Here is a 113,893-nt window from a genome sequence, read left to right as displayed (position 1 = left end):
GGAGCGACGCGCGAGAGGAACGGGCGGCGCCTGCGTTCGCCGCCCCGCGACTACCCACCACCCGCCGAGGCGACCGCGCCCACGCTACCGGCGCATGCAGCCGGCGCCGGCGGCCGGGCGGCGCTGCGATCGTTCACGGGAGCTTGCCCACGCCGATCAACCGGCTGACGAGAATGGCGCGCGGAACCCAGCTGACCTCGTCGTCGAAACCGCTGCCGGGGTTCCGCGCCCGGCTGACGAAGACGGTATTCGCCATCGCCGTGCCGGCATTCGTCAACTGGTTGTCGATTTCGTCGACCACCTCGCCGCTCGGCAGTTGCACGCCCGCGCGGTTGTAGCCGCCGCGGCCATTGGCACCGTGCGAAATGACCACCACCGGCAGCCCGCCGGCCACCATCGTTCCGCCCACCGCTGCCGAGCGAACGTCGAGGGTACCGGGAGTGGCCAGGTCGAAGGCCGCACTGCGCGGCGCCGTCACGCGCTGGGCAAAGGCCGGCGTCACGCGATACGAGTAGCGCTGCCCCCACGCGTCGGTCTCGGGGACGCCAAGCGTCACCCACGGCACGACGCCGGAGGCGTTCGGACAGTTATCGCCAACAAGCGCCGCTTCCAGCCCGGCGCCGGCAACTCCGCTGGCGATCGTGGCAGCAGCCGGACAGGGCAAGCGGCCGTTGATGACGGCGAAGCCAAGCAGCGCCTCCCTGATGTCCGCGAGATCCTTGCGCGTTTCAGCGGTCATGCGGACGTCCATCTGTGTCGCCAGCGGCGACAGCAGACCACCGAGGACGAGCGCAACGACAACGAGGACAACCGCCAGCTCGGTCAACGTAAAGCCCGGACTCGGCCTGGCGCGCGATGGCAATCTGTTCATGCGGGCACCTCACTGGATCTGAAGGCATTCCGGCAACCGGGTAGCCCCCGCTGCCGCCGAAGCAGGAAGATCGGCAACGAACTGCGTCCTGACGACGCTGCATGCGAGGCTACCATTCTAGTGTGTGCCTTGCGCAAATACAAAGGCTCCGTCGGCTCGAGTCGCTGCCAGGTCCGGCCGCCAGAGCTGCCGGCAGGCGTTCGCCGGCGGCTCAGGGACAGGGGGGGCTGGCTCCAGCGACATCCATCGTCGCCGTGCTGCCGGTGATGCCGATCCGCGCCAGGCAGGCAGCGAGCTGCGTGTAGCCGAGCAGCCGCCACCAGTCGTTGGCGGTCAGCCAGGCGGAAGCCGCCGCGCTGAACGAGAGATCGCGGTGCGGCAGCCGGCCCGTCGTCACACCCGCATCCGCCCAGCCGTCGCTGTCGCCGTCGGCGGCCGGGAAGCTGCCGTTGAGCGCCTGGTAGCCGCGCAGGCCATGGTCGGGAAGGCTCGCGTTCTGGGCACGCGCACGGACCTCGCCGAGAACACGCTGATTGACGACGCGAAAGAGCTCGTCACGCGTGACGGCCAGGACGTTGTCGTTGAAGACCGCCGTCTGCGGCCCGGAGACGAAGTCCTGATCGCCGTCGCTGTTGCTGCCGTCGAGATAGCCGGCGACCGCGTTGCCCGGTCGGCCGTTCTGACCGGCCAGCGGCGAGCCGGGAGCGAAGATGATCGCCGCGACATTCGGTGCTCCGTCGAGACGCAGTTGGGGAACGGTTTCGAAGTTGATCGGCTGCGCCGAGTCGTCGTCGCGCAATGCGGGCGCCAGCGCGTACCACAGCAACTGGCCGGCGTCGTCGCGGAGCTCGCCGACATCGAGCGTCTGCCAGGGCAGACGCCCGATGTAGGTCGGACAGTGGTTGCCGACGAGCAGTGGCGCGATGCCGCTCTCGTCGATCGCCGGACACGGCAGGCTGCCAGGACGGTTGTCGTCGCCGGCCGCCCGAGCGACCAGCGCCTGCCTGGCCTGGAAGAGCGCCGCTCCGGCAGCCTCCTTGCGCGCCACCTGGAACTGTGTCGTGTTGAGTTCGCCGAGCAGGAGATACAGTCCCCAGAGTGTCAGCAGGGTGAGCAGGGCCAGCAGCGCAACGCCGGCCTGGCGCCGCGGCGAGCCGTTCGGCGACTTCCTGCTGTTGACGCCGGTTCGCCGCCGCATCGGCTATCTCTTCGGCAGCGGGCGACGATGAACGATGATCGTGCCGCCATTGAGGAGATCCTGCGTCTCGCCGGTGCTGCTGTTCACCGTCTCCCCGACGCGCGCCCGGACGGCCGGCAAGGCGTCGGTACGGACGACCACCCGGCCGGGATCGTCGCGCTGCGCGCCGACGCTGACGCCGCTGCCGACGTCGCCCTCGCTCTGCGGGTTGCCATTGATCCAGGCCGTTCGCCGGCCGCTGCTGCGGGTGACGATGCCGTCGATGGTCAGCGTCGGCTCGCTCTGTACCGCCTGCTGGTCGAGGACGTTGGTCTGCCGCTGGCGATCCAGCTGCTGCCGTCGCTCTGGGGTGAAGAAGAGGCGATCGAGCGCCTCCTCGGCGAAGGCCGAACACGGCATCGCCAGCCACAGGCCGACAGCCGCCAGGCTGCCAGCCATCAGTCGCATCATCGCACGCCACCGCTCATCTTCTGCCTGCACTTGGTTCCCCCGCCGCTGCGCGCCAGCCCCGGCGCCCTACCGCCCGGCAGACCTGTTGTCGTCCGGCGGATGCTTCCTGCCCGTCTCACGCGCCGTCAGCCAGTCCACATCGCATTCGGCAAGCAGGTTCGCCCGGCCGCCGGCACGCTCCTCCGCCCCTGCCGGCAGCCGTTCGACATGGCAGCGATTGATGCGGATCAGAGCCTTCGCCTGCTGCCGCAGATCGGCGAGAAAACGGCTGAGGTCCTCCTCGTGCAGCAACTTCAGCTCGAGCTTCATCGAACTGAGGTAGAAGGCGAAATCACCGACCTCGCCGCTGTCCAGCGGTCTTTGCGGCGACAGCTCGTAGCGCAGGTCGAGCAGGCGGTGCCGGTCGCGAATGTCCTTGAGCAGCTCGATCCATTCCAGCCGCGGCTCTTCGCCAATCATGCCACGCTCCTGCAGGCTGTTGAAGAGGAGCGACTTGTTCTTGATCTCGCTTTCTTCCTCGCGCACCCGCCTGAGCTTGCCGTCAGCCTCGCTGCGCTGTGCGAGTGCAACCGTGCGTGCCTGCTCGGCAGCGTCGCGGAAGCGGTTCGCGGCGTACAGGGTCGCGGCGCCGACCACGACCATCAGCAGTGCCGCCAGCGCACTGACCTGGACCTTCGGCCAGTCCTCGGCAGTGAACTTCATGCCGCGAGCAGCCGCCGCAACTGCAGCCGGAAGGCGCGCGGCTGCCGGTCCTCGGCGGCTGCATCGCCACCCTTCAGCGCCTTGCCGGACTCGACATCGAAGGGCTGTTGCAGCACCTCGACGTCGAGCTGCGGATTGCGCCTGAGCGCCTCGAGCAAGCGATTGAAGACGGCCAGCACCTGCCGCGGGTTGCTCTCCTCACCGAGACGGATGCTGCCGCGAACGATGATCGTCTCGCCGTCGGGCGCCGGCTGCACCCTGCCCTTGCCGTCGCCACCGCCGACCGACCGCGGCGTCGGCGCCGCCGGCGTCAGCTTCCAGTCGAGGCCATCGAGCTCGACCGCCGGCACTCCGTGCAGCGCGCGACCCAGCTCTCGCCACAGGTAATCCGGCGACCCCGTGGTTCTTTGCAGCTCGAGGTAGCGATCGACCACCCGCCGCAGGTTGTCGTTGCTGGTCGGAATCGGCGGGAAGGTCCTGACGATCTCGTCGTAGCGCCGGCGTGCCAGAGCCGTCTCGCTGGCGACGAGATCCACCTCCTGATTCACCTGGTAGCCATCGTAGAACTGTTTGCCCGCCCACAGCAGGCAGGCCGCCAGAACCACCGCGCCAGCGCCCTGCAGCGCCGAGCGGACGAGCCAGAGGTGATAGCCATGGCGTTGTTGATCGTTGGCGAACTGGCTGCGCGGCGGCTCGCTGGCCAGCAGGTGCAACAGCAGTCGTTCGCAGCGACTGTCGGTCGGCAGCGTCGCCAGGCCGCTGCGCTGCGCGCAGTCGACGAGGTCAAAGATGGCGAAGGTCAGCGTTTCGCTGTCCACACAACTGCTCTCGATCGCACCGATGGCCTGCGGATGCGCGACGACGCAGGCGCGGATCGCCTGCTGCCGACCGAGCAGGCGCTGACTGACGAGATACTGCTGCAGCTTGCGTGCCTCGGCAGCGAAGGTCTGCGCGATGCCGCCGATGCTGCTGTTCTGGAGCGGGCTGAGTCGGCTGAACTGGAGCTGTCCCTTCTCCAGGTAGCTCTGGCGGATCGACTGGTCCTGGATCGTCAGCAACAGGCAGCGCTCGTCGGCGACGCCAAGCTTCCTGAGCAGCGCGGGCCCGAGCATCGACAGCGAATGCACGCCGGCGAGCGCCACCCCGGAACTGGCGAGCGCCGCCAGCCAGGGAGCGAAGAACTCGTTGTTGGTCAGCGCCGCCAGCAGCACGCGCTCATCCTTGCGCCGCGACTTCTCGTAACCGAGCGACTGCGAGGTGGTCAGCGTCGCGCTGAAGAAATGCTGCCCGATCTTGCGCGCGATCACCGTTTCGCGGTCGTCGCCGCGCAGGAACGGGATCTTCTCGATGTGGAAGCCTTCGTCGGCGACGTTGACGAGGAGCCAGAAGAGGCTCTTGCGCTGGCCGGCGAGGTAACGCAGAAAGCGCAGCCGCCCGCCCTCGGAGACCTCGAAGGTTCCCTCTTCGGTCAGCGTGCCGGCATGCCAGAGGCAGGCGGTCAACTGGTGCGCGCTGAGATAGAGCAGGCGGCGATCATACATGGCTTCAGGTCTTGATCTTGCTGATCACGTCGTAGACCGGCCCGAGGACCGAGAGCATGATCCAGCCGAGCATGCCACCCATGACCAGGGTGAGCAGCGGCTCGATCAACTGCTGCATCTTCTGCACCGATTCGCGCACGTCGCGGTTGTAGAAGTAGCTGACGTTGAGCAGCGCCTCGTCGAGCGCGCCGGTGTTCTCGCCGACGCGCAGCATGCGGATCACCAGCGGCGGGAAGAAGCCGGTGCCGTGGAAGGCGGCGGTGACGTTCTGCCCCTCGATGATCAGTTGCTCGACCCGTTCCAGGCCCTGGCGAATCACCAGATTGCCGACGACCCCCTGCGTCGTCCTGATCGACTCGAGGATCGGGATTCCCGAAGCGTAGAGCAGCGCGAAGGTGTTGGCGAAGCGTGCCAGGATGATCTTGCGCAGGATGTTGCCGAGCACCGGCACGCGCAGCTTGATGCCGTCAAAGCGCAGCCGCGCCAGCGGGTTGTGGTTCAGCAGCAGCCGCACGCCGAAGAACGCGAGCAGCGGCAGCGTCGGCAGCAGATACCAGTAGGCCACCAGGAGGTCCGACACCAGGAAGAGGATCTGCGTCTGCAACGGCAGCACCTGCCCCATGCTCTTCACGAAGATGCGCAGCTGCGGCACCATGTAGATCATCAGGAAGAGGGTGGCGGCGATGACGATCGTGCCGACGAAGGCCGGGTAGGCGGCCATCTTCCGCGTCTGCGACACCAGCTCATCCTCCCACTTCAGCGACTCGTTCAGGCTCTGCAGCACGTCCGGCAGGCGGCCGGTCGCCTCGCCGGCGCGGACGAGGCTGACGAAGACCTGGTCGAAGACGCGACGATGGCTCTCCATCGCCTGCGACAGGGTCTGGCCACCCTCGATCGACTCGATCAGGCTGGCGACCACCTCGCGAAAGCGCGGATGCTCGAGACTGTCGCGCAGATCGGTCAACCCTTCCAGGATCGGAACGCCGGCACGGACGAGTTGCTGCAGGTGGAAACAGAAGTGGATCAGTTCGCGCCGCGGGACGCCACCACTGCGCAGCAGGCTGCGATTGCTGAGTGGCTCGCCGCTGACCAGGTCGAGTTCCATGCGCCGCAGTCGCAGATCGAGATCGACAAGGTTGATCGCGTCGATACGGCCGAAGACCATCCGCCCCTCGGGACTCACCGCCTTGTAGGTGTACAGCGGCACGGCCCTACATCCGGTCGGTGAGATCGACGACGCGCCCGATTTCCTCGAGCGACGTCGACCCGTCGAGAACGCGTCGCAGGCCGTCATCGGCCAGCGTGACGACACCCTGGCGCCTGGCCAGTTGCTGCATCTCACGCAGCGTGCTGCGGCGGGCGATCAGTTCGTCCATGTCGGCATTGATGCGCATCAGTTCCATGATCGCCAGCCGACCGCGATAGCCCTGGAACTCGCAGCGCTCGCAGCCGCTGGGGCGGTAGATGACCGGTCGCGGTCCGTCGGCCAGCCTGCCGAGCAGGTGCGCCTCGTGTGCCTCGGCCTGGTAGGGAACCTTGCAATGCACGCAGAGGCGACGCACCAGCCGCTGCGCAATGATGCCGATGATGTTGCCGGCCATGATGTCGGGCAGGATGCCGATGTCGAGCAGACGGGGAATGGCGCCGATCGCCGAGTTGGTGTGCAGTGTCGAATAGACCTGGTGGCCGGTCATTGCCGCCCGCAACGCCATTTCGGCCGTCTCGGCGTCGCGGATTTCGCCGACGAGGATGACGTCCGGATCCTGGCGCATCATCGAGCGGATACCGTTGGCGAAATCGAGCTTGACCGATTCGGCGGCCGATGTCTGCCGCACCAGAGTCATCGGATACTCGACCGGATCCTCGAGGGTCATGATGTTGACCCCCTCGGAGTTGATGTGGTTGAGCACCGAGTACAGCGTCGTCGTCTTGCCGCTGCCGGTCGGACCGGTGACGAGGATGATCCCCTCCGGCCGCGCGATCATCAGCTTGAGCAGGTCGAGCTGCTGCTCGGCAAGGCCGAGCCCCTCGAGCGGCACGATCCCCTTCTGCCGGTCGAGGATGCGCAGGACGATGTTCTCGCCATGGATCGTCGGTTGCGCGGAAACCCGGAAATCGACCTGCCGGCCGCGCATGTTGAGCGAGATCCGTCCGTCCTGCGGCGCGCGGGTTTCGGCGATGTTCATCCCGGACATCACCTTGATGCGCACCGCCATCGCCGGCCAGTAGGTCTTGTGCAGCGAACGGATCTGCCGCAGCATGCCGTCGATGCGGTAGCGGATGCGCAGGAAGCTCGCCTCCGGCTCGAAATGGATGTCCGAGGAGTCGCGCTTGACGGCGTCGGTCATGATCGAATCGATCAACCGCACGACCGGCTGGCTGTACTCGTCGGACGACGACTGCAGGCCGCGAAAGTCGATCTCGCCGGTCTCGATCTCGTGCAGGATGCCGTCGATCGACAGTTCGTAGCCGTAGCACAGGTCGATGGCGCGGTCGATCTCGGTCTCGCCGGCGAGCAGCGTGCTGATCTCGAGGTCGTCGCCGGCAAGCCCGCGAATCCGGTCGAGGGCGACGATGTCGTTGATGTCGGCGATCGCCACCGTGAGGCACTGATTGGCTGCGTCGTAGTCGAGCGGCAGGACGTGGTGGCGCTTGGCGAGTTCGCGCGGCACCAGCCGGAGCGCCGAGGGATCGATGATCGCCTTCGACAGATCGACGCTCTGCTTGCCCAGGCTTTCCGACAGCGCGTCGCGCAGCGTCGCCTCGGAGACGAAACCGAGCGCGACCAGCAGCTTGCCGATCGGCCGGTTGGACTTCATCTGCTCGAGCAGCGCGATGCGCAGCTGGTCTTCGCTGAGGATGCCCCTGGTGATCAGGATCTGGCCCAGCGGCCGCGCGTGCGGGTGTCCGGCGGGCGCGTTCATGACGGTGGCGGCCGACAGCCCCGCAGCGGCGAGCGCGGCATGCGCGACGCCTCAGGGCTGCAGTTCAAGGATTCGTTGCCTGACTGCATTGCGGTCGAAGGCGGCGCGGCTCGAGTCGGCGGCGCTCAGCGCCATGCGATAGTACTGCAGCGCCAGCTTGCCCTGGCGCAGGTGGTCGAGGCTGACGGCGACGTTGAAGATATGGTCGGCATTGTCCGGTTCGAGGGCATAGGCCTGGAAGTACTCCTGCTGCGCCTCGCTCCAGCGCCGCTGCCGGGCGTAGAGATTGCCCAGCGCGAAATGCACGGCCGGCGCATCGGGCTGGGCCGCCAGCAGCGTCTTCAGGCGGCTCTCGGACTGCCCCCCGTCACCGCCGCCCTGGAGGTTGATCAGCGCCGCCTGCGCCGTCGCGTCGGCGGGATCCGACTCGAGCACCCGCAGATAGAGGCTCTGCGCTCGCTCGTGGCGACCCTGGCGAACGGCGATCGCCGCCAGTCCGAGCAGTGCGTCGGCATTGCGCGGATCCCTGTGCAGGACCTGGTCGTAGGCGCGCTGCGCCTCGTCGACGCGGCCGGCCTGCCAGTCGTCGTAGGCGCGGTCGAGGGTCTGGTCGGGCGGCGGACGGCGGCTGCCGGAGCGGAAGACACCCGCCTCCTGGGCCGGCTGGCTGGCGGCCGGATCCTGCCGGCGGCGGCGCTCGGCCGGCGCTGCGAGCGGCGGCGCAGCCGGATCCGGGGCGACCTGCGGCGACGCGGGCGGACCGCCGGCGGTTGCCGATGGAGGCGTCACGCCCGGCGGCATGGTTGCTGTCGACGCCGGCGGCAGTGGCACCGAGGCGCCGGCAACGGCCGGCAGGACCGGCTGCCTGGCCGCTGGCAGCGGCGGCGGCGGCGGCGGCGGCGCGACCCGTGAACCGCCGGCGAGCCCCTGCAGCTGCCACCAGAAGTAGCCGGCAATCGCCAGCGCGACGGCGCCGCCGATGCCGATGAAGAGCCACAGCGAGGTACGCGGCCGCGCCTCCTGCTTGACGGCGAAGGCGTTCTTCACTGCCATCCGGGCGACATCGTCGGCGCTGCCGCGGTCGGCCACCGCCGCCATCGATCCCGCCCCGGACCGCCGCGGCGGCGCGGCGGCGCTGGCGGCGAGATCCGCGTCCAGCGAATCGCGGTGCTGCGACAACGGTGGCAGCGAGCGGCCGGCTGTCGTTGCCGGCGCGTCCAGCGGATCGAGGCTCAGCTCGGGCGCTGCGGCAGGCGCCGCCGGGGCTGCCGGCTGCGCGCCGGCGCCGGCCAGCCGCTTGGCTTCCTCGGCGCGCTTCAGCGCATCCATCAACAGGCTCACTGCAGCGGCTCCGGAGGTTGCTCGGGCAGCGAGAACGGCCGGTAGACCTGATCGGTGCGGAAGAACTCCCTGTCCGGCAGCAAGGTCCTGAAACTGCTGAAGTCGCCCTCGAGCGAAGCATCCTTGATCACGGTCGGGCGCAGCAGTACGACGAGTTCGGATTTTCCGGACGAGTTGTTGCGGTTGTTGAACACCTCGCCCAGGAAGGGGATGTCGCCCAGCAACGGCAGCCGCCCGAGGCGGTTGTCCAGGCGGTCCTCCATCAGGCCTCCGAGAACAGCGATGTCGCCGCTCTCGACGCGCATCATCGACTCGATCTCGCGCATCCGGATCTGCGGCACGAGATTCTTGATGTTGGCCGCCGCCAATGCCGGGTTCGGATCCTGCTTCAGTTCGGCGATGCTCGAGATCGACGGCCGTACGTTCAGCGTCACCGTGCCGCTGTCGCTGATCTGCGCCGTCAGGCTCATGAAGAAGCCGATCGACACCGATTGCGGCGTCGTCGTCGTGGTGACGGTGGCGTTGGTGTTCGGGCCACCCGGTACCGTATCCTGCTTGACGCTGAAATAGACGAAGTCCTCCGACACCTTGAGGGTCGCCGTCTGATTGTTGAGCACCGCCAGCTTCGGACTCGACAGCACCTTGACGGTGCCGAAGGCGCGCAGCAGCTCGACCGTGGCCACGAGGTTCAGCGGGTTGATGTCACGGAACTTGATGACGTAGGGGCTCACTGCGCTGGGCACGTTGGTCGTCAGTTGCGGCTTGGTGACGCTGTATTCGGAGCCGCTGGTCAGCCGGCTCCACTCGATTCCCTGCTGGTAGCCATCGGACAGCGTCACCTCGACGATCGTCGCCTCGATCAGCACCTGCCGCCGCGCACCGAGCATCACCCGATCGAGAAACTCCTGCACCTTCTCGTGCTGACGGGCGGTAGCCCGGACGGTGATCACGCCGGCTTCTGGATTGGCGATCACCGATGCCGCCTCACGGAAGGTCATGCGCTTGACGACGGTGGCGCCGGTGTTCTGCAAGACGGCCGGGTTCGGGCTGCCGGCCAGCGACTGTACCGCCTGGCCGAGCCGCGTCGCGGCGCTCACCGCCGGCGGCGCTGCGCCGGTACCGGTGGTGCTCTGCGACGCGCTCTGCTCGGTGACGGTCTCGGCCGATCCTTCGGGAAAGACCTTGTCGGTTTCGTGCAGCAGGTCCTTGAGGTTCTTTTCCAGCGACTGCCAGAAGCTGTTCTTCGACTTGTTGTCGATCTGGATGCGCGAGGTGTTGCCGGTACCGGCGACGCCGCCGCTGCCGGTCGCCAGCGCGCTGGTCGAGATCTGCGTGTTGGTCGACACGACACCGGTCACTTCGCGCGAGATGTTGACGTAATCGACCTTGTAGTGCTTCAGGTAGGGCGAATCGGGCATGACGACGAGGTTCGGGCCGTCGATCTCGAAACGCATGTCGACCTGCTTGGCGATCCGCGTCAGCAGTTGCGGCAGCGTCTGGTCGATGGCGTTGAGGGTGACGGTGCCGTTGATCCCGGGATGGATATCGACGTTGATCTTGGCGTCGCGCGCGAGCGCGAACAGCAGGTCGTGCACCCGGACATTATTGACGACGACGCTGTAGGTCTCGGTGCGGGCGGTCGCCCGCGGCCGCGGCAGCGAGACGCTCTGCTGCACCGGTTGCGGAATCGCGCCTGGCGGCCGCGCCACGCTGTCGGCCTGCAGATGCCCCGGCGACGGCCCGGTACTCAGGGTGGTCGGCGTGCAGGCGGCAAGCACCAGCACCAGGAGGACGGCGTCAAGGCTTCTCAAGGACACGCTCAAGCTCGCTCCGGTTACAGGGGAAGCTCATCATACCACGTCAGGACTTTGGTACAAGTGCATGATTTTTATTACCTTCCGTAGCCGGCGCCGGAACGGCGGCAGGGCCGCCGACGCGCAACCGGGAAACCTGGCGCACGTAGGGCCTGCTCGCCGGCGAGATCTCGCCGAGCGTCGCCAGGGCTGCGTTCGCCTCCTCGCGTGACGAATAGTCGCCGTAGATCACCCCCAGCCGCTCCCTGCCGGCGAGCCTGGAACGATAGACCCGTACCAGGCGCGGATCGAGGAGCGTCGAGTTTCTTGCAATGAAATCATCGACTTCACGCTGGCTGCCGGCGTCGGTCATGAGCAACTGGATGAAATAGTGACTGTCCGGCGTCCTGCGCAGCCACTCCTCGCTCGCCGCCAGCCGCTGCGCGAGGCTCGGCGTCCTGGCCACCACCGCGGTCGCAGCCGGCGACTGCGGGGCGACTGCCGCAGCCGCCGGGGCCGCCGGGGCCGCCGGGGCCGCCGGGGCCGCCGGGGTTGCCGGGGTTGCCGGGGTTGCCGGGGTTGGCGGGGTTGGCGGGGTTGGCGGGGTTGGCGGGGTTGGCGGGGTTGGCGGGGTTGCCGGTGCCACTGGGGCTGCCGGTGTCGTCGCCGTCGTCTCGACAGGCGGAGCAGCCGGGGCCGCCGTCACGGTCCCCAGGGCAGCCGGGGGCTGCGGCGCCAGCTGCGGCTGGGCCCCGCTGCCGGCGCTGTGGCTGCCGGCAAGGTAGGCGATGGTGGCGACTCCGAGGATCGCCACGGCAGCGGCGGCCGGCCACACCCAGGGGCCGAACCCCCGGCCGGCGATCGGCTGGAACTGCGCATCGCGGATCGCCGCCCGTACCTGTCTGGCATCGACCTCGTGCCGACCGGCGGCGAAGGCGGCCAGCAGCGCCTTGTCGGCGAGGATGTTGATGCGCCGCGTCAACCCCTCGGAACTGCGGCTGATGAGCTTGACGGCCCTGCGGCTGAAGAGATCGGGGCCGCGATAGCCGGCGGCACGCAGCCGGAACATCAGGTAGGCGGCGACATCGCGGCGATGCAGCGGCTCGAGGCTGAAGCTGTGCGTGATGCGGTCGTTGAGTTGCCGCATGGCGCTCTCGTGCAGCCGCTGATCGAGCTCCGGCTGGCCGAAGAGGACGATCTGCAGCAGCTTGTGGCGGCTGGATTCGAGGTTGGAGAGCAGGCGGATCTCTTCGAGGGCGTCGGGCGGCATCGCGTGCGCCTCGTCGATGAGGACGACGATCTGCCGGCCGGCGGCGTAGACCTCGAGCAGACGATCCTGCAGCGCCCGCAGCAGCAACTGCCCCTGCCCTGCCGGCAGGTCGAGGCGCAGTTCGGCGGCGATGGCGTACAGGATCTCGTCGCGCGACAGCATCGGATTGGCGAGATAGACGGTCTCGACGTTCTCCGGCAGCTTCTCCAGCAGCATGCGGCAGAGCATCGTCTTGCCGCTGCCGACCTCGCCGCTGACCTTGACGATGCCTTCGTCGTTGGTGATCGCGTAGATCAGCGCTTCGAGTGTCGCCCCCCGGTTGGCACCGGCAAAGAAGAACTCGGTGTGCGGCGTGATGCGGAAGGGCGCCTGCTGCAACCCGAAATGCTCCAGGTACATCATGTCTCGCGCGCCGTCGCTGCCATGCGGTTGTAGAGCGTCGTCCGGTGCACTCCGAGCAGACGTGCCGCCTGGCTGACGTTGCCGTGCGCCAGCTTCAGCGCCGCTTCGATGTAGCCGCGCTCGGTGGCGTCGAGCAGGCGATCGAGACAGAAGGGTTCGCGCTGCCGCAGACGCTGCGTCGCAGCGGCGACGATGGCGTCGCTGGTACCCGAGTCGAGGGGTGCCGGCAGGACATCGCCACCGGCCGGCGAGTCGTCCGGCAGATCGAGTTCCGCCTCGAGCGCCGCCGCATCGACGATCTGTCCGGGATACCGGGTGGCCAGGCGGATGACGACATTGCGCAACTCGCGCACGTTGCCCGGAAAGGGGTAGTCGCCCCACAGGCTTGCCGCCTCCGGCGCCAGGGCAAAGGGGAGCTGCTGCGTCTGCGCGGCGTAGTGCTGGCGGAAGTGCTCGAGCAGGAGCAGCTTGTCGTCACCCATCTCGCGCAACGGCGGGGCGAAGATCGAGCAGACCGACAGGCGATGGTAGAGGTCGGCGCGGAAGCGGCCGGCCTTGACCTCCTTGCGCAGGTCGCGGTTGGTGGCGGCGACGATGCGCGCCCGGCTGACGCGCCGCTGCGTCTCGCCGATCCGCTGGTACTCGCCGTTCTCGAGGACGCGCAACAGCTTCGCCTGCAGGTCGAGCGCCAATTCGCCGATCTCGTCGAGAAACAGCGTGCCATCGGCGGCATCGTCGAAGTAACCGGCGCGGCTCGACGACGCGCCGGTGAAGGCGCCACGGGCATAGCCGAAGAGCGTCGCCTCGACCAGGCTGGGCGAGATCGCGGCACAATTGAGCGCGAGGAAGGGGCGGTAACGCCGCTGGGTATCGAGGTGCAGGCAGCGCGAGGCGATGATTTCCTTGCCGCTGCCCGATTCGCCCTCGATCAGCACCGGAAACGGCAGGTCGGCGTACTGCCGGAGTTGCAGCCGCAGCTTCTGCATCGCCGGGCTGCTGCCGATCAGCGGCGAAACCGCCTCCCGCTGCCGTTCGTCGAGGGCGCGCAAGGCCAGCGCGCCCTCGAGCACCTGCTGCAGGTCGCCGGGATTGCACGGCTTGGCGACGAAGTCGGCGGCTCCGAGCGTGCGCGCGTGGCGAGCGTTGCCGTCGTCGCTCTGTCCCGAAAGGACGACGATGCGGATGGCCGGTGCCAGCTTGAGGAGATCGCCAATCAGCGCAAATCCCTCATCCGGGCGATGCGGCACCGGCGGCAGGCCGAGGTCGACCAGCGCCAGTTCCGGCGACCGCCGCAACTGCCGCAGAAGCTGCAGTGCATGCGGGCGCGAGTGGCTGGTGACGACCTCGAACGCCTTGCTCAGCGAGAAGCTCAGGGTGTCGCAGATCAGCGGGTCGTCATCGACGATGAGCAGCAGCGGCTTCTCGGGCGATGCGGTTGCGGGGTGGCTGAGCATGGAAGGCGTGTCGTCGCGGGGACTGATGGCGGTCGCGTCATTATTCCACAATTATATTAACGTCAAGTAATTCACGGTAAGGCGATGAAGCGTCAGGTATAATTCGCGCTCGTTTTTTCTCCTGGATGGTCGCGTGTCTGCCGAGAATCTCGTCGAAATCAGCAGTCTTGATTTTGCCTACGAGGATCGCCCGATCCTCGACGGCATCAGCCTGCAGATCCCGCGCGGCAAGGTCGTCGCCATCATGGGCGGCTCCGGTTGCGGCAAGACGACGCTGCTGCGGCTGATCGGCGGCCAGCTCCGGCCGAGCCGCGGCGAGGTGCTGGTCGACGGACAATCGGTGCCGCATCTCGACGACGAGGAACTGTACGCACTGCGGCGGCGGATGGGCATGCTCTTCCAGTTCGGCGCGCTGTTCACCGACATCTCGGTCTTTGACAATGTCGCGTACCAGATGCGCGAGCACACCGACCTGCCGGAAGAACTGATCCGCGACATGGTGCTGATGAAGCTCAACGCCGTCGGCCTGCGCGGCGCGCACGGGCTGATGCCTGCCGAGCTTTCCGGCGGCATGGCGCGACGGGTTGCCCTGGCACGGGCGATTGCCCTCGATCCGATGCTGATCATGTACGACGAGCCTTTTGCCGGTCTCGACCCGATTTCGCTCGGCATCATCGGCCAGTTGATCCGCCGGCTCAACGACGCACTGGGTGCGACGACGATCATGGTCACGCACGATATCCAGGAATCGCTGCTGATCGTCGATTACATCTACTTCATGTCCGACGGCAAGGTGGTCGCCCTCGGCACGCCGGACGAGATCCGTGCCTCGCAGCATCCCTTCGTCCATCAGTTCGTCTTCGCCGAGGCCGACGGACCGGTGCCCTTCCATTATCCGGCGCCGCCGCTGGCGCAGGAACTGCTGGGGAGGCAGGCGCATGGCGGACGGTAGTCGGGCGACGGACAGGATCGCCACCATGTTCGGCAGCATCGGCCATCGCGTGACCGACGGGCTGCTGCGGCTGGGCTTCGCGACCCGCTTCTTCCTGATGATCCTGCTCGGCTCGGGACAGTCGTTCAGGCGCCTGCACCTGACGATTCGCGAGATCTATTTCGCCGGTTTCCAGTCGCTGCTGATCATCCTAGTCTCCGGGCTGTTCATCGGCATGGTGCTGGGAATGCAGGGTTACGAGACGTTGCAGCGCTACGGGTCGGCCGAGGCGCTGGGCGTTCTCGTTGCCCTGTCGCTGGTGCGCGAACTCGGGCCGGTGGTGGCGGCGCTGCTCTTCGCTTCGCGCGCCGGTTCGTCGATCACCGCCGAGATCGGCCTGATGAAGGCGACCGAGCAGCTCACCGCAATGGACATGATGGCGGTCGATCCGATCGCCCGCGTCGTCGCGCCCCGCTTCTGGGGCGGCGTCATCTCGATGCCGCTGCTGGCGGCGCTCTTCTCGGCCACCGGCATCCTCGGCGGCTACCTGATCGGCGTCGTCTTCATCGGTGTCGACGAAGGAGCCTTCTGGTCGCAGATGCAGGCGTCGGTCGACTTCCGCTACGACGTCTGGAGCGGCATCGTCAAGAGTTTCGTCTTCGGCATCGCGGTGTCGTTGATCGCCGTCTTCGAGGGCTACGACGCACTGCCCACCGCCGAAGGCGTCTCGAGTTCGATCAAGGGCACCGTCGTCAAGTCGGCGCTGGCGATCCTGGCGCTCGACTTCGTATTGACCTCGTTCATGTTCCGGGAGGCTTGATGAGTCGCAAGTTGCTCGACCTCTGGGTCGGTGTTTTCGTTGTCCTGGGGATGGCTGCGGTGCTGTTCCTCGCCCTCAAGGTCGGCAACCTGTCGGCGGCAAACTTTGCCGAGACGTACCCGCTGCGCGCCAATTTTGTTAACATCGGGGGGCTGAAGGTGCGTGCGCCCGTGAAGAGCGCCGGCGTCGTCGTAGGGCGGGTGGCCGAGATTCGTTTCGACCCCGAGTCCTACGAAGCCGTCGTGACCATCAACGTTGACGGGCGCTACCGCTTTCCGAAGGACACCTTTGCGCTGATCCTGACCGCCGGACTGCTCGGCGAGCAGTACATCGGCCTCGACCCGGGGGGTGACGAGGTGATGCTGAAGGCGGGTGAGGCGATCGCCAAGACGCAGTCGGCCGTGGTGCTGGAGAAGCTGATCAGTCAGTTCATGTTCAACAAGGCGTCCGAAGGACAAAGCGAAAAATAGAAGGGAAGCAAGGCAATGAAAACGCAGCGTTCGACCCGCATCTGGTGCCTGACTTGCGCCGCGCTGTTCGCACTCGGCGGCTGTGCGACGACGGCCAACAATCCGAAGGATCCCTTCGAGGGCTTCAACCGCGCGATGTTTGCCGTCAACGAGGGGCTCGACGTCGTCATCAAGCCGGTCGCCCAGGGCTACGACGCGGCGGCGCCACTGCCCCTGAAAGTCGTCATCGGCAACTTCTTCGGCAACATCTGGGATGCCTGGACGGCCGTCAACAATCTGCTGCAGGGCAAGGGTCAGGACGCCGCTTCCGATGTCGGTCGCGTGCTGATCAACAGCACGCTGGGGATCGGCGGCGCTTTCGACATCGCCGGCGAGATGGGCCTCACCAAGCACTCGGAGGATTTCGGCCAGACTCTCGGCAAGTGGGGTGTCGCCGACGGCCCGTTCTTCTACTGGCCGATCATCGGACCGCGCACGACTCGCGACACCTTCGGCTGGATGGTGGACGTCTACGTCGATCCCGTCTGGCGGATAGACGACATGGCGCTGCGCAACAGCCTGGTGGCAACCCGCTACATCAACCTGCGCGCCAGCCTGCTGCCGTCGGACAAGGTGGTCGAGGAAGCCGCCTTCGACAGGTATGAGTACATCCGGAACGCCTACCTGCAGCACCGCCGCAGCGAGATTTTCGATGGCGCGCAGCCACACGAGGTGATCGTCGACGAACCGGCGCGCTAGGCGCTGACCCGAACTGCTGCAGCCCAGCCCGCGGCGGCAGCCTGTACCTGCCTGGAAGATGATGATGAAGTTTGCCTGTTCACTGCTGTTCGCCCTGTTCTGCAGCCTGACGCCCGCGCTGGCGCAGGAAAGCGCCCCCGATGCCCTCGTGCGCAAGGTCACCGACGACGTCCTGACCGTCGTCCGCCAGGACAAGGAGATTCGCAGCGGCAACACCCGCAAGGCGATCGACCTGGTCGAGACGAAGGTCCTGCCGTACTTCAACTTCCAGCGCATGACGGCACTGGCTGTCGGACGCGACTGGAACAAGGCGACCGCGGAACAGAAGACGCGCCTCGCCGAGGAGTTCAAGACGCTGCTCGTGCGCACCTACGCCAACGCGCTGACCTCGTACAAGGACCAGAAGATCGTCTACAAGCCGACCAAGCTGCAACCCGACGACAGCAGCGTCGTCGTCCGCACCGAGGTCGTGCAGCCCGGCAGTCAGCCCGTCCAGCTCGACTACGAACTGGCGAAGCAGGGCGACTCCTGGCAGGTGTACGACGTGCGGGTGGCTGGTGTCAGCCTGGTGACCAACTACCGCGACACCTTCAGCCAGGAGGTCCGCAGCAACGGCATCGATGGCCTAATCGCGATGCTCGCCAAGCGCAACCGGGAACTCCAGGCCGGCAAGTCATGATTGCCGGTACGGACGGCGGGCTGCGTGTCAGCGCGCCGATGGTGATCGCCAACGCGCGCACGCTGCTGGATGCCGGGCGGAGCTGCCTGCGCGCCCGGGAGGCGGCATCGCTCACCGTGCTCGATCTCTCCGAGGTCAGCGAGGTCGACTCGTCGGCGGTCAGCCTGATCCTCGCCTGGCTGCGCACTGCCGGCGAACGGAATCTCAAGCTGCGCATCAGCAACCCGCCGGCAAGCTTGATCAGCCTGGCATCGCTCTACGGAGTCGCCGAACTCCTGCCGCTGGCCTGACCGGGCCCGCTGCTTCGCACAGCCATGGGCGTTGCGGTTGCCATTGATCGTGTCGAAAAGCGCTTCGCCTCGCTGCAGGCACTCGCCGGCGTTTCGCTGCAGATCGACGAGGGCGAGTTCTTCGGCCTGCTGGGACCGAACGGTGCCGGCAAGACGACACTGATTTCCTGCCTGGCCGGTCTCAGCCGGGCGGATGCCGGCAGCCTGACGGTGCTCGGACACGACGTCGTCCGGGACTATCGGGCCGCCCGCCGGCTGCTCGGTGTGGTGCCGCAGGAACTGGTCTTCGACCCCTTCTTTTCGGTGCGCGAGACGCTGCGCATCCAGTCGGGCTACTTCGGCATCCGCAACAACGACGACTGGATCGACGAGGTCCTCGCCAACCTCGATCTCGGTGCCAAGGCCGATACCAACATGCGGCGGCTTTCCGGCGGCATGAAGCGGCGCGTGCTGGTCGCCCAGGCGCTGGTGCACAAGCCGCCGGTGATCGTTCTCGACGAGCCGACTGCCGGCGTGGACGTCGCGCTGCGGCAGGGTCTCTGGCAATTCGTCCGCCGCCTCAATCGCGACGGCCACACGGTCATCCTGACGACGCACTATCTGGAAGAGGCCGAGTCGCTCTGCGGCCGCATCGCGATGCTCAAGCAGGGTCGCGTGGTGGCGCTCGATTCGACGTCCAACCTGCTGGCACGCTTTGCCGGCCAAACGGTACATCTGCGCCTGGCGCCGCCGGCCGTGCTGCCACGACACCTGGCAACCAGGGCAACGATCGCCGACGACGGCTGCACCTTCCATCTCGCCGGTGCGCGCGAGATCGAGCCGCTGCTGGCGGAGCTGCGGCAGGCGGGTTGCGTCATCGAGGACCTGCGTCTGACGCAGACCGATCTCGAGGATGTCTTCCTCGGCGTCATGCACGATGCCGCCGGCGGCCGGAGCGTCGACCGATGACCGGCTTTCGCACCCTGCTCTACAAGGAAGTGCTGCGTTTCTGGAAGGTCAGCTTCCAGACCATCGCCGCACCGGTGTTGACGGCGCTGCTCTACCTGCTGATCTTCGCGCACGTGCTGGAAGCGCACGTGCAGGTGCATGGCGTTCCCTATACCGCCTTCCTGATCCCCGGCCTGGTGATGATGTCCGCTCTGCAGAATGCCTTTGCCAACAGTTCGTCGAGCCTGATCCAGTCGAAGGTGACCGGCAGCGTCGTCTTCGTCCTGCTGCCACCGATCTCCTACGGCGAGTTCTTTCTCGCCTATGTCGTCGCCGCCATGCTGCGCGGCCTGATGGTCGGCTGCGGCGTCCTGCTGGTGACGATCTGGTTTGCCATGCCGGCGGTCGAGGCACCGCTCTGGATTCTCGCCTTCGTTCTCCTGGGCGGCGCGATCATGGGCGCGCTCGGGATGATCGCCGGCATCTGGGCCGACAAGTTCGACCAGCTCGCCGGCTTCCAGAACTTCCTCATCATGCCGCTGACGATGCTCTCCGGCGTCTTCTACTCGATCCATTCACTCCCCGACTTCTGGCAACAGGTATCGCATTTCAATCCGGTCTTCTATATGATCGACGGTTTTCGTTACGGCTTCTTCGGCGTGTCGGACGTGGCGCCGGAAATCAGCCTGGCGGTCGTCGGCACGAGTTTCGCACTGGTATCGGCGGCAACGCTGCTGCTGCTCCGAAGCGGCTACAAACTGAGATCCTGAGTCATGATGCACCCTGAACGAGTCCACCAGCTGATCGCCGGCGGCTTGCCCTGCGAACACCTGCAGGTCAGCGGCGATGGCCACCACTTCGAGGCACTGATCGTCAGCGAGCGCTTTGTCGGCAGGAACCGGGTACAGCGCCAGCAACTCGTCAATCAGCTCCTGCAGCAGCATTTCGACAGCGGCGAGCTGCACGCGCTGTCGATGAAGACGCAAACGCCGGAGGAGTGGAGGAAGCTCGCCCGTGGATAAGCTGCTGATCGAAGGGGGCAGGCGGCTGTCCGGCGAGATCGCCATTTCCGGCGCCAAGAACGCGGCCCTGCCGATCCTCTGCGCCAGCCTGCTCAGCGCCGACCCGCTGCACCTCGGCAACGTGCCGCAACTGCGGGACGTGGCGACGATGCTGCGGCTGATCGAGCAGATGGGCGTGACGGTCACGCGCGCGGGTGCCGGTGAAGTCGTTCTCGACAGTCGCAACCTAGACAATCCGCTCGCGCCCTACGACATGGTCAAGACCATGCGGGCGTCGATCCTCGTCCTCGGTCCACTGCTGGCGCGCCACGGCGAGGCGCGGGTGTCGCTGCCGGGCGGCTGTGCGATCGGCGCGCGACCGGTCGAGCAGCACATCCGCGGCCTGCAGGCGATGGGCGCCGAGATCCAGGTCGAGCACGGCTACATCCATGCCCGCATCGCCGGCGGTGGGCGGCGGCTGCAGGGAACCCGCGTCGTCACCGACATGGTCACCGTCACCGGCACCGAGAACCTGATGATGGCGGCAGTCCTCGCCGACGGCGAGACGACGATCGAGAATGCCGCCCGCGAACCGGAGGTGATCGATCTCGCCGACTGCCTCGTGTCGATGGGCGCGCGCATCTCCGGCGCCGGCAGCGACCGTATCCGCGTCTACGGCGTCGAGCGCCTGCATGGCGCATCGCACACGGTGATGGCCGACCGCATCGAAACCGGCACCTACCTCTGTGCGGCAGCGGCGACCGGCGGCAGCGTCCGGCTGACCCACACTTCGGCCGCCTACCTCGACGTCGTCGTCGACAAGCTCCTCGACGCCGGCTGCGAGATCGTCGCCGAGCGCGAGGCGATCCGCCTCGTGGCGCCGCGGCGGCTGAAGGCGGTCAGCGTCCGCACCTCGCCCTACCCGGCATTCCCGACCGACATGCAGGCACAGTTCATGGCCGTCAACTGCATCGCCGAGGGTACCGCGGTGATCCGCGAGACGATCTTCGAGAATCGCTTCATGCACGCCGTCGAACTGATCCGGCTGGGTGCCGACATCAGGATCGACGCCAGCAACGCGATGGTCACCGGCGTCGCGAAGTTGCAGGGAGCGACGGTCATGGCGACCGACCTGCGCGCGTCGGCCAGCCTGGTCATTGCCGGGCTGGTGGCGGATGGAGAGACGCTGATCGACCGCATCTACCACCTCGACCGCGGCTATGAACGGATCGAGGAGAAGCTCGGGCAGCTCGGCGCCGTCGTCCGGCGCGTCCGCTGAGCGCCCCGTGAACCCGTTCTTGCCGGCAGCGGCGGGCAGCAGATGAACGGTGCAGCACGCCAGCCCGGCGACTGAAACCCGCATGCGCTTCATCCACTGCGCCGACATCCATCTCGACAGCCCGCTGCGCGGCCTCGAACTCTACGACGGGGCGCCGGCCGCAGAGATGCGCGACGCCACCCGCCGCGCCTTCGCCAACGTCGTCGACCTCGCCATCGAGCGCACCGCCCACTGCGTGCTGATCGCCGGCGACATCTTCGACGGCGACTGGCCCGATTTCAACACCGGCCTGCACTTCGCCGCGCAGTTGCGTCGCCTGGCAACGGCCGACATCCGCGTCTTCCTCTGTTACGGCAACCACGATGCGCTCAGCAAGCTGACGCGGTCGGTACCGCTGCCGCAGAACGTCTGCAGTTTTCCCGCCAGCAACCCGGCGACGCAGGTGCTCGAGGACCTCGGCGTGGCAATCCACGGCCAGAGCTTTGCCAGCGAGGCGGTGAGCAGCGACCTTGCCAGCGGCTACCCCGCACCGCGCAACGGGCTGCTCAACATCGGCCTGCTGCACACCGCGCTGTCGGGCCGTGAGGGACACCAGCCGTACGCGCCAACGACGGCCCAGCGCCTGGCCGACAAGGGCTACGATTACTGGGCCCTCGGCCACGTCCACCAGCGCGAGATCGTCCGCGAAGCGCCGTGGATCGTCTTTCCCGGCAACACGCAGGGACGGCACGCGCGCGAGACCGGCGCCAAGGGCTGCATGGTCGTCGAGGGCGAGCCGGCTCTCGGCATCCGTTCGGTCGAGTTCGTCGCCACCGACGTCGCGCGCTGGCATCAACTCGCCATCGACATCGCCGGACTCGGCTGTGCGGACGACCTGCACGCCGCCGTGCAGGCCACCGTGCGCCAGCTGCAGGCAGCGTCGGAGGGGCGGCTGCTGGCGATTCGCCTGACGCTGGTCGGGCGCGGGCCGCTGCATCGGCAACTCGTCACCGACGGCGAAGCGCTGCGGGCGCAGCTCGCCGCCTCGGTTGGCGAGGCCTCCGCCGGCCAGGCCTGGCTCGAGAAGGTCCGCGTCCGGGTGACGGCACCGCTCGACCTCGAGCGGCTGGCCCGGCGCGACGATCCGATCGGCATGCTGATCCGCTCGCTCGACTCGCTGGCCGGCGATCCGGCGGCCCTGCAGTCGCTCGCCGCAGGCGTGCTCGCCGATCTCGCCCAGAAGATCCCGCCCGATCTGCGCGGCGGCGACGGCGGCTGGGCTCTGGATTCCCCCGCAGCGCTGGCCGACGCGCTGGCGGCTGCGCGCGAGCGCCTGCTGGCGGTGATCGCCGCCGAGGACACCCGATGAGGATCGAGCAGATCGACCTCAAGGCCTACGGACACTTCAGCAACCAGCGCCTGAGCTTCGCCGGCGGCGCCGACCTGCAGCTCATCTGCGGCCCGAACGAAGCCGGCAAGACCACCCTCTGGCGAGCGATCAACGGCGCCCTCTTCGGCATCCCCGAAACCTCCCGCGACGGCTACCGGCACGGCAACCCGAAACTGCGCGTCGGTCTCGTCCTTTCGTCGCGAACGGGCGAGCGACTGGCGGTGATGCGACGCAAGGGCCGCGTCAACACCCTGCTCGCCTACGACCCCGATACAGCCGCCGAACTGGCGGCAGCCGTGCCCGAGGAGCGGCTGCACGACTGGCTCGGCGGCCTCGGTCAGGGACTCTTCATGGCCATGTTCAGCCTCGACCACGAAGCCCTCGTGCGCGGCGGCGAGGCACTGGCGCAGGGCCGTGGCGACGCCGGCGAAAGCCTCTTCGAGGCCGGCGCGGGTCTCGGCTCGATCCGCGCCCTGCGGACCCGGCTCGAGAGCGAGGCGGAGAGCCTGTTCAAGCCGCGGGCATCGAAGTCGGCCATCTACCGCGCACTGGCCGACCACGAGGACAGCCGGCGGCAGGCGCGCGAAGCCGCCGTGCGGCCGCTCGACTGGAGCGCGGCACGGTCGGCGATGGCAGCCGCAGCCGCCGACTACGAAGCCGCCCGCGCCGAGCAGCTGCGGCTGCACACGGAAGCACGCCGGCTGGAGCGGCTGGCAGCGATCCTCCCGGATGTCGCCGCGCTCGGGCTGGCGCGGCAGCAGCTCGCCGCCCTCGCCGACGTGCCGCTGCTGCCACCGTCGGCGGCGAGCGAGCGGGTGGCGGCCGTGACGCAGAAGGCGGAAGCGCTCGCCGCCGAACGCGCGGCGGCGTCGCGCCTGCAGCAGCATCAGGACGGGCTGGCGGCGATCCGCGTCAACGACGCCGTCCTCGCCAATGGCGAAGCGATCGAGGCGATTCACCACGCCACGGCAGCCTACCGCGAGGCCGGCCTGCAAGCGGCCCGGGCCGAAGCGGCCAGCGCCGCCGCCCGCCACCACCGCGATCGCCTCAGCCGCCAGATCGCCGGCGACGCAGAGCCTGCCGAGGCGCAGCAATGGATCCCCGATCCGACGCGAACGGCCAGGATCCGCGCCCTGATCACCAGCGGCGCGACGCTCAATGCGAGGCAGCAGGCCGATCTTGAAAGCCTGCACGCGAGGAGGCTCGAAGTCGCCCAGCTCGAGGCGGCAATCGACGACCTGCAGCAGACGCCGGCGAGCGACGACCTCGGCAACTACCTCGATTCGATTGCCGATCACGGCGATCCCGAAGCACGGGCGCAGCAGCTCGACGGCGAGGCGGCGGCAGCGGCGGCCCGGCTCGAAAGCGAAGCGCGCGGCCTGCGGCTGCCGACGGCGGCAGCCGTGGCGCAGACGACGCTGCCGCTCGTCGCCGAGTTGCAGGCCTTCCGGCAGGAGGATGAGGAACTGCGCCGCCGGGCGCGCTCGCTCCGTGAGGCGATCGAGAAGCTCGAGGACGACCTCGCCGCGCTGCGTGGCGACATCAAGGGTCTCGAGGTGCGTGGCAGCGTGCCGACGCGGGAGGCCATCGACGCCCTGCGGGCGACGCGCGACGCCCTGTGGCTGGAACTGCGCCGCCGTTTCCTGCCGGCCAGCGACGAAACCGTCGCCGCCGAACCACCGCCGACGGCCGCGGCCTACGAGTTGGCCGTCAACCTTGCCGACGAGGCTGCCGACGACCTCTTCGCCGACGCCGAACGTGCCACCCGTTACGCCGGCTTCCGCGTCCGCGAGTCACAGATGGCGAGCGCCCTCGTTCTGGACCGCCAGCGCGCCGCCGCGCTCGCCAGCGACGCACACGAGCTCGAGCGCCGCTGGGCGGCGCTGCTCGTGGCGAACGGCCTGCCGGCGCTGACGATCGGCGAAGCGGCCGCCTGGATGGCGAAGCGCGAAGCCTGGCAGGAGAAGTTCGACGCCTGCCAGTCGCAGCGGCAGGAGGCAGAGCGGCTGCGCCGGCTGGCGCAGGACGTCCGCAACCGGCTCGGCGAACTCGCTGGCCGAAGTGAAGCGGCCGCCCAGGCAACGGGCGAACGCCTGTCGGAAACCCTGGCGCGGGCGCGGGCGATCGCCCGCCAGCACGCCGAGCGACGGACGCAACGCGAACTGAAGAGCAGCAGCCTGGCGAACGCCAGCGCGCTGCTGTTGCATGCCGAGGCCGCCGCCACCGCCAGTGGTCGCGAAGTCGCCGCATGGACGGCCCGCTGGGCGGCGGCAATGGCGTCGATCCGGCTCGCCAGCGACGCCAGCGAAGCAGAGGCGACCGCGCGCCTGCAGCAGCTGGCTGATCTCGCGCAGGCGCACGACGCCCTGCAACGATCGCGCAAGGAGCAGGAAGACGCGCGCATCCAGATCGACGACTTCCAGAGCCGTCTCGCGACCACCTGGCAGCGGGTCCGCGGCGAGCCGCTGCCGGCCGACGGCCGCAGTGCCGACTTTCTCGCCGCCGAGCTGTATCGCGAACTGAGCCAGACGCGTTCGCTGCAGGAGAAGCGGAACACCCTGAAGCAGCAGGTCGCCGACGAACGGCGTGCCATCGACGCAGCCCGCCTGACGGCCGGCGAAGCGGCGAGGGTCATTGATCGGCTGCTGCTGCAGGCCGCTTGTGACACGCTGGAGAGCCTTGAACTGGTCGAGGGACGCAGCGCGCAACGCGCCGCGCTGACCGCCGCCGTTCTCGACATCGAAGGGCGACTCGTCCGCGCGGCCGGCGTGCCTCTGCCGGAAGTGCTCAGGCAGGCGGCCGGCCAGGAGCCCGACGCCGTCGCCGCAGCGCTGGCCGGCAATGCGCAGGCGAACGAACGCAATGCGGCCGACGTGCAGCGGTGCCACGAGAGCTACCTCGCTGCCCGGCAGCGTTTCGCGACCATGGATGGATCGGCCACCGCTGCCGACGCGCAGCAGCGGATGGTGCAGCACGCCGCGCGCATCAGCGGGCTCGCTGCCGACTACGCGGCGACGCGCATCGCCGCGGCGGTCCTGGCACAGGTCATCGAGTCCTACCAGAAGCGCAACCAGGCACCGCTGATCGACAGGGCGTCACGCCACTTCGCGACCATCAGCGGCGGCCGCTACCGCGGCGTCGTCGTCGACTACGACGACGAACGGCAGATCCTCAAGGCAACGCGCGCCGACGGCGAGCGCCTGCAGATGGAACAGTTGAGCACCGGTCGCCGCGACCAGCTCTTCCTCGCGCTGCGGCTGGCAGCGATCGAAGGCCATCTCGACAACGGTGAACCCTTGCCGGTCATCGTCGATGACATCACGATCCAGTTCGACGATGCGGCGGCTGCCGCCACCTTCCGGGTCCTGGCGGAGCTGTCCGGGCGAACGCAGGTGCTCTTCCTGACGCATCACGAGCACCTGCTCGACGTCGCCGCCGCGGCGATCGGCGGCGATGCCTACCGCTCGCACCGCCTGTCGGCGTGAGCCGGGCAACGGCCACGGTCCGACGGGCACGGTCGCCGGCAGCTTGGGCGGTGACGTTCCGGATGGCCTCGCGCCACGGCCCCGCGCACGCGGCCGCAGGATGCCGCCGCGCCGGCGGCGGGCAGAACGCGCGGACAGCAGGTGCAGGCTCGCCGCCGGCTGCGCCGCCCGGCGCGCACTTTCACCTCACTGATCTGGCCGAACAACGGACGACTGGAGGCGCGCCATGGAAATGATCATCGACATCATCCTCAAGGCTGGCCGAGCGGCCGTCGAGCTGTCCCTCTTCGTCCTCCTGCCGGTCATGGTCGTCATGCTCTGCCTGATGCGCCTGCTCGAAGCCCGCGGCATCCTCGACACGCTGGTCGGCAGGCTGACGCCGGCGTTGAAGCCCTTCGGTCTCAACGGCATGGGCGTCTTCGCCGCCCTGCAGATCAACTTCGTCAGCTTCGCTGCCCCCATCGCCACCCTGAGCATGATGGAGCAGCGCGGTACCTCCGACCGCCACCTCGCCGCCACGCTGGCGATGATCTTCGCCATGGCGCAGGCCAATGCCGCGTTCCCGATGATGACCATGGGCCTGCAGCTGGGAACCACGCTGGCCTTTTCGCTGCTTGGCGGGCTGGCCGCCGCCGCGGCCACCTATCACATCTTCGGCCGCCACCTCTCCGCTGCCGAGGAGAATGTCGACGAAAGCCTGCAACATCCCTCGGCTGCCGGCGCCAAGGGTGTGCTCGACACGATCAACCTCGCCGGCGCCGAGGCGTTCAGGATCGCGATCGGCGCCATTCCGATGCTGGTGTTGTCACTGGTGGTGGTCGGCGCGCTCAAACGGCTGGGCGTCATCGACCTGCTGACGCAGTGGCTGACGCCGCTGCTTGCCCTGGCCGCGATAGAGCCGGCCCTCATCCTGCCCTCGCTCACCAAGTACCTGGCTGGCGGCACGGCCATGATGGGGGTGATGGACGAGATGCGCCGTGGCGACCAGATCAGCGTCGAACTGCTCAATGCGAGTGCCGGCTTCCTGATCAACCCCTTCGACCTGCCCGGCGTCGCTTTCCTCATCTCCGCCGGCCGACGCGTGGGCGCCGTCTGGAAGCCGGCCGCGCTCGGCGGTTGCGTCGGCATCGTCCTGCGCACTGCTGGGCATGCCTTCTGCGGCTGAGGGGCGGTCGGATCGGCAACCGGAAAAGCCTTGGCCGCCAGCCGGCCGATCACGGCCTCGCACACCGCATCAAGACCCGAGAGATCAGCCACCTCGACTCGCTCACGATTCCGATTCTGCGGGGCAGAGGCCCTGCCCAATCCGCCGCAGCGCTTGGTGACTGGATCCCCAGAACCCCGCGCAAGCGGCGGGTCGGCGATGGCTGCTTGCCCGCCATCGCCATACCATGCCATGCCATGTCATGCGTGCTCTGGGTTGATTCAAACATGACATGCATCAATGACCGACTGTTTTACTCGGTGTTTCAATCGGATCCCTGTCGTCGGCAATCGCATGACAACAAGGGCTCCCCGCCACCAACAGGCACTGCTCAGGCCTGAAGATCGTTGCGTGACCAGGGAGAAAAATCGCGACACCATTCGGGAGGGAGAATCATGAAAAAGACACAAACAAGAACGTGGACTGCGGCCCTGGCTGCTTTCGCTGTCGCGATCGGCAACGTCGGCGCCCAGGAGGGCAAACCCGAAAAGTCGAAGGCACTTGAGGAAGGACCGATGCAGATCGGCGGTTCCTCACCGGTTGGCGGCGCGGACATGGTCCAGACCTTGAATCCGAAGTCCCCACCCATGACGAAAGCCGATTTCGAGGTAGGGAAGAAGATCTACTTCGAGCGCTGCGCCGGCTGCCACGGGGTACTGCGCAAGGGTGCGACCGGCAAACCGCTCACCACCGACATCACCCTTGAACGAGGCTCCGAATACCTGAAGACCTTCATCTTCTACGGCTCGCCGCAAGGGATGCCGAACTGGGGAAGTTCCGGCACGCTCAGCGACCACGAAGTCGACGTCATGACGCGCTGCATCCAGCATGAGCCGCCAACCCCGCCGGAGTTCGGCCTGAAGGAAATGAACGCCACCTGGAAGCTGATCGTCCCGCCATCACAGCGCCCAAAGAGCAAGATGAACAGCCTGGATCTGGCCAACCTGTTCTCGGTGACGCTACGTGATGCCGGCAAGATCGCCCTCATCGACGGCGCCAGCAAGAAGATTGTCGACGTGATCGACACCGGCTACGCGGTCCACATCTCGCGCATATCAAAGTCGGGCCGCTACCTCTACGTCATCGGACGCGACGCCAAGATCGTGCTGATTGACCTCTGGATGGAGAAACCCGGGCCTGTCGTCGAGATCCGGGTAGGCCTAGAAGCGCGATCGGTCGAAACCTCCAAGTTCAAGGGCTACGAGGACCGCTACGCGATCGCCGGCACCTATTGGCCGCCACAATATACGCTGATGGACGGCGATACGCTCAAGCCGCTCAAGGTCATCGGCACCCGCGGCATGACTTCGGATACCAACGAGTACCACCCCGAACCGCGCGTCGCAGCAATTGTCGCCTCGCATCACCACCCCGAATTCCTCGTCAACGCAAAGGAGACCGGCATGGTACATCTGGTCGACTACAGCGATCTCGATAATCTCAAGGTCAAGATGATCAAGACGCCGCGTTTCCTGCACGATGGTGGATTCGAGTCGACGGGCCGCTACTTCATGGATGCGGCGAACGCGTCGGACAAGATCGCCGTCATCGATACCAAGGACGGCAAGCTGGCGGCAGTCGTGGCGGTTGGCAAGACACCCCACCCAGGCCGTGGCGCGAACTTCGTTCATCCGAAGTTCGGTCCGGTGTGGGCCACCAGCCATCTGGGGGACGAAACCGTTTCACTGATCGGAACCGACCCGAAGAAGAATGCCAACAACGCTTGGAAAGTCGTGCAGACGCTCAAGGGCGCAGGCGGCGGTTCGCTGTTCCTGAAGACCCATCCGAAGTCAAGAAACCTCTGGGTCGACGCCCCCCTCAATCCGGACCCGGCAATTTCCCAGGCCGTTGCGGTCTTCGACATCAACCAGCTCGACAAGGGATTCGACTTGCTGCCAATTGGCGAGTGGGCGGGTGTCAAGCCCGGCGCCAAGCGCATCGTCCAACCCGAATACAACCGTGCCGGCGACGAGGTGTGGTTCTCGGTGTGGAGCACCGGCAGCGAAGAATCGGCCATCGTTGTCGTCGACGACAAGACGCGCAAGCTCAAGGCGGTCATCAAAGACCCGCGCCTGATCACCCCGACCGGCAAGTTCAACGTGTACAACACTCAGAACGACGTCTATTGAGACGGGACCGAGGCCGGGCAGGCACGATCGCCAGCCCGGCGAACGCAGCAGTGAAGCTCGCGCCCGCACTACGCGATGCCGACCATTGATTGACCCAAACCCTCTACGTGGAGCAAAAAGCATGAAAGCGTCCCCCGTGTTGCTGCTGATCGGCGCTGGCCTGATGTCTGCTGGCGCAGCCCAGGCCGATGAAGCCCTCGCGAAAGCGAAGAATTGCCTCTCGTGTCACGCGGTCGACAAGAAAGTCGTCGGTCCCTCCTACAAGGACGTGGCGAAGAAATACTCGGCGAAGGATGAGGCGATGCTGGCGGAGAAGGTCATGAAGGGAGGAAAGGGCGTCTGGGGCCCGGTACCGATGCCGCCCAATCCGTCTGTGAAGCCGGATGAGGCCGACAAGCTGGTCAAGTGGATCCTCAGCCTGAAGTGATTTCGCAGCGCGCAGGCAGCCGTGAATTGGCCCGATGGCAGGGGCGACGGCAGATCTGGCGAACACGTCCGGCAATCCCGACGCATCTCCGGTGCCGTTGGAGCACAGTCCGTCACGCCGTGCTGGCCCGCTCATCGATCCACCAGCGACCTGACTCCTGGTGATGAGCGATGAATCTTGAAGGGCTACTGGCACATACGCCCCTGTTCCAAGGGCTCGACAGTGACGAGATCGCGCGTCTCGCGCATGGATCACGCGCGCTCACCGCAGCGCGTGGCGATACTCTCTTCCACAGAGGGGACACGCCGACCGGCTTCTTCCTGATCATCTTTGGTCTGGTCAAGCTGGCGCTGAATTCCCCTCAGGGCGACGAAAAGGTCGTCGCAATCCTCGGCCCAGGGGACACATTCGGCGAGGCGGTGATGTTCATTGACCAGCCTTTTCTGGTCGACGCCCAGGCGCTGGTTCAGTCCCGTCTGGTGCATGTATCGAAGGGCGCAATCCTGCAGGAACTGGACAGGGACCCGCGGCTGGTCCGCAAGATGATCGCCGCTCTGTCGATGCGCCTGCATCACCTCATCGACGATGTCGAGGGATACTCGCTGCGCAGCGGCTGCCAGCGCATTGTGGACTATCTCTTGCGCAATGCCGTCGAAGAAGACGGCAGGGCAGTCACCGTAACCCTCCCGACCAACAAACGAGTCATTGCCTCGCGCCTCAACCTGACGCAGGAGACCTTCTCCCGCATCCTACAGACACTTGGCAAACAGGGCCTGCTCTCGGTTGAACGGCGAAGAATCCACATCCCGGATATCGAGAGGCTGCAAGCGGTGGCGGGCATCGACTGATTGCACCCGGCGGGTGCAGCGCTCGCGGCGACCCGCATTCCGCGAGTCAACGCCGCTCGCGCACCACGAAGGGCTCGATCAGCGCGTCCTGTACCGACGGCGGCAGGTTGCGAGCGCCGCTGAAGTTGGCATTCCAGACATCGGCATTGGCGAGGTCGGCCTGGGCCATGTCGGCATCCGTGAAAACTGCATGGCGCAGAGTTGCTCCAAGAAGTTTCGTGCCCAACAGGCGCGCCTTGGAGAAGTCGGCGCTTTCGGCCGCGGCGCCAGTCAGATCGGCGCCGGAAAGATCGGTACCGACCAACCTGGCGCCCAGAAGGACGCCGCGAAAGGTATAGCACCCCTTGATCGAACCGCCCGACAGATCGATACCTTCCATGAGGATGTCCTTGAGATAGGCACCGCCGAAATCTGCCCGCGGCGCGCGGGTGTTGATCAGATTGGCGCCGAAGAGATTGGCGCCACCCAGGCGCGCGTCGGACAGATCGGCATCGTCGAAGGATGCATGGAAGAGATCGGCGTCGCGGAAATCCGTCTTGGCAAGATTCGCCCCGGCGAAGTTGGCCCATTTGGCATTGCTGCGCCTGAAGTCCGCACCCTCCAGAAGAGCCTTGCGCAGATCCGCATTCTCCAGCTTCGCGCCGGCGAAACGAGCACCACGCAGGTCGCGACCCGCCAGCTTGCCCCGGCTCAAGTCGCAGCCCGAGAGGTCGGTGGCTGCCGCGGGGCGGGCGCAATCGCCTTTCGGCAGGTCGGCTGCCAGCGCTTGCATGACAGCGGCAGCGGCGAGCACAACCAGCGCGCACAAGCTCTTCATCGTCGTCCTCCCGTGTTCTCAGGTCAAGGCGGCAGGCGCATCATCGCCGCTGATTGACTTTCCCAGGGACAATAGCTTGCACCAGTTTGCCCGACTTCGGTAGCCCATGCATGCACGTCATCGGCAAGAGCTGGGGCTCGCGTGCACGGGTCGAGCGGCCGTGACGACATCGGTCCTGCCTTGGCTACGTCGGCTGCGACATTTCCGCAAGCACATTCCGTTTGAGAAAACTTCCAGCATGATGAAGAATGGCGGTACCTCATCACCGTTCGGCGGCCATCATGGAAGCAGGTTGCGGGCGGCTGAGCAGCAGCGTCTGCCCAACATCGAGGCGACCCGCGAACTGTCGCAGACTGCCGCGAAAACGTCCGTCTGGTCACTGGAGATGGATTTCGTCAGCAGCCAGCGTCGATAGTGAGATCAGAGAAGGAATGACCCTGCACGCCGCCACCGAGAATGGCCTGCTGGCCATGCTGTCGCGCCTCAGCGAACTGCTGCCACCGGCGTACGCGCGCTTTCGTCCACTGCTGGCGGAAGCGCTGCTGTTCTTCCTCGACCACCTCTCGCCACGCCGCCAGCAGGCGATCTTCGCCGCCCAGCTGGCGCTGCCCGGCAATGCCAGCCGATCGCGGCGGCTGCTCGCTCTGTTCCGCCTCTGCCCCACCCTGCACAAGCTGGGACAGGTCGTCGCACACGATCGGCGCCTGTCGGGCGACCTGCGCCGGCGTCTGCAGGAACTCGAGACGCTCGAGCCGGCGGATTCGTTGCTGGCCGTCCGCCCGCAGCTCGAACGCGAGCTGGGCGAGGTCGCGGGCCTGCGCATCGCGCGCAAGGCCCTTGCCGAGGCCAGCGTCGCGGTCGTCGTTCCCTTCGTCTGGCAGCCGGCGGCGAACGAGCCGCAGCAGAACGGCGTCTGCAAGGTGCTGCGGCCGGGCGTCGAGGAGCGGCTGCAAGAGGAACTCGCCATCTGGCCGGCGCTCGGCAGCCACCTGGAGGAACGCTGCGTCGCGCATGGGTTGCCGGTATTCGACTACGCCAACACCCTCGAGAGCGTTGCCCGCCTGCTCGCCAATGAGGTCCGCCTGGACCGCGAGCAGGCCCATCTGCGCCAGGCCGCCGAGTTCCATGCCGGCGCACCGGACATCGTCATCCCGCACGTCTTCCCTTTTTCGACACCGACCGTCACGGCCATGCAGAGAGTCGATGGCTGCAAGGTGACGGTGCAGGATCTGCCGCCGAGGGAGATGCGACGGCGCGCCGAGCGAGTGGTCCGCGCCCTGCTCGCGCAGCCTTTCTGGCGCAGTGGCGAGGCCGGGGCGACTTTCCATGCCGACCCGCATGCGGGCAACCTGCTGGCGACGCCGAACGGGCGACTGGCCATTCTCGACTGGGCGCTGACGACGACACTTTCGAAGCGGCAATGCGAAGCGGTCGTGCAGCTCGCTCTCGGCGCCCTGACGCTGAACGACCGGCGTGTCCGCACGGCGATCGCCGGGCTCGGCGACGTGCGCGACGACGAGCAGCTCGAGGCCGCCGTCAGACAGGCGGTCGGCCAGGTGCGCAGCGGCCGTTTTCCCGGGTTCGAGTGGATGACGTCCCTGCTGGACGCACTGGCTGCGACTTCGGCAGTCCGCTTCCCCGAGGAAGTCAGCCTGTTTCGCAAGGCGCTGCTGACCCTGTGCGGTGTCGCCGCCGACGTGTCGCCGGACATGGCGCTGGACGGCGTTCTCGTCCGCGAAGGGGCGAGTCAGTTCATCGCCAGCCTCTGGTGGCGTCCCTGGATCTGGGCGGACCAGCGCCCGCGCGGCGGCGCCCACGTCTCGAATGCCGACCTCTTCGGTCTCGGCGCCGAGGTGCCGGCAAGCACACTGCGTTTCTGGATCGGCGGCCGCGGCTGATCGCAGCCGGTGCCGGCCAACGCGAGCGCCTGCCGGGCCGCGCGTGGTCGGCATGGCTGCGGGGTGGCGGATCAGGCTCCGCGGCAGCGGCCGATGAAGCCCGCCAGGCCGAGACCCGCGAACAGCAGGGTGGCCGGCGCCGGCTCGGGGATCATGGCGGCCCGCACATCAGGCCGAGCGCCGGGTTGTCGACCATCTCCTTGCTGATCTGCGGATGAGTGGTCGTGCCCGGCTTCACGGCAAAAGTGTTCTTGGTGCCCAGGAAGGGAATCGAACCCCCACACCTTGCGGCGGCAGGACCTAAACCTGCTGCGTCTACCAATTTCGCCACCTGGGCACTGCGGCACAGAGCTCTGCCGACCCCCGCTTCCGTGGCCGCCTGCTGCGCGACCGGCGGCTCCGGGGCCGGAGCGCGCATCATTCTAACCGTGTCGCCTCTATACTGTCAGCTACCGTCTGCCCTCACGCCTGGAGCGTGCCACCAGCACGCCCGGCTCCTCTCCCGGATGCCTGTCGACCACTACGAGAATTTTCCCGTCGCCTCGCTGCTGCTGCCGCGGCGACTGCGAAAACCGATCGAGGCGATCTATCGCTTTGCCCGCGCCGCCGACGACATCGCCGATGAAGGCGACGCGTCGGCTCCCCAACGCCTGCAGGCGCTGGCGGCCTACCGCGACGAACTGGACCGGATCGAGCGCGGCGTGCCGCCGGCGACGCCGGAGTTTGCCGCCTTGGCGGCGGTGATCGGTGAATGGCGGCTGCCGCTGCAATTGCTGCGCGACCTGCTCGACGCCTTTGCCCAGGATGTGGTCAAGAAGCGCTATGCGGACTACCCGGAGTTGCTCGACTACTGCCGGCGTTCGGCCAACCCGGTCGGGCGCCTGCTGCTTCACCTCGTCGACCGTACCAGCGACGAGAATCTGCGGCGCTCGGACTGCATCTGCAGCGCGCTGCAACTGCTCAACTTCTGGCAGGACATTGCGCTCGACTGGCAGAAGCAGCGTATCTACCTGCCGCAATGCGATCTCGCCCGCTTCGCGATCGCCGAAGAGCAGATCGCCGCGGCTCGCTGGAGCGAGCATTGGGCGGCGCTGCTCGAATTCCAGATCGACCGCACGCGGCAGCTGCTGCTGGCCGGCGCACCACTCGTGCACGAACTGCCCGGGCGGATGGCGTGGGAAATCCGGTTGACCGTCCAGGGCGGGCTGCGCATCCTCGAACGGATCGGCAGCGTGCGCGGCGACGTCTTCGCGCAGCGGCCGGTGCTGACGGCCGGCGACTGGCTGCGGATCGGCAGCCGGGCACTGCGGATGTAGTGCGCCGGTTGTCGATCACGCCATGGCCGCCATTTTGGGCAGCGTCGGCGATGGCCGCGATCTGCCATCTCGCCTCCGTGCGCGCCTGCCGCCGGGTGGCACGCAGCCGTGGCGAACCGATTCCTCCAGTGGTGCATCATTTCCCACAATTCATGTACCGTCACCGTGATTGTCGGCCAGAACCTCGGACGTACGACGATTCCGGCCCGTTTCCGTATCCCTTACCAACAGCCTTCGATTGCGGCAATATGGCGGGCTTCATCCATCCGCCCGCACCGGAGGTCGCGATGCCCGCCGTTTGTCTTCCCTCGCCGGCAGCCGCCGGCCGCGTCGGCTGAGCCAGGGTCCACATGGCTGATCGTCTCGCCGTCAAGGCAGTCGCCAGGCTGCCGGTCCTTGACTACCCGCAGGTGCGCGAGCAGTTGCGCACCGGTGACCTGATCTTCTGCTCGGGCACGTACCTCTTCTCGCGGATGATCCAGTGGTTCACGCGCTCGGTGTGGAGTCACGTCGGCATCGTCTATCGTGACGACAGCCTGCAGCGGATCTTCGTCCTCGAGAGTGAGACGGCGATCGGCGTGCGCCTGGTGCCGCTGTCGAAGTATCTGCGCGATTACCACGGCCGGAACAAGCCCTATCGCGGGCGCATCGTCATCGGCCGCATCAGGCCGCAGCCGGAACCGGAGCCGCTGAAGCAGGCCATCAGCTTCGGCATGGACGAACTCACGCGGCCGTACGACAACTGGGAGATCTGCCGCATCGCCATCCGCATCCTGTTCCGACGCGGGCGCAAGGTGCGCGACCGCAAGTACATCTGCTCCGAGCTGGTCTACGAGGCTTTCCGCAAGGCCGGAATCGACTTCAGGTTCCACCGCCGCTCGATCAGCCCGGACGACATCTGGAGCGATGAGCAACTGGAGATGCAGTTCCGCATCCTCTGATGGCGGCATCCGCTGGCGTCAGCCCGGTGCGGGTCGGCAGCTCAGCCGGACGCCCCGCCGTTCCCGGCCACCGCCTGCAGAACGCGCAGCGGGCCGGCGGTGCGAATCCGTTCGAGCTGCTGGCGATCCCGGACGAACAGCGATCCGGCGAAGGCCAGCGCGTTGATTGAAATCGCTTGCCAGCATTCGGCGACGCGCGGCACGACGAGCATCCAGTCGGCCGCGACGAGCAGGTTGTAGGGGGCCGACTGCCGCTCGCCTTCAGCCGACGGCTCGCCAGTGATGCCGAGGTCGGCGAGCAATGCCCGGTACAGCGCATGCGCCGCCTGCACCGGCTGCCCGGCGACCACCGGCGGCAGCCGCCCGAAGGCATGCGCGAAGGGCAGGCGCGAGCAGCGCGGCCCTTCGCCGCCGAGCAGCGGCGCCATCGGCAGTCCGGTCGCGGCGCCGTCGAAGGGCAGCGGTACGAGCTGCAAGTGCTTGTGGTTCTGGCTCGCGCCGGCGATGCGGCCACCGTTGTAGAAGCCAAGCGCCGGGTACTCGGCCAGGCAGGCGTAGAGCGCCTGGAAGTCCGCCACGCCGAGCAGGCTTTGCTGATCCTCGAAGTGGCGGGTGACGATCAGCAGGTGGCGTTCGAGGACGTTGAACTTGTTGAGCACCGCCAGGTGGCTGCGCGAGATGGCGCCAACGGTCAGCTCCGGTTCGGGCGGCAGGAAGGGGTTCACCGCCGGCCGCGCAGCGTCGCCGCGCGCGCTGCCGGCGGTCGCCTTGCGCCGCAGGCTGGAAACGACGCGGACCAGGAAGCGCACGCCGCCATCGTCGACGAAGCACTGCTCGGTATCGATGCGGTGCAGCGCGCCGCAGGCGATGGCGGCGCGCGTGCGCTCGTCGACCAGGGCCGCCAGGCTGCCCGGCGACAGCAGGAGGTCGGCATCGCTGGGGTCGTTGCCGGGCACGGCTGCGGGCAGCGGAGTCGGGAAGGGAAAGCCGGTCATCTCGGGTCCAGTTGTCGATACGCCCGGCAGCGGTCTCGGCGACCGTCTGCCGCAGTGGAAGAAACAGCACCAGCATAGCCGTTCCCAACCATCCGCGCTGCGCTCACAGCATTGGCGCTGCGGCGAAGCCGGCGACGCGGACAGCGGGGCACCGCTCGCCATCCCGCCCACGGCGTCGGCTCGCGACCGCAGACTCCCGCATGCACGGCCGGGTTCGCCGGGCTGCGGCGCCCCCGCGACGCGACCCGCCTGCGCAGGGCTGCCTGCGCGGGCATAGAATGACGGGGTGACTTCTCCGCACCGCACACTGACCCTCCTCGCCACTGCACAGGCCCTGCTGCTCACCAACGGCGTGACTCTGGTTGCCATCAACGCACTCGCCGGCTACGCGCTGGCGCCGGACAAGCGGCTGGCGACGCTGCCCGTCGTCGGCTACGTGCTGGGATCGGCAGCGAGCACGCTGCCGGCTTCGCTCTTCATGCGGCGGAACGGCCGCCGTGCCGGCTTCATGCTCGGCGCCTGCTGCGGCATGCTCGGTGGCGCCGTCGGTGCGCTGGCGGTCTTCCTGCAGAACTTCTGGCTGCTTTGCGGCGCCACTTTCTGCTCCGGCATCTACCATGCCTTCGGCCAGTATTTCCGCTTTGCCGCGGCGGAAGTGGTGCCGGCCGAGTGGAAGAGCCGGGCGATTTCGCTGACCCTGGCCGGCGGCATCGTCGGCGGCTTCATCGGGCCGGCCGTCGGCAAAATGACGCGCGACCTGCTGGCGCCGCAGTATCTCGCCTCCTACGCCTCGCTGATCGGCTTTGCCCTCGCCTCGCTGGCGATTGCCGCCAGCCTGCGCTTTCCGCCGGCGGCCGCCGAGGAGCAGCACGGCGTCGGCCGCCCGCTCGCCGAAATCGCCCGCCAGCCGGTCTTCATCGTCGCCGTGCTGGCCGCCGCCATCGGCTATGGCGTGATGAACCTGCTGATGAACGCGACGCCGCTGGCGATGGATTTCTGTGGTCTGGGCTTCGGCGATACCGCCCTGGTCCTGCAGTGGCACGTCATCGGCATGTTCGCCCCCAGCTTCCTGACCGGCCACCTGATTGCCCGTTTCGGCGTCGCCGGCGTCCTCCTCGCCGGCGCCGCACTGATGGCCGGCTGCATCGCCATCGCCCTCGCCGGCATCACGCTGCTGCACTTCTGGTGGGCACTCCTGCTCCTCGGCGTCGGCTGGAACTTCCTCTTCGTCGGCGGCACGACGCTGCTCACCGAGGCCTACACGCCAGCGGAGAAGGCGCGGACGCAAGGCCTCAACGACTTCCTGATGTTCTTCGTCATGGGCGCCTCGTCCTTCGGCTCCGGCCTGCTGGTGACCAGCGCCGGCTGGAGCGTGCTCAACCAGGTTGCCCTGCCCTTCGTTGCCGTCACCGCGCTGGCCAGCGCAACGCTGTGGCTGCGACGGCGGGGCCGCCGAGGCGAAACGCAGGACCAGTGATCCGTTCCGCCTGCAGGATGGGAGGTGACTGGTTTCCCGGAACGACCGGCCGTTACGACCGCATGGGGGGTCAGTACGCTGCGCTCCGGCGCTGCTTGTTGGATCTGCCGGGCTGACGATGCACACAGGCAACCGGCTCGCCCCTGTCGCCGCTGCCCGGGGCCGAGCCGCGCGCGAAGGAGACATGGAGTCCTCTCGCCGCTGGCGCACGGGTCGGGTGCGCCGCCCGCCAGGCAACCGCTCTCGCCCGTCAGGCCCGCGGTGGCACTCCGGCCGACAGGAGGCGGCGAAACAGCGCCGTATAAGGCTCCTTGCGATGCTCGGTAACGCTGCCGAGCGCCCAGACACCAAGCATGATGAGGACGAGCAGGACCAGAGCCGGCGACTCGTCCGGCAAGGCCACCATCAGCAAAGAGTGGAAGAACACCATCAGCGGCGCGTGATACAGGTAAAGGGAGAACGTATACGACGAGCACCAGCGGATCACCCGGCCATGCAGCCGCTCGACCGCTTTGTGGTCGAAGACGCCGCCTGAAAACCAGACCGTCACCGCGAAGAGCAGACCGAGCAGATAATCGGCTGCAAAATGCGCGTCCCCACCGATGAATACGCGCCAAGAGCCGACATGCCAGTACCCATTGTGCAGCGACTGCTCCACGTGGTTGGTCACGATGCTTGCTGGGTTGTAGACCAGCAGGACGAACACAAAAAGTGAGACGACGACAAAGAACACCTCGCGGTCGCGCGGTGCTGCCTCGGCGCCGCGTCGGCGCAGTGCAAGATAGAGCCCCGCACCCAAGAGCCAGATCGGCATCAGGAGCAGGATGCGGGGGCCGACCAGCAGGACGACCATGGCGGCAGCAATGAGACGTCGCCAGCCACTACAGAACCAGACGATGCCGAACAGCACGTAGTACCAGACCTCATAGCACAGCGACCAATACGGCCCATTGGAAAGGACGCCGATCGTCAGGTTCCAGAACTGGTTGACGAAGAAGACCGAGAGCAGGAGCCGAAGCCCCGGCCAGTCCTGGCGTTCGGCTACCAGGTTGGGCCAGAGGAGCGCCTCAGCCAGGGCCACCATGCCGGTGAGCAACAGGGCGGGAATTGCGACCGAGTAAACGCGCCCCAGACGAGAAACGGCATAGGCTCGCCAGTCACGCTCTCCGACCGACGAGTAGGCGATCACGAATCCAGAAATGACGAAGAACACGATTACCGCCGATCGTCCCGGGATCGCGATTGTCCGATCGAAGAACGGCGGTTGCAGGAGGTGATGCAGGCAGACCATCAGGGCGGCGCAGATGCGCGTCAGGTCGAGGTAGAGTGAAACACCCGGATTGAGAGGAGGACGCGGCATGGCGAACAAACGGTGCGAGCACTCGGTCGAGCGACGGCAAGTCGGCTGTCGGTGACCACCAGTATCACCGGTCGCGCCCTCTCCCGTCAATCAACATGCCCGACGGCAACTGCGCGCGGGCCGATCCTGCCGTTTGCCACGCAAGCCGACCGGTATCCGGGGTGGTCGAGCACGCCGCTCACGCGCTGCTGGTCCAGGCAACGGGCGATGACACCCGACCATCGGCGGAGTCCACCTGCCGGGCTCAGCGCCGGCCAGGCAGGGGCAAGAGGGCGACCAATTTCGGCCGCGGTGGAACGTGGCTGGCTTTGCGATGGTGATGGTTGCCCGAATCGTGGCCGGCTGCCCGCAGCCGCTGCGACGACCTGCGACGCGGGCGGCACACGCTCCTCAAGTTCCCGCGCCGGCAGTCGTTACCAGCGTAGAGTGTGGCGATCTGACTTGGAGGCCGTGGTGAAGATTCTTGGGAGCGAAGTGTACATGGCCGCATCGCACCGGTTGCTGCAGCACGAGGAAGTGCGCCAGTCGGTGCGTCTGTGGACGGGCGCGCAGAGTCCGGCCTTCGGGCCTGACGCCGCCCGCCTGCCCGTGATCGATCGCGTCACCATCTCCGACGCCGCGCGTGCCGCGCAGGCGGCTGATCCCAGCGCCGCAGTGGCCGATGGCGATCCGGCTGAGAACGATCCGCGGTTCGTCTTGCTGCGTGCCATCATCCGGCTGCTCACCGGCGAGGAGGCGCGTGTCTTTGACGCCAGCGAACTCCGTGCTCCGGCCACTGCTGCGCCACCAGTGGCCGCGCGCCCTGCCGCCAACGGCTCCGCGGCGGACTCACCCGGCCGTGGCGTCGAGTACGACTTGCAGTCCGCACACGCTGAAGTCGAGCAACTCGAACTTGCCGCCCGTGGTGTCGTGCGTACGGCTGACGGACGGGAGATCAGTTTCGCGCTGGACATCTCGCTCTCGCGCACCTACTACGAGGAGAGCAATCTCAGTCTGCGCCTTGGCGATGGAGCCCGGCCGCGCAAGGACCCGTTGCTGGTGAACTTCGCCGGCACCTCGGCGCAACTCGTCGGACAACGCTTCCGCTTCGATCTCGACGTCGATGGCAAGGCGGAGAACATCAATCTGCCCGCCGCCGGCACTGGCTTCCTGGTGCTCGACAGCAACGGCGACCAGCGCATCAACGACGGCAGCGAACTGTTCGGCGCGCTCAGCGGCGACGGTTTCGCCGATCTCGAGCCGCTCGACGACGATGGCAACGGCTGGATTGACGAGAACGACGCCGCCTACTCGCAGTTGCGGCTGTGGATGCCGGACGCCGACGGCGGCGGACCACTGTTGACGCTGCAGCAAGCCGACGTCGGCGCACTGGGCCTCGCCCGTGTGGCGACGCCGTTCGACCTGCGTGACGGCGCCAACGAAACGCTCGCCCAGCTTCGCAGCAGCGGCATCTACCTGCGCGACAGCGGCGGTGCCGGCTCGCTGCAGCAGGTCGACCTGAGCGTCTGAGGCTGCGCGGAGCCGTCGACGCAGTGGACCAGCGTGTCGACGGGCACGGACCAAGGGCGGTCGCGTGCCCCCGCGGGAGGGTTGCCCGCGATCAGTCTCGGGACGCCTTGCGGAGGAGCGTCCGCTAGCGGCCACCGCGGCTGCCGCCCTTGTCCCAGACGTAGCGGGCAGTGCGCTGCCAGCGCGTCTCGGCCTGGCGCAGCGGATTGCCCGCAGGCGCGGCGCGTGGCGGCAGCGGGTTACGCTGCTGGCTCGTCGATTTGCTTGCGGGGGGCGTCTTCCTGGCAGTCATCAGGGTATCCTCGGCGAGGCAGCGGGGCGCTGTGGTAGACTCTGCCGCCAATTCTAACGCTCGAGCCAACGCGCAAGGGGCAACGCATGTCCGGCAACACCTTCGGCACCCTGTTCGCCGTCACCTCGTTCGGCGAATCGCACGGACCGGCGATCGGCTGCGTCGTCGATGGCTGCCCACCGGGACTGGCGATCTGCACCGCCGACATCCAGGCCGAACTCGATCGCCGCAAGCCCGGCACCTCGCGGCACGTGACGCAACGGCGCGAGCCGGATGAGGTCGAAATTCTCTCCGGCGTCTTTGCCGGGCGAACGACCGGCACGCCGATCGCCCTGCTGATCCGCAACCAGGACCAGCGGAGCAAGGATTACGGCAACATCGCCGAGACTTTCCGCCCCGGTCATGCCGACTACGTGTACACACAGAAATACGGCTTTCGCGACCACCGCGGCGGTGGCCGCTCGTCGGCGCGCGAGACGGCCGTCCGTGTCGCGGCTGGCGCGATCGCCCGCAAGTGGCTGGCCGAGCGCTACGGCGTCCGCATCATGGGCTGGATGAGCCAGCTCGGCCCGATCCCGATCCCCTTCGTCAGCGCCGACGAGATCGGCAACAATCCGTTCTTTGCGCCGAATGCGGCGATCGTCGCCGAACTCGAGGACTACATGGATCAGCTGCGCAAGGCGGGCGATTCGGTCGGCGCGAAGATCTCGGTCACTGCCAGCGGACTGCCACCCGGCTGGGGGGAACCGGTCTATGGCCGCCTCGACGCCGAGATCGCCTACGCCATGATGGGCATCAATGCGGTCAAGGGGGTCGAGATCGGCGCCGGCTTCGCCAGCATCAGCCAGAGGGGCAGCGAACATGGCGACGAGATGACAGCCCAGGGCTTCCTCAGCAACCACGCCGGGGGTGTCCTCGGCGGCATTTCAACCGGGCAGGATCTGCTCGTCAACCTGGCGATCAAGCCGACATCGAGCATTCGCCTGCCGCGCCGCTCGCTGACCCTCGGCGGACAACCTGCCGAGGTCGTCACGCACGGCCGCCACGACCCCTGTGTCGGCATCCGCGCGACGCCGATTGCCGAGGCGATGCTGGCGCTGGTGCTGATCGACCAGGCCTTGCGTCACCGCGCCCAGTGCGCCGACGTGCTGTGCTCGACACCGCGTGTGCCCGGCCGCCTGGCAGGGTGACGGGCAGCCGTGGCAGTGGTTATAATCGCGGCGTCTGGACGCGCAAAGGGCGCGGCCGGGATCAGCCAGAGGTTAGAACGATGCAAGTTGAGCACCACGACCTTCACCTGGAGTTCCCCGAATATCTCCATTCGATTCAGGCGCTGAAAGAAGGAAACGAGCAGTTCGGGAAGCTCTACGACGAGTACCACGAACTCACGCGTGAGGTCGAGCGCCTCGAAGAAGAAGACCTGCCGGTCGACGACTTCACGATCGAGACCATGAAGAAGCAGCGCGTCTGGCTGAAGGACCAGATGTACCGCATGCTGCGCACTTTCAGCCCGCCTGGCTAACCGCCACCCGCCAGCCCCGCAGCAGGTGCATCCGGTAGAATCGCCGGATGCACGCGCTTCCCTATTGGCGCCTTTCCGGGTACTACTTCTTCTACTTCGCCTTCATTGGCGCGTTCTCGCCCTATTTCGGGCTCTACCTGCAAGCACTCGGCTTTTCCGCCTGGGACATCGGTCTGCTGATGTCGCAGATGCAGTTGATGCGTCTGTTCGCGCCCTACCTCTGGGGTGCCCTCGCCGAGCGCCTCGACCGCCGCCTTGCCGTCGTCCGCTTGGCGGGCGTCCTCAGCCTGCTCGGCTGCACGCCATTCTTCGTGGTCCGCAGCTTCGAAGCCATGCTCGTGACGATGGCGCTGCTCGCATTCTTCTGGAGTGCCGCGCTGCCGCTCGTCGAAGCCGTGACCTTCGACCATCTGCACGAAGACCCGGCACGTTACAGCCGTATCCGGCTCTGGGGTTCGGTCGGCTTCATCATCGCCGTCATGGGCACCGGTGCACTGCTCGACCACGTGCCGCTGCCGAAGCTGTTGTGGGTGATCGTCGGCACGCTCGCCGGCATCGTGGCCTGCGCCATGACCGTTCCCGATGCTCCGACGCATCGGCCGGCAGGCGAGCAGCCGCTGCTGCGCCAAATCCTGCAGCAGACGCGTGTGCGCGCGCTGTTTGCCGCCTGCTTCGCGATGTCGGCAGCGCATGGCGCGCTCTACGTCTTCTACTCGATCCACCTCTCCGACCACCACTACAGCAAAATCCTGGTCGGCAGCCTGTGGTCGCTTGGCGTCCTGGCGGAGATCGTGGTCTTCTTCTTCATGGTCACCCTGCTGCGGCGATGCGGCCTGCGCCGCGTCCTGCTGCTCAGTTTCGCCGCCGCCGTGCTGCGCTTCCTGATGATCGCCCAGCTGGTTGACTGGCTGTGGCTGATGGTCATGGCGCAACTCCTGCACGGTCTGACCTTCGGCGCCTACCACGCGGCGGCAATCGCGGCCGTCAATCGCTGGTTTCCCGGTCATTGCCAGACGCGCGGCCAGGCGCTCTACTCGACCGTTTCCTTTGGTGCCGGCGGCCTGCTCGGCAGTCTGCTCAGTGGCTGGACCTGGGACGCCTGGGGCGCCACAGCCACCTTCGCCCTGAGTTCGCTGCTGGCACTGATCGGCCTGCTGATCGTCGCCGTCTGGGTGCGCCCGGCTGACGACGAGGTCAGCGAACCGACGCGCGTGCGCGTTGCTCAAGACACCGATCGCTGAGGAGGAAGTCGTGCTGCAACGCCACCTTGCCCCGCCACGCGGGTGCTGCCTGCTGCTGTTGGCAAGCCTGTCGCCGGCTGTGCCACGACCCATCCCGCGAACGCAACCCGCAATGCCGACCTGCGCCTCTACGCCGGGCGCGTGCAGCCGCTTTGCGAGACCGCCGACAAGACGCCCTGAGCGCGGCCCAGCCGGGTCGCGACCGCCGGGGCGGGCGCTGACAGGAGCCCCGGCGCTGTGACATAATCCCGCCCTCCGCATCGCCCAGCGGATGGAGAATTCGGGATGGAGAACACGATGCCGCAAACCCTGTACGACAAACTATGGCAAGAGCACGTCGTCCACCAGGAAGCCGATGGCACGGCGCTGGTATACATCGACCGCCACCTGGTCCACGAAGTCACCAGCCCACAGGCCTTCGAGGGGCTCAAGCTCGCGGGACGCAAGCCCTGGCGCGCGTCGTCGATCGTCGCCACCGCCGACCACAACACGCCGACCGATCACTGGGACCGCGGCATCGAGGATCCGGTGTCCCGGCTGCAGATCGAGACTCTCGACGCGAACATCCGCGAGATCGGGGCGCTGGCCTACTTTCCGTTCAAGGATCCGCGGCAGGGGATCGTCCATGTCGTCAGTCCGGAAAGCGGCGCGACACTGCCCGGCATGTCGGTCGTCTGCGGCGACTCGCACACCAGCACGCATGGCGCCTTTGCCTGCATGGCACACGGCATCGGTACTTCCGAGGTCGAGCATGTGCTGGCGACGCAATGCCTGCTGCAGAAGAAATCGAGGACGATGCTCGTGCGGGTCGAGGGCGTTCTCGGTCGGGGGGTCACCGCCAAGGACGTGGCACTGGCGATCATCGGCCGCATCGGCACCGCCGGCGGCAGCGGTTTTGCGATCGAGTTCGCCGGCAGCGCGATTCGCGGCCTGTCGATGGAGGGCCGGATGACGCTCTGCAACATGGCGATCGAAGCGGGCGCCCGCCTCGGCCTGATCGCCGTCGACGAGGTGACGATCGACTACCTGCGCGGCCGCCCCTTCGCTCCGACCGGCGACATGTGGGAGCGGGCCGTCGCCTGCTGGCGCCGGCTGCACAGCGATGCCGACGCCGAGTTCGACTGCGTGCTCGAGATGCAGGCGGCAGACATCCGGCCGCAGGTCACCTGGGGAACGTCACCGGAGATGGTCGTGGCGGTCGATTCGCGGGTTCCCGACCCGGCCGACGAAAGCGATCCGCTGCGCCGGCAGGGAATCGAACGTGCGCTCCACTACATGGGGCTGCAGCCGAACCTGCCGATCCGCGAAATCCGGCTGGACAAGATCTTCATCGGTTCGTGCACCAACTCGCGCATCGAAGACCTGCGGGCGGCGGCAGCGATCGTCCGCGGCCGCAAGCTGGCGAGCAACATCCGGCTGGCGCTGGTCGTTCCCGGGTCGGGTCTGGTCAAGCGGCAGGCGGAAAGCGAAGGGCTGCACGAAATCTTTCGTGCAGCCGGTTTCGAGTGGCGGGAGCCGGGTTGCTCGATGTGCCTGGCGATGAACGCCGACCGTCTCGAGCCGGGCGAGCGTTGCGCCTCGACTTCGAACCGCAACTTCGAGGGACGCCAGGGCGCCGGCGGCCGGACGCACCTCGTCAGCCCGGAGATGGCCGCGGCGGCAGCAATTGCCGGCCATTTCTGCGACGTCAGCGAATGGACCTAGGCGACAGGGAGCAGAAATGAAGCGACTGAACCGGTTTCTGGTCGTTGTGCTGGCGGCGATTGCCGTCGCTGGCTGCAATACGGTACAGGGGATCGGCAAGGATATCGAGAAGGGCGGCCAGGCGATTGGCCGGGCTGCCCGGTAGATTGCCTGCAGCAGAGGATTGTCATGGAAAAATTCACCCGCCTCGACGGACTCGTGGTGCCTCTCGACCGCGCCAACGTCGACACCGACGCGATCATACCGAAGCAGTTCCTGAAGTCGATCAGGCGTTCGGGTTTCGGTCCCAACCTGTTCGACGAGTGGCGCTATCTGGATGTCGGCGAACCGGGCAAGGACTGCTTGCAGCGGCCACGCAACCCCGACTTCGTGCTCAATCAACCGCGTTATCAGGGGGCACAGATCCTGTTGACGCGACAGAACTTCGGTTGCGGCAGCTCGCGCGAGCACGCGCCCTGGGCACTCCTCGACTACGGCCTGCGGGCAGTGATTGCCGAGAGTTTTGCCGACATCTTCTACAACAACTGCTTCAAGAACGGCATCCTGCCGGTCGTTCTGCCAGCCGACGCGATCGACTCGCTGTTCGCGCTCGTCGAGGCGACGGTCGGCTGCCGGCTGGTCGTCGACCTGGAAAGACAGTGCGTCTGCCGCCCCGATGGCCAGACGCTGACTTTCGAGGTCGATCCGTTCCGGCGCGACTGCCTGCTCAACGGCTACGATGACATCGGCCTGAGCCTGCGCCATGCCGAGCTGATCAGGGCCTTTGAAGGACGGCGGCGTCGCGAGCAGCCGTGGCTGTTTGTCGAAGCATCTCCCGCGAAAGGTACATAGATGAGAACGCTTGGTCTGGTTGGCTGGCGCGGCATGGTGGGCTCGGTCCTCCTGCAGCGAATGCTGGAGGAGGGGGATTTCGAGCACGTCGCCCCGCACTTCTTCTCGACCTCGGCGGCCGGTGGCCGGGCGCCGACAGTCGCCGGCAAGGAGGCCGGCACGCTGCACGACGCGATGTCGATCGAGACCCTCAGCGGCATGGACATCATCATCACCTGCCAGGGTGGTGACTATACGAGGGAGATCTTTCCCCGGCTGCGGAGTGCCGGCTGGCAGGGCCACTGGATCGATGCCGCGTCGACGCTGCGCATGCATGACGAAGCGGTGATCATTCTCGATCCGGTCAACCTCGATGTGATCCGCAGCGCCCTCGGCAAGGGGGGGCGCAACTGGATCGGTGGCAACTGTACCGTATCCCTGATGCTGATGGCCCTCGGCGGCCTCTTCCGCCACGACCTCGTGGACTGGATCAGCGCCATGACCTACCAGGCAGCGTCCGGCGCCGGCGCGCAGAACATGCGCGAACTACTGCTGCAGATGGGCGCACTGCACGATGCCGTCAGGGCGCAGCTTGCCGATCCGGCGGCGGCGATCCTCGACATTGACCGCCGCGTCGCCGAGACGATGCGTTCGCCGGGCTTTCCGACCGAAAGCTTCCGCCAGACCGCGCTTGCCGGCAGCCTGATCCCGTGGATCGACGTGCCGGTCGAGGGCGGGCAATCGAAGGAGGAGTGGAAGGGCGGCGCGGAATGCAACAAGATCCTCGGCCGTCCTGCCTTTCGCGCGCCGGGAAGCATCCCGGTCGACGGCCTCTGCGTGCGCATCGGCGCCATGCGCTGCCACGCCCAGGGCCTGACGGTCAAGCTCAGGCGCGACGTGCCGCTGGACGAGATTGCCGACATCATCGCGCAGGGCAACTCATGGGTGGAAGTGGTGGCCAATGAGCGTGAGGCGACCGAACGCCAGCTGACGCCGGCGGCTGTCAGCGGCACCCTGGCCATACCCGTCGGTCGCCTGCACAAGCTGGCCATGGGTCCCGAGTACCTCGCCGCCTTCACCGTCGGCGACCAACTGCTGTGGGGTGCTGCCGAGCCGCTGCGGCGGATGCTGCGCATCCTGCTCGAGGATTGAGGCGAGCGATGCGGCCCATTCGCGAAGCGAAGCGCGGGTCGCTGACGCCAGCCAACCGCGGGATACCGGCACAGGCTCAGAAACACGTTTGGCTTGCATGGCTAACTTCATGATGTTATTTTAATAATTCCGATCTGGAAGCTCAGGGTGGCGCCGTGGCCAAAAAACTGAATCACACAGCACCAAAGCTCAGACTGCGGACTTCCGTCTGCGCCGTCGCTTCTTCGCTGGCGCTCGCCGCTTTCCCGCTGCCCGGCCATGCCGCCGGGCTCGGCAAGCTGACGGTCTTCTCGGGACTCGGGCAGCCACTGCGCGCCGAGTTGGAAGTCTTTGCCAGCCGCGAGGAACTGGCCGGGCTGAAGGCGCAGGTCGCGTCACCGGAAGCGTTCAAGCAGGCTGGGGTGGAGTACACGGCGATCCTCTCGGGTCTCGCCCTGAGCGTCGACAAGCGCCCGAACGGCCAGGCCGTGATCCGGCTGACGTCGGCGCGACCGATCAACGAGCCCTTCGTCGACGTGCTCGTCGAACTCAACTGGCCGACTGGCCGCCTCCTCCGCGAGTACACGTTCCTGCTCGATCCGCCGGAATTCGCCGCGCGCTCGGCGCCGGCGCCGAGCGTTGCGCGACCGATCGTCGCGGCGACGCCGCCAGCCGAAAGCCGGCCAGCCGAAGAACGGGCGCCGCGACCACCACGGCAACGTGCCAGCGAACAGCGACCCCCGGCCGGCGACGGCGGGGCAACCTACGAGGTCAAGCGCGGCGAGACGCTGAGTCAGATCGCGCGCGAACTCAAGCCGGAGGGGGTGTCGCTCGACCAGATGCTGCTGGGGCTTTTCCGGGCCAATCCGGATGCCTTCGACCAAGGCAACATCAACCGCCTGCGAGCGGGCAAGGTTCTTTCGGTGCCGGATCGGGCGGCGCTCGAGACGATCCCGAACGCTGAGGCGAAGACCGTCATCGTTGCCCAGTCGGCCGACTGGGGAGCTTACCGCAAGAAGCTCGGCGCCGCCGCGGCAGACGCGCCGGCGCGCGAGGAAGGTCCACGGCAGCAGGCGGCCGGCCGAGTCAGCACGCGGGTCGAGGACAAGGCGGCGGGACCGGTCGAGCCACGGGATCAACTCAAGGTTTCGAGGACCGAACCCGCGGATGCCAAACTGCAGCCGGCGCCGAAGCGTGGCGATGAAGATCTGATCGCCAAGGAAAAGGCCCTCCGGGATGCCAACGAACGGCTGGCGAGCCTCGAACGGAACGTTGCCGAACTGCAGCGCCTGCTCGAAATGAAGAGCCAGACACTGGCGGATCTCGAGCGTCAGTCTGCCGGCAAAGCGGCAGCGACGCCGCCGACCACACAGCCGCCAGCGGCCACGGTGGGCGGCGCCGCGGCGCCATCGCCAGCAGCCCCGGTGGTCGCTGCGGCCCCCGCAGCAGCGCCGACGCCCACCCCCGTTGCGGCAGCGCCCGCAGCGGCGCCCGCGAGCCAGCCAGCCGAGTCTGGGGTCCCGGCGCCGCCACCGCGGGCCGAAGCCCCGCCACCGGCGCCGGTTGCGGAAGCAGCCAAGCCGGCCGAGCCACCGCCGGTCAAGCCGGCCCCGCCGCCGCCACCACCAGTCGTGGAGGAACCGGGCTTCTTCGCCGATCTCCTGGGCAGCCCGGCGACGCTCGCCGGCGGTGGCGGCATCGTGGCGCTGCTGGCCGCCTACTGGTTCTTCAAGCGCCGTCGCGAAGGCTCGGGAGAAACGACGCTGGCGACACCCAGCACATTGACACCGTTCAGCGAGAGCGTGGCCGACAAATCGATCTTCCGCAACACCGGCGGACAGAATGTCGACACTTCGCACTCGATCGGACAGACTGATTTCAGCCAGGCTGGTCCGGGCAGCATCGACACCGACGAAGTCGACCCCGTTGCCGAGGCCGATGTCTATATGGCTTACGGGCGCGATGCCCAAGCCGAGGAGATCCTGCTCGAAGCAAAGCAGAAGGACCCCGGGCGCCACGCCATCCATCTCAAGCTGCTGGAGATCTACCTGACCCGGGCGGATGCAAAGCCCTTTCTGACGCAGGCACAGGAGTTCTTCGCGGCGACTGGCGGCGCCGGTCCGGAGTGGGAGAAGGCTGCCGGCATGGGACGGCAGCTGATGCCGGACAACCCGCTGTTCGGTCAGCCGGGAACGGGAGAGGAAACGGCAAGCATGCCGCCCCAACCGGCACCGGCCACCGCTGGCGGCGCAGGAGCCGCGGCGGCACCCGAATCCCTCGAGGATACGCTCACCAGACCAGGCCAGCTGGCAGGGATGGTGGCTGCCGTTGGCGCTGCAGCAACGACAACCGCTGCTGCGACAGCCAGCCGCGAGGAACAGCCCGCAACGCAGGCAATGGGCGCCGGCCTCGAGGAACTCGACTTCGACCTCGGCGCGAGCGGTACCGCTTTGGCCGGACAGCGCGATGTCGGCGAAGCGGCCCTCGAGACGACGCTGGCTTTCGCCAACCCACAGCACGAACAAACGCTCGATTTCGACCTCGAAACGTCGCTGCCAAAGGACGCGTTCCCGGCCGACGAGGAGCACCAGACTGCCCGCCTGATTGACGACGCGAGTTCGCTCGAGGTCACCATGCTGGTCGCGCCGGAGGCCCGGGCAGGCGACCGGACGGACGACAACCGCCCCGAGTTCGAGTTTGATCTCAGCGAACCGGCGGCGGACGAAACCGCTTGGAACGTGGCGACCGAGCCGCAGGCTGGGTTGGGCGAAGGGCTCGCAGACGCTGCCGACAGTGCCGAAGCGCTGGAATTCGATGTCCGCCTCACCGAGTCGACCGTGCTCGGCGAGGCGATGCAGGCCCAGGCCTTCGACATGTCCTCGATCTCCCTCGATCTCGGACAGCCGGAGACCCTTACCGCCGGAGCGACGCCGTCCATGATCGGCGCGCTCGACTTCTCGTTCGAAGCGGACCAGGCCGATACGGTGGTCAATCCCGACTTTGCCTCAGACCAGACCGATACCGAGGTCAACCCGGCCTTTGGCGAGGCGACGGCGTTGGCCGACCAGATCGAGATCAGCTCCAGTGAGGAAGTGGCAACGAAACTCGACCTCGCCAGGGCCTATCAGGACATGGGCGATGCCGAAGGAGCGCGCGAGTTGCTGCAGGAGGTCGTCAACGAAGGTGATGCGACGCAGCGGCAGGCTGCCCTGGCCCTCCTCTCGGCACTGCGCGAATAACAGAAGAGCAACCGGAGCCCCGTCGACCGCGCCGCTGCAGTCCCCGCGCCGAGGCCGGTGCAGCAGCGGCCGAGCAGCCACATGCATCCCAGTACACTCATTGCCGCCTGGCTCTTCGTGGTGGTCGCCGTCCAGCTTCTGGCGGCGGAAATGCTGCTTGCCGCGCTGCTCCTGCTGCCGTTGTGCGGCACAGTGGCGTTGCGCCGCTGGCTGCAACTCGTCTGGCGTGCCCGCTGGCTGCTTGGTTCGTTGCTGCTCATCCTGGCCTGGGGCACCGCTGGCGATGCCGTCTGGGACTTCCCCCTCGCGCCCAGCACGCAGGGCCTGCGCGACGCCGGCACCCATGCCGGGCGACTGGTGCTGCTGCTGATGGCGGTCGTCGTCCTGCGCCAACACCTGCCGCTTCCCGAGCTGCTGAGCGGATTCTACCGGCTGCTCGCGCCATTGCGCCGCTGCAGGGTCGATGTCGACCGGGCGCTCGTCCGTTTGCTGCTGGTGCTCGACATGCTCGACCGCCTGCCGCGGCCGGCCGACTGGCGCGCCCTGCTCGCCGCGCCTGCGAGCGGCCAAACGCAGGTTCTGGAACTCAGCGATCGCAGCCTGTCCCGCCGCGACCACCTGCTCATGGCGCTGCTGCTGATCAGCCTGCCGGCGCTGGTTGCGCTCGCGGCGGCCTGAGGAATGCGGATCGCGCTGGCGGTCGAATATGAGGGCAGCGGATTCCGCGGCTGGCAGCAGCAACCGGGCGGAGGAACGGTGCAGGATGCGCTGCAGGAGGCACTGCAACGGTTCGCCCAGGTTCCGCTGCACGTCGTCTGCGCCGGGCGTACCGATGCTGGCGTCCATGCGCTGGGACAGGTGGTCCATTTCGACACCGGCCTCGAACGGTCGATGCATTCCTGGGTGCGCGGCGCCAACAGCTTCCTGCCGGCGGCAGTTGCCGTTCGCTGGGCGCAGCGGGTTGGCGGCGACTTTCACGCCCGTTCGTCAGCCTCTTCCCGGCATTATCGCTACCTCCTGCTCAACCGGATGCACCGCTCCGGAACGTGGCACGGGCGGGTGGGTTGGTACCATCACCCGCTCGACCTCCAACGAATGCAGGAGGCCGCCATGCTGCTGCTCGGCGAACAGGACTTTTCCGCCTTTCGCGCAGCCGAGTGCCAGGCGATCTCGCCGGTGAAGACCATGCAGCGTGCGGACATCCGCCGCCACGGCGACCTCGTCGTCCTCGATTTCGTCGCCACTGCCTTCCTGCACCACATGGTGCGCAACCTGGTCGGCAGTCTGGTGGTCATTGGCCAGGGCAGACGCCGCCCGCAGTGGATCGGCGAACTGCTCGCAAGTCGCGACCGGCGCCTTGCGGCGCCAACCTTTCCCGCCGCCGGCCTCTACCTGGTCGCCGTAAACTATCCGGCGCGCTGGGGTCTGCCCGCTGCCGAGGCCAGCGACTTCCTCTCGCTGCTGCCGGCTGCCGGCCCAACTGCAACTGCGACGCCATGAACCCGCGCATCAAGATCTGCGGCCTCACCCGTGCGCACGACCTGCAGCAGGCGGTGCAAGCGGGCGCGGATGCGCTTGGACTGGTCTTCTACCCGCCGAGTCCTCGCTACGTCGACCCGTCGACGGCCGCTCGCCTGGCCAGCGAGGTGCCGCCCTTCGTCTGTGTCGTCGGGCTGTTCGTCAATGCCGAGCCGCAGACGGTACGCGCAACGCTGGCGACGGTCCCGCTGCACCTGCTGCAGTTTCATGGTGACGAGGACGAGGCCTACTGCCGCCAGTTCGACCGTCCGTATGTCAAGGCGGCGCGCGTCCGACCGGGGCTCGATTTGCTACAATACGCGTCGTCTTTCCCGTCGGCACAGGCCATCCTGCTCGACGCCTTCGTCGACGGCTACGGCGGCGGCGGCAGGGTCTTCGACTGGTCACTGGTGCCGGCAGCCCTTGGCAAGCCTCTGATTCTCTCCGGTGGCCTGGATGTGGACAATGTCGGCGAAGCGGTCCGCCGCCTGCGGCCTGCCGCGGTCGACGTGTCGTCGGGGGTCGAGGCGAGCAAGGGAATCAAGGATGCCGACAAGATGCGCGCCTTCGTCGCGGCGGTGCGCGCGGCAGGATCATCCGCCGGTACCGGCAGCAGGACATCGTAAGGGGGTTGTGCATGCGCAGGAACACTGGTGGCAGGACGCGGACACGCTGGCGTTACCACCTGGCCAAACATACCTGAGGCGACATACGCCTGCCGTTTCTCGACTGATGCCGTCCCGGCATCCCGCTGCAACACGTCGCGAGGAGTATGTTGATGGCTGTGCATGACCCTGATTTGCCCGACGCCGCAGGCCACTTCGGCCCTTACGGCGGCGTCTTCGTCGCCGAGACGCTGATCGCGGCGCTCGACGAGCTGCGCGAGGCGTACGCTGCCGCGCAGCGCGACCCGCAGTTTCTTGCCGAGTTCGAGCACGACCTGCAGCACTACGTCGGCCGGCCGAGCCCGCTCTACCACGCCAGACGCTGGTCGGAGCGTATTGGTGGGGCGCAGATCTACCTCAAGCGCGAGGACCTCAACCACACCGGCGCGCACAAGATCAACAACTGCATCGGCCAGGCGCTGCTCGCCCGGCGCATGCACAAGCCACGCGTCATTGCCGAAACGGGGGCCGGTCAGCACGGCGTGGCGACGGCCACCGTTGCCGCACGCTTCGGCCTGGAGTGCGTCGTCTACATGGGTGCCGAGGACATCCGGCGGCAGGCGGCGAACGTCTATCGCATGAAGCTCCTCGGAGCGACGGTGGTGCCGGTCGACAGCGGCTCGCGAACGCTCAAGGATGCCCTGAACGAAGCGATGCGCGACTGGGTCACTCGCGTCGCGGACACTTTCTACATCATTGGCACGGTCGCGGGTCCGCACCCGTACCCGATGATGGTGCGTGACTTCCAGTCGGTGATCGGCCGTGAATGCATCCGGCAGATGCAGGAGCAATGCGGACGTCAGCCCGACGCGGTGATCGCCTGCGTCGGCGGCGGCTCGAATGCGATGGGGATCTTCCACCCCTACCTGCCGGTTGCCGGCGTGCGTCTGATCGGCGTCGAAGCGGCGGGCGAGGGGATCACCAGCGGACGCCATGCCGCTTCACTCACCGCCGGGCGGCCCGGCGTGCTGCACGGCAACCGCACCTATCTGCTGCAGGACGAGAACGGCCAGATCATGGAGACGCACTCGGTGTCTGCCGGTCTCGACTACCCCGGTGTCGGGCCCGAACACGCCTGGCTGAAGGACAGCGGCCGCGCGGACTATGTTGGCGTCACCGACGCCGAAGCGCTGCAGGCTTTTCACGATCTCTGCCGCATCGAAGGCATCATGCCGGCGCTCGAGTCGAGCCATGCGCTCGCCTACGCCAGCAGACTGGCGCCGTCGCTGGCGCGGGATGCCATCCTGCTGGTGAATCTTTCTGGTCGTGGGGACAAGGACATGCACACCGTTGCCGACAAGTCGGGAATCAGGTTCTGACCATGGGCAGGATCTCGCAAGCTTTCGCGCGTCTGCAAGGTGAAGGCCGCAAGGCGCTGATCCCGTTCATCACCGCCGGCGACCCCGACCCTGCGTTGACCGTCCCCTTGCTGCGCACGCTGGTGCGCGCTGGCGCCGACGTCATCGAGCTTGGTGTTCCCTTCTCGGATCCGATGGCCGACGGCCCGACGATCCAGCGTGCATCCGAACGCGCGCTGGCGAAGGGCGTCAGCCTGCGCCAGGTTCTGTCACTGGTCGCCACCTTCCGCGCCGAGGACCCGAAGACGCCGCTCGTTCTCATGGGCTATGCCAACCCGATCGAGGCCATGGGCGTCGAGGCCTTTGCCGCCACCGCCGCGGCTGCCGGGGTCGATGGCGTGCTGGTGGTCGATTACCCGCCGGAGGAGAGCGCCGCCTTCGCCGACGCCCTGCAGCGGCACGCGATGGACCCGATCTTCCTGCTGGCGCCGACTTCGAGCGATGCGCGCATCGCGCAGGTGGGCGCCCTCGCCAGTGGCTACATCTACTACGTCTCGTTGAAGGGCGTCACCGGATCGGCGACGCTCGACGTCGCTGCGGTTGCCGAGCGCATTCCCGAAATCCGGGCACGCACCGGCGTACCGGTCGGCGTCGGCTTCGGCATTCGCGATGCAGCGACCGCGGCTGCCGTCGCCCTGATCGCCGATGCGGTCGTCGTCGGCAGCCGCCTGATCGAGGAGATCGAGCAATCGGCAGCGACAGCCGCCTGCGACAAGGTCTTCAACCTGCTGCATGGCATTCGTCAAGCGATCGATGCCGCAGCACCTGCCGCCGGAGAAGGATGATGGGCTGGCTGAACAAACTGCTGCCACCGAAGATCAAGCGCAACGACAGCGGCGTTGCCCGCAGATCCTCGCTGCCCGAGGGTCTGTGGAGCAAGTGTCCGGGCTGCGAGGCCGTCCTCTACGCCAGTGACCTGGCGAAGAACCGCAACGTCTGCCCGAAATGCGGTCACCACAAGCGGCTCGAGGCACGCGCGCGGATCGACCTGCTGCTGGACACCGAGGGGCGCTCGGAGATCGCCGCCGAAGTGCTGCCGGTCGATTCACTCGGATTCAAGGACAGCCGCGCCTACCCCGACCGTCTGCAGGATGCGACGGCGGCGACCGGCGAGACCGACGCACTGGTGGTCATGCGCGGCACGATCCGGAAGCTGCCGGCGGTCGTTGCCGCTTTCGAGTTCGATTTCATGGGCGGCTCGATGGGCTCGGTGCTCGGTGAACGCTTCGTGCGCGGCGTCCAGGCGGCCGTCGACAACAACGAGGCCTTCATCTGCGTCACCGCATCGGGCGGCGCGCGCATGCAGGAGGGACTGTTCTCGCTGCTGCAGATGGCCAAGACGACGGCGATCCTGACGCGTCTTGCGCAGGCGAAGCTGCCTTTCATCTCGATTCTCGCCGACCCGACAATGGGCGGAGTCTCGGCCTCCTTCGCCTTCATCGGCGATATCGTCATTGCCGAACCAGGCGCGCTGGTCGGCTTTGCCGGACCGCGGGTGATCGAACAGACGGTGCGGGAGACCCTGCCGGACGGTTTTCAGCGTTCGGAGTTCCTCCTCGACAAGGGCGCCATCGACATGATCGTCGATCGCCGGGAAATGAAGGACCGCGTTGCGAGCCTGCTGGCGCTGCTGCAGAAGCAGCCGGCAGCAGACGCGCCGGGATGACGTGAGCGGCGGCGGCTACCGCCCGGCGAGGGCCGACCAGGGGCTGCTCGCCTGTCGCGTGCTGGAACCCTGGCTGGCACACCTCGAGCGACTCCACCCGCGCGGCCAAGCGGGGATCGAACTGGGCCTCGAGCGGGTCCAGCGCGTCGGCCAGGAGCTGTCGCAGGACCGGCAGTGCCCGCTGATCATCGTCGGCGGAACCAACGGCAAGGGGTCGACCTGCGCCTATCTTGAAGCGATCTACAGTCTCGCCGGCTACCGCGTCGGCTGTTACACCTCGCCACACCTGCTGTGCTACAACGAACGCATCCGCGTCGACCGGCGGCCGGCGGGCGATGCCCTGATCTGTGCCGCCTTCGCCCGGATCGAGGCGGCGCGCCAGGCTGCCGGCGACGTGCCGCTGACCTACTTCGAATTCGGCACGCTGGCGGCGATGGAAGTCTTCATCGCGCAACAGGTCGAGGTGTTGATCCTCGAAGTGGGATTGGGTGGCCGGCTGGATGCGGTCAATGCCTACATGCCCGATTGTGCCGTCGTCTGCAGCATCGCGCTCGACCATACCGACTGGCTGGGCAGCGACCGCGAGGCGATCGGCTTCGAGAAGGCCGGCATCTTTCGCCCCGGCAGACCGGCTTTCTGTGCCGATCCCGAGCCGCCGCAGTCGCTGCTGGCACACGCCGAGGCGATCGCTGCGGACCTGCAGGTGCTCGGCCGCGATTTCGGCTACTTCGGGGATTCGTTGCAGTGGACCTTCTGGGGCCGCGACGGGCTGCGCCGCGCCGGCCTCGCACCACCGGCCCTGCGGGGCGCTGGCCAGTTGCGGAACGCGGCGGTCGCGCTGGCAGTCGTCGAGTCGCTGCGACCGCGACTGCCGGTCGGCATGCAGGCGGTGCGGCGCGGCCTCGTCGAAACCGAACTGCCGGGACGCTTCCAGGTCCTCCCCGGACGGCCGACAGTCGTTCTCGACGTGGCACACAATCCGCAGGCGGTCAGCGGCTTGGCAGAAAGACTCGCCGAGCTGCCGTTCGCCGCGCAGACGATCGCCGTCGTCGGCATGCTTGCCGACAAGGACATCGCCGGCTCGCTGGCTCCGCTCGCCGGTCGTGTCGATCACTGGCTGCTGGCCGACCTCGATGGCGCGCGCGGCGCCTCGGCAAAGACGCTGGCAGCCGCCGTGCGGCAGCGCGCGCTCGGCGGCGAGGTCGAATGCCTGGCTTCAGTGGCCAGCGCCTTCCAGCGTTCTGCCGAGCTGGCTGGCGAAAATGATAGAATCCTAGTCTTTGGATCGTTCTACACGGTCGCGGCCGTCATGCGGAACAGGCGTGACGGTCGTTGATCGACGCCAGTGGACTCCCGGATAGCGATGACTGAAACACCTGACCCGCAACTGCAACTGAAGAAACGGGCTCGTCGCCGCCTCGTCGGAGCCATCGCCTTCGCCGGCTTGGCTGCGGTCGTCCTGCCGGTCGTCATGGACCAGGAACCAAGGCAGCAGCCGCAGGAAGTGCCGATTCGCATCCCCGGCCAGGACCAGCCACCCTTCCAGCCCAAGCTGGCGGCACGCGAGGAAGCGGCGACGGTCGCCGCCGAGAAGGCGGCCACGGTCGTCGAGAAGACGCCAGCGGCTGCCGCTGACCCGGCGCACAAGGAAGCCGTGCCGCCGCCAGCCCGCGCCGCCGGCACGGCAGCGCCGGCTGGCACCGCTGAAGCGAAGGCCGCCAAACCGGCCGAAAGGACGCCGGAAAAGGTCGAGGAAAGGAAGACGGCCAAAGCGGTTGAGAAGCCACCGGAAAAGAGCGCAGAAAAGAAGGTGCCCAAGCCGGCCGACAAGACACCGGAGAAGCCACCCGCCAAGGCCGCAGACAGGCCCGTCGAAAAAGCGCCCGAGAAGCCAGCCGCCAAGGCGGCCGAGAAGAGCGGCGAGAAGAAGGCTGACAAGCCGGTCGCGGACAGGAGCACTGACAAGGCACCGCCGAAGAAGGTGGACAAACCCCTCGAAACGGCGGCCGACGACGGCGGCGGCAAGCCGACAGGCGACGAATCCGCAACCGCCGGCAGCCACACGGGCAAGCCGCCAGCCACGCCACCGGCCAAGTCGAGCGGCCAGCAGGTGATCGTCATCGGTGCCTTTGCCAACCCCGACAACGCCAGGCAACTGCAGAGCAAGATCAGCGCCGCCGGCGTCAGCACCTACACCGAGGTTCTGGAGACACCCGACGGCAAGAAGACGCGCGTCAGGGCAGGCCCCTTTCCGAACCGTGAGGCTGCCGAAAAGGCGCTCGACAAGCTGAAGGCGATCGGCGTCAGTGGAGTCGTCGCCGGCCGGCAATGACAGTCTTCGACTACCTGGTCCTGATCATCGTCGCCGCCTCGCTCCTGCTGGGACTGTGGCGCGGCATCGTCGGCGAGATCATCGCTCTGGTCGCCTGGATCGTCGCCTTCCTCGCTGCGAGATGGTGGGGCGCCGAGGCTGCCCGACTCTTCGTCGCCATCGAGGATCCGACGCTGCGCCTCGTCGCCGGCTGGATCGCCGTGGGGCTGGCGGTTCTCGTCGGCATGGCGCTGCTCCGGCTGGCAGTCCGCGGCCTCATCAAGGCGTTGGGAATGACTTTGAGCGACCGCCTCCTCGGCGTCATCTTCGGCGTTGCCAGGGGTCTGGTGATCGTCATGATCCTCGTTGCCGTTGGTGGCATGACGGCACTGCCGAAGGAGAGATGGTGGAGCGAGGCGTACTTTTCCGCCCCGCTCGAGACGGCAGTCCTCGCCAGCAAGCCGTGGTTACCGTCCGACGTCGCAAAACGAATCAGGTTTGGCTAGGAACAGACTATGTGCGGAATACTCGGAGTGGTCGCAACGACGCCGGTCAACCAGCTGCTCTATGATGGACTGATGGTCCTGCAACACCGCGGCCAGGACGCTGCCGGCATCGTCACCGCCGAGGAAGGCGCCTTTCACATGCACAAGGGAGCAGGGCTGGTGCGCGATGTCTTTCGCACGCGCAACATGCGTGCCCTGCCCGGCATGATGGGAATCGCCCATTGTCGCTACCCGACCGCCGGCTCGGCCTTCGATTCGGCGCTGTCGCAACCGTTCTACGTGAACTCGCCCTTCGGCATCGTCCTTGGCCACAACGGCAACCTGACCAATGCCGAACAGCTCAAGGAGGAGATGTTCCGTCAGGATCTGCGGCACATCAACACCAGTTCCGACTCCGAGGTCCTGCTCAACATCCTGGCACACGAATTGCAGGCGACCGCCGGCGGCTGCCGTCTCGATCCCGCCACCATCTTTGCCGCAGTGGCCGCGGTTCATCGCCGCTGCCGCGGTGCCTACGCCGTGGTGGCGATGATCGCCGGCCACGGCATGCTCGCCTTTCGCGATCCTTGCGGAATCCGGCCGCTGATCTTCGGCACCAACGAGACTCCGGGCGGGATCGAGTTCCTCTTCGCCTCCGAATCGGTGGCGCTCGACACCCTCGGCTTCCAGGTGCTGCGTGACGTCGCTCCCGGCGAGGCGATCTTCATCGACCTCGAGCATCGCCTGCACCAGCGCCAGTGTGCCAGCAATCCGGTCCTCTCGCCGTGCATCTTCGAGTTCGTCTATCTCGCCCGCCCGGACTCGGTCATCGACGGCGTCTCGGTCTATGAGGCGCGTCTGCGGATGGGCGAGCGACTCGCCGACAAGCTGCTGCGGCACATCCCGGTCGGACAGATCGATGTCGTCATTCCGATCCCGGACTCGAGCCGGCCATCGGCGATGCAACTGGCACAGCGGATCGGCGTTCCCTACCGCGAGGGATTCGTCAAGAACCGCTACATCGGCCGCACCTTCATCATGCCCGGGCAGGCAACCCGCAAACGGTCGGTACGCCAGAAGCTCAATACGGTGGCGCAGGAGTTCAAGGGCAAGCGCGTCCTGCTGGTCGATGATTCGATCGTCCGCGGTACCACCAGCCGCGAGATCGTCGAAATGGCGCGGGCTGCCGGCGCCCTGCGCGTCTACTTCGCCTCCGCCTCGCCGCCGGTGCGCTACCCCAACGTCTATGGCATCGACATGCCGACACGCGGCGAACTGATTGCCACCGGTCGCACCGGAGAGGAAATCGGTCACGAGATCGGCGCCGACGCGCTGGTCTATCAGGATCTCGAGGCACTCAGGGCCTCGATCAACGACCTCAGACCGGCACTGCGCGACTTCGACACCTCATGCTTCGACGGCCGCTACGTCACCGGCGATGTCACCCCGGAGTACCTGACGGCCCTGGAGACGGCCAGGGAGGGGAATCGCATCACCAGCAAGGAAGAACGCTGGGCGACACGCCAGCTCCAGCTCAATCTGATGTCTGCAGGCTGAGGAAGATGAAGACCACTCCCGACTACGCGCCCGAAACGCTGGCCGTGCGCGCCGGCCAGGAACGCAGCCAGTTCAACGAGCACAGCGAAGCGCTCTACCTGACTTCGAGCTTCGTCTTCACCAGCGCCGCGCAGGCGGCAGCACGCTTTGCGGGTGAGGAACCGGGCAACGTGTACTCGCGCTTCACCAATCCGACGGTCAGCGCCTTCCAGGATCGCCTGGCCGCGCTCGAAGGAGCCGAGGACTGCATCGCCACTGCCTCGGGGATGTCGGCGATCCTGTCGCTGGTCATGGCGGTGTGCAGCAGCGGCGATCACATCGTCGCCTCGAACGGGCTGTTCGGCGCGACGCAGCAGTTGCTCGGTACGATCATGCCCCGCTTCGGCATCCAGACCAGCTTCGTCCCGCAGACCGACGCCGCAGCGTGGCAGGCGGCGATGCGGCCGGAGACGAAGCTCCTGTTTCTTGAAACACCGTCGAACCCGCTCACCGAGATCGCCGACATTGCGGCGCTGGCGACGATCGCCCATGCACGCGGCGTTCTGCTGGCGGTCGACAACTGTTTCTGTACGCCGGTCCTGCAGCGACCGCTCGATCTCGGCGCCGATCTCGTCGTCCATTCGGCCACCAAGTTCCTCGATGGCCAGGGGCGGGTTCTCGGCGGCGCAGTCGCCGGGCCGCGGGTGCTGACCGACGAGGTCTTCCGCTTCCTGCGCACGGCCGGCCCCTCCCTGTCCGCGTTCAACGCCTGGGTTCTGCTCAAGGGGCTGGAGACGCTGCAACTGCGGCTGACGGCGCAGTCGGCCAGGGCGCTCGAGATGGCACGCTGGCTCGAGGACCATCCGCAGGTGACACGAGTCCATTATCCCGGCCTGCCTTCGCATCCGCAGCATGCCCTCGCCCGGCAGCAGCAGAAGAGTGGCGGCGCGGTCGTTTCGTTCGCCGTCAGGGGAGGGCGCGCGGAAGCCTGGAAGGTCGTCGACAGTTGCCGGCTGCTGTCGATTACCGCCAACCTCGGCGATACCAAGACGACGCTGACGCACCCGGCATCGACGACGCACGGCCGCATCAGCCCGGAACAGCGGGCGGCAGCGGGAATCGGCGAGGATCTGCTGCGAATCGCGGTCGGACTAGAGGCAGTCAGCGACCTGCAGCACGACCTCGACCGCGGCCTGGCGTTGATCTAGCCGCGGCCGCCGCCAGCATTTTCCTGGCGACGCTGTCGCCGCGCCAGATCGACACGCTCACTGGCCGCCTTGCGCAGCGCATCCTTGGCCACATCGGGCATCATCGAGTAGGTCATCAGGCTCGATCCGATGCACACCAGCCAGAAGAGCAGGAAACCCGTCGAATAGGTCGCCATCGCTGACCACTCGACTCGCTGGCCGAGCAGGTACAACTGCGCCGGATCGATCAGCGTGAAGAAGATGGCCTCGGCGATTCCCGCCGCAATGAAGGCCGGCCAGAGAACCCAGATCACCAGTCGCATGTGTTCCTCCAGAAAGTTTTCGGCAAGACGCGCCGCACGCTCAGCGCCGGTTGCCGCGCGCGGCAAGGAAGAGCTGCGGGTCGACGAGAGCGCCGTTGAGCACGACGCCCCAGTGCAGATGCGGCCCGGTCGCCCGGCCGCTCATTCCAACCAGCCCCAGGCGCTGGCCCTTGACCACCGCGTCTCCGGCCTGCACGTCGACGCGATCGAGGTGACAGTAGACGCTCAACAGCCCGTTGCCGTGATCGACGAAGACGGTCCTGCCGTTGAAGAAGTAGTCGCCGCTGGCGAGGACGATCCCGTGGGCATTGGCGCGGACGGGCGAACCACGCGCCGCCGCGATGTCGAAGCCGGCGTGCGGCGACCGTGCTGCACCGTTGAAGTAGCGGCGCAGACCGAAGCGTCCGGTCATCCTGCCCTCTGCCGGCACGATGAACTCCAGGTCGGTGTCGTCGGCGGCTCGCCAATGGCGCTGCAAGCGCCGGATCTCGGCGATCTCGGTCTCGGCCCGCGCCAGGTCCGCCGCCGACAGATCGACCTTGCTGCTGTCCTTGAGGGTGATGCGCTGTGCCGGATACTCCTTGGCGCCGACGTTGAATGCGACACGGGTGCTTGCAGCCGCCGCGCCCTCCCCTGCCGGCGATGCCGCGACCACAGCGGGCGGCGGCTGCACCAGCAGCTCATGTCGCCCGGGTGGCGTATCGAGCGCCAGGCCGACGACCGCGACCCACTCGCCGTCACGCCGCGCTACCAGCACGGGTTGCTCGCCGAACCACGCCCGTGGTGGCGCAGCCGTGCCGGTTGCCGGGCCGAGGGGAAGCAGTGCCACCCCACCGGGAACGCTGGCTGCTCGCGGCAGCGTTGCGCCTGCCGGCAAGGGGAGGAGCAACATCGCCACTGCAAGAATGGCGCCACGCAGGGCACAGGGGCCGCGGCGTGGTGGCGCCAGCCGCTGGCTCACAACGCCGCCGCGCTGAAGGTGTCGCACTGCCGGATGTCGCCGCTCTCCATGCCGCGCCTGAACCAGCGTACCCGCTGTTCCGAACTGCCATGGGTAAAGGACTCGGGAACGATCTGGCCCTGTGTCTGCCGCTGCAGGCGATCGTCGCCGATCGCCGAAGCGGCGTTCAGCGCCTGCTCGACGTCGCCCGGTTCGAGAATCCTGCTCCTGCTGTCGGCACGATGCGCCCAGACGCCGGCGAAACAGTCGGCCTGCAGTTCCAGCCGCACCGACAGCGCATTGGCGGCGGCCCGGTTGGCGCTGCGCTGCTGCGCCGCATGCACCTTGTCCGAGATGCCGAGCAGGTTCTGCACATGATGGCCCACCTCATGTGCAATGACGTAGGCCTGGGCAAATTCGCCCGGCGCCCGGAAGCGCTCGCGCAGGTCACGATAGAAGGCGAGGTCGATGTAGACCTTCTGATCGGCGGGGCAGTAGAAGGGGCCCATGGCCGACTTCCCGGTACCACATGCCGTCGGCGTCGCACCGGAGAACAGGACCAGCTTCGGTTCCTGGTAGCGACGGCCGGCGGCGGCGAAAACCTCATCCCAGGTCGTCTCGGTGCTGCCGAGGACCTTGGCGACGAAGGTCGCCATCTTGTCGCCGGCCGGTGGCGGCTGCGGCGCGCGGGCGGCCGACGGCGCGGGCGCACCGCCCGAGACCAGGCCAAGGATCACTGCCGGATCGACACCGAGGAAGTAGCCGGCGACCAGTGCGATCACCAGCGTGCCGACACCGACGGTGCCCCGCCCGATACCCGCTCCACCGGCGCTGCGCCGATCCTCGACGTTCTGACTCGCACTCTGGTCGTCAAGCCGCATGCCCGAACCCCTTCCACACGCCGAATGAATGTTCCATCAAATCAGTGCTCTCGAGACGTCAACCCGGCGCTCGCGCGGCAATGGCGCAGGCAGGACCAGTTGCCCAGGAGCGCCTGAAAGACTGAATGCTACCAGATCGACGGCGACCGCGGAGCCGGTGCGAGAACGCATGATTTACCCATTGCGACACTACAGAATCGCGGTCAGTCACTGAGAAACGTGGACAGTCTCGAGATTTCGTGCATAATCCGCGAACTTTTTACATGAAGCGGACCCTGCGGGCCGGCTTTCACAGGAAGGAGGGGTATGGAAACAATCTACTGGCTGGCGGTGGCGACGGTGGTGATCGTGCTGTTCTTCGATTACACCAACGGTTTCCACGACGCGGCAAACATCGTTGCCACGGTGATCGCCTCGCGCGCGATGACGCCGATCCAGGCGGTCTGCATCGTCGGCTTCTTCGAGTTCATGGGTCCGTTGCTCGGCGGCACCGCCGTCGCCAACACGATCGGCAAGTTCGTCGACCTGTCGACGCTCGACAAGCAGACGGCGATCCTGATCCTGTTCTGCGGCCTGCTCGGGGCGATCGTCTGGAACCTCGCGACCTGGTGGCTCGGCATCCCTTCCTCTTCGTCGCACGCGCTCGTCGGCGGTGTTGCCGGTGCCGTCGTCGCCGCAGCCGGATCACAATTCGTCATCTGGGGCTGGACGCCACTGATGCAGGAAGGCAAGCTGCTCGGCGTGATGAAGGTGCTGGTGTCGCTCTTTGTCTCGCCTGTCCTCGGTTTCTGGGTCGGCTTCCTGATCCATCGCGCAGGGCGACGCCTGCTCGCGGGCGCCAAGCCGACGGCCAACGACAAGCTGCGCAAGATGCAGTTCGTCACCGCCGCCGGCCTCGCCTTCTCGCACGGCGCCAACGACGCGCAGAAGAGCATGGGCATGCTGACCCTGGTGCTGGTGCTCGGCGGCTTCATCCCGAAGTTCGAGGTACCGTTCTGGGTCATGCTCGCCTGCGCCATCGCCATCACCCTCGGCATCCTGTCCGGCGGCTGGCGGATCGTCCGTACGCTCGGCTTCGCCATCTACCGCGTTCGCCCGCTGCACGCCTTCGACTCGCAGCTCACCTCGGCGCTGCTGATCCTCTCCGCATCGTACGCCGGCGCGCCGGTGTCGACGACGCACGTCGTCGCCACCTCGATCATGGGCATCGGCTATTCCGAGCGGCCGCGCGCGGTGCGCTGGAAGAAGGCCAAGGACATCGGCAAGACCTGATTGTACACGATTCCCGCATCGGCAATCACCGCCATCGTCATTTACGCAATAGCCAAGATCATCGTCGGCTAAACCACCTGAGGAGATGAGAACCATGGATACCAACCCAAGCGAAGCCAACAAGCCGATCTTTCGCCGGCTCTACGAACGCGTCTTCCCGACCGTCGCCGACTTCTTCGGCATGCTCGGCGAACAGAGCACCAACGCCGCCGAGACCACCCGCCTGCTCGTCGAGTTCATGGAGACCGGTGACGTGGCGGTCAGCCAGCGCGTCCGGGCCGACGAGCACGAGGCAGACCGGGTCAAGGCGAGCAACCTCGGCGTTCTCAACGAGGCCTTCTCGACGCCGATCGACCGCGAGGACATCCACGCCGCGATCATGACGCTCGACGACATCGTCAATTACTGCAAGTCGACGGTGGTCGAGATGGATGTCCTTGGACTGACGCCCGACAAGCACAGCCTGGAAATGGCGATGCACCTGCGCGAGGGTGCCGAAGCCCTGGCACGCGGATTTGGCCGTCTCGGAACCGATCCGGCAGCCGCCGGTGGCGATGCGGCGGCGGCGCGCAAGGCAGAGCGCACCGTCGAGAAAGCCTATCGTCGCGCGATCGCCGAACTATTCCAGGGCGACGACTACCTGCACATGTTCAAGCGGCGCGAGACCTATCGCCACCTGTCGAATGCGGCCGACCGCGTCTCCGATGCCGCCGCTGCGCTCGACAACATCGTCGTCAAGCTGTGCTGAGAACCACCGCCACAATCGGGGTTGTATTTTCCCGCCGACGGACCTACAGCGGGTGTGCCGATGTCGGCAGCAACCAGGAGACGCTCATGAGGAAACTTGCCGCCGGCCTGATGGCCCTGGCGCTGTCGCTGTCGAGTGCAACTGCGGTCGCCTGCTCGGCCGAGAAGGCCAAGGATGGGCAGACCGAGATGAGCACTCCGGCGAAGCCGAAGAGCTGACTGGTCGGCGACCGCAACACGCGCGGCGCGCGCCCTCCGGGGTCCGCGCCGCGTTTTCGTGTCTGGCCGGCGGACTCTCAGTCACAGCTTGCCACGCACCGCCGGCGGCCGTCCTGACAGTCGCCATCGCCTTCGACGCGGCACTGCAGCCGTGAGCGGTGGGCGAAGACGAGTCCCTCACCGTAGTCGCAGGCCACCCGGCTGATCTGGCCCCGCCGTGACACCGCGATGCGCACCGCCCGCGCCAAGTGCAGGCGGGCGGGAGTCGCGTCGCAGGAGACGTAGGCGCTGAAGGCGCCGTCCGCCGATTCCCACTGCGCCACGTTCTTCGCTTTCCGATACTCCTCGTAGTCGGCACACAAAGCGGCATCGTGCTGGTAGATGCGGCGATTGTCACTGCAGAAGCCGTCGAAGGTATAACGCAGTTCGGCCTCGCCGGGACAGTTGCCGACCTGGACGGCAGCCGCCAGATCGGGACAGGACAGTCGCTCGCCAGCCGACGCAGCAAATGCGGGAAGCAGAAGGAGCATGGCGAGGGGTCCTCGTTTCATCGGGGAGAGTCTCCAGTAACCGGGATCGGATGCAGAAAGGGGTACCGACCTACCTGGTCGGCGACGACTGGCGCTGCGGCCCCGGTCGCTGCTGGCTCGCGCCCATGACCGCGCGGATCTGTCCGACGATCTCGGCCGCCGGCATGGCGTAGGCGAAGCGGCGCAGGTAGCGGCCATCGGCCCCGAGCAGGAACATCCCCACCGAATGGTCGACGGCGTACTGATCGGCAGGCGCGCCGGGCTCACGCACCTGTTCGTAGCGTACTCCGAAGTGGTCGGCGGCACGCCGGACGAGGGCAGGCGATCCGCCGAGACCGATGATCCGCGGATCGAAGAAGCGAACATAGCTGCGCAGCATGCTCGCCGTGTCGCGCTCCGGGTCGACGGTAATGAAGATCGCCTGCAGGCGATCGGCGTCGGGACCGAGCGCTGCGAGGACCGCCGCCATCTCGGCCAGCGTCGTCGGACAGACATCCGGGCAGAAGGTGTAGCCGAAGGAAATCAGTTGCAGGCGGCCCGGAAAATCCTCGTTGCTGACCGCCCGCCCGTTGGCATCCATCAGGAGATAGCGCGCCGGCAATCCGGCCTGGGCGCCTGCCGCCACATCATCCGCCACCGCCGACTGCCCGCAGACGGCGAACGCGAAGCACAACGCGATTCGGAGGCTCCGGCTCATCGGGTAACAGGCGTCTGCGTCGCCGTCTCTCCGACCGGCAGCAGTGACTGCAGGCGCAGGGACAGTTCGTCCAGCCGGGAGCTGAACTCGGCGGCCGACGGACAGGCCGTCAGGTCGCCACCCTGGGCAAGGAAGGCCTCGCTGGTTCGTTCTTCGAACACCTCGCCATAGCGACGAGTCCTCGGCGCATGCCGGATCATCAGCGTCTTCGCCTGGCTGGCAGTGCCCATCTGGCTGCAGGCCAGCGCCTGGCCATTCAGTCGACCGAGATCACCGATCGCCGCCAGCACTGCGGCGACGCCGTCGGCGTCGGCTGCAGCCGGCCCCGCAAGAATGATCAGCAGGCTGAGCGGCAGGGTGCGCGACATGTCTCGGGAATGACTCGGCAGGTGGTCAGGGTGAGCCGATTATAGGCGTTGCCTGTGGGCCGTTGCGTTGATCGGGCTCAAAAAGCCTGCTGCCCGAACGCATGCTCTGGCGGCGGGCGGCGAAACAGGGCGTCGGCGGCCGCGGCAGTGGTGTAGACTGCGCGCCTCGCCACTGACCAGCACCGGGCAGCTTCCGCATGGCTCAACTCGTTCTCCTGCCGGGCAAGGATCGCCAGCTTGCCCGCCATCATCCGTGGATCTTTGCTGCCGCTGTCGACCGACTCGACGGTCGCGCCCGTGCCGGCGATACGGTCGAGGTCGTCGCCGCCAACGGGCGGCCGCTGGCCAAGGCAGCGTGGAGCCCCGAATCGAAGATCCGGGCCCGCGTGTGGACCTTCGACACGCAGGAGGTCGTCGATGACGCCTTCTTCAAGCGTCGCGTGCAGGCGGCGGTCGAACGTCGGCTGCTGCTGCCCGAGTTGCGCGAACAGGAAGGGCTGCGCCTGCTGCATGGCGAGTCCGACGGCCTGCCCGGCGTCATTGCCGATCGCTACGCCGATACCATCGTCCTGCAGTTGACCGCCACCGGCGCTGACAAGTGGCGACCCGCGCTGGTGCGTGCGCTGCAGCGGGCAACGGGCTGCGAGCGGATGTATGAGCGCTCGGATTCGGACGTCCGCCGCCTCGAGGGGCTGCTGCCCGTCGCCGGCTGGCTCGTTGGCGAGGCGCCGTCGACGCCCCTGAGCATCGTCGAGAACGGCGTTCGCATGCGGGTGGACATCGTTTCCGGCCACAAGACCGGTTTCTATCTCGACCAGCGCGACAACCGCCTTTTGGCGCGCCTGCTCGCCAGCGGGCGCCGAACGCTGAACTGTTTCTGCTACAGCGGCGGTTTCTCGTTGCAGGCACTCGCCGGCGGCGCCAGCGAGGTGCTGTCGATCGACTCTTCCGCACCGGCACTGGCGACGGCCACCGAAAACCTCGCACTCAACCGGCAACTCGATGCGAGCCGTGCCGAGTGGCGCGAGGCCGACGTCTTCAACGAACTGCGGCGGCTGAAGGCAAACGGCGAACGCTTCGACCTGATCATCCTCGATCCACCGAAGTTCGCCCCTTCGGCAGCGCATGCGGAGCGCGCCGCGCGCGCCTACCGCGACATCAACGTCTTCGGCTTCCGTCTGCTGCGCCCGGGCGGCCTGCTGATGAGCTACTCGTGCTCGGGTGGGATCAGTCGCGAGCACTTTCAGGAGATCGTCGCCGATGCGGCGATCACCGCTGGTCGCGAAGCACGCATCCTGCGCCGACTGACGGCACCCGCCGATCACCCGGTGGGATTGCACTTCAGCGAAGGCGAATATCTCAAGGGCCTTCTCTGTCAGGCAGACTGATGACTGGTGCAGTCATGCCCGCGAACCGGCGAGGACGCTGTCCGCGAGCGGGCGGTGCCAGCGATGGGCCTGCCAGGAGGGGGCGGCGGCGGCTCTGGGCGCGGCTCGCGGTGCGCCGTCGCAGCCGGTCGTCAGCGCTCAGCCATCGCCCCAGATTTGCCTGATCCGGGCATCGCGGCCACAGGAAAGCCGATAGTACGAGTAGCGCACGGCATTCTTCCGGTAGTAGTCCTGATGGTATTCCTCGGCCGGATAGAATACGGAGGCGGCGGCAATCTCGGTTTCTATTCGCGGCAGCTTGCCACTGGCCAACAGGGCGTCGCGACTGCCATGGGCAGCCTTCCGTTCGAAGTCGTCCTGCCAGTAGATGCCGCTGCGATACTGCGAGCCGACGTCGCAGAACTGCCGGTTCCTGACGGTCGGGTCGATGTGGCGCCAGAAGAAGTCGAGGAGTTGCACGTAGCTGATCCGCCGCGCGTCGTAGCTGACGCGCACCGCCTCGGTGTGACCGGTGCTTCCCGAACTCACCTGCTCGTAGGTCGGGTTGAGCGTTCGCCCGGCGGTGTAGCCCGACTCGACGGCGACGACTCCCGGCAACTTTTCGAAGTCCGCCTCGATGCACCAGAAGCAGCCACCCGCGAAGATCGCCGTGCGTACTTCGCCTGGCTTGCCGACAGCCGTATCGGCAGCGCCAACCGGAGTGGCGACGACAAACAACAGCGCAAGGAGGAAAGCATGCCTCATGTGCGCAGTTCGGGCAGTGGCTCGGCGCGCGGCACGAAGCGCAGCGCAACACCGTTGTTGCAGTAGCGCTTGCCGGTGGGCTTCGGACCATCGCCGAAAACGTGCCCATGATGCCCGCCGCAGCGGCTGCAGTGATATTCGGTGCGCGGGTAGATCAACCTGAAGTCGGTGCGGGTGGCGATAGCCCCGGCCAGAGGCTTCCAGAAGCTGGGCCAACCGGTGCCGCTCTCGTACTTCGCCGAGCTGTCGAAGAGCGGCAGATGACAGGCCGCACAAACGAAGGTGCCATCGCGCTTCTCGTCGTTCAAAGGACTCGTCCCGGCGCGTTCGGTGTCCTCTTCGAAGAGGACACGATAGGCGGCAAGCGACAACAGCGTGGCCCACTCGGCTTGCGACTTCTCGAGCCTACCGCCATCGGTGGTCGAGTTCGGGCCCGCGGTTCCCGCTGGGACGATGCCGATCGGCATGCGGCTCAACCATTTCAGTGTCTGACAACGATTCATGATTCTCTCCAACAGGACCAATCTGCTGACCGCAGCGGCACCCCCCGCACGGAGGCGCCGTCGCGCGCGATCAGCAAGCGCGTCGATCAGCCCGCGAGCAGCAGGGAAATCCGCTGCCCACCTTGCCGAACCACGCGCGTGGGCAGCCGTAGTTATCGGACAATGAAAGCGCGCCGACAGTTTCCGCCTCCTGCAACCGGTCGAATGAGGACATGCGCCACGGCGATGGCCGCCTGCATGAACCTGCCGCAGCTCCACAGCACGCTTTTCGCAACCCTTCGAACACCGATTCGTCGCCGAAGAGGACTGAAACTTACACCCAACCGCAGCGGGCGGCGGATCACCTGCAACAGAGTTGCAGGTGATCCGCCGCTGTGTTCTAATTCGTGACCATGAAGCCTGCTGCCAACCGGAGTGGCGAACAGCCGACCGACGCCGAGGGCGCGGCACTCCTGATTCGCCGGACCGGCGCGCGCGCCACGCCGGCGCGCGTTCGCGTCCTCCGCCTGTTGCGATCGGCACCAACCGCACTGACCCACCACGAGATCGAACAGGCGCTCGGTGACCTGGCCCTCGATCGCGTCACCCTCTATCGCGTCCTCGACTGGCTGGTTGCAAGCGGTCTGGCGCACAGGAATACCGATACGCAGCGCACGTTCCGCTTTTCCGCCGCCAGCAGCAGCGAACACGCTGCGCATACCCACTTCCGTTGTGACGCTTGTGGCCGCGTCTTCTGCCTCGACGCCGCTCCACCCGCAGCACCAAGCCTGCCGGAAGGCTTCTCGCTGTCGCGTATCGAACTCGATCTGCGCGGACGCTGCGCGCAGTGCACCGGCAAAGCGCAGTGACCGCCGCACTTTCGCCGGAGCGGGCGATCCCGGTGACGATCCTGACCGGCTTCCTGGGTGCCGGCAAGACCACACTCCTCAACCATCTCCTGCGACAACCCGCAATGGCCGATGCGGCCGTGTTGATCAACGAATTCGGTGAAGTCGCGATCGATCATCACCTGGTCGACAAGGTGGACGACAACGTGGTCGTTCTCGACTCGGGCTGTCTCTGCTGCAGTGTCCGCGGCGAACTCGCACGCAGCCTGCGCGATCTGTTCATGCGACGTCTGCGCCACGAGATCCCTGCCTTTTCGCGCGTCCTCATCGAAACCACCGGCCTCGCCGATCCGGCACCCGTGCTGTATACGCTGCTCGAGGACTTTTTCATCGCCGAGCGCTTCCGTATCGATGGAGTCGTCACCGCGGTCGACGCGACGCACGCCAGCCGCCAGCTCGGGCGCCATTTCGAGGCAGTGCGGCAGGTGACGATGGCCGATCGCCTGTTGCTGACCAAATGCGATCTGGCAGACCCGTCAACCATCGCCGCCCTGTCGCGGCGACTGCGACGGGCGAACCCGGCAGCACCGCAGATCGAGGTCGCGCATGGCTGCATCGATGCCGGGCAGGTACTTGGCTGCGGCCTCTACGACCCCGTCGGCAAGCCTGCCGATGTCCGGCGCTGGCTTGCCGAGGAAAAGGTCAAGGCCGAACAGGCTGCCTCGCAACACGACCTGCACGTGCATGACGTCAATCGCCATGACGCTCTGGTCCACTCCTTCGTCCTGCGCTTCGCCGAGCCTTTTGCCTGGGCGGACTTCACCGAGGCGATCGACGTCCTGCTCGCCACCTGTGGTGACCGCATCCTGCGCATCAAGGGCCTCGTTGCCGTCGTCGACGAGGTTGGGCCACGAGTCGTGCAGTGTGTGCAGCACATGCGCTATCCGGCAGCATCGCTGCCCGAGTGGCCGGATGACGACCGGCAAAGCAGGCTGGTGTTCATCGTCCGGGCGCTCGAGCGAAGCATCGTCGACCAGGCCTTCATCATGTTCTGCGGCACCGCGGCAACCGGCGAGACCTGAGGAGTGGCGGATGAGTCGTCGGCAGCCGGTGCCGCCTGAACGCCCGCCCGGCGTGCGCGCGGCAGGGCGCGGCAAGCGGTACAGAGGGTAGAATTCGGGCTCCTGCCGGTACGCAACCATCCTGCCGATGCCTGTCACCGAATTCCCCCTGACCCTCCTCTGCCACCCGGCAACGCCGACGCCCGTAGTCCGATCGGTCGAGGCGCGCGCAGAAAGGACCACCAGCGGCGACCTCACGCTGGCCTACCGGCTGCGCGGCGACATGGTGCGCCTGCGAATCCCGCCGCCCGCGACTCCCGGGCGTGCCAACGGCCTCTGGGAACACAGCTGCTTCGAGGCCTTCATCGGCATCGCTGGCGAGCCCGCGTACCTGGAGTTCAACTTCTCGCCATCCGGTGAATGGGCAAGCTACGCCTTCAAAGCCTACCGCCAGCCCGCAGCCGAGCCCGCGTCGCTGCCGGCGCCGCAGCTGACGGCCAGGCTGTCGGCCGGCCGCCTCGAACTCGAGGTGCTGGTTGCCGCCGCGGCCTTGCCGGCAGAGGCTGCCACGGCGACACTGCAGGTTGGTCTCGCCGCAGTGGTCGAAGCTGCCGATGTCGTCGATGGCAGCCACAGCTACTGGGCCTTGCACCATCCGGCCGGTCGGCCGGACTTTCATCATCGCGACGGCTTTCGCCTCGTGCTCGCGCCGGCTGCCGATTCTGCCTCAAGGAATTCCTGATGCCCACCCTCCTCTGCGGCCTCGACCGTTTGCTCAGCGACCCCGACCTGCGGCGGCCCCTGCGTGGCCGCAGGCTGGCGCTGCTCGCCCACCCGGCATCGGTCAGCGCCGACCTCAGGCATGCGCTCGACGCGCTGGCGGAACTGCCCGATCTGCGCCTGACCGCCGCGTTCGGACCGCAGCACGGATTGCGCGGCGACAAGCAGGACAACATGGTCGAGTCGGCCGAGTTCTTCGACCCGCAGCACGGCATCCCGGTATTCAGCCTCTACGGTACGGTACGACGGCCGACCGCGGAGATGATGTCGAGCTTCGACGTCCTGCTGGTCGACCTGCAGGATCTGGGCTGCCGCATCTACACCTTCATCACCACGCTGCTGTACGTTCTCGAGGCTGCCGCCCTGCGGGGCAAGGAAGTATGGATCCTGGACCGACCGAACCCGGTCGGGCGGCCGGTCGAAGGATTGCTGCTGCGCCCCGGCTGGCAGAGCTTCGTCGGTGCCGGACCGCTGCCGATGCGCCACGGCCTCACGATGGGCGAACTCGCCTGCTGGTTCGTCAGCGAGTTCGAACTCGAACTCGACTGCACGGTCATCCGGATGCATGGCTGGGCGCCGGCGTCGGCACCCGGCTACGGCTGGCCGACCGGCCAGCGCAGCTGGATCAACCCGAGCCCCAACGCGCCCAGCCTGGCGATGGCGCGCTGTTATGCCGGCACCGTGATGCTCGAGGGCAGCTCACTTTCCGAGGGGCGCGGCACGACCCGCCCGCTCGAGCTGTTTGGCGCACCCGACGTCGACGCGCGCCGGCTGATCGCCGGCATGCATGCGCTGGCGCCGACCTGGCTGCAGGGCTGCCGCCTGCGCGCGTGCTGGTTCGAGCCGACCTTCCACAAACATGCCGGACAGCTCTGCCACGGCATCCAGATCCATGTCGACGACGACGCCTACGGGCACGAGATGTTCCGTCCGTGGCGCTTGCAGAGTCTCGCTTTCAAGGTCTTGCGGCAACTGCAGCCGGACTACCCGCTGTGGCGTGATTTTCCGTACGAGTACGAACTCGATCGGCTGGCGATCGACCTGATAAGCGGCTCGCCCCTGCTGCGGCAGTGGGTCGACGATCCGACGGCAACACCCGGCGACCTCGATGCGATCAGTCGCGCCGACGAAGACGCGTGGTTGCAGATGCGCCAGGACTTCCTGCTCTATTGAGCGAGCGGCAACCAGTCGTTGGCAGCAGACCGGGACGCAGGTGCCGGCAGAGCTGCAGCCAGCAGGCTACAAGCCGCTCGCCGACAGCCGTCCGGGGTGCACCACCGGCCGTCGGCGGAATGAACGGAGGGTGACGCCGCGAATCGGCCACGGCGCGGCATTCAGGAACTCGCGGCCCGCCCCGTGGCACTCGCCCCGACGGCCGACTACGACGAAACCGCTTCGCGAACAGCCGCGGCAAGTTTCTCTGCGGCACTGCTGACCAACAGCGAATCCTGCCCTTCCACCATCACGCGCAACAACGGCTCGGTTCCGGAAGCGCGCAGCAACACCCGCCCGCATCCCTGAAGGTCGCGCTCGACCTCGGCACGCGCGGCCGCGATCAGCGCATGCTCCTGCCACGGAAAGCCCTTGCTCAACGCGACGTTGATGAGCTTCTGCGGATACAGTTGCAGGCAGCCCAGCAGTTGCTGCAGGTCGCAGCCTTCCTCGCGCAGCGCACACAACACCTGCAACGCGGAGACGATGCCGTCGCCGGTGGTGTGCCGGTCGAGACAGAGGATGTGGCCCGAGTTTTCGCCACCATAAAGCCAGCCCTTCTGCCGCAACATGTCCATGACGTAGCGGTCGCCAACGGCAGCACGGACGAACGGAACCTTGAGTTCGCCGAGGGCGTGTTCGAGAGCCAGATTGGTCATCAGCGTGCCGACGACTCCGGCGACCGCGCCTTGTCGCAATCGGCTCCGCACCACCGCAAACAGCAACTGGTCGCCATCATAGACCTGGCCCCGCGAATCGACCATGATCAAGCGGTCGGCGTCACCGTCAAGCGCGATCCCGAGATCGGCCGCCTGCGCCACGACTGCCTTGGACAAAGCGGCGGGCGCTGTAGCGCCGACATCCTGGTTGATGTTGAGTCCATTGGGTTCGGTGCCGATGTCGCTGACTTCGGCCCCCAGTTCGTGAAAGACATGCGGCGCGAGATGATAGGCAGCACCGTTGGCACAATCGACGACGATCTTCAGCCCGCGCAGGTCCATCTCGAAGGGAAAGGTGCCCTTGCAGAACTCGATGTAGCGCCCGTCGGCGTCGTCGATCCGCCGCGCCCGCCCGAGACCTGCGGAGGGAACACAGGTCAGCGGTTCATCCAGAGCCGCCTCGATTTCGAGTTCCATCTCGTCGGGCAGCTTGCTTCCGTTCGCCGCAAAGAACTTGATCCCATTGTCGTAGTACGGGTTGTGCGACGCCGAGATGACGATGCCGGCCTGCAGGCGCAGTGCGCGAGTGAGGTACGCAATGGCCGGCGTCGGCATCGGTCCGACCAGGCAGACATCGACGCCGGCCGCGGAAAACCCGGCTTCGAGTGCCGCCTCGAGCATGTAGCCCGAGATCCGGGTGTCTTTGCCGATCAGCACCGCCGGCCGGTCGCCTGGCTTGGCATGGCTGCGCGCACTGTCGCGCGCAGCCAGGACCCGCCCCGCAGCATGTCCCAGCCGCATGACAAACTCGGGCGTGATCGGCGTCTCGCCGACGCGCCCGCGGACGCCATCGGTGCCAAAATACTTTCTCGTCACGATTTTCTCTCCCCTTGAGCACAGCTGCCGACTGGCACCTGTCACGCAAGTGACATTTTACGCACAGGACTGGGACCTGCACCGCCAATTAACGCACAAACGGGGCCTGTGACGCGACTGCCGACAGCGGTTCGCGCCCCTTACCGGCGTGCGTAAAGCATGCCCGCCTGCCGCCGGGGATCGCCGGGGAGAGCGTGGGGTGCCGGGGCGGGGGTCGTCAAGGAACCAGTGCCGGCGACGCAGCGGCCGCGCCGCGCATTCCCTGCCAGACGGCAATGGCGTCGCGCGTTTCGGCCACATCGTGAACGCGCAGGATGCGCGCACCGCGCTCGACAGCCAGGACGGCGGCGGCGATGTTGGCCGCGAGGCGCTCGCCGAGCGGGCGCCCGGTGATGGCACCGAGCATCGACTTGCGCGACAGCCCTGCCAGCACCGGCAGGCCTTCGCCCGCCAGCCGGTCGAGGCCACGCAGCAATTCCAGATTGTGCTGCAGGGTCTTGCCGAAGCAGAAGCCCGGGTCGAGCACCAGACGCTCGTCACTGATGCCGGCTGCCCTCGCCGCCTGCACGCGGCGGCGCAGGAAGAGGCGTACCTCGGCCACGACGTTGCGGTACGAGGGCTGCTGCTGCATCGTCAGCGGCTCTCCCTGCATGTGCATCAGGCAGACCGCGCAATCGCTGCCGGCCACTGCCTCGACAGCCCCGGGCATGCGCAAGCCGTAGATGTCATTGATCATCGATGCACCGTGCCGCAGGGCGGCACGCATCACCTCCGGCTTGTAGGTATCGACGGAGATCGGCACGCCACAGCCGACAAGCCCGTCGAGTACCGGCAGCAGTCGATCCAGTTCGTCATCTGCGCTGACCGGCAGCGCGCCGGGACGGGAGGACTCCGCGCCCAAGTCGAGCAGGTCGGCACCCGCGTCGATCTGCTTCTGCGCCCGTGCAACCGCCGCAGCCGTGTCACCGGCAAGGCCGTCGCCCGAGAAGGAGTCGTCAGTCAGGTTGACGATGCCCATCAGCAATGGGCGATCGATGGCCAGTTGGAAACGTCCGCAACGCAGCATGCGACAGCGAATCCGGTCGGCTGCAGCCGCCGTCCTCTCGCGTCAGGCGGGGGCCGGCGGCGCGCTCGGCGCCGCGTCGGGCGCGTTGTGATCGCTCTTGTTGGCCGAAGGCAGCTGTGTCTGCTTTGGCGGCCGCGGCGGCTTGCCGTGCATGATGTCATTGATCTGGTCGGCATCGATCGTTTCCAACTCGAGCAGCGCCGCCGCCATCGCCTCGACCTTGTCGCGGTGCTCCTCCAGCAGACGGCGGGCGAGGGCGTACTGTTCGTCGATGATGCGGCGGATCTCGCGGTCTACCTTCTCCATCGTCGCTTCCGACATGTTCTTGTGCGTCGTCACCGATCGCCCAAGGAAGACCTCGCCTTCGTTCTCCCCGTACACCATCGGACCCAGGGCGTCCGACATGCCGTAGCGAGTGACCATGTCACGTGCCATCTGCGTCGCGCGCTCGAAGTCGTTCGAGGCACCGGTCGTCATCTGGTTCATGAACAGTTCTTCGGCAATCCGGCCGCCGAAGAGAACGGCAATGCGACTCATCAGGTAGACGCGGTCATAGGCGTAGCGATCCTCTTCAGGCAACTGCATGGTCAGTCCCAAGGCACGACCACGCGGAATGATCGTCACCTTGTGTACCGGATCCGACTTCGGCATGAGCTTGGCAACCACCGCATGCCCCGACTCGTGATAGGCCGTATTGCGCCTCTCGTCCTCGTTCATGACCATGCTCCGCCGCTCGGCGCCCATCATGATCTTGTCCTTGGCCTTCTCGAAATCCTCCATGTCCACCAGGCGCTTGTTGCCGCGAGCGGCAAAAAGCGCCGCTTCGTTGACCAGATTGGCGAGGTCGGCACCCGAAAAGCCCGGTGTGCCGCGAGCGATGATGTCAGCCTTGACATCCGGTGACAGCGGTACCTTTCGCATGTGCACCACCAGGATCTGTTCGCGGCCACGGATGTCGGGCAGCGGAACGACCACCTGGCGATCGAAGCGGCCCGGACGCATCAGTGCAGGATCCAGCACGTCCGGCCGGTTGGTCGCGGCAATGACGATGACGCCGACACTGCCTTCGAAGCCGTCCATTTCGACCAGCATCTGGTTCAGCGTCTGCTCGCGTTCGTCGTTGCCACCGCCGAGGCCAGCACCACGCTGGCGGCCGACGGCATCGAGCTCATCGATGAAGATGATGCACGGAGCGTGCTTCTTGGCGTTCTTGAACATGTCGCGAACCCGCGCAGCACCGACACCGACGAACATCTCCACGAAATCCGAGCCGGAAATGGAAAAGAAGGGTACCTTGGCCTCGCCGGCAATGGCCTTCGCCAGCAGCGTCTTGCCGGTTCCCGGATTGCCGACGAGCAGCACGCCCTTCGGGATGCGTCCGCCAAGTTTCTGGAACTTCGACGGGTCGCGCAGGAAGTCGACGAGTTCGGAGACTTCTTCCTTCGCCTCGTCGCAGCCGGCAACGTCGGCAAAAGTGATTGTGTTGGTCGACTCGTCAAGCAGGCGCGCCTTGCTCTTGCCGAACGAAAAGGCACCACCGCGGCCGCCGCCCTGCATCTGGCGCATGAAGAAGATCCAGACGCCGATCAGCAGCAGCATCGGGAACCAGCTGACGAAGATGCTCATCAGGAACGACTGCTCTTCTTCCGGCTTGGCTTCGATCTTGACGCCGTGCTTGAGAAGATCCGAGACCATCCACAGGTCGGGCGGAGCATAGCTCGTCAGCTTGCGACCATCGGTGGTCGTTGCCTTGAGGACCCGCCCCTCGATCACCACCTTGGCGATGTTGCCCTTGCCGACCTCCTCGATGAACTGCGAGTACTCCATCGACTGCTGGGCCACCTGGCGATTGTTGAACTGGTTGAAAACGGTCATCAGGACGAGACCGATCACCAGCCAGACTGCCAGATTCTTGAACATGTTATTCAATGTGTCACCTCATCGTCTTGCCCGCACGGCCGGTCTCGAGAGTACCCACCATTCTTGCAGAATTGCATTCTAAACCGATTCCCAGCCGGAGAATCAAGCAAAAGCCTTTGACTTCCCGTCAAGCTTTGAGACCCCTGCCGAGAAGATATACTTCCGGGCTGCGATCACGCGAGGCATCCGGTTTGCGCAGGCACACCAACCTGAAGTGCAGGCGCATCTGGACGAGAAAATCGTCGAAGCCCTGACCCTGAAAGACTTTGACCAGCAGACAGCCGTCCGGTTGCAGCCACTGACGCGCAAAGTCGAGAGCGAGTTCCGACAGATGCATGCCCTGAGCCTGATCGCACAGGCTGATGCCGGAAATATTGGGCGACATGTCGGAAAGCACCAGCCCCGGCCTCTGTTCCTGCAGCAGTTCCTGCAGACGATCGAGTACCTCCTGCTGGCGAAAGTCGCCCGGCAGGAAGACGACGCCCGGCAGCGGCTCCATGGCCAGCATGTCGACCGCAATGACCCGACCCCGACCCTGCTGGCGCTTCGCGACCACCTGCGACCAGCCGCCCGGACTCGCGCCCAGATCGACCACCAGATCGCCAGGGCGGAGCAGATGGTCCCGGTCGTCGATCTGCAGGAGCTTGTAGGCGGCGCGCGAGCGGTAGCCTTCTGCCCTGGCCCGCTGGACATAACTGTCGCTGACGTGCTCACGCAACCAGGCGTTGCTCGATCGGCTGCGCTTCATGGCTGGAAACCCGCTAGAATGGGTCCTCCATCGAGGGACCCAGCATGCTCAACCTGAACTCCGAAGAGCGGCGCGCGCTGCGCGCCCGCGCCCATTCTCTGCAGCCGGTGGTGGCGATCAGCCAGAACGGACTCTCCGAACCGGTCGTGCGGGAAATCGACGCCAGCCTGGCGGCGCACGAACTGATCAAGGTACGGGTCTACAACGATGACCGCGAAGAGCGCGAGAACTTCCTCGCCAGTCTTTGCGAGCGGCTGGCTGCGGCGCCGGTGCAGCACATCGGCAAGCTCCTCGTTCTCTGGCGGCCGCGCCCGGAGCAGCAGGCAGCGCCGCACCGGGGGCGCCTGCGGCGCAACCTGCCACGGCGCAGCAAACGCAGTTTCCAGGGCAACACCGACGGCTGACCCGCCCGCGCGGCGGCCACCCGCGCGCCTAGCGAACACCGCGCGCCGCGGCGGCAACCAGCAGCAGGCCGACGAGACTCTGCAACAGGTAGAGGATGCTGGATACGCCATGCCAGGCCGCAAAGCGGTCACGCAAGACACTCGCCATGACCTCGCGCGGCAGGGCGTCGGCCTTGAGCTGCGCGAGCAGTGGCTGGACGCCGAAGAGACCGACGACCGTCAGCAGCAACATCAGGATCAGCAGCCAGAAATCCCAACGCCGCAGTGCCGCTCTGCGCAGGCGTACGAGCAGGAAAAGCAACACATAGATGGCACACACCAGCCCCACCCAGCCGATCAGTTCGAACAGGCGGCCGGCCAGCTGGCCGGCCAGCTGGCGGTCGTTGCTCAGGGCGTGAAACAGCGTTGGCGCGACCAGGTAGCCGATCGACCACAGGCCACCCACCCAGAGCGTCAGGGCGACCCCATGCAGAATCTCGGCAAGGCGCCGCATGAAGGCGCTCACTCGTAGCGAACGTCGATGACTTCGTATTCGCGAACGCCGCCCGGTGCCTGCACCTCGGCGATGTCGCCGGCGAACTTGCCGATGAGCGCCCGCGCGATCGGCGAATTGATCGAGATCTTGCCGCCCTTGATGTCGGCCTCGTCTTCGCCGACGATCTGGTAGCACACCCGGACGCCGGTTTCCTGGTCCTCGAGGTCGAGCGTTGCGCCAAAGACGCAGCGCCCGTCGGCATCGAGGAGCTTCGGGTCGATGACCTGGGCGTTGGCGAGCTTGCTCTCGAACTCCTTGATGCGGCCCTCGATGAAGCCCTGCCTTTCCTTGGCAGCGTCGTACTCGGCATTCTCCGAAAGGTCGCCGTGCGAGCGCGCCTCGGCGATCGCCGCAATCGCCCGCGGACGCTCGACGCTCTTCAGGTGATGCAGTTCGGCACGCAGCTGTTCTGCGCCCTTGACGGTTACGGGTACTTTGCTCATATCGTTCGCTGCCAGTGACAAGATTGCGGCACCGGCAACAGCAGCACGGCGCCGACGGTTGCGGGGATGGACTAATGAAGTTGCGCGTGCAGCTCCTGTATCGGGTAGACCACCAGCTCACCACGGTTCCTGATCCCCGCCACTGCCGCTTCGGCGCCCCAGATCGTCGTGTAGATCGTCACCCGCGCCGCCAGCCCCGAGGTGCGAATCGATCGCGAGTCGCTGATCGCCTTGCGCTTCTCGTCGACGGTGTTGATGATCAGAACGATCTCGTTGTTCTTGATCATGTCGACGACGTGTGGACGCCCCTCGGTCACCTTGTTCACCGACGTCACGGCGATGCCCGCAGCGGCGATCGCCGCCGCTGTCCCGCGCGTCGCGAGCAGCGTGAAGCCGGCAGCCTGCAGTTCGGCCGCGATCTTCACCGCCTTCACCTTGTCCGAATCCTTGACACTGACGAACACCTGTCCGGAACTGGGCAAGCGCACGCTCGCAGCCAGCTGGCTCTTGACGAACGCCTCGGAAAAGCTGCGCCCGACGCCCATCACCTCGCCCGTCGACTTCATCTCCGGGCCGAGAATGGTGTCGACGCCGCGAAACTTGATGAAGGGGAAAACGGCCTCCTTGACCGAGAAGTAATCGGGCACCACCTCACTGGTGAGGCCCTGGCTGGCCAGCGACCTGCCGACCATGCAACGGGCGGCGATCTTCGCCAGCGGCCGCCCGGTCGCCTTCGAGACGAAGGGAACGGTACGCGATGCGCGCGGGTTGACCTCGAGAACGAAGACGACTCCCTTCTGGATGGCAAACTGGATGTTCATCAGCCCGCAGACCTTGAGGCCCCTGGCGAGAAGTCGTGTCTGCCGGCGCAACTCGTCCTGCATTTCGGGGGCCAGCGTATAGGGCGGCAGCGAGCAGGCGGAATCGCCGGAGTGCACCCCGGCCTGTTCGATGTGCTCCATGACGCCACCGATCAGCACCTCGTCGCCATCACACAGCGCGTCGACGTCGACCTCCGACGCATCGTTCAGGAAACGGTCGAGAAGCACCGGCGAATCATTCGAGACCTTGACGGCTTCCCGCATGTAACGCTCGAGGTCACGCTCCTCATGGACGATCTCCATCGCCCGGCCGCCGAGGACGTAGGACGGTCGCACCACCAGCGGATAGCCGATCTCGGCAGCCAGGCGCAACGCCTCCGGCTCCGTCCGGGCAGTCCGGTTGGCCGGCTGTCGCAGATCAAGCGCATGCAGCAGGTGCTGGAAACGCTCGCGATCCTCGGCGGCGTCAATCATGTCCGGGCTGGTGCCGATGATCGGCACGCCATTGGCTTCGAGGTCGCGCGCCAGCTTGAGCGGCGTCTGACCACCGAACTGGACGATGACCCCGAGCGGCTTCTCGACGGCAACGATCTCGAGCACGTCCTCGAGCGTCAACGGCTCGAAATAGAGGCGATCGGAGGTATCGTAATCGGTGGATACCGTCTCCGGGTTGCAGTTCACCATGATCGTCTCGTAGCCGTCGGCACGCATCGCCAGCGCGGCATGGACGCAGCAGTAGTCGAACTCGATTCCCTGGCCGATGCGGTTGGGCCCGCCACCGAGGACCATGATCTTCTGCCGGTTGGTGGGTCGCGACTCGCACTCTTCCTCATAGGTCGAGTACATGTACGCGGTATGCGTGGCGAACTCGGCGGCGCAGGTATCGACGCGCTTGAAGACCGGCCGCAGCTGCCACTCGTGGCGACGTTGGCGAACCGCTGTCTGGGTCGTCCGCATCAGGGTGGCGAGCCGCTTGTCGGAGAAGCCAGCCCGCTTGAGATGCAGCAGTTCGTCGCGCGACAGCGAGCCGAGGTCGCGGCCGCGAACCCGCTCGGCCTTGCGGTAGAGATCCTCGATCTGCGCCAGAAACCAGGGGTCGATCGCCGTCAGCCGATGGATTTCGTCGAGCGACATGCCGATCCGGAAGGCATCGGCAAGATACCAGATGCGCTCGGGACGGGCCTCGCTCAGGGCAGCCTCGATCTCCTCGCGGTCGGCGCTCTTCTCGTCGAAGCCATCGACACCGACCTCGAGCCCGCGCAGCGCCTTCTGCAGCGATTCCTGGAAAGTACGCCCGATCGCCATCACCTCGCCCACCGACTTCATCTGCGTCGTCAGCCGTGAGTCCGCCTCGGGAAACTTCTCGAAGGCAAAACGCGGCACCTTGGTCACCACGTAGTCGATCGACGGCTCGAAGGAGGCGGGAGTGAGGCCACCGGTGATCTCGTTCGCCAGTTCGTCCAGCGTATAGCCTACCGCCAGTTTCGCCGCCACTCTGGCAATCGGGAAGCCGGTCGCCTTCGATGCCAGCGCCGACGAGCGCGAGACACGTGGGTTCATTTCGATGACGATCATCCGTCCATCGTCCGGGCAGATGGCGAACTGGACGTTCGAGCCGCCGGTGTCGACGCCGATCTCGCGCAGGACCGCGATCGAGGCGTCGCGCATGATCTGGTATTCCTTGTCGGTCAGTGTCTGCGCCGGCGCGATGGTGATCGAATCGCCCGTATGTACACCCATCGGATCGAAGTTCTCGATCGAACAGACGATGATGCAGTTGTCCCGCCTGTCGCGGACAACTTCCATTTCGAACTCCTTCCAGCCGATCAGCGACTCCTCGATCAGCAGTTCGCGCGTCGGACTGGCCTCGAGACCGCGCTTGCAGATCTCGATGAACTCCTCCTGGTTGTAGGCGATTCCGCCACCCGAACCGCCCATGGTGAAGGAAGGCCGGATGATCGCCGGATAGCCGATCATCGCCTGGACCTGCAGCGCTTCCTCCATCGAGTGCGCCACCGACGAGCGTGCCGAACCGAGTCCGATGCGGGTCATTGCCGCCTTGAACTTCTCGCGGTCCTCGGCCTTGTCGATCGCCTGGCGTGTGGCGCCGATCATCTCGACGGAATGGCGATCGAGGATGCCGTGCCGGGCCAGGTCGAGCGCGCAGTTGAGCGCGGTCTGACCACCCATGGTCGGCAACAGCGCATCCGGCCGCTCGCGGTCGATGATCTTCTCGAGCACGCGCCAGGTGATCGGTTCGATGTAGGTCACATCGGCCATTTCCGGATCGGTCATGATCGTGGCTGGATTGGAATTCACCAGGATCACGCGATAGCCCTCTTCACGCAGGGCCTTGCACGCCTGCGCCCCCGAATAATCGAACTCGCAGGCCTGGCCGATGACGATCGGCCCGGCGCCGATGATCAGAATGCTCTCAATGTCTGTGCGCTTGGGCATCTTGCCTCTTCTCGTCGTGCATCATCTGGACAAAGCGGTCGAACAGGTAGGCGATGTCGTGCGGCCCCGGACTCGCCTCAGGATGGCCCTGGAAGGAAAACGCCGGCACGTCGGCACGCGCAACACCCTGCAGCGAGCCGTCGAAGAGCGAAGCGTGGGTGCGCATCAGGTTCGCCGGCAGGGTGTCGGCATCGACCGCAAAACCATGGTTCTGACTGGTGATCAGGACCTGACCGGTCTGCAGATCCTTGACCGGGTGGTTGGCACCATGGTGCCCGAACTTCATCTTCATCGTCCTGGCGCCTGAGGCCAGCGCCAGCAACTGGTGGCCCAGACAGATGCCGAAGGTCGGCACGCGTCGGGCCAGGATCTCGCGGATGGCGTCGATCGCGTAATCGCAGGGCTCCGGATCGCCCGGACCGTTCGACAGAAAGACCCCATCGGGCTGCCGTTCGAGGACTGCGGCGGCGGTCGTCTGCGCCGGCACCACGGTCACCCGGCAGCCACGCGCAGCCAGCATCCGCAGGATGTTGTGCTTGACGCCGTAATCGTAGGCGACGACATGCAGCCCGGCCGGCGGCGGCTCGCGGTAACCGCCCAGGCCCCAGGCGCCGCCCTCCCAGGCGTATGGTTCGCTCACACTGACGACGCGGGCCAGATCCATTCCCGCCAGACCCGGAAAGGCCCGGGCTTCGGCCAGCGCACGCTGCTCATCGATCTCCACGGCCATGATGCAGCCCGCCTGGGCACCCTGCTCGCGCAGGATGCGGGTCAGCTTGCGCGTGTCGATACCGCTGATGGCGACGATACCATGCTTCTGCAGGTAGTCCGGCAGCGTCTGCCGCAGGCGCCAGCTCGCGGCGCGCAGCGGCAGGTCGCGAATGACCAGGCCGGCAGCGTAATTGGCACGCGATTCAAAGTCCTCGTCATTGCAGCCGACGTTGCCGACATGCGGACAGGTGAGCGTGACGATCTGGCGGCAGTACGAGGGATCGGTCAGGATTTCCTGGTAACCCGTCATCGCCGTGTTGAACACGACTTCGCCGCTGCTGCTGCCAGCAGCTCCGATCGCCAGACCGCTGAAGATCGTGCCGTCAGCCAGGGCGAGAATCGCCGGTGGCAGAGTGGGGAACAAGGACACGCAAGACTCCTGTTGAAGCTGTTGAATTAGTCGCCGGTCCGGGCCGTAGATACGCAAAAGCGGGACAGGCCTTCAGCCCTCCCGCTCGGATCCTTGCCAGCCCTACCATTATACGGGAGGCAGCCGCTCTTGGGGCGACCAGGCGAAGCGGCGCAGGACACATGGCAGCGCCGCACCGACTGTGGCCAGCCGGCGGCGGCGGCGACGCGGTGAACTTGTCGGCCTCTCAGCGCAAACCGAGCACATCCTGCATGTCGAACAGGCCATTCTTCCGTTGCGCCAGAAAACGTGCCGCGCGCAGGCTCCCCAGCGCATAGGGCATGCGGCTGCTCGCCCTGTGGCCAATCTCGACGCGTTCGCCGAGACCACAGAACATGACTTGGTGGTCACCCACGATGTCGCCGCCGCGCACCGTGGCAAAGCCGATGGTCGCCGGCGCGCGCTCGCCAGTGACGCCCTGGCGGCCATAGACCGAGCATTCGGCGAGGTCGCGCCCAAGGGCCGCTGCCACCACTTCGCCCATGCGCAACGCCGTCCCCGATGGCGCATCGACCTTGTGGCGATGGTGTGCCTCGACGATCTCGACATCGTAGTCATCGGCGAGAATCCGCGCCGCAACGTCGAGCAACCGGAAGACCAGGTTGACGCCGACACTCATGTTCGGCGCAAGAACGATCGGAATCTCCTCGGCGGCAGCCCTGATCGCCCCCTTGCCGGCGGCGTCGAAACCGGTCGTGCCGATGACCATCGCCACCCCGTGGCGACGACAGATTTCCAGGTGCCCGAGGCTGGCTTCGGGACGCGTGAAATCGATCAGACAACTGGCCCGCGCGATGCCCGCTTCGTGATCACTGCTGACCGCAACGCCGCAAGGCATGCCGATCAGTTCGCCGGCATCCTTCCCCTGCACGCTCGCGTCAGGATGGTCAAGCGCCGCCACGAGGCTCGCCGCACCGTCGCGCAGCGTCGCCTCAAGCAGGGTGCGTCCCATACGGCCGCCCGCACCGGCAACCGCGATCCTCAGTTCAGTCATGTCAGAATCCCACCGTTTCCATCATGCGACCAAAAAAGCCCTTTTCGTCGGGTGGCGGCAGGACCGCGCTGCCATCGTCCGGCAGCGAACCGAGATCGATCTCGCGGTTGCGCGTTTCCGAAACGGGCTCGGTCACCCCGGGCTCCGCCGCCGCGACATCGCCGCTGACACGGACCAGCTTGCCCTCCGCGTCGAAGAAGACCGACAGCCGCCGGGTTTCGATCTCGCCCGAGCGCCCTTTCTGCAGCGAATAGAAATAGTCCCAGCGGCTGGCGTGGAACATGTCCATCAACAGCGGCGTGCCGAGAATGAAGCGCACCTGATCCCGCGACAGCCCGGGGCGCAACTGCGCCACCATGTCCTGCGTCAGGACGTTGCCCTGCTGCACATCGATCCGGTATTCCTTGACGATGCGCGGTACCGACGAACAGGCAAGCAGCGTACTGAGGGCAACGGCCGTAACGGCGACTCGCGGCAGGATCATGTTGTGGTCGAATCGTGATGTATGGAGGAGATCGGGCAGGTCGGATCGGGGCACAGGCAGTCACCGCAGCGCGTGTCGGCCGACCGCACGCCTGCAACGGTGCCGCACGGCTGGCGTCGTCGGTATATCATACTCGAAAAGACCCGTTCCCTTTGCTGCAACCGACCAAGGTACGCTGATGAGCAACCCCGAAGACCTCAAGAGTATGGGGCTGAAAGCCACCACACCCCGCCTCCGGATTCTCGCCTTGTTCGAAAAGACAGAGGTTCGCCATCTCACTGCCGAGGACGTTTACCGCCTGCTGCTCGCCGACAATCTGGATATCGGTCTGGCCACCGTCTACCGCGTGCTGACGCAGTTCGAGCAGGCAGGTCTGCTCGAACGCCACTTCTTCGAGTCCGGCAAGGCGGTGTTCGAACTGAGCCATGGGCAACACCATGACCATCTCGTCTGCATCGATTGCGGTCGCGTCGAGGAGTTCTACGATGCCGAGATCGAGCGCCGGCAGACGCGCGTGGCGAAGGAGCGCGGTTTCAGCATTCGCGAGCACGCCCTCCACCTCTACGCTCAGTGTACCAAGCCCGATTGCCCGCACCGAAACGACCCCAGCCGCGCTGCGGGCGAACGCAGCAAGCTGCCTTCCTGACGCCGGGCGCGAGTGAGGCGCGCTCGCCTCGGCGCGGCCTGACGGCGCCAGCCCATCTGCGGCAGGACGTGGGCGATGCCGGACGGACCGCACGGTGCAACGACGGCCGCCACACCGCTGCGCGGTCTGCAGCAAGGCCACGGAAACCCCGCCGCAGCCGAGGCCGCTCACAAATGCTCGTACTCGGCAATGTCGGCAGCGGCACTGCCTGCCGAGGCGGCAAACGAGATGACGCCGCTGCCCCGCAGGACGAACTGCTCGTGCCGGATGAACAACTCCTGCTCACCGTTGACGGTCACGAAGGTGCCATTGGTGCTCAGGTCGATGAGAACGAAACTGCCGCCGCGGCGCTCGATGCGGGCATGCTGGCGCGACGCGCGGCGGTTGTGCACAGTGATCTCGCAGGCGGCGTCGCGACCCATCGCCACGCTCGGCCGGTGCCGGTCGAGCAGTTTGACGTAGTGGCCGTAGCGTATGCACAACCGCAGTTCCCGTTCCCTTGCCGACGGCGGCTTGTCGACCGCTGGATGGCGCGGCGCGGCCTTGGGTTCGGCCCAGATCAGTTCGAAGACCGACCCGTCGCCCGGCAGTTCCGGGTCCGACCGACTGTCCAGCCGGCGCGTCAGCAATTGCAGCTGCGGTGTCAGCAAGGCTTGCGTTTCGTCGCTGACCACGAGTTGCCCGGCGTCCGCCAGACCGGCCAGCGACTCGGCGACACGCACCGCTTCACCGAAGACCTCGCCCTCGTGCTCGACCACGGCGCCGTGGTGGACGCCGACGCGAATCGCCAACTGGATTCCCGAAACGGGCGGCAGATCGGCGACCCGACGCTGCATGGCGATCGCGGCCTGACAGGCATCGTTGGCGTTGTCGAAAAGCGCGCTCAGCTCATCGCGCGCCGTCGACACAAGTCGCCCATGAAAGCCGTCGATACCGCGAACCATCCGCTTCATGCAGCGTTCGACCGCGTGCGTGGCCTCGGTGGTGCCCAGTCGTTCGAACAGGCGCGAACTGCCGGCAACCGCAGCGTGAATCAGCGAAGCACTCTTTTCACTGTTGCTCATCGATCGAATTCCGCTCCCGCCGCAGCGGATCCGCCGCCGTTCCGGAGCACCGGCGCAAGCCCGTGCACAGCCGATCCACCGCAGCGCCTCACGACCGCAACACCCGAAGCGGCAGGACATCGGGCACCGACCACCAGTCCACCTGCCCTTGTGGATCAGGAGCGGAGTCGCTGCCAGCCACTGTCGCCGGTCCGACACCGGGACGCAAGCCCCTGAAATCGAAAAGAGAATTGTCGGCCAGATGTGAGGGAACCACCTTCTGCAGCGCCGAAAATACCGCCTCGGTGCGTCCCGGAAAGCGCCGATCCCAGTCAGCCATCATCGCGCGGATTTTCTCCCGCTGCAGGTTGTCCTGCGCGCCGCACAGGTTGCAGGGGATGATCGGGTACGCCATGCCGCGGGCAAGACGGGCGATGTCCGCTTCCGCACAATAGGCGAGTGGCCGAATGACGACATGCGCACCGTCGTCGGTGAGCAGCTTTGGGGGCATCGCCTTGAGCTGACCGCCGAACAGCAGGTTGAGAAAGAGGGTATGCACGATGTCGTCGCGATGATGACCGAGCGCGATCTTGTTCGCCCCCAGTTCCTTGGCGGTCCGGTAGATGACGCCACGGCGCAGGCGCGAACACAGCGAACAGGTCGTCTTGCCCGCCGGCAGCTTGGTTTTCACCACCGAGTAGGTGTCCTGCTCGACAATGCGGTACTCGATACCGAGCTGCTCCAGATACGCCGGCAGTACCTCGGCCGGAAACCCGGGCTGTTTCTGGTCGAGGTTCATGGCGATCAGACGGAAGGCAATCGGCGCCCGCTCGCGCAGGGCCATCAGGAGCGACAGCAGCGTGTACGAATCCTTGCCGCCCGAAACGCAGACCAGGACCGTGTCACCGTCTTCGATCATGTTGTAATCGGCTATCGCCTTGCCAGCCTTGCTCTCGAGGCGCTTTCTCAAGCGCAGCAGGGTGTTCGACAGGTTCACGAGCGGCTTTCTCCGGCAGGTCAACGATTCAAAGATGCGCGGTGCGACCGCCATCGACGTTGATCACCTGGCCGGTGACATAGTCCGCTGCAGCCAGCAGGTAGTGTACCGCCCGCGCAACGTCCTGCGGACACCCGACGCGGTTGAGCAACGTACTGGCGACGATTTCCGCCCGCGCTGCGCTGCCGAAGACCTCGCTCTCGGGCCAGAGGATCGGACCCGGCGCCACCGCGTTCACCCGCACCCGCGGTGCCAGTTCGATCGCCAGCGCCCGCGTCAGCCCGAGGAGGCCTGCCTTGGCGGCACAATACAGCGGATAGCCGGCAAGCGGGCGTTCCGCGTGGATATCGGTGATATTGACGACGCTGCCGGACACATCGATCAGATGCGTTGCCGCCGCCTGGGTCAGGAACAGGGGCGCCTGCAGGTTGCTGCCGACGAGTTCATTCCAGGCCCTCAGGTCGATCTCGGCCAGGGGGGTCGGGAAAAAGCTCGAGGCATTGTTGACCAGCGCATCGAGGCGACCAAAACGATCGACGGTCGCGGCAACCAGTTCCGGCAGGCGGTCGATCTGCCGCAGGTCGGCCTGCAGACAGGCCGCCGAAGACGACCGCCGCGCGTTCAGCTCGGCGACGAGCGTCGCTGCATCCTCCCCGGCCCGATGGTAGTGCACCATGATGTTGGCTCCGGTCCCGTGCATCTCGACCGCGATCGCTCTGCCCAGACGCCGCGCAGCACCGGTGATCAGTATCGTTCTTCCTTCCATGTCCCGTTTCCGGCAGGCGACAACAAGGAGCTGATTTTAGCGGATTCCTGGGCTCGGGACGGGAAAGACCGAGCTTTCGGGCCGCCACCGCGGTACACTCACGACATCATCAATTGGAAACCGAGTCATGAGCAAACCGGATACCCCTCTCGCCATCGATGACCTGACACTCTTTGCCGAACGCGTCGCGCGGCTGCCGCCAGCCGATGCGGAGTGGGTTGGCGCCCTGCTGGCGGAAGTGCTGCGCGCACGCCGCCACGAGACCGACCTGCTGGCAATGCAGGCAGCGAGCGAACACGCAGCGAGCGAACACGCAGCAAGCGAGCATGGCGAGCACCTCGACGACCAGCTTGCCCAGGTCGCCCTGGACACCGCCGAGTGGTTGCGTACGCTGTGGGACGTCGGCTACATGGGTGCCGGCAGTTTCCGCTCGGCGCCACGTTCGGCGTTTCCGTCGATCGACCTCGACGATGTCACGAAATCGTCGCTCTTTGCCCGCATCCGGCAGGGCAAGCACGCGCTGCCCTTCCCGCCGCCGACGCGCAACGGCCGACCATGGCACGACGTGCTCGACGATGCCGGGACGACGCACGAGGTTGTGGCCGAGGTCATCCGTGACGAAGACGGACGGTCCTTTGCCGCGATCATTGAAGGCTGTGCCGAGTGGCAGGTCGTCGAGGAGACCCGCGAGAACCGGCAATTCGTCGTCCAGCACGACGGCAAGGGGCCCCGCTACCGTCTGCATCTGCCCAGCGCCGGCAGCGCCGAGCTGCGCCGCGAACCGCCCGCCCTCAGTTGCCCGCTACGGCAGCAGGAACGCGGCGGTTTTCACAGCCACTCGCTGCTCTGGCAGCGGGACGACGGCAGCACGCAGGTGGTCGCCCTGCGCGCTGCGACCTGGGAACGCGCCGTGGCCGAGGCGGAGCACTGGCTGGCCAGCCATCATCCCGAGGTCTACGGCCAGGTTCGTTTCGTTCGGGAGTGAGCGTGCCGGCGCATCGGCCAGTCGCGGCAGCGACGCTGCCAGAACCGTCCGCCGACGCTCGGGCAGCCAGCGAAGCGCTCGCCAGCGACATTGCCGGCAGCATCGCTGCCGCCGGCGGCTGGATCGGCCTTGACCGCTTCATGGAGTTCGCGCTGTACACGCCAGGCCTGGGCTACTACGGCGGTGGGGCGAGCAAGTTTGGCGCAGCGGGCGATTACGTCACCGCCCCCGAGCTCTCGCCGACGTTCGCCCAGACGCTGGCCGCCCAGTTGCAGCAGTTGCAGGCATGTTGCCCGGCGCAGATCATAGAGGTGGGCGGCGGCAGCGGCAAGCTGGCCTGCGACCTCCTGCTCGAACTGGAACGACAGCGCGGGCTGCCCGAGACTTACGCGATTCTCGAGTTGTCGGGCGAGTTGCGTCGCCGGCAGCGTGACACCATTGGCCACCGGGTACCACACCTGCTGTCCCGCGTGCGCTGGCTCGAAGAGCTGCCGGAGCGCTTCAGCGGTGTCGTCCTGGCGAACGAGGTCCTCGACGCGATGCCGGCCCGGCTCGTCCGCTGGCACGCCGATGGCATCAGCGAACGCGGGGTCACCGTCGCCGGCGGCCGATTCGCCTGGGCCGACCGACCAGCCGGCGGCCCCCTGCTCGACCGCGCCCGGGCACTGGCCGCCGAATGCGGCATCGGCCGGCCCTACCTGAGCGAGATCTCGCTCGCTGCGCAGGCCTGGGTGACGCAGTGGGCCAGGATCCTCGATCAGGGCGTACTGCTGCTGATCGACTACGGCTTTCCGCGACGCGAGTACTACCATCCGCAGCGCGATGCCGGCACGCTGATGTGCCACTATCGCCACCACGCCCACGATGATCCGTTCTACCTGCCCGGGTTGCAGGACATCACCGTCCATGTCGACTTCACGGCGATCGTCGAGAGCGGCTGCAGCGAGGGCCTCGATCTGCTTGGCTACACCACCCAGTCCGCCTTCCTCTTCAACTGCGGCCTGACCGACATCCTCGCCCGGACACCCGTCGACGACACGCTGCGCTACCTGCCGCTGGCCAACGCGGTGCAGAAACTGGTTTCACCGGCCGAGATGGGCGAGCTGTTCAAGGTGATGGCGCTCGGCAAGCGAATCTCCGCGCCGCTGCGCGGCTTTTCCACCGGCGACCGCAGCGCAAGCCTGTGATCCGTGCGCCCGGCAGGCCGCCGCGCATCGCGCGGCATGGCCGCCGACAGGCAGACTGCGACGGCTCGCTACACCGCTCCCGGGTGCCCGGACAGCAGCTCTTCGACAGCCGCCACGCGCGCCGCGGCGACGCGCGCCGCGATCAGCGCCGGCTGGCTGCAGCCTTCCGCCATCGCTGCCGCATCGACGCTGCGCACGGCGGCCAGCGCACGCCGCAGCAGTGCCGGCGCCGGATAGGGCACGTCGAGCCATCCCAGACGACCATGGAAATCACAGATGCACGCCTCGAGCAACCGTTCGAAGCGTTCCGGGCGCCGCAATGCGTCGCTGCCTTCAAGCAGCCGGACGATTTCCCCCGGCGTCAGTTCGCGAGCCCGGTGAACGTCGCCATGATGCCGGGCAACGAGCAGGGCCAGTTCCCGGCAGGCGGCCGGCACGCGCAGACGGGCACACACCTCGCCAGCCAGCTTGACGCTGCGCGCCTCGTGGCCCGGATGGCGCGGCAGATCGGCAGCTGGCGTCACGCCCTTGCCGAGGTCGTGCAGCAACACCGCCCAGCGAACGGGCAGCGAGCAGAGACGCTGCGCCGACTGATCGACGACGAGCAGCACATGCGCGCCGGTATCCACCTCCGGATGGCACTCAGCACGCTGCGGTACGCCGAAAAGTGCGTCGAGTTCAGGCAGCAGCCGCGCCAGAGCACCGCATTGGCGCAGGACCTCGAACATCCGTGACGGCCGCGCTTCCATCAATCCCCGCGCCAGTTCCTGCCAGACGCGCTCGCTGACCAGGTGATCGATCTCCCCGGCAGCGACCATCTCCTGCATGAGAAGGAGTGTCTCGGGAGCAACGCGGAAGTCGGCGAAGCGTGCGGCAAAACGGGCAAGACGCAGAATGCGCACCGGATCCTCGCTGAAGGCCGGGCCGACATGGCGCAGCACGCGCGCCTGCAGATCGTCGATGCCATGGTATGGGTCGATCAGTTCGCCGTCCGCGGCACGGGCCATGGCATTGATCGTCAGGTCGCGACGCGCCAGATCCTCGGCCAGCGTCACCGTCGGCGCGGCATCGACGGCAAATCCATGGTAGCCATGACCGGCCTTGCGCTCGGTTCGCGCCAGCGCGTACTCCTCGTGCGACTGTGGATGCAGGAAGACGGGAAAGTCCTTGCCGACCTGGCGGAAACCGCGCGCCAGCATCTCGTGCGGCGACGCACCGACGACGACGTAATCGCGGTCCTGCACCGGCAAACCGAGGAGTGCGTCGCGAACCGCACCGCCAACGGTGAAGATCTTCACGCGACGAGAACGCAGGGCAACGCCGGCAGAGCGGCTTGCCCCCTGCGGGCTGGGCAAGGACAGTCACCGGGCCGGTACAGCATGCGGGGATGCCAGCCGCCGGCAGTCTCAGCGGCCGGCGCGGAAACGGTAGCGGTCGAAACGAAGCTGCGGAATCTCTGCCGACGAGAGATAACCCGGGGCAACCGCTTCGAGCGCTTTCGGCTGCCAGCCGGGATAGTCATGCGTGCCATCGGTGACGCTGTCGACTTCCATCGAACGAAGGTTGTCCGGCGACAGCGGCGGCTTCGGCAGCAGCCACATCACGCCTGCTTGCAGATAGGCCCAGCCACCCGTCCCGAGGTCGATGATCCAGGGCGACTTGCCGACGAGACGTGCCGTGTATTCAACCAGTTCGCGCAGGGCGTACACCTTCGGCCCGCAGAGGTCGTAAGTCCGCCCGACCGTCGCCCCGTCGCTCAGGCTGGCGACGAAGGCCGCCGCCACGTCACCGACGTGGACCGGCTGGAAGCGGGCGCTGCCGCCAGCCAGGGGCAGAACCGGCAGCAGTCTGACGAGACTGGCAAACATGTTGAGGAATGCGTCACCGGGGCCGAAGATCACTGACGGACGAAAGATCGTCACCTCGAGCTGAGCCATCGCCGCACGCACAACCATCTCACCATCGCCCTTCGACCGCAGGTATTCGGATGGCGCGCCGACGGCCGCCTGCAAGGCGCTCATGTGCAGCAGCCGCCGCACGCCCGCCTGCGGCATGGCGGCGACGATCTTGCGTGGCAGTTCGACGTGCGCCGCCGCAAAGCCCTTGCCATAGGGCAGGCGGGAATCGCTGTCGTGCAGGACGCCGACCAGGTTGATGACTGCGTCCTGGCCGCGCATCAGCTGCACGAGGGTCGCCGGATCATGCACATCGGCCTCGACCATCGCCACCGTCGGCAGGGTGATCAGCTTCTTGGTGTTCTCGCGATGGCGGGTCGGGATCGTCACCCGCACACCGCTTTCCGAAAGGCGACTGGCGATCCAGACGCCAACGAAACCACTGCCACCGATCAACAACACATTCGCGAGGTTCATAGCATCCTGCCGGGAAAGAAGAAGTCGGGAAGACGTCATTCTAAGGCAAATCTTCGCCCCTGGCCTCGCCACCGGTGCGCGGAGCGATGACGCCGAGCCGGTTCTTCAGCGTCTGTGGCTTGCCGTCGAACAGCGCCGCATAGTAGATCGAGTTGTTCATCACCTTTTTCACGTAATCCCTGGTTTCGCTGAAGGGGATGGTCTCGGCATAGATTGCTCCCTCGAGCGGGCGCTCGGCGCGCCATCGTCGGGCGCGGCCCGGCCCGGCGTTGTACGCAGCCGAGGCGAGCACCGGGTGATTGTCGAGACTCTCGAGCACCAGCCGCATGTAGGTGGTGCCGAGCAGCAGGTTGGTTTCCGGATCGTTGACGCGACCCTGATGGAAATCCTTCAGACCGATCTTGTTCGCCACCCACTTGGCGGTCGCCGGCATCAGCTGCATCAACCCGGAAGCACCAACGTGCGAGCGCGCGCTGCTGATGAAGCGGCTCTCCTGGCGCATCAGGCCGTAAACCCAGGCGTCGTCGAGCGCCTGATTGCGTGCTGCCGGCCGCACCTGATCACCGTAGGGTGCGAGGTAGCGCAGCGAATAGTCGTGCTCGTTGCGCGTCCGATCGGCTGCCGCGATCGCCCGGTCGTAGTTGCCCGAGCGCACGGCGATCTCGGACGCCGCCAGGAGCTCGCGGTCGCTCATGCCGCGCAACGCCCAGCTCCACTCGCGCACCCCTTCGGTGCGCAGATTCAGCCGAAAGAAGGCCTGTGCCCTCTGGACGGCAGGGATCGCGGCCACCTGCGCCAGTTCCTCGCGGCTTGCCGGCGGCGCCTTTGGCGGCGGCGTCGTCGGCCGACCGAGTTCATCGCTGGCCAGGCTGCCGTAGAAGTCCGGCTGGCCGGCGATGCGACCGAACAACGCGTTCGCCTCCTCGAGCCGACCGCCAGCACGGTACGCGCGACCCAGCCAGTAGACCCACGCCGGCTGGGCAGCCAGCGCCGGCGGCATGCTCTCGATCGTCGCGCGCACGCTCCCCCAGTCCTGCACCCGCAGCGCGGCACGCACCTTCCATTCCGCCGCCTCATCGGACAGCGGCGCATCGCCGACCTGCCGATACCAGTTCATCGCTTCCGGCAAGTGCCGCTGCGCCGCCTGCCGGGCAACCTGACTCCAGGCCCAGGATTTCTCGCCGCTGCGCAGCGACGCACCGATCCGCTCGAGCTGATCGGCAGCCACCTGTGGCTCGTTGCGGGCGATGCGCTGGATGGCCAGGGCTGCCAGCTCGCGCTGCATGCGATTGCCGGAGAAATCACCCGGCAGTTTGATCAGCCAGGGCAGCGGTGAATCGGCGACCGTCTGCGCCAGCTTCCTCTCCGGCGTCTGGCTGGGTGGCAGATAGTTCATGGTGTAGAGCGCGGCAGGGATCTTGTTCGCCTCGAACTGACGGCGAATGCGTGCCCAGACCGCATCGGCGAGAACGCGCTTGCTGACGATCAATGCCTCGAACACGGCGTAACAGGACTCCGGCGGCTCGAGCGCGCTCAGCCAGAGCGGCAGGGCATCATCCAGCGCTTTCGCGTCGCCGCGTGCCAGGCGTCCCTGCAGCGCGTGGCACGCCAACTCCTGATCGGGCTGCAGCAGGCGCGCGTACTCGGCAGCGAAAAGATCCCACTGCTGCTTGCGGGCGAGTTGCCGCAACCAGTCGCCGCGCAGCTTCTCCGCGATGTAAGAGTTCTCGTGCCGGCCGAGGAAAGCCCTCGCCACCTCAGGGTCGGCGTCCTTCAGGTCGGGGACGAGCAGCCAGTAATCGACGTAGGGTTCGAGTTCGTGCCCGTGCAGCGCCGGCGCCAGCCTCTCTAGCCGCGAGCGGTCGCCGGTCCGCGCCGCCTCGCGGGCAGCCAGGAACTGGTCATCGGCGGACTGCGCCGCGGCGTGCCGCAGCACGACGCCGGTCGGCGCGAAAGACAGGAGCAGCAGCAGGATCGTAAACAGGAGGTTCATGCTAAGCTGTGGTTTTGGAATGATGGCGTCGTCGAGGATAACACATGCCCAGCGGCTTCATGCCCGGCAGCGCTGCCGACGAAACGGCTGCCAGTCCTGACGACCGGCGGGCCTTGCGCCGATCGCTACTGGCGCGTCGCCGCGCGCTGCCGGCGGACGAGTGGGCACGGCTCTCGATGGTGGTCCGTGGCCTGCTGCAGGACTCCATCCCCCGACTCGCAGCTCTGCGGGTCGCCTTCTGCTGGCCACGCGACAACGAACCGGATCTCCGGCCGCTGATCGCGCACTGGCATCGCCAGGGCGATCCCGGCTTCGTGGCGCTGCTGCCGGTCGTCGTCGCTGCCGACAGCGCCTTGGCCTTTCGCGCCTGGTCGCCAGCAGGCGCGATGACCACCGACCGCTTCGGCATCCCGGTGCCAGCCAGCGGCGAACCGGTGCTGCCGCAAGCGCTGCTGATCCCGGTCATCGGCTTCGACGCCGCCGGCTTCCGCCTCGGCTACGGCGGCGGCTACTTCGATCGCACGCTTGTCAGCCTGCGCCCGCGGCCACTGGCAATCGGTGTCGGCTTCGAGCTGTCGCGACTTGCCTCGGTGCATCCCGAGCCGCACGACGAGCCGCTCGACCTGATCGTCACCGAAGGCGGCGTCTGGCGTTGCGCGGGCTGGACCGGAGACGGCAGCCCGGATTGAGGCTTAGCGCCGACCGGGGGCATCGGGCAGCGACGCACGCGGTCGCCACGCGTGTCCGCAGCCCGACCGCCAGGAACTCTTCGGCGCCTCGCGGGAGAGCGTCACAGCGCCAACGCCGTTACTTCTTCCCGCAAGTCGCAGTATTCGTCTTCGGAGAGCCCCAGCCAGGCGAGCGCGGGATCTGCCATCTGCTGCCAGGTCGCATTGGCGCGCATGCGGAAATACTCGTCGTGCAGGTGCTCGGCGAGCGCGTTGATCGCGATCAGCACGAGGGCCATGGGGTCGAGCAGACCCCGGCTGTCGAAGACCGACGGGTCATGGTGGTAACGGATTCCTTCGCAGATTGCCTCCGGCAGGAACCAGCTCCGCGCCACCAGATACCCGAGCGTTGCATGGTCGGTGGCATGCCGCTCCTCCTCGAGTACCGTCATCGGCCGATCGACACTGTTGTCGGCCAAGACCAGGGTCTGCCGATAGTCGGCAAACTTGTGCAGCAGCATCGGGATACCGATATCGCGGAAAAGGCCGAAGCAGTACGCTTCGTCGCGCGGTCCCCTGGGGAGGGTCGATGCGACGTAACTCGAGATGCAGGCCACTTTTTCGGCCGTGTCCCAGAAGCGCTCGAGCGACGCCTGCCTGCCTCCCATGGTCATGCGCAGTACCAACCCAGTGACGATGCGCGCGGTCATCTTCAGGCCGAGCATGTTCACCGCCTGCGCCACCGAGCTGATCCTGCGCGACAGACCGAAAAACGGCGAGTTCACCGTTTTCAGCATGGCCGCCGAAAGAACGACGTCGCTGCTGATCAGGCGGACGATGGCCACGGGTTCGGGATCATCCTTTGCCAGCTCGCTGTCGAGCCGCACGAGCACCTGCGGTCGCGCGGGAATGCTGATCCCCTTCAGCGTCCTTTCGATCAGCTCCGCTGCCATCTCCTGTGCCATCACTCCCTCCGAGCTCACGCGCGCACTGACCACATCGGCAACCCTGCCGCCAGACTGGCTCGATGACCGCCGCTTGCCGCCAGATCGCCATTCTAGTGGTCTTCGGCGGCTGGCGCGCACGAATGGCGACGAGAAGTCACCGACGAGCGCTCCCGCGGCACCGCCGTGCCCGGCAGCCGGCCCGCGAAAGGCGACTCCGGCCGCGGGCGCGACCGCTATAATCCGTCACACCCGACTCGCCTGAAGCGATAGATGTCCGACCTGCTTGCCCATCTCAACCCACCGCAGCTCGCCGCCGTGACCCTCCCGCCGCAGCATGCGCTGATCCTTGCCGGCGCCGGCAGCGGCAAGACGCGCGTGCTGACGACGCGCATCGCCTGGCTGATCTCGACCGGCCAGGTCGCTCCCTCAGGAATCCTCGCCGTCACCTTCACCAACAAGGCGGCCAAGGAAATGCTGACCCGCCTGGCGGCGATGCTGCCGATCAACACCCGCGGCATGTGGATCGGCACCTTCCACGGGCTGTGCAACCGCCTTCTGCGGGCGCACCATCGCGAAGCGGGACTGCCGGCGCAATTCCAGATTCTCGACGCCGCCGACCAGCTGGCAGCGATCAAGCGCCTGCTCAAGGCGCTCGCCGTCGATGACCAGAAGTACCCGCCCCGCGAGCTGATGCAGTTCATCAACGCCCACAAGGAACAGGGAATCCGCGCGGCGCAGGCGGAGGCCTACGACCGTTACACCAGTCGCCGCATCGAATGGTACGGCGAGTACGAGCGGCAGTGCCAGCGCGAAGGCGTCGTCGACTTCGCCGAACTCCTGCTGCGCTCGTACGAACTCCTGCAGCGCAACGAGCCACTGCGTCAGCACTACCAGGCGCGCTTCCGGCACATCCTGGTCGACGAATTCCAGGACACCAACCGCCTCCAGTACGCCTGGCTGAAACTGCTCGCCGGGCACGGCAGCGCCCATCCGGAAGTGCCCGCGGCATGCCTCTTCGCCGTCGGCGATGACGACCAGTCGATCTACGCCTTTCGCGGCGCCGAGATCGGCAACATGCGCGACCTGCAGCGCGAATTCGAGCTGGCGAGCGTCATTCGCCTGGAGCAGAACTACCGTTCGCAGGGCAACATTCTGGACGCCGCCAACGCGCTGATCAGGCAGAATCGTGGCCGCCTGGGCAAGAATCTGTGGACCGAAGCGGGCGCCGGCGAACCCATACGCGTCTATGAGGCTTTCTCCGACTCCGAAGAAGCGCGCCAGATCGTCGACGAGATCGCCGAACTGGTCCGGGAAGGCGTTTCCCGGCAGCAGATCGCCCTCCTCTACCGGTCGAACGCGCAGTCGCGGGTCCTCGAGCACCAGCTCTTCACGGCCGCCATTCCGTATCGGGTGCACGGCGGGCTGCGTTTCTTCGACCGCCAGGAGATCCGGCATGCGCTTGCCTACCTGCGCCTGATCGTCAACCCCGATGACGATACGGCCTTCTCCAGGGTCGTCAATTTTCCCACGCGGGGAATCGGCACGCGCAGCATCGAGTCGCTGCAGGAGGCGGCTCGCGCAACGCAGTCGAGTCTCTACAACGCCGCCGCGAGTCTTCCCGGCAAGAGCGGCAGCGCCATCGCCCGCTTCATTGCGCTGATCGAGGCCCTGCGCGGCGAAACGGCGGCGCTGCCCCTGCCGGAGGTGATCGAGCAGGTCATCGATCGCAGCGGTCTGCGGCAGCATTACCTGAGCGACAGGGATGGCCAGGACCGACTGGAGAACCTCGACGAACTGATCAACGCGGCCACCGTCTTCGTTGCCGACGACGCCACGACGGCGGCCGACGAGAGCGGTCGCAACGCTGGCGACCGCCTCGCCGCCTTTCTCGCGCACGCCTCGCTCGAAGCCGGCGAACATCAGGCCGGTGACGACCAGGAAGCCGTGCAACTGATGACCGTGCACTCGGCCAAGGGACTCGAGTTCGATGTCGTCTTCATCACCGGTCTCGAACAGGGCCTGTTTCCGCACGAGAACGCCGCGCAGGAGCGCGACGGCATCGAGGAGGAACGCCGACTGATGTACGTCGCCGTCACGCGCGCACGCCGCCGGCTCTACCTGACGCATGCGCAGACCCGCCTGCTGCATGGCCAGACGCGCTACTGTCTGCCATCGCTGTTCCTCGACGAGCTGCCGGCCGAGCTGTTGCGTCGCAGCAGTCGGGCGAGTGGCGCAACGCGCGCAGCGAGCCCTTCGACCAGCAACTACCGGGCGGCTGGCGACAGCGGCATGTGCATTGGCCAGAGCGTGCGCCACGCCCGTTTTGGTGTCGGCATCATCGTCGCCAGCGAGGGGTCCGGCGAGCAGGCACGCGTGCAGATCAATTTCGGCAGCGGCGGCACGAAGTGGCTCGTCCTGAGCATGGCCCGCCTGACGCCTGCCTGAGCGCCCGGCAGGCGATCGCCGCGGCCCAGCCACGAGGTGGCGCACGAGCAAGCGAACGGCGCGCCGTCTTCGCTGCCGCTTTTGCCCCCAATCTTGTGGACAAGCCTGTGCACGACCACCTCTGAAACGCGGCAAGTGGCAGCCGGCAAAGGGGTTTTGGTGCTTGCCTAAGAAGCGGGCGGCGCACTAGACTGTCGCGTTAGCCACGCCGAGGAGACTTTCATGCCATTCGCCATTCGTATCCGCCGCACCGGGGGCCCCGAAGTGATGTCCTGGGAGGAGGTCGCGGTCGGCGACCCACAGCCCGGTGAAGTGCGCGTCCGGCACCGGGCTGTCGGCCTCAACTACATCGACATCTACCACCGCAGCGGCCTTTACCCTCTGCAACTGCCGAACGGTCTCGGCCTCGAGGCGGCCGGCGTCGTCGAGGCGGTCGGCAGCGAGGTCAGCGACTTCTGCCCCGGCGATCGCGTCGCCTACGCCGGGGGCCCGGTCGGCGCCTACAGCCAGGTGCGCTGCCTGCCAGCCGACCGCCTGCTCAAGCTGCCGGAGACGATCGACTTCATGCCGGCAGCGGCGATGATGCTGCAGGGGCTGACCAGCGCCTACCTGTTGCGCCGCACCTACCGCGTGCAGGCCGGTGACACCGTGCTGATCCACGCCGCCGCCGGCGGCGTCGGCCTGCTCGCCTGCCAGTGGGCCAAGGCGCTCGGCGCCACCGTCATCGGCACCGTGTCGACTGCGGCCAAGGCCGCCCTTGCCGCGGCCCACGGCTGCGATCACGTCATCGACTACACACGCGAGGACTTCCCACGCCGGGTGCGCGAGATCACCAATGGCGAAGGAGTCTCCGTCGTGTACGACGGCGTCGGCAAGGACACCTTCGCCGGCTCGCTCGACTGCCTGCGAATCTGCGGCATGATGGTCAGCTTCGGCAATGCATCCGGCCCGGTGCCACCGTTCGACCCGCTGCTGCTGTCACAGAAGGGTTCGCTCTTCCTAACCCGACCGACCCTGATGCATTACACGGCGCGGCGTGATGACCTGCTGGCCCTTGGCGCCGACCTGTTCGCCGTCGTCGCCGCCGGCAAGCTCAGGGTGGAGATCAATCAGACCTACCCGCTGGCCGACGTCGTCAAGGCCCACCGCGATCTCGAGGCGCGCAAGCACACCGGCTCGACCGTCCTGCTGCCCTGATGGAGCGCCTGCGTGCCCGCCTGATCGCCCTGCGCTTCATGCTGGCGACGGCGTGGCCGATCATCCTGGTCACCGCCGTCGGCCTCGTCATTGCCTACCAGTTCGTTGCCCCCGAGCCGCCACGGCGGATAACGATCAGCACCGGCAGCGAGGCCGGCGCCTACCATGCCTATGCCCAGCGCTATGCTGCCGTGCTCGCCAGCAAGGGGATCACCCTCGAGGTGATGAGCTCGGCCGGTTCATACGAGAACGTCCGGCGTCTCGAGAACGGCGAAGCCGATGTCGCCTTCGTCCAGGGCGGGGTGTTTGCCAGGCCAGCGGGTGAAGATGACGACGACCCCGGTCCGCTGCGCTCGCTGGGCAGCGTCGCCTACGAACCGGTGTGGGTGTTCTACCGTGGCGAGCCACGCGTGGACAAGCTCCATCACCTCAACGGCCGGCGAATTGCCGTCGGCGAGGATGGCAGCGGCATCCGCGGCCTGGCGCTGCAACTCCTTGCCGCCAACGACATCAAGGCCGACAGCCCCAACCTGCTGCCGCTGGCCGGGTTGGGTGCAGCCGAGGCCCTGCAGCGCGAGGAGATCGATGCCGCGTTCATCGTCGCCGCACAGGAGGCCCCCGTCGTGCAGGTGATGCTGCGTTCACCGGGTTTGCGCGTGGTCAGCTTCAGCCAGGCCGATGCCTACCTGCGGCTGTTCCCGTTCCTGGCGAAGATCGTCCTGCCGCGCGGCGTCGTGAACCTCGTCCGCGACCTGCCACCGCGCGATACGGTGCTGCTGGCGACCACTGCCAACGTCATCGTCCGCGAGGATCTGCACCCGGCGCTGGTCAGCCTGCTGCTGCAGGCGATGACCGAGGTCAACGGCAAAGGCGGCTTCTTCCAGCGGGCCGGGGAGTTCCCGGCGTATCGCGATCGCAGCTTCGCGCTGTCACCCGAAGCCGAGCGCTACTACAAGTCGGGACCACCCTTCCTGCAGCGCTACCTGCCTTTCTGGGTGGCGGTACTCGTCGAGCGCCTGTTCGTCATGATCCTGCCGCTGGTCATGCTGTTGCTGCCTTTGCTCAAGTTCGCGCCGTCGATCTACAGCTGGCGCGTCCGGTCCAGGATCATCCGTTGCTACGGAGACCTCAAGGTGCTCGAAAGCGACCTGCGACGGCACGACGATCCGGCACGACACGACGAGTACGCGCGCAAGCTGCGGGCGATCGAGGATACGGCGAGCACGCTCAAGATTCCGCTGGCCTTCAGCGATCTGCTTTACACTTTGCGCGAGCACATCAACCTGGTTCGTGACGAGCTGCGCAACCTCGGCGCCAGGAACGACAAGAACGAGAACGGAGACGACAAGAAATGAAATCCTTTCTGATTGCCAATCCCAAGGGCGGTTCGGGAAAATCGACGCTGGCGGTCAACCTCGCCGGCCATCTGGCGCGTTGCGGTCATCGCGTGATGCTCGGCGACGTCGACCGCCAGCAATCTTCGCGCGAATGGCTGCACCTGCGGCCCTCGCTGTTGCCGACCATTCGCAGTTGGGAGATCGAACCCGGCAAGACGGCCAAGCCGCCGAAAGGGACCACGCACGTCATCCTCGACACGCCAGCGGGCCTCCACGGCAAGGCGCTCGACACGGTCGTCAAGCAGGTCAACCGGGTGCTGGTGCCGGTGCAACCTTCGCTGTTCGACATTCTTGCCACCCGCCACTTTCTCGACGTGCTCCTGGAAGAAAAGGCGGTGCGCAACGAACAGGCGTTCGTTGCCGTCGTCGGCATGCGCGTCGATCCGCGCACCCGCGCCGCTGCCGAACTCGAACGCTTTCTCGCCAAGTACGATCTGCCGGTGCTGACGCACCTGCGGACGACGCAGCTCTACGTGCAGACAACGATGCACGGCATGACCATGTTCGACCTCTCGGCATCACGCGCAGCGAAGGACCTCGAGCAGTGGCAACCGATCATCGACTGGGTGAATAGCTGAGCTGCCGCCCCGGATCGGTCCGGGGCACGCCGCCGCGGGCCGGCATCACCGTCGGCACCGGGATCCGCGCACCGCCCGCCTGGCGTCTGCTGATGCGCGCCGCGGAGTAGAATGCGCGCATGTCCGCGACACCGTACATCCACCTCCGCCTGCACAGCGAGTACTCGATCACGGACGGCATCGTCCGTCTCGATGCTGCCGTCGGCCGCGCGGTTGCCTGCGGCATGCCGGCGCTGGCGCTGACCGATCTGGCCAACGTATTTGGCCTCGTCAAGTTTCATTCGGCGGCACGCAGCAAGGGGATCAAGCCGCTGTTCGGCTGCGACGTCTTCATTGCCAACGAGGCCGATGCCGATCGTCCGCACCGGCTGCTCCTGCTCTGCCGCTCGCAGCGCGGCTACCTGAAGCTTTGCGAGCTGCTGTCGCGCGCCTATCTGGCGCCACGCGTCCGCGGCCGGGCGGAGATCAGCCGCCTGATGCTGCGCGAAGTCGGCGTCGACGGGCTCATCGCGCTCTCGGGTGCCGCTGGCGGCGACGTTGGAGAGGCCCTCCTGCAGGGCCACCGCGACCAGGCTGCCGAACGCGCGCGGCATTGGAGCGAGCTGTTCGCCGACGCCTTCTACCTCGAAGTCCAGCGCCCGGGGCTGGCGCAGCAGGAGTTTCTGGTTGCCGCCACCGCCGACCTGGCGGCAGAACTCGGGCTGCCGTTGGTCGCCACGCACCCGATCCAGTTCCTCGATCGCGAGGACTTCAACGCACACGAGGCGCGGGTGTGCATCGCCGAAGGCTACATGCTCGGCGATGCACGCCGCCCGCGCCTCTACAGCGAGGAACAGTACTTCAAGAGCGGCGAAGAGATGGTCGAGCTGTTCGCCGACCTGCCGGCGGCACTCGCCAACTCGGTCGAGATCGCCAGGCGCTGCAACCTGCAGCTCACCCTCGGCAAGAGCTACCTGCCGGATTTCCCGACGCCGCCAGGAGTGACGCTTGCCGACTACCTGCGCCAGCAGGCAGTGGCCGGCCTCGAGCAGCGCCTGCAACAGCTCTTCCCCGATGCCACCGTGCGGCAGGCGGAGCGTCCGCCGTACGACGCGCGCCTGCAACTCGAGACCGATACCATCGTCCAGATGGGCTTTCCGGGCTACTTCCTGATCGTCGCCGACTTCATCAACTGGGCGAAACGCAACGGCTGTCCGGTCGGCCCGGGGCGCGGCTCGGGCGCCGGCTCGGTGGTTGCCTACGCGCTCGGCATCACCGACCTCGATCCCCTGCGCTACGCGCTGCTCTTCGAGCGCTTCCTCAACCCCGAGCGGGTGTCGATGCCCGACTTCGACATCGATTTCTGCCAGGACAACCGCTGGCGCGTCATCGAATACGTGCGCCAGAGGTATGGCGCCGCGGCCGTGGCGCAGATCGTCACCTTCGGCACGATGTCGTCCAAGGCGGTGATTCGCGACGTCGGCCGGGTACTCGATCTGCCGTACAACTTCTGTGACCAGTTGTCGAAGCTGATCCCCGTCGAGACCAACAAGCCGCTGTCGCTGGCGAAGGCCCTCGCCGCCGAGCCGCAGCTGCAGGCGCGTCTGGACAACGAGGAGGAGGTGCGGCAGCTCTTCGATCTCGCCGGCCGCCTCGAGGACCTGACGCGCAACGTCGGCATGCACGCTGGCGGCGTCCTCATCGCCCCCGGCAAGCTGACCGACTTCTGTCCGGTGTACTCGGCCGACGGCGGTGGGTCAGTGGTGTCGCAGTTCGACAAGGACGACGTCGAGAAGATCGGGCTGGTCAAGTTCGACTTCCTCGGACTGCGCAACCTGACGATCATCGAGCTGGCGCTGCAGTACGTCGAACGTCTGAGCGGCGAGCGCCCGAACCTCGAAACGCTGGCCTTCGACGATCCGCAGGCCTACCAGATTCTCAAGGACGGAAATACGACGGCGATCTTCCAGGTCGAGTCCGAGGGCATGAAGAAGCTCGTGCGCAAGCTGGCGCCGGACCGCTTCGAGGACATCATTGCCGTCCTCGCACTCTATCGTCCCGGACCGCTCGGTTCGGGGATGGTGGACGACTTCATCCTGCGCAAGAAGGGGCAGCAGAAGATCGACTATTACATCGATGATCTCAAGTCCTGTCTCGAACCGACCTACGGCGTCATCGTCTATCAGGAACAGGTGATGCAGATCGCGCAGATCATCGGCGGCTACACGCTGGGCGCTGCCGACCTGCTGCGCCGGGCGATGGGCAAGAAGAAAGCGGAGGAAATGGCGCTGCACCGCGACCTGATGCGGGAAGGAGCGCGCAAGAAGGGACACGACGAGAAGCTGGCGATGCAGCTCTTCGACCTGATGGAGAAGTTCGCCGAGTACGGCTTCAACAAGTCGCACACCGCCGCCTACGCCGTCGTCACCTACCACACGGCATGGCTCAAGGCACACCACTGCGCAGCCTTCATGGCGGCGACGCTGTCGTCCGAAATGGACCTCACCGATACCGTCAAGATCTTCCACGATGACGCCGTCGCCAACGGGCTGACGATTCTCGGCCCCGACGTCAACGCCTCCGAATACCGCTTCACCCCGGTCGATCGCAGGACCGTCCGCTACGGCCTCGGCGCCGTCAAGGGCACCGGCGAGCAGGCGGTGACGGCAATCATCCGCGCCCGCACCGCCAACGGTCCCTTCCGGGACCTCTTCGACTTCTGCCGGCGCGTCGACAAGCGTCTGGTCAATCGCCGGACGATCGAAGCGCTGATCCGCGCCGGCGCTTTCGACACGCTCGACAGCCAGCGCGCCCGCCTGCTCGCCTCTGTCGGCATCGCCATGGAGGCGGCCGAGCAGGCGGAACGCAATGCCATGCAGGTCAGCCTCTTCGACCTGCTGGACGACACCGGCGACGATGCCCGCAGCCATGGTCCGCTGTATGTCGAGGCGCCACCATGGAGCGAGCGGCAGCAACTCAACGAGGAAAAGCTGGCCCTCGGCTTCTACTTTTCCGGCCACCCGTTCCGCGCCGTGCAGGCCGAGATCGCCCACTTCGTCCGCCGGCCGCTGGCGGCACTCGAAGCGCGCAAGGAAAGCCAGCTGCTGGCCGGGCTGGTCGTAGCGGTCCGCAGCAAGATCACGGCGCGCGGCAGGATGGCGTTCATCCAGCTCGACGACGGCAGCACTTCGCTCGAGGTCTCGGTGTTCAACGAGTCGCTCGAGAGCGAACGGGCGAAGATCCGGGAGGACGAGGTGCTCGTCGTCGAAGGACGCATCCAGCGTGACGACTTCGCCGGCGAAGGACGCGTCAAGGTCGTCGCCGAGCGGCTGCTGACGCTTGCCGAAGCACGGGGCCGTTTCGCCCGACAGTTGCGGCTGTCGCTCAACGGCCAGGCCGGTGGCAACAACGCGCGTCACGCCGTGCAGCGGCTGCGCAGCCTGCTGGCGCCCTATACCCCCGGCGAGTGCCCGATCCGCCTGAGCTACCACAATGCCGAAGCGAGCTGCGAACTGGTCTTTGGCGACGCCAGCCGGGTGCGGCTCGAGGATGGCCTGCTGCAGGCGCTGCGCGAGTGGCTGAGCAACGACAACGTGCGCGTCGACTATGCCTGAGGCGACCCGCCGCAGGCGACCGCGAGAACGCCGATGAGCGTCACCCGCGGGCAGACGTGCCGCAGAATGGCTGTCCCCGTGTTCGCCATGATTCTTCCGGCATCCGGCCAGAACGTCGCCCTCGATCGGCGAGGGTGCCAGCGTCAGGAAGCCGATTGCGGAAGGCTTCGCTCGCGGTCTGCTGCCGGGAATCCCGGATCCAGGCGAACGGTCAGCAGCAGCCAGCCTCGGGCGGCGAGGAAGACCGCCAGCGCCGTCATCGCCGCCCGCTGGCTGCCAGCCAGCGCAACCAGCCCGAAGAACAGCGGCCCGAGCGAGGACGACGCGCGTCCCGCCAGCGCGTGGAAGCCGTAGTACTCGCCGGGGCGGTCGCTGGGGAAGAGGCGGTCGACCACAGCAGTTTGGCCCGCGCCTCGCCGGCAGCGACGACGGAGGTGAAGTGGAGCGCGTGGCCGACCGCCGGAATCATCAGCGCATAGCCGTGCAGCGCCATGTCGCAGGCCACCGAGGCGGCGAGCGTACGTCGCCTGGCCGGCGTGGCCGGACCGATCACCGGCTGGCCGACACGAAACCGGGACCGAGGTGGTGGGCGAGAAGGCGGCGCTCCTCCGCCATCGCTTCCGCTTCGACGGCGCGCACACAGGCCATGTACGCGAGCGTCGCCGGCGACGGCGTGCGGTTGCGCCGGGTCAGGAAGCCGTAGGCAGTCTGCTGCCACGGCAGGTGCAGGCCGAGGATCGCCAGTTCGCCCCGTTCGAGCCCAACCGCGGCGATGCCGACGGTGGTCAGCATGATCGCGTCGGACGCAGCGGCGATCATCGGTCCGAAGCTCAGCGTGTCGAGCGTGACCGCCGGGTAGAAGACCCCTTCCTCCGGATCGGCCTGCCCCGCTGCCGGACAGTCGCCGAAATGCTCGGCGAATTGGCGCGGCAGCACGGCGCAGATCAGGCGGTAGGCGAGCACGTCGGCAAGGGTGAGATCGCGCCGCCCGGCCAGCGGGTGGTCGGCGCGTGCCACCCAGAGGCCGACGTGGGGCGGCAGCGGCTCGACCTGCAGGCGGGGATCGTCGCCCCATTCGCGAAGGTCGGCGATGCCGAGGTCGACCGAGCCGTCGAGTACCGGCGCGACCGCACCGCGCGGGCTCTGTTGCGCCAGATGGACTCGCAGCCCGCCATGCACGGCGAGGAAACGCGACACGGCAGTGCCGGCCGAGATGGCGTGCGGGAACGGGCCGGCGACGATCGACACCGCACCGGTCTCGAGACCCTGCATCAGATCCAGTTCGTGCTGCAGTTCCTGCCCGCGGCGCAGGATGTCCTGCCCGCGCTCGATGACGACGCGACCGTAAGCGGTCGGGATCGCCCCCTCGGGCGTACGGTCGAACAGCGCGACACCGAGCGCTTCTTCGAGCCGGGCAATGCTGCGCGACAGGGCCGGTTGTGACAGGTGCAATTGCTCGGCGGCGCGCGCGAAATTGCGCTGCCCGGCGAGCGCCAGCACGTGCCGGATCAGGCGGATCTCGATGTCCATGCGCCCATGTTATCGTCGTCATGACACATTGTCACTGGACGCATGACGAATCCCGTGTTTCACTCCGCCGACAGATCGCCCCGGTGTTTCGGCTGAGGCTCCGGACTACCGAATCTCATCAAGACGAACACGGATCAAGCGAGGACCAACGATGACCGGAATGCGCCTCATCGCCACCGCTGTCGCCACTCTCGGCGTCACCGCTACGACCTTCGCCGCGACGCCGTCCAAGCCGGCAACGCCGTTCACCAGGCAGGCCAACCAGCAGGTGTTGCAGGAACTGCCGTTCTCCGACAGGCAGGACTTCGAGGATGCCCAGCGCGGCCTGATCGCCAGGGAGGACGTGGTGGCGATCAAGGACGCCAAGGGCAACGTCGTGTGGGATCTCGAGCAGTACAAGAAATACATCGGTCTCGACAAGGCGTCGCCCGACACGGTCAACCCCAGTCTCTGGCGCAATGCGCAGCTGAGCCTGCTCAACGGCCTGTTCAAGGTCACAGACCGCATCTACCAAGTGCGCGGCTACGACCTCTCCAACATCACCTTCGTGCAGGGTGACACCGGCTGGATCGTGTTCGATCCGCTGATCTCCCCCGAGACAGCGCGCGCCGGCCTCGACCTCATCAACAGGCAGCTCGGGACGCGGCCGGTGGTCGCCGTCGTCTACAGTCACTCGCACGTCGACCATTACGGGGGCGTGCGTGGCATCGTCGATGCCGCAGAGGTGGCTGCCGGCAAGGTGCAGATCCTGGCGCCGGAACACTTCACCGAGCATGCGGTTTCCGAGAACGTGATCGCCGGCAACGCGATGGCGCGCCGGGCGGTGTACATGTACGGCGCGCTCCTGCCGCGCAACGCCCTGGGCGGCGTCAATGGCGGCCTCGGCATGACCACCTCGACCGGTCTCGCCGGTCTCATCCTGCCGACGCGCGAGATCAGGAAGACCGGCGAGGAAGTGACCATCGACGGCGTCAGGATGGTGTTCCAGATGACCCCGGGCACCGAGGCGCCGGCCGAGATGAATACCTGGTTCCCGCAGTTCAAGGCGCTGTGGATGGCCGAGAACGCCACCAACACGATGCACAACATCCTGACCCTGCGCGGCGCCCAGGTGCGCGACGCACTGAAGTGGGCAGGCTACCTGAACGAAACGATCGAAACCTGGGGCAGCGATGTCGAGGTGAAGTTCCAGTCGCACCACTGGCCGCGCTGGGGCAACGCCAACGTCGTCGACTACTTCAAGAAGCAGCGCGATCTCTACAAGTACACGCACGATCAGTCTGTGCGCCTGATGAACCACGGTTACACCGGCGAGGAAATCTCGGAAATGATCAAGCTGCCGGCCGAGCTCGACAATTTCTGGCCGAACCGCGGCTATTACGGCACGCTGCGCCACAACAGCCGCGCCGTCTATCAGCGCTACATGGGCTGGTACAACGGCAACCCGTCGAACCTGAACAACCTGCCGCCCGAATTGGTAGGCCCGAAATACGTCGAGTTCATGGGCGGTGAGGCCGCACTGCTCAGGAAAGCGCGCGCCTCGTTCGACAAGGGCGAATACCGCTGGGTCGCGGAGGTCCTTAAGCATGCCGTCTTCGCCAATCCGAAGAATGCCGAAGCCAGGGAACTGCTCGCCGACACCCTCGAGCAACTCGGCTACCAGGCCGAATCGGGCCCGTGGCGCTCGGTCTACCTGCAGGGCGCCTACGAGTTGCGCAACGGCGTGCCTACGGCCGGCGGCACGCAGACGGCGACACCCGACACCATCCGTGCGATGTCGCCGGCAATGCTCTTCGACTATCTGGCGGTGCGCCTGAACGCCGGCAAGGCGGCCGGCAAGAAGTACGCGATCAACATCGACTTCCCCGATCTCAAGCAGGCCTACACGCTGTCGGTCGAGAACGCCGTGCTCAATCACACGCGCAAGCAGTGGCCGCAGGCCGACGTCTCGCTGAGCATGGACAAAGCGACGCTGAACGCCATCCAGCTCAAGGAAACGTCGCTCGAGAAAGCGGTCGCCGACGGCAAGCTGAAGATCACCGGCAACGCCGCCGTCTTCGAGGACTTCATGGCCTCGCTCGACAGCTTCGACTTCTGGTTCAACGTCGTCACGCCTTGAACGGCGGGACGACGGGAGCGTCACCATGCGCAAGTCAGTGCTCGCCGCTGCACTCGTCGCCGTGCTCGGCATCGCCCCGGCCGGCGCCTGTGGGCTGCACGGCGCCGTCGACAATCCGTTCACGACCCGCTATCCGGGCAGCCTCGGCGTCGCCCTCGACACCCGACAGGCGGTCGTCAATGGGCAACTGGCCGCCCTACCCGAAGTCGACGCCGCGGCCGCCAGCCAGCGACTCGAGGAACGGCTGGAGCAGCTGCGCGCCCGCCTCGAGAAGGCCGGCCTCCGGGGTGGATTCGCGCTGCTCGTGGTAGAGTTCGGCCACTGGGCGCGCTTCGCGGCAAGCGCGAACAGGGTGCGGATCGTCACGCATGCGACGCCGATGATCGACGATCCGGTCCTGCTGACCAGCGAACCAGCCCTCGCCGCGCTGCTCGACGGCCACCTCACGGCCGCTGCAGCGGAGCGGGCTGGCCTCGTTCGCTGGACCGGCAACGCACCGCCGGCAGCGCTCGGCCAAAGCCTGCTGACGGCGCTGGCCGCCGGCGTTTGAAGCCCAACCTGTCAATTTCTGGAGATCCCGCGTGAAACAAGGATTCCTCGCATCGCTCTTGCTGGCCATTGCCCTGGCGCCACCGCTTGCTCGCGCGCAGGCCGCCGCGCCGCCACCCTCGACGAGTTCCACGGCAGTCGATCCGGCTGCGATCCAGGCGCTCAAGGACATGGGCGCCTACCTACAGGGGCTGAGCCGCTTCCGCGTCAGCACCGAACTCACGGGCGAACGCGTCCTCGCCGACGGCCAGAAGCTGCAGCACACGGCATCGGCGGTCATCGACGTCGCACGCCCGAACAGGTTGCGCGCCCGCATGTCGAGCGCGCGCAGTGTGCGTGAGCTCTTCTACGATGGCCGGCAAGCGACCCTCTATTCCCCGGCGCAAAAGTATTACTCGACGGTCGAATTCAGCGGTTCGTTGGCCGAACTGGTCGACCGGCTCGAGCAGCGTTATGGCGTCGAGGTGCCGCTTGCCGACCTGTTCCTTTGGGGCACCGCAGCAGCGCCGGCCGATGGCATCGAGTCGGCGATGAACGCCGGGCAGGATTTCATCGGCGGCGACCTTTGCGACCACTTCGCCTTACGCCAGGGGAAGCTGGACTGGCAGATCTGGATCGAGGCCGGCGGGAAGCCGTTGCCGCGCAAGCTCGTCATCACGAACCGCGCCGACGAGGCTCGTCCGCAGTCGGTTTCGCTGATCGAGTGGCAGCTCAAGCCCGGCTTTCCGGACTCGATCTTCACATTCGTTCCGTCCAAGGGCAGCAAGTCGGTCGAGCTGCGCGCGCTCGACAGGAACTAAGGGAGAACCCGCATGAACAGGACATTTGCCAGCCGTGTCGCGATCCCGCTCGCGGTGCTCGCTCTTTCCAGCCTCGCACTGGGGCCAATTGCCGAAGCGCGTGAGCGCGGGCCCGGGGGCGGCGGCCAGCGAGCCGCGGCGCATGCCGGGGGCGTTGGCGGCGGCGGTCGCCAGGTCGACAACAGCCGGCGCGACGTGCGCAGCAACGACATACGCAACACCAGCGTCAACAGCGTCAGCAGCCGCAACACCAACGTCAATGTGAACAGGAACGTCAATGTCGATGTCGACCGCCGCGGCTGCTGCGGGGGCTGGGACAACGACTACCATCCGGTCGCCACCGCCGCCGCGGTCACCGCGACGGTGGCCGTAACCGCGGCCGTGGTCGGTTCGATTGTACGTTCCGTGCCCGCCAACTGCGTGCCGGTCAATTACGGCGGGATCATCTACCAGCAGTGCGGCAACACCTGGTATCAGCCGCAGGGCGGCCAGTACGTGGTGATCAACCCGCCCTACTGAGAACAAGGGCGGTCAGGTCGCCAACGGGAGGAAAACACGGTTTTCCAGTCGCGTTTCATGTCCGCCACGGTCCACCCGCGCTGCGGCGCTTCCTGCAGTGCCTCAAGCAGCTTGCCACTGCTCTTGGTGAGCGCATCGTAGGCGTACTCGCGTTCCGCATCGGTATGGTGGACGATCAGCCCGAAGCTGGGCCGCGGGTTGTTGATCGTCGTGTACTGATCAGCATCGCCACGTCGCGGTCGCTGTTGCCGAAACAGGCGATCGGCGGGCGGCCGATGAATTGATGGATGCCCACCGGCTTGCCCGCCTTGTCGTCCACGAAGAGGTGATCCATGGTCTTGAGCAGCACCGGTCCACTGGCGCGCAGTTCGAAGGTGGTCCGTGCCGTCGATCCGACCACCTGTTCCGGCGGAACACCATAGACCCGTTCAGCAAAGACGCGCATGACATCGGCGCCGCTGCCCGAGACGATGTCGGTCCTGCAACCGTTCGCCCGCAAAGAGGCGCACCTCGAGCATCGGCTGGCACGCCAGAGGGTCATAGAGCCTGGCGAACCGGCGATGACGCGCCGAGGCCAGCCAGAGGCCCACGGCAGCGGCAGACTCGCCCGTAGTCATTCCGGCACCTGCTTCGCAACGAACGTCAGCCCCCCGGATCGCACGCCGGGACCGTGGCCCGCAGGTTGCTGCGGCGACCAGGAGCCGCTCGTTGAGCTTCCTGAGATCGAATCGGCGGTTGAATCGGTAGGCGAAAGTCGCGAGGTACCGATTGCCGTACCTGTGGAAGATCACAGCACACCTCGGCAAGTGTGAGTCAAGCCGCTCGGCCGTGATGGTTGCGACCGGCTGTGTGCGGTGAGCGGGGCCAGAGGTGCGCCCGCCCCCCAAGGCAAAAAAGTGGGGCGCCACACGGGCGCCCCAAAGGGGGAGAGACTTGGAGTTCGCCCGGCTCAGTAGTGGTAG

At 66.8% G+C, this 113,893-nt stretch carries 105 protein-coding genes, 1 tRNA gene and 1 pseudogene (1 of these 107 only partly in view); 62 read left to right on the top strand and 45 right to left on the bottom strand.

Annotated elements, in window-relative coordinates; translation table 11 throughout:
• Positions 1–133 precede the first annotated feature (133 nt).
• The 11 genes from HT579_06940 to HT579_06890 form a co-directional block, all read right to left on the bottom strand.
• A complete protein-coding gene (locus tag HT579_06940) occupies positions 134–871 on the bottom strand; it encodes a prepilin-type N-terminal cleavage/methylation domain-containing protein (protein ID QKS28681.1) in 738 nt (245 codons plus the stop codon).
• A gap of 211 nt (positions 872–1,082) precedes the next feature.
• Positions 1,083–2,069, bottom strand: a complete 987-nt coding sequence (locus HT579_06935) for a hypothetical protein (GenBank protein QKS28680.1) — start codon at positions 2,067–2,069, stop codon at positions 1,083–1,085.
• A gap of 3 nt (positions 2,070–2,072) precedes the next feature.
• Positions 2,073–2,519, bottom strand: a complete 447-nt coding sequence (locus HT579_06930; GenBank protein QKS28679.1) for a hypothetical protein — start codon at positions 2,517–2,519, stop codon at positions 2,073–2,075.
• Between the two features lie 66 nt (positions 2,520–2,585).
• Positions 2,586–3,221 carry a hypothetical protein gene (locus HT579_06925; protein ID QKS28678.1) on the bottom strand — a complete coding sequence of 212 codons (636 nt, stop codon included), beginning with the start codon at positions 3,219–3,221 and terminating at the stop codon, positions 2,586–2,588.
• Positions 3,218–4,762 carry a hypothetical protein gene (locus HT579_06920; protein QKS28677.1) on the bottom strand — a complete coding sequence of 515 codons (1,545 nt, stop codon included), beginning with the start codon at positions 4,760–4,762 and terminating at the stop codon, positions 3,218–3,220. Before HT579_06920 ends, HT579_06925 begins: the two co-directional genes overlap by 4 nt.
• A 4-nt stretch (positions 4,763–4,766) precedes the next feature.
• A complete protein-coding gene (locus HT579_06915; GenBank protein QKS28676.1) occupies positions 4,767–5,969 on the bottom strand; it encodes a type II secretion system F family protein in 1,203 nt (400 codons plus the stop codon).
• A 4-nt stretch (positions 5,970–5,973) separates the two neighbouring features.
• Positions 5,974–7,686 (bottom strand): Flp pilus assembly complex ATPase component TadA, encoded by a 1,713-nt coding sequence (gene tadA / locus HT579_06910; protein QKS28675.1) that lies wholly within the window; start codon positions 7,684–7,686, stop codon positions 5,974–5,976.
• A 51-nt stretch (positions 7,687–7,737) separates the two neighbouring features.
• A complete protein-coding gene (locus HT579_06905; GenBank protein QKS28674.1) occupies positions 7,738–9,027 on the bottom strand; it encodes a tetratricopeptide repeat protein in 1,290 nt (429 codons plus the stop codon).
• Complete coding sequence (gene mshL / locus HT579_06900) at positions 9,024–10,844, bottom strand: pilus (MSHA type) biogenesis protein MshL (GenBank protein QKS28673.1); 1,821 nt, start codon at positions 10,842–10,844, stop codon at positions 9,024–9,026. The genes HT579_06905 and mshL overlap by 4 nt, the downstream gene beginning before the upstream one ends.
• A gap of 43 nt (positions 10,845–10,887) precedes the next feature.
• Positions 10,888–12,489: an AAA family ATPase gene (locus tag HT579_06895; protein QKS31543.1), complete on the bottom strand. Its 1,602-nt coding sequence runs from the start codon at positions 12,487–12,489 to the stop codon at positions 10,888–10,890.
• Positions 12,489–13,946 carry a sigma-54-dependent Fis family transcriptional regulator gene (locus HT579_06890; GenBank protein QKS28672.1) on the bottom strand — a complete coding sequence of 486 codons (1,458 nt, stop codon included), beginning with the start codon at positions 13,944–13,946 and terminating at the stop codon, positions 12,489–12,491. Before HT579_06890 ends, HT579_06895 begins: the two co-directional genes overlap by 1 nt.
• A gap of 133 nt (positions 13,947–14,079) precedes the next feature.
• Between HT579_06890 and HT579_06885 the strand changes: the two genes are divergently transcribed.
• From HT579_06885 to HT579_06810, 16 genes are all read left to right on the top strand, one after another.
• Positions 14,080–14,898: an ABC transporter ATP-binding protein gene (locus HT579_06885; protein QKS28671.1), complete on the top strand. Its 819-nt coding sequence runs from the start codon at positions 14,080–14,082 to the stop codon at positions 14,896–14,898.
• A 25-nt stretch (positions 14,899–14,923) separates the two neighbouring features.
• Positions 14,924–15,697, top strand: a complete 774-nt coding sequence (gene mlaE / locus HT579_06880; protein QKS28670.1) for a lipid asymmetry maintenance ABC transporter permease subunit MlaE — start codon at positions 14,924–14,926, stop codon at positions 15,695–15,697.
• The gene (gene mlaD / locus HT579_06875) at positions 15,697–16,167 is read left to right on the top strand and encodes an outer membrane lipid asymmetry maintenance protein MlaD (GenBank protein ID QKS28669.1); all 471 of its coding nucleotides are present in this window, start codon (positions 15,697–15,699) and stop codon (positions 16,165–16,167) included. Before mlaE ends, mlaD begins: the two co-directional genes overlap by 1 nt.
• Before the next feature lie 15 nt (positions 16,168–16,182).
• A complete protein-coding gene (locus HT579_06870; protein QKS28668.1) occupies positions 16,183–16,905 on the top strand; it encodes a VacJ family lipoprotein in 723 nt (240 codons plus the stop codon).
• Between the two features lie 61 nt (positions 16,906–16,966).
• Entirely contained in the window at positions 16,967–17,584 is a 618-nt protein-coding gene (locus HT579_06865) for an ABC transporter substrate-binding protein (protein ID QKS31542.1), read from the top strand.
• A complete protein-coding gene (locus HT579_06860) occupies positions 17,581–17,874 on the top strand; it encodes an STAS domain-containing protein (GenBank protein ID QKS28667.1) in 294 nt (97 codons plus the stop codon). Before HT579_06865 ends, HT579_06860 begins: the two co-directional genes overlap by 4 nt.
• A gap of 24 nt (positions 17,875–17,898) precedes the next feature.
• Complete coding sequence (locus HT579_06855) at positions 17,899–18,822, top strand: ABC transporter ATP-binding protein (GenBank protein QKS28666.1); 924 nt, start codon at positions 17,899–17,901, stop codon at positions 18,820–18,822.
• The gene (locus HT579_06850) at positions 18,819–19,571 is read left to right on the top strand and encodes an ABC transporter permease (GenBank protein QKS28665.1); all 753 of its coding nucleotides are present in this window, start codon (positions 18,819–18,821) and stop codon (positions 19,569–19,571) included. The genes HT579_06855 and HT579_06850 overlap by 4 nt, the downstream gene beginning before the upstream one ends.
• Positions 19,572–19,574: 3 nt before the next feature.
• Positions 19,575–19,823: a BolA/IbaG family iron-sulfur metabolism protein gene (locus tag HT579_06845; GenBank protein QKS28664.1), complete on the top strand. Its 249-nt coding sequence runs from the start codon at positions 19,575–19,577 to the stop codon at positions 19,821–19,823.
• A complete protein-coding gene (gene murA, locus HT579_06840) occupies positions 19,816–21,081 on the top strand; it encodes a UDP-N-acetylglucosamine 1-carboxyvinyltransferase (protein QKS28663.1) in 1,266 nt (421 codons plus the stop codon). Before HT579_06845 ends, murA begins: the two co-directional genes overlap by 8 nt.
• A gap of 82 nt (positions 21,082–21,163) precedes the next feature.
• The gene (locus HT579_06835) at positions 21,164–22,429 is read left to right on the top strand and encodes a DNA repair exonuclease (protein ID QKS28662.1); all 1,266 of its coding nucleotides are present in this window, start codon (positions 21,164–21,166) and stop codon (positions 22,427–22,429) included.
• Complete coding sequence (locus HT579_06830; protein QKS28661.1) at positions 22,426–25,935, top strand: AAA family ATPase; 3,510 nt, start codon at positions 22,426–22,428, stop codon at positions 25,933–25,935. The genes HT579_06835 and HT579_06830 overlap by 4 nt, the downstream gene beginning before the upstream one ends.
• A gap of 226 nt (positions 25,936–26,161) precedes the next feature.
• Positions 26,162–27,100 carry a nucleoside recognition family protein gene (locus HT579_06825; GenBank protein ID QKS28660.1) on the top strand — a complete coding sequence of 313 codons (939 nt, stop codon included), beginning with the start codon at positions 26,162–26,164 and terminating at the stop codon, positions 27,098–27,100.
• A 434-nt stretch (positions 27,101–27,534) separates the two neighbouring features.
• Entirely contained in the window at positions 27,535–29,268 is a 1,734-nt protein-coding gene (locus tag HT579_06820) for a c-type cytochrome (GenBank protein QKS28659.1), read from the top strand.
• A 121-nt stretch (positions 29,269–29,389) separates the two neighbouring features.
• Entirely contained in the window at positions 29,390–29,695 is a 306-nt protein-coding gene (locus HT579_06815) for a c-type cytochrome (GenBank protein ID QKS28658.1), read from the top strand.
• 170 nt (positions 29,696–29,865) lie between these two features.
• Positions 29,866–30,543 carry a Crp/Fnr family transcriptional regulator gene (locus HT579_06810; protein ID QKS28657.1) on the top strand — a complete coding sequence of 226 codons (678 nt, stop codon included), beginning with the start codon at positions 29,866–29,868 and terminating at the stop codon, positions 30,541–30,543.
• Positions 30,544–30,589: 46 nt separating this feature from the next.
• On the opposite strand, the gene HT579_06805 is transcribed toward HT579_06810, so the two are convergent.
• A complete protein-coding gene (locus tag HT579_06805; protein QKS28656.1) occupies positions 30,590–31,360 on the bottom strand; it encodes a pentapeptide repeat-containing protein in 771 nt (256 codons plus the stop codon).
• A gap of 160 nt (positions 31,361–31,520) precedes the next feature.
• Between HT579_06805 and HT579_06800 the strand changes: the two genes are divergently transcribed.
• Both HT579_06800 and HT579_06795 read left to right on the top strand, forming a co-directional pair.
• Entirely contained in the window at positions 31,521–31,775 is a 255-nt protein-coding gene (locus HT579_06800) for a hypothetical protein (GenBank protein QKS28655.1), read from the top strand.
• Positions 31,776–31,791: 16 nt separating this feature from the next.
• Positions 31,792–33,258 carry a hypothetical protein gene (locus HT579_06795; GenBank protein QKS28654.1) on the top strand — a complete coding sequence of 489 codons (1,467 nt, stop codon included), beginning with the start codon at positions 31,792–31,794 and terminating at the stop codon, positions 33,256–33,258.
• Between the two features lie 252 nt (positions 33,259–33,510).
• Here HT579_06795 and HT579_06790 read toward each other — a convergent pair.
• Positions 33,511–33,595, bottom strand: a tRNA-Leu gene (locus HT579_06790).
• A gap of 169 nt (positions 33,596–33,764) precedes the next feature.
• Between HT579_06790 and hpnC the strand changes: the two genes are divergently transcribed.
• On the top strand, positions 33,765–34,574 hold the full coding sequence (gene hpnC, locus HT579_06785) for a squalene synthase HpnC (GenBank protein QKS28653.1): 810 nt from the start codon (positions 33,765–33,767) through the stop codon (positions 34,572–34,574).
• Positions 34,575–34,924: 350 nt separating this feature from the next.
• On the top strand, positions 34,925–35,515 hold the full coding sequence (locus tag HT579_06780; GenBank protein ID QKS28652.1) for a hypothetical protein: 591 nt from the start codon (positions 34,925–34,927) through the stop codon (positions 35,513–35,515).
• Positions 35,516–35,556: 41 nt separating this feature from the next.
• Here HT579_06780 and HT579_06775 read toward each other — a convergent pair whose 3' ends face one another.
• Positions 35,557–36,510, bottom strand: a complete 954-nt coding sequence (locus HT579_06775; GenBank protein QKS28651.1) for a phosphorylase — start codon at positions 36,508–36,510, stop codon at positions 35,557–35,559.
• Between the two features lie 286 nt (positions 36,511–36,796).
• On the opposite strand from HT579_06775, the gene HT579_06770 reads away from it, so the two are divergent.
• Positions 36,797–37,987, top strand: coding sequence for an MFS transporter (locus tag HT579_06770; GenBank protein ID QKS28650.1), 1,191 nt, complete (start codon positions 36,797–36,799; stop codon positions 37,985–37,987).
• A gap of 250 nt (positions 37,988–38,237) precedes the next feature.
• Here the strand turns inward: HT579_06770 and HT579_06765 are convergent, their stop codons facing one another.
• Positions 38,238–39,356 (bottom strand): acyltransferase, encoded by a 1,119-nt coding sequence (locus HT579_06765; protein QKS28649.1) that lies wholly within the window; start codon positions 39,354–39,356, stop codon positions 38,238–38,240.
• Positions 39,357–39,800: 444 nt separating this feature from the next.
• Between HT579_06765 and HT579_06760 the strand changes: the two genes are divergently transcribed.
• Positions 39,801–40,856, top strand: a complete 1,056-nt coding sequence (locus HT579_06760; GenBank protein QKS28648.1) for a VCBS repeat-containing protein — start codon at positions 39,801–39,803, stop codon at positions 40,854–40,856.
• Between the two features lie 124 nt (positions 40,857–40,980).
• On the opposite strand, the gene HT579_06755 is transcribed toward HT579_06760, so the two are convergent.
• Entirely contained in the window at positions 40,981–41,148 is a 168-nt protein-coding gene (locus HT579_06755) for a hypothetical protein (protein QKS28647.1), read from the bottom strand.
• Between the two features lie 86 nt (positions 41,149–41,234).
• On the opposite strand from HT579_06755, the gene aroC reads away from it, so the two are divergent.
• The 19 genes from aroC (at position 41,235) to HT579_06660 (ending at position 61,542) form a co-directional block, all read left to right on the top strand.
• Complete coding sequence (gene aroC, locus HT579_06750) at positions 41,235–42,338, top strand: chorismate synthase (protein ID QKS28646.1); 1,104 nt, start codon at positions 41,235–41,237, stop codon at positions 42,336–42,338.
• 80 nt (positions 42,339–42,418) lie between these two features.
• Positions 42,419–42,670, top strand: coding sequence for a YdcH family protein (locus HT579_06745; GenBank protein ID QKS28645.1), 252 nt, complete (start codon positions 42,419–42,421; stop codon positions 42,668–42,670).
• 47 nt (positions 42,671–42,717) lie between these two features.
• Positions 42,718–43,911 (top strand): MFS transporter, encoded by a 1,194-nt coding sequence (locus tag HT579_06740; protein QKS28644.1) that lies wholly within the window; start codon positions 42,718–42,720, stop codon positions 43,909–43,911.
• Positions 43,912–44,208: 297 nt separating this feature from the next.
• The gene (gene leuC, locus HT579_06735; GenBank protein QKS28643.1) at positions 44,209–45,615 is read left to right on the top strand and encodes a 3-isopropylmalate dehydratase large subunit; all 1,407 of its coding nucleotides are present in this window, start codon (positions 44,209–44,211) and stop codon (positions 45,613–45,615) included.
• A 16-nt stretch (positions 45,616–45,631) separates the two neighbouring features.
• Positions 45,632–45,760 (top strand): entericidin A/B family lipoprotein, encoded by a 129-nt coding sequence (locus HT579_06730; protein ID QKS28642.1) that lies wholly within the window; start codon positions 45,632–45,634, stop codon positions 45,758–45,760.
• A 23-nt stretch (positions 45,761–45,783) separates the two neighbouring features.
• On the top strand, positions 45,784–46,446 hold the full coding sequence (leuD, locus tag HT579_06725) for a 3-isopropylmalate dehydratase small subunit (GenBank protein QKS28641.1): 663 nt from the start codon (positions 45,784–45,786) through the stop codon (positions 46,444–46,446).
• Positions 46,447–47,577 (top strand): aspartate-semialdehyde dehydrogenase, encoded by a 1,131-nt coding sequence (gene asd, locus HT579_06720; GenBank protein ID QKS28640.1) that lies wholly within the window; start codon positions 46,447–46,449, stop codon positions 47,575–47,577.
• A 155-nt stretch (positions 47,578–47,732) separates the two neighbouring features.
• Positions 47,733–50,795, top strand: a complete 3,063-nt coding sequence (locus HT579_06715; GenBank protein ID QKS28639.1) for a pilus assembly protein — start codon at positions 47,733–47,735, stop codon at positions 50,793–50,795.
• An 81-nt stretch (positions 50,796–50,876) separates the two neighbouring features.
• On the top strand, positions 50,877–51,473 hold the full coding sequence (locus tag HT579_06710; GenBank protein ID QKS28638.1) for a hypothetical protein: 597 nt from the start codon (positions 50,877–50,879) through the stop codon (positions 51,471–51,473).
• Between the two features lie 3 nt (positions 51,474–51,476).
• Complete coding sequence (gene truA / locus HT579_06705) at positions 51,477–52,295, top strand: tRNA pseudouridine(38-40) synthase TruA (protein ID QKS28637.1); 819 nt, start codon at positions 51,477–51,479, stop codon at positions 52,293–52,295.
• A complete protein-coding gene (locus HT579_06700) occupies positions 52,292–52,939 on the top strand; it encodes a phosphoribosylanthranilate isomerase (GenBank protein QKS28636.1) in 648 nt (215 codons plus the stop codon). The genes truA and HT579_06700 overlap by 4 nt, the downstream gene beginning before the upstream one ends.
• A gap of 152 nt (positions 52,940–53,091) precedes the next feature.
• Positions 53,092–54,297: a tryptophan synthase subunit beta gene (gene trpB / locus HT579_06695; GenBank protein ID QKS28635.1), complete on the top strand. Its 1,206-nt coding sequence runs from the start codon at positions 53,092–53,094 to the stop codon at positions 54,295–54,297.
• Positions 54,298–54,299: 2 nt separating this feature from the next.
• Positions 54,300–55,121, top strand: coding sequence for a tryptophan synthase subunit alpha (locus tag HT579_06690; protein ID QKS28634.1), 822 nt, complete (start codon positions 54,300–54,302; stop codon positions 55,119–55,121).
• The gene (locus HT579_06685) at positions 55,121–56,002 is read left to right on the top strand and encodes an acetyl-CoA carboxylase carboxyltransferase subunit beta (GenBank protein ID QKS31541.1); all 882 of its coding nucleotides are present in this window, start codon (positions 55,121–55,123) and stop codon (positions 56,000–56,002) included. The genes HT579_06690 and HT579_06685 overlap by 1 nt, the downstream gene beginning before the upstream one ends.
• Positions 56,003–56,045: 43 nt before the next feature.
• Positions 56,046–57,338: a bifunctional tetrahydrofolate synthase/dihydrofolate synthase gene (gene folC, locus HT579_06680; protein ID QKS31540.1), complete on the top strand. Its 1,293-nt coding sequence runs from the start codon at positions 56,046–56,048 to the stop codon at positions 57,336–57,338.
• A 27-nt stretch (positions 57,339–57,365) separates the two neighbouring features.
• Complete coding sequence (locus HT579_06675; GenBank protein QKS28633.1) at positions 57,366–58,334, top strand: SPOR domain-containing protein; 969 nt, start codon at positions 57,366–57,368, stop codon at positions 58,332–58,334.
• A complete protein-coding gene (locus HT579_06670) occupies positions 58,331–58,819 on the top strand; it encodes a CvpA family protein (protein ID QKS28632.1) in 489 nt (162 codons plus the stop codon). The genes HT579_06675 and HT579_06670 overlap by 4 nt, the downstream gene beginning before the upstream one ends.
• A gap of 9 nt (positions 58,820–58,828) precedes the next feature.
• Positions 58,829–60,355: an amidophosphoribosyltransferase gene (gene purF / locus HT579_06665; GenBank protein QKS28631.1), complete on the top strand. Its 1,527-nt coding sequence runs from the start codon at positions 58,829–58,831 to the stop codon at positions 60,353–60,355.
• A gap of 5 nt (positions 60,356–60,360) precedes the next feature.
• On the top strand, positions 60,361–61,542 hold the full coding sequence (locus tag HT579_06660; protein QKS28630.1) for an O-succinylhomoserine sulfhydrylase: 1,182 nt from the start codon (positions 60,361–60,363) through the stop codon (positions 61,540–61,542).
• Between the two features lie 110 nt (positions 61,543–61,652).
• On the opposite strand, the pseudogene HT579_06655 reads toward HT579_06660, so the two are convergent.
• The 3 genes and pseudogenes from HT579_06655 to HT579_06645 form a co-directional block, all read right to left on the bottom strand.
• Positions 61,653–61,844, bottom strand: a pseudogene (locus HT579_06655) (hypothetical protein).
• A 40-nt stretch (positions 61,845–61,884) separates the two neighbouring features.
• Positions 61,885–62,736 (bottom strand): peptidoglycan DD-metalloendopeptidase family protein, encoded by an 852-nt coding sequence (locus tag HT579_06650; protein QKS28629.1) that lies wholly within the window; start codon positions 62,734–62,736, stop codon positions 61,885–61,887.
• 65 nt (positions 62,737–62,801) lie between these two features.
• Positions 62,802–63,665 carry a neutral zinc metallopeptidase gene (locus HT579_06645; protein ID QKS28628.1) on the bottom strand — a complete coding sequence of 288 codons (864 nt, stop codon included), beginning with the start codon at positions 63,663–63,665 and terminating at the stop codon, positions 62,802–62,804.
• 306 nt (positions 63,666–63,971) lie between these two features.
• On the opposite strand from HT579_06645, the gene HT579_06640 reads away from it, so the two are divergent.
• Both HT579_06640 and HT579_06635 read left to right on the top strand, forming a co-directional pair.
• Positions 63,972–64,937: an inorganic phosphate transporter gene (locus HT579_06640; protein ID QKS28627.1), complete on the top strand. Its 966-nt coding sequence runs from the start codon at positions 63,972–63,974 to the stop codon at positions 64,935–64,937.
• Positions 64,938–65,031: 94 nt separating this feature from the next.
• Complete coding sequence (locus tag HT579_06635) at positions 65,032–65,685, top strand: DUF47 family protein (GenBank protein QKS28626.1); 654 nt, start codon at positions 65,032–65,034, stop codon at positions 65,683–65,685.
• Between the two features lie 295 nt (positions 65,686–65,980).
• On the opposite strand, the gene HT579_06630 is transcribed toward HT579_06635, so the two are convergent.
• From HT579_06630 to HT579_06620, 3 genes are read right to left on the bottom strand one after another with little or no spacing between them, the layout of a single operon-like run.
• Positions 65,981–66,454 (bottom strand): hypothetical protein, encoded by a 474-nt coding sequence (locus HT579_06630; protein QKS28625.1) that lies wholly within the window; start codon positions 66,452–66,454, stop codon positions 65,981–65,983.
• Positions 66,455–66,503: 49 nt separating this feature from the next.
• Positions 66,504–67,130 (bottom strand): SCO family protein, encoded by a 627-nt coding sequence (locus HT579_06625; protein ID QKS28624.1) that lies wholly within the window; start codon positions 67,128–67,130, stop codon positions 66,504–66,506.
• The gene (locus HT579_06620) at positions 67,127–67,498 is read right to left on the bottom strand and encodes a hypothetical protein (GenBank protein ID QKS28623.1); all 372 of its coding nucleotides are present in this window, start codon (positions 67,496–67,498) and stop codon (positions 67,127–67,129) included. The genes HT579_06625 and HT579_06620 overlap by 4 nt, the downstream gene beginning before the upstream one ends.
• Before the next feature lie 197 nt (positions 67,499–67,695).
• On the opposite strand from HT579_06620, the gene HT579_06615 reads away from it, so the two are divergent.
• A complete protein-coding gene (locus HT579_06615) occupies positions 67,696–68,886 on the top strand; it encodes a class I SAM-dependent methyltransferase (GenBank protein ID QKS28622.1) in 1,191 nt (396 codons plus the stop codon).
• 138 nt (positions 68,887–69,024) lie between these two features.
• Here the strand turns inward: HT579_06615 and msrA are convergent, their stop codons facing one another.
• Both msrA and msrB read right to left on the bottom strand, forming a co-directional pair.
• A complete protein-coding gene (gene msrA / locus HT579_06610) occupies positions 69,025–69,630 on the bottom strand; it encodes a peptide-methionine (S)-S-oxide reductase MsrA (protein ID QKS28621.1) in 606 nt (201 codons plus the stop codon).
• Positions 69,627–70,133, bottom strand: a complete 507-nt coding sequence (gene msrB, locus HT579_06605) for a peptide-methionine (R)-S-oxide reductase MsrB (GenBank protein ID QKS28620.1) — start codon at positions 70,131–70,133, stop codon at positions 69,627–69,629. Before msrB ends, msrA begins: the two co-directional genes overlap by 4 nt.
• A gap of 392 nt (positions 70,134–70,525) precedes the next feature.
• Here msrB and HT579_06600 point away from each other — a divergent pair, with 392 nt between their 5' ends.
• From HT579_06600 to HT579_06585, 4 genes are all read left to right on the top strand, one after another.
• Positions 70,526–70,981 (top strand): transcriptional repressor, encoded by a 456-nt coding sequence (locus tag HT579_06600; protein QKS28619.1) that lies wholly within the window; start codon positions 70,526–70,528, stop codon positions 70,979–70,981.
• Positions 70,978–72,042, top strand: a complete 1,065-nt coding sequence (locus tag HT579_06595) for a GTP-binding protein (GenBank protein QKS28618.1) — start codon at positions 70,978–70,980, stop codon at positions 72,040–72,042. The genes HT579_06600 and HT579_06595 overlap by 4 nt, the downstream gene beginning before the upstream one ends.
• A 127-nt stretch (positions 72,043–72,169) precedes the next feature.
• Positions 72,170–72,763, top strand: coding sequence for a DOMON-like domain-containing protein (locus HT579_06590; protein QKS28617.1), 594 nt, complete (start codon positions 72,170–72,172; stop codon positions 72,761–72,763).
• Positions 72,763–73,974 carry a DUF1343 domain-containing protein gene (locus HT579_06585; GenBank protein QKS28616.1) on the top strand — a complete coding sequence of 404 codons (1,212 nt, stop codon included), beginning with the start codon at positions 72,763–72,765 and terminating at the stop codon, positions 73,972–73,974. Before HT579_06590 ends, HT579_06585 begins: the two co-directional genes overlap by 1 nt.
• A 206-nt stretch (positions 73,975–74,180) precedes the next feature.
• Here the strand turns inward: HT579_06585 and glmM are convergent, their stop codons facing one another.
• From glmM to HT579_06565, 4 genes are all read right to left on the bottom strand, one after another.
• Positions 74,181–75,548 (bottom strand): phosphoglucosamine mutase, encoded by a 1,368-nt coding sequence (gene glmM / locus HT579_06580; protein ID QKS28615.1) that lies wholly within the window; start codon positions 75,546–75,548, stop codon positions 74,181–74,183.
• A gap of 217 nt (positions 75,549–75,765) precedes the next feature.
• The gene (folP, locus tag HT579_06575) at positions 75,766–76,614 is read right to left on the bottom strand and encodes a dihydropteroate synthase (protein ID QKS28614.1); all 849 of its coding nucleotides are present in this window, start codon (positions 76,612–76,614) and stop codon (positions 75,766–75,768) included.
• A 42-nt stretch (positions 76,615–76,656) separates the two neighbouring features.
• A complete protein-coding gene (locus HT579_06570; protein QKS28613.1) occupies positions 76,657–78,543 on the bottom strand; it encodes an ATP-dependent metallopeptidase FtsH/Yme1/Tma family protein in 1,887 nt (628 codons plus the stop codon).
• 118 nt (positions 78,544–78,661) lie between these two features.
• A complete protein-coding gene (locus tag HT579_06565) occupies positions 78,662–79,282 on the bottom strand; it encodes a 23S rRNA methyltransferase (protein QKS28612.1) in 621 nt (206 codons plus the stop codon).
• Positions 79,283–79,326: 44 nt separating this feature from the next.
• Here HT579_06565 and HT579_06560 point away from each other — a divergent pair, with 44 nt between their 5' ends.
• Entirely contained in the window at positions 79,327–79,686 is a 360-nt protein-coding gene (locus HT579_06560; protein ID QKS28611.1) for a YhbY family RNA-binding protein, read from the top strand.
• Between the two features lie 28 nt (positions 79,687–79,714).
• Here the strand turns inward: HT579_06560 and HT579_06555 are convergent, their stop codons facing one another.
• The 6 genes from HT579_06555 to HT579_06530 all read right to left on the bottom strand — a co-directional run bounded on the left by HT579_06555 (position 79,715) and on the right by HT579_06530 (position 86,600).
• Positions 79,715–80,179 carry a DUF4149 domain-containing protein gene (locus HT579_06555; protein ID QKS28610.1) on the bottom strand — a complete coding sequence of 155 codons (465 nt, stop codon included), beginning with the start codon at positions 80,177–80,179 and terminating at the stop codon, positions 79,715–79,717.
• A gap of 8 nt (positions 80,180–80,187) precedes the next feature.
• Complete coding sequence (greA, locus tag HT579_06550) at positions 80,188–80,664, bottom strand: transcription elongation factor GreA (GenBank protein ID QKS28609.1); 477 nt, start codon at positions 80,662–80,664, stop codon at positions 80,188–80,190.
• Between the two features lie 71 nt (positions 80,665–80,735).
• On the bottom strand, positions 80,736–83,942 hold the full coding sequence (gene carB, locus HT579_06545) for a carbamoyl-phosphate synthase large subunit (protein ID QKS28608.1): 3,207 nt from the start codon (positions 83,940–83,942) through the stop codon (positions 80,736–80,738).
• Entirely contained in the window at positions 83,920–85,077 is a 1,158-nt protein-coding gene (carA, locus tag HT579_06540) for a glutamine-hydrolyzing carbamoyl-phosphate synthase small subunit (protein QKS31539.1), read from the bottom strand. The genes carB and carA overlap by 23 nt, the downstream gene beginning before the upstream one ends.
• 232 nt (positions 85,078–85,309) lie before the next feature.
• Positions 85,310–86,116: a 4-hydroxy-tetrahydrodipicolinate reductase gene (gene dapB, locus HT579_06535; protein ID QKS28607.1), complete on the bottom strand. Its 807-nt coding sequence runs from the start codon at positions 86,114–86,116 to the stop codon at positions 85,310–85,312.
• Position 86,117: 1 nt separating this feature from the next.
• Complete coding sequence (locus HT579_06530) at positions 86,118–86,600, bottom strand: outer membrane protein assembly factor BamE (GenBank protein QKS31538.1); 483 nt, start codon at positions 86,598–86,600, stop codon at positions 86,118–86,120.
• 178 nt (positions 86,601–86,778) lie between these two features.
• Between HT579_06530 and fur the strand changes: the two genes are divergently transcribed.
• Positions 86,779–87,246 (top strand): ferric iron uptake transcriptional regulator, encoded by a 468-nt coding sequence (fur, locus tag HT579_06525; protein QKS28606.1) that lies wholly within the window; start codon positions 86,779–86,781, stop codon positions 87,244–87,246.
• Positions 87,247–87,413: 167 nt separating this feature from the next.
• Here fur and HT579_06520 read toward each other — a convergent pair whose 3' ends face one another.
• From HT579_06520 to HT579_06510, 3 genes are all read right to left on the bottom strand, one after another.
• On the bottom strand, positions 87,414–88,310 hold the full coding sequence (locus HT579_06520; GenBank protein QKS28605.1) for an adenylate/guanylate cyclase domain-containing protein: 897 nt from the start codon (positions 88,308–88,310) through the stop codon (positions 87,414–87,416).
• 88 nt (positions 88,311–88,398) lie between these two features.
• Positions 88,399–89,340, bottom strand: a complete 942-nt coding sequence (ttcA, locus tag HT579_06515) for a tRNA 2-thiocytidine(32) synthetase TtcA (protein ID QKS28604.1) — start codon at positions 89,338–89,340, stop codon at positions 88,399–88,401.
• The gene (locus HT579_06510) at positions 89,315–90,052 is read right to left on the bottom strand and encodes a pteridine reductase (GenBank protein ID QKS28603.1); all 738 of its coding nucleotides are present in this window, start codon (positions 90,050–90,052) and stop codon (positions 89,315–89,317) included. The genes ttcA and HT579_06510 overlap by 26 nt, the downstream gene beginning before the upstream one ends.
• Positions 90,053–90,179: 127 nt before the next feature.
• Here HT579_06510 and HT579_06505 point away from each other — a divergent pair, with 127 nt between their 5' ends.
• On the top strand, positions 90,180–91,037 hold the full coding sequence (locus HT579_06505) for a hypothetical protein (GenBank protein ID QKS28602.1): 858 nt from the start codon (positions 90,180–90,182) through the stop codon (positions 91,035–91,037).
• A 35-nt stretch (positions 91,038–91,072) separates the two neighbouring features.
• Entirely contained in the window at positions 91,073–92,224 is a 1,152-nt protein-coding gene (locus HT579_06500; GenBank protein QKS31537.1) for an SAM-dependent methyltransferase, read from the top strand.
• A gap of 68 nt (positions 92,225–92,292) precedes the next feature.
• Here the strand turns inward: HT579_06500 and HT579_06495 are convergent, their stop codons facing one another.
• The 3 genes from HT579_06495 to HT579_06485 all read right to left on the bottom strand — a co-directional run bounded on the left by HT579_06495 (position 92,293) and on the right by HT579_06485 (position 96,589).
• Entirely contained in the window at positions 92,293–93,522 is a 1,230-nt protein-coding gene (locus HT579_06495) for a multifunctional CCA addition/repair protein (GenBank protein ID QKS28601.1), read from the bottom strand.
• A gap of 108 nt (positions 93,523–93,630) precedes the next feature.
• A complete protein-coding gene (locus HT579_06490; protein ID QKS28600.1) occupies positions 93,631–94,596 on the bottom strand; it encodes a complex I NDUFA9 subunit family protein in 966 nt (321 codons plus the stop codon).
• A 40-nt stretch (positions 94,597–94,636) separates the two neighbouring features.
• The gene (locus HT579_06485) at positions 94,637–96,589 is read right to left on the bottom strand and encodes a lytic transglycosylase domain-containing protein (GenBank protein ID QKS28599.1); all 1,953 of its coding nucleotides are present in this window, start codon (positions 96,587–96,589) and stop codon (positions 94,637–94,639) included.
• A gap of 59 nt (positions 96,590–96,648) precedes the next feature.
• Between HT579_06485 and HT579_06480 the strand changes: the two genes are divergently transcribed.
• Entirely contained in the window at positions 96,649–97,278 is a 630-nt protein-coding gene (locus tag HT579_06480; protein QKS31536.1) for a 5-formyltetrahydrofolate cyclo-ligase, read from the top strand.
• Positions 97,279–97,379: 101 nt separating this feature from the next.
• Here HT579_06480 and HT579_06475 read toward each other — a convergent pair whose 3' ends face one another.
• Complete coding sequence (locus tag HT579_06475; GenBank protein ID QKS28598.1) at positions 97,380–98,222, bottom strand: HDOD domain-containing protein; 843 nt, start codon at positions 98,220–98,222, stop codon at positions 97,380–97,382.
• A gap of 252 nt (positions 98,223–98,474) precedes the next feature.
• Between HT579_06475 and HT579_06470 the strand changes: the two genes are divergently transcribed.
• From HT579_06470 to dnaE, 5 genes are all read left to right on the top strand, one after another.
• Positions 98,475–100,649 (top strand): UvrD-helicase domain-containing protein, encoded by a 2,175-nt coding sequence (locus tag HT579_06470; GenBank protein QKS28597.1) that lies wholly within the window; start codon positions 98,475–98,477, stop codon positions 100,647–100,649.
• A gap of 222 nt (positions 100,650–100,871) precedes the next feature.
• Complete coding sequence (locus HT579_06465; protein QKS28596.1) at positions 100,872–101,846, top strand: quinone oxidoreductase; 975 nt, start codon at positions 100,872–100,874, stop codon at positions 101,844–101,846.
• Positions 101,846–103,201, top strand: coding sequence for a TAXI family TRAP transporter solute-binding subunit (locus HT579_06460; GenBank protein QKS28595.1), 1,356 nt, complete (start codon positions 101,846–101,848; stop codon positions 103,199–103,201). Before HT579_06465 ends, HT579_06460 begins: the two co-directional genes overlap by 1 nt.
• Entirely contained in the window at positions 103,198–103,821 is a 624-nt protein-coding gene (locus HT579_06455) for a ParA family protein (protein QKS28594.1), read from the top strand. Before HT579_06460 ends, HT579_06455 begins: the two co-directional genes overlap by 4 nt.
• 119 nt (positions 103,822–103,940) lie before the next feature.
• Complete coding sequence (gene dnaE / locus HT579_06450; GenBank protein ID QKS28593.1) at positions 103,941–107,414, top strand: DNA polymerase III subunit alpha; 3,474 nt, start codon at positions 103,941–103,943, stop codon at positions 107,412–107,414.
• A gap of 143 nt (positions 107,415–107,557) precedes the next feature.
• Here the strand turns inward: dnaE and HT579_06445 are convergent, their stop codons facing one another.
• Together HT579_06445 and HT579_06440 are read right to left on the bottom strand one after the other, a co-directional pair.
• On the bottom strand, positions 107,558–107,809 hold the full coding sequence (locus HT579_06445) for a hypothetical protein (GenBank protein ID QKS28592.1): 252 nt from the start codon (positions 107,807–107,809) through the stop codon (positions 107,558–107,560).
• 154 nt (positions 107,810–107,963) lie between these two features.
• Positions 107,964–108,944, bottom strand: a complete 981-nt coding sequence (locus tag HT579_06440) for a LysR family transcriptional regulator (protein ID QKS28591.1) — start codon at positions 108,942–108,944, stop codon at positions 107,964–107,966.
• Positions 108,945–109,104: 160 nt separating this feature from the next.
• On the opposite strand from HT579_06440, the gene HT579_06435 reads away from it, so the two are divergent.
• From HT579_06435 to HT579_06420, 4 genes are all read left to right on the top strand, one after another.
• Complete coding sequence (locus HT579_06435; GenBank protein ID QKS31535.1) at positions 109,105–111,063, top strand: MBL fold metallo-hydrolase; 1,959 nt, start codon at positions 109,105–109,107, stop codon at positions 111,061–111,063.
• A gap of 25 nt (positions 111,064–111,088) precedes the next feature.
• Positions 111,089–111,613, top strand: coding sequence for a hypothetical protein (locus tag HT579_06430; protein ID QKS28590.1), 525 nt, complete (start codon positions 111,089–111,091; stop codon positions 111,611–111,613).
• A gap of 67 nt (positions 111,614–111,680) precedes the next feature.
• Positions 111,681–112,412, top strand: a complete 732-nt coding sequence (locus HT579_06425; protein QKS31534.1) for a DUF2092 domain-containing protein — start codon at positions 111,681–111,683, stop codon at positions 112,410–112,412.
• A 12-nt stretch (positions 112,413–112,424) separates the two neighbouring features.
• Entirely contained in the window at positions 112,425–112,931 is a 507-nt protein-coding gene (locus HT579_06420) for a hypothetical protein (protein ID QKS28589.1), read from the top strand.
• Positions 112,932–113,106: 175 nt separating this feature from the next.
• Here the strand turns inward: HT579_06420 and HT579_06415 are convergent, their stop codons facing one another.
• Positions 113,107–113,376: a hypothetical protein gene (locus HT579_06415; protein ID QKS28588.1), complete on the bottom strand. Its 270-nt coding sequence runs from the start codon at positions 113,374–113,376 to the stop codon at positions 113,107–113,109.
• A gap of 504 nt (positions 113,377–113,880) precedes the next feature.
• A protein-coding gene (gene amt, locus HT579_06410; GenBank protein QKS28587.1) for an ammonium transporter crosses the window boundary here: on the bottom strand, positions 113,881–113,893 show its 3' portion. 1,418 nt of this gene lie beyond the right edge of the window; the window shows 13 of its 1,431 coding nt (coding positions 1,419–1,431); its start codon lies beyond the right edge, outside the window; the stop codon is at positions 113,881–113,883.

The organism is Candidatus Accumulibacter similis, assembly GCA_013347225.1.
Lineage (GTDB): Bacteria > Pseudomonadota > Gammaproteobacteria > Burkholderiales > Rhodocyclaceae > Accumulibacter > Accumulibacter similis.
The sequence above is the reverse complement of the archived record's forward strand: the minus strand, read 5'-3'. Positions and strand labels throughout refer to the sequence as shown.

Excerpts from the sequence above, each read along its gene's own strand:
- mlaD (QKS28669.1), top strand. The coding sequence starts at position 15,697 with ATGAGTCGCAAGTTGCTCGACCTCTGGGTCGGTGTTTTCGTTGTCCTG.
- HT579_06825 (QKS28660.1), top strand. The coding sequence starts at position 26,162 with ATGGAAATGATCATCGACATCATCCTCAAGGCTGGCCGAGCGGCCGTC.
- HT579_06635 (QKS28626.1), top strand. The coding sequence starts at position 65,032 with ATGGATACCAACCCAAGCGAAGCCAACAAGCCGATCTTTCGCCGGCTC.
- HT579_06600 (QKS28619.1), top strand. The coding sequence starts at position 70,526 with ATGAAGCCTGCTGCCAACCGGAGTGGCGAACAGCCGACCGACGCCGAG.
- HT579_06465 (QKS28596.1), top strand. The coding sequence starts at position 100,872 with ATGCCATTCGCCATTCGTATCCGCCGCACCGGGGGCCCCGAAGTGATG.
- HT579_06440 (QKS28591.1), bottom strand. The coding sequence starts at position 108,944 with ATGGACATCGAGATCCGCCTGATCCGGCACGTGCTGGCGCTCGCCGGG.
- HT579_06820 (QKS28659.1), top strand. The coding sequence starts at position 27,535 with ATGAAAAAGACACAAACAAGAACGTGGACTGCGGCCCTGGCTGCTTTC.
- HT579_06835 (QKS28662.1), top strand. The coding sequence starts at position 21,164 with ATGCGCTTCATCCACTGCGCCGACATCCATCTCGACAGCCCGCTGCGC.
- HT579_06745 (QKS28645.1), top strand. The coding sequence starts at position 42,419 with ATGCAAGTTGAGCACCACGACCTTCACCTGGAGTTCCCCGAATATCTC.
- HT579_06740 (QKS28644.1), top strand. The coding sequence starts at position 42,718 with ATGCACGCGCTTCCCTATTGGCGCCTTTCCGGGTACTACTTCTTCTAC.
- HT579_06530 (QKS31538.1), bottom strand. The coding sequence starts at position 86,600 with ATGATCCTGCCGCGAGTCGCCGTTACGGCCGTTGCCCTCAGTACGCTG.
- HT579_06805 (QKS28656.1), bottom strand. The coding sequence starts at position 31,360 with ATGAAGAGCTTGTGCGCGCTGGTTGTGCTCGCCGCTGCCGCTGTCATG.
- HT579_06815 (QKS28658.1), top strand. The coding sequence starts at position 29,390 with ATGAAAGCGTCCCCCGTGTTGCTGCTGATCGGCGCTGGCCTGATGTCT.
- HT579_06675 (QKS28633.1), top strand. The coding sequence starts at position 57,366 with ATGACTGAAACACCTGACCCGCAACTGCAACTGAAGAAACGGGCTCGT.
- hpnC (QKS28653.1), top strand. The coding sequence starts at position 33,765 with ATGCCTGTCGACCACTACGAGAATTTTCCCGTCGCCTCGCTGCTGCTG.
- asd (QKS28640.1), top strand. The coding sequence starts at position 46,447 with ATGAGAACGCTTGGTCTGGTTGGCTGGCGCGGCATGGTGGGCTCGGTC.
- HT579_06920 (QKS28677.1), bottom strand. The coding sequence starts at position 4,762 with ATGTATGATCGCCGCCTGCTCTATCTCAGCGCGCACCAGTTGACCGCC.
- HT579_06415 (QKS28588.1), bottom strand. The coding sequence starts at position 113,376 with ATGCGCGTCTTTGCTGAACGGGTCTATGGTGTTCCGCCGGAACAGGTG.
- HT579_06650 (QKS28629.1), bottom strand. The coding sequence starts at position 62,736 with ATGTTGCTCCTCCCCTTGCCGGCAGGCGCAACGCTGCCGCGAGCAGCC.
- HT579_06625 (QKS28624.1), bottom strand. The coding sequence starts at position 67,130 with ATGAGCCGGAGCCTCCGAATCGCGTTGTGCTTCGCGTTCGCCGTCTGC.
- HT579_06780 (QKS28652.1), top strand. The coding sequence starts at position 34,925 with ATGGCTGATCGTCTCGCCGTCAAGGCAGTCGCCAGGCTGCCGGTCCTT.
- HT579_06865 (QKS31542.1), top strand. The coding sequence starts at position 16,967 with ATGATGAAGTTTGCCTGTTCACTGCTGTTCGCCCTGTTCTGCAGCCTG.
- HT579_06755 (QKS28647.1), bottom strand. The coding sequence starts at position 41,148 with ATGACTGCCAGGAAGACGCCCCCCGCAAGCAAATCGACGAGCCAGCAG.
- HT579_06560 (QKS28611.1), top strand. The coding sequence starts at position 79,327 with ATGCTCAACCTGAACTCCGAAGAGCGGCGCGCGCTGCGCGCCCGCGCC.
- trpB (QKS28635.1), top strand. The coding sequence starts at position 53,092 with ATGGCTGTGCATGACCCTGATTTGCCCGACGCCGCAGGCCACTTCGGC.
- HT579_06520 (QKS28605.1), bottom strand. The coding sequence starts at position 88,310 with ATGAGCAACAGTGAAAAGAGTGCTTCGCTGATTCACGCTGCGGTTGCC.
- HT579_06590 (QKS28617.1), top strand. The coding sequence starts at position 72,170 with ATGCCTGTCACCGAATTCCCCCTGACCCTCCTCTGCCACCCGGCAACG.
- ttcA (QKS28604.1), bottom strand. The coding sequence starts at position 89,340 with ATGGCGGTCGCACCGCGCATCTTTGAATCGTTGACCTGCCGGAGAAAG.
- HT579_06510 (QKS28603.1), bottom strand. The coding sequence starts at position 90,052 with ATGGAAGGAAGAACGATACTGATCACCGGTGCTGCGCGGCGTCTGGGC.
- HT579_06830 (QKS28661.1), top strand. The coding sequence starts at position 22,426 with ATGAGGATCGAGCAGATCGACCTCAAGGCCTACGGACACTTCAGCAAC.
- fur (QKS28606.1), top strand. The coding sequence starts at position 86,779 with ATGAGCAACCCCGAAGACCTCAAGAGTATGGGGCTGAAAGCCACCACA.
- aroC (QKS28646.1), top strand. The coding sequence starts at position 41,235 with ATGTCCGGCAACACCTTCGGCACCCTGTTCGCCGTCACCTCGTTCGGC.
- HT579_06690 (QKS28634.1), top strand. The coding sequence starts at position 54,300 with ATGGGCAGGATCTCGCAAGCTTTCGCGCGTCTGCAAGGTGAAGGCCGC.
- HT579_06890 (QKS28672.1), bottom strand. The coding sequence starts at position 13,946 with ATGCTCAGCCACCCCGCAACCGCATCGCCCGAGAAGCCGCTGCTGCTC.
- HT579_06775 (QKS28651.1), bottom strand. The coding sequence starts at position 36,510 with ATGACCGGCTTTCCCTTCCCGACTCCGCTGCCCGCAGCCGTGCCCGGC.
- leuD (QKS28641.1), top strand. The coding sequence starts at position 45,784 with ATGGAAAAATTCACCCGCCTCGACGGACTCGTGGTGCCTCTCGACCGC.
- HT579_06870 (QKS28668.1), top strand. The coding sequence starts at position 16,183 with ATGAAAACGCAGCGTTCGACCCGCATCTGGTGCCTGACTTGCGCCGCG.
- HT579_06430 (QKS28590.1), top strand. The coding sequence starts at position 111,089 with ATGCGCAAGTCAGTGCTCGCCGCTGCACTCGTCGCCGTGCTCGGCATC.
- HT579_06435 (QKS31535.1), top strand. The coding sequence starts at position 109,105 with ATGCGCCTCATCGCCACCGCTGTCGCCACTCTCGGCGTCACCGCTACG.
- HT579_06895 (QKS31543.1), bottom strand. The coding sequence starts at position 12,489 with ATGTACCTGGAGCATTTCGGGTTGCAGCAGGCGCCCTTCCGCATCACG.
- folP (QKS28614.1), bottom strand. The coding sequence starts at position 76,614 with ATGCTGCGTTGCGGACGTTTCCAACTGGCCATCGATCGCCCATTGCTG.
- HT579_06470 (QKS28597.1), top strand. The coding sequence starts at position 98,475 with ATGTCCGACCTGCTTGCCCATCTCAACCCACCGCAGCTCGCCGCCGTG.
- HT579_06630 (QKS28625.1), bottom strand. The coding sequence starts at position 66,454 with ATGAAACGAGGACCCCTCGCCATGCTCCTTCTGCTTCCCGCATTTGCT.
- HT579_06845 (QKS28664.1), top strand. The coding sequence starts at position 19,575 with ATGATGCACCCTGAACGAGTCCACCAGCTGATCGCCGGCGGCTTGCCC.
- HT579_06640 (QKS28627.1), top strand. The coding sequence starts at position 63,972 with ATGGAAACAATCTACTGGCTGGCGGTGGCGACGGTGGTGATCGTGCTG.
- dnaE (QKS28593.1), top strand. The coding sequence starts at position 103,941 with ATGTCCGCGACACCGTACATCCACCTCCGCCTGCACAGCGAGTACTCG.
- HT579_06620 (QKS28623.1), bottom strand. The coding sequence starts at position 67,498 with ATGTCGCGCACCCTGCCGCTCAGCCTGCTGATCATTCTTGCGGGGCCG.
- HT579_06685 (QKS31541.1), top strand. The coding sequence starts at position 55,121 with ATGGGCTGGCTGAACAAACTGCTGCCACCGAAGATCAAGCGCAACGAC.
- HT579_06645 (QKS28628.1), bottom strand. The coding sequence starts at position 63,665 with ATGCGGCTTGACGACCAGAGTGCGAGTCAGAACGTCGAGGATCGGCGC.
- HT579_06420 (QKS28589.1), top strand. The coding sequence starts at position 112,425 with ATGAACAGGACATTTGCCAGCCGTGTCGCGATCCCGCTCGCGGTGCTC.
- HT579_06490 (QKS28600.1), bottom strand. The coding sequence starts at position 94,596 with ATGAACCTCGCGAATGTGTTGTTGATCGGTGGCAGTGGTTTCGTTGGC.
- HT579_06935 (QKS28680.1), bottom strand. The coding sequence starts at position 2,069 with ATGCGGCGGCGAACCGGCGTCAACAGCAGGAAGTCGCCGAACGGCTCG.
- HT579_06485 (QKS28599.1), bottom strand. The coding sequence starts at position 96,589 with ATGAACCTCCTGTTTACGATCCTGCTGCTGCTCCTGTCTTTCGCGCCG.
- HT579_06930 (QKS28679.1), bottom strand. The coding sequence starts at position 2,519 with ATGATGCGACTGATGGCTGGCAGCCTGGCGGCTGTCGGCCTGTGGCTG.
- mlaE (QKS28670.1), top strand. The coding sequence starts at position 14,924 with ATGTTCGGCAGCATCGGCCATCGCGTGACCGACGGGCTGCTGCGGCTG.
- HT579_06585 (QKS28616.1), top strand. The coding sequence starts at position 72,763 with ATGCCCACCCTCCTCTGCGGCCTCGACCGTTTGCTCAGCGACCCCGAC.
- leuC (QKS28643.1), top strand. The coding sequence starts at position 44,209 with ATGCCGCAAACCCTGTACGACAAACTATGGCAAGAGCACGTCGTCCAC.
- HT579_06730 (QKS28642.1), top strand. The coding sequence starts at position 45,632 with ATGAAGCGACTGAACCGGTTTCTGGTCGTTGTGCTGGCGGCGATTGCC.
- HT579_06660 (QKS28630.1), top strand. The coding sequence starts at position 60,361 with ATGAAGACCACTCCCGACTACGCGCCCGAAACGCTGGCCGTGCGCGCC.
- msrB (QKS28620.1), bottom strand. The coding sequence starts at position 70,133 with ATGAATCGTTGTCAGACACTGAAATGGTTGAGCCGCATGCCGATCGGC.
- HT579_06810 (QKS28657.1), top strand. The coding sequence starts at position 29,866 with ATGAATCTTGAAGGGCTACTGGCACATACGCCCCTGTTCCAAGGGCTC.
- HT579_06850 (QKS28665.1), top strand. The coding sequence starts at position 18,819 with ATGACCGGCTTTCGCACCCTGCTCTACAAGGAAGTGCTGCGTTTCTGG.
- tadA (QKS28675.1), bottom strand. The coding sequence starts at position 7,686 with ATGAACGCGCCCGCCGGACACCCGCACGCGCGGCCGCTGGGCCAGATC.
- truA (QKS28637.1), top strand. The coding sequence starts at position 51,477 with ATGCGGATCGCGCTGGCGGTCGAATATGAGGGCAGCGGATTCCGCGGC.
- HT579_06565 (QKS28612.1), bottom strand. The coding sequence starts at position 79,282 with ATGAAGCGCAGCCGATCGAGCAACGCCTGGTTGCGTGAGCACGTCAGC.
- HT579_06460 (QKS28595.1), top strand. The coding sequence starts at position 101,846 with ATGGAGCGCCTGCGTGCCCGCCTGATCGCCCTGCGCTTCATGCTGGCG.
- carB (QKS28608.1), bottom strand. The coding sequence starts at position 83,942 with ATGCCCAAGCGCACAGACATTGAGAGCATTCTGATCATCGGCGCCGGG.
- dapB (QKS28607.1), bottom strand. The coding sequence starts at position 86,116 with ATGACTGAACTGAGGATCGCGGTTGCCGGTGCGGGCGGCCGTATGGGA.
- greA (QKS28609.1), bottom strand. The coding sequence starts at position 80,664 with ATGAGCAAAGTACCCGTAACCGTCAAGGGCGCAGAACAGCTGCGTGCC.
- HT579_06555 (QKS28610.1), bottom strand. The coding sequence starts at position 80,179 with ATGCGGCGCCTTGCCGAGATTCTGCATGGGGTCGCCCTGACGCTCTGG.
- HT579_06475 (QKS28598.1), bottom strand. The coding sequence starts at position 98,222 with ATGGCACAGGAGATGGCAGCGGAGCTGATCGAAAGGACGCTGAAGGGG.
- HT579_06860 (QKS28667.1), top strand. The coding sequence starts at position 17,581 with ATGATTGCCGGTACGGACGGCGGGCTGCGTGTCAGCGCGCCGATGGTG.
- HT579_06925 (QKS28678.1), bottom strand. The coding sequence starts at position 3,221 with ATGAAGTTCACTGCCGAGGACTGGCCGAAGGTCCAGGTCAGTGCGCTG.
- HT579_06855 (QKS28666.1), top strand. The coding sequence starts at position 17,899 with ATGGGCGTTGCGGTTGCCATTGATCGTGTCGAAAAGCGCTTCGCCTCG.
- HT579_06505 (QKS28602.1), top strand. The coding sequence starts at position 90,180 with ATGAGCAAACCGGATACCCCTCTCGCCATCGATGACCTGACACTCTTT.
- HT579_06700 (QKS28636.1), top strand. The coding sequence starts at position 52,292 with ATGAACCCGCGCATCAAGATCTGCGGCCTCACCCGTGCGCACGACCTG.
- HT579_06940 (QKS28681.1), bottom strand. The coding sequence starts at position 871 with ATGAACAGATTGCCATCGCGCGCCAGGCCGAGTCCGGGCTTTACGTTG.
- HT579_06615 (QKS28622.1), top strand. The coding sequence starts at position 67,696 with ATGGCTCAACTCGTTCTCCTGCCGGGCAAGGATCGCCAGCTTGCCCGC.
- HT579_06710 (QKS28638.1), top strand. The coding sequence starts at position 50,877 with ATGCATCCCAGTACACTCATTGCCGCCTGGCTCTTCGTGGTGGTCGCC.
- HT579_06795 (QKS28654.1), top strand. The coding sequence starts at position 31,792 with ATGACCCTGCACGCCGCCACCGAGAATGGCCTGCTGGCCATGCTGTCG.
- HT579_06670 (QKS28632.1), top strand. The coding sequence starts at position 58,331 with ATGACAGTCTTCGACTACCTGGTCCTGATCATCGTCGCCGCCTCGCTC.
- msrA (QKS28621.1), bottom strand. The coding sequence starts at position 69,630 with ATGAGGCATGCTTTCCTCCTTGCGCTGTTGTTTGTCGTCGCCACTCCG.
- HT579_06480 (QKS31536.1), top strand. The coding sequence starts at position 96,649 with ATGCCCGGCAGCGCTGCCGACGAAACGGCTGCCAGTCCTGACGACCGG.
- purF (QKS28631.1), top strand. The coding sequence starts at position 58,829 with ATGTGCGGAATACTCGGAGTGGTCGCAACGACGCCGGTCAACCAGCTG.
- HT579_06455 (QKS28594.1), top strand. The coding sequence starts at position 103,198 with ATGAAATCCTTTCTGATTGCCAATCCCAAGGGCGGTTCGGGAAAATCG.